101 protein-coding genes and 3 pseudogenes (1 of these 104 cut by a window edge) are annotated in these 113,191 nt (G+C 73.8%); 69 read left to right on the forward strand and 35 right to left on the reverse strand.

All coding sequences use genetic code 11. The features are described from left to right. Positions 1-377 (reverse strand): annotated as a pseudogene (locus MILUP08_RS17690) (hypothetical protein); the annotation flags it as partial. 26 nt (positions 378-403) lie between these two features. Beyond that, entirely contained in the window at positions 404-1,753 is a 1,350-nt protein-coding gene (locus MILUP08_RS17695) for an MFS transporter (RefSeq protein WP_007460096.1), read from the reverse strand. A gap of 57 nt (positions 1,754-1,810) precedes the next feature. Between MILUP08_RS17695 and MILUP08_RS17700 the strand changes: the two genes are divergently transcribed. Genes MILUP08_RS17700 through MILUP08_RS17710 form a run of 3 tightly spaced genes read left to right on the forward strand, consistent with a single transcriptional unit; the run spans position 1,811 to position 4,651 of the window. Further along, on the forward strand, positions 1,811-2,458 hold the full coding sequence (locus tag MILUP08_RS17700) for a TetR/AcrR family transcriptional regulator (RefSeq protein ID WP_237747118.1): 648 nt from the start codon (positions 1,811-1,813) through the stop codon (positions 2,456-2,458). A gap of 55 nt (positions 2,459-2,513) precedes the next feature. Next, the gene (locus MILUP08_RS17705; protein WP_039906182.1) at positions 2,514-3,839 is read left to right on the forward strand and encodes a flavin-containing monooxygenase; all 1,326 of its coding nucleotides are present in this window, start codon (positions 2,514-2,516) and stop codon (positions 3,837-3,839) included. Next, positions 3,836-4,651: an SDR family NAD(P)-dependent oxidoreductase gene (locus MILUP08_RS17710; protein WP_007460099.1), complete on the forward strand. Its 816-nt coding sequence runs from the start codon at positions 3,836-3,838 to the stop codon at positions 4,649-4,651. The genes MILUP08_RS17705 and MILUP08_RS17710 overlap by 4 nt, the downstream gene beginning before the upstream one ends. 9 nt (positions 4,652-4,660) lie before the next feature. On the opposite strand, the gene MILUP08_RS17715 is transcribed toward MILUP08_RS17710, so the two are convergent. After that, entirely contained in the window at positions 4,661-5,311 is a 651-nt protein-coding gene (locus tag MILUP08_RS17715; RefSeq protein WP_007460100.1) for a LysE family translocator, read from the reverse strand. 214 nt (positions 5,312-5,525) lie between these two features. On the opposite strand from MILUP08_RS17715, the gene MILUP08_RS17720 reads away from it, so the two are divergent. Beyond that, positions 5,526-6,026: a DnaJ family domain-containing protein gene (locus MILUP08_RS17720; protein ID WP_007460102.1), complete on the forward strand. Its 501-nt coding sequence runs from the start codon at positions 5,526-5,528 to the stop codon at positions 6,024-6,026. 129 nt (positions 6,027-6,155) lie between these two features. Beyond that, positions 6,156-7,439 (forward strand): MFS transporter, encoded by a 1,284-nt coding sequence (locus tag MILUP08_RS17725; protein ID WP_007460103.1) that lies wholly within the window; start codon positions 6,156-6,158, stop codon positions 7,437-7,439. A 232-nt stretch (positions 7,440-7,671) separates the two neighbouring features. Here the strand turns inward: MILUP08_RS17725 and MILUP08_RS17730 are convergent, their stop codons facing one another. The 3 genes from MILUP08_RS17730 to MILUP08_RS17740 form a co-directional block, all read right to left on the reverse strand. Further along, positions 7,672-8,247, reverse strand: coding sequence for a maleylpyruvate isomerase N-terminal domain-containing protein (locus MILUP08_RS17730; RefSeq protein WP_007460104.1), 576 nt, complete (start codon positions 8,245-8,247; stop codon positions 7,672-7,674). Positions 8,248-8,328: 81 nt separating this feature from the next. Continuing rightward, on the reverse strand, positions 8,329-8,805 hold the full coding sequence (locus MILUP08_RS17735; RefSeq protein ID WP_007460105.1) for a hypothetical protein: 477 nt from the start codon (positions 8,803-8,805) through the stop codon (positions 8,329-8,331). Between the two features lie 117 nt (positions 8,806-8,922). Next, positions 8,923-9,786, reverse strand: coding sequence for an NmrA family NAD(P)-binding protein (locus MILUP08_RS17740; RefSeq protein WP_007460106.1), 864 nt, complete (start codon positions 9,784-9,786; stop codon positions 8,923-8,925). Positions 9,787-9,870: 84 nt separating this feature from the next. Between MILUP08_RS17740 and MILUP08_RS17745 the strand changes: the two genes are divergently transcribed. Together MILUP08_RS17745 and rox are read left to right on the forward strand one after the other, a co-directional pair. Beyond that, positions 9,871-10,599: a TetR/AcrR family transcriptional regulator gene (locus tag MILUP08_RS17745; RefSeq protein ID WP_007460107.1), complete on the forward strand. Its 729-nt coding sequence runs from the start codon at positions 9,871-9,873 to the stop codon at positions 10,597-10,599. A gap of 264 nt (positions 10,600-10,863) precedes the next feature. Beyond that, a complete protein-coding gene (rox, locus tag MILUP08_RS17750) occupies positions 10,864-12,288 on the forward strand; it encodes a rifampin monooxygenase (RefSeq protein WP_202805278.1) in 1,425 nt (474 codons plus the stop codon). A gap of 119 nt (positions 12,289-12,407) precedes the next feature. Here the strand turns inward: rox and MILUP08_RS17755 are convergent, their stop codons facing one another. After that, positions 12,408-13,523 carry an FAD-dependent oxidoreductase gene (locus MILUP08_RS17755; RefSeq protein ID WP_007460111.1) on the reverse strand — a complete coding sequence of 372 codons (1,116 nt, stop codon included), beginning with the start codon at positions 13,521-13,523 and terminating at the stop codon, positions 12,408-12,410. 53 nt (positions 13,524-13,576) lie between these two features. Here MILUP08_RS17755 and MILUP08_RS17760 point away from each other — a divergent pair, with 53 nt between their 5' ends. Both MILUP08_RS17760 and MILUP08_RS17765 read left to right on the forward strand, forming a co-directional pair. After that, on the forward strand, positions 13,577-14,269 hold the full coding sequence (locus MILUP08_RS17760; RefSeq protein ID WP_007460114.1) for a TetR/AcrR family transcriptional regulator C-terminal domain-containing protein: 693 nt from the start codon (positions 13,577-13,579) through the stop codon (positions 14,267-14,269). 921 nt (positions 14,270-15,190) lie between these two features. Continuing rightward, positions 15,191-15,508, forward strand: a complete 318-nt coding sequence (locus MILUP08_RS17765) for a hypothetical protein (RefSeq protein WP_007460116.1) — start codon at positions 15,191-15,193, stop codon at positions 15,506-15,508. Between the two features lie 360 nt (positions 15,509-15,868). Here MILUP08_RS17765 and MILUP08_RS34685 read toward each other — a convergent pair. The 5 genes and pseudogenes from MILUP08_RS34685 to MILUP08_RS17790 form a co-directional block, all read right to left on the reverse strand. Next, positions 15,869-16,439, reverse strand: a pseudogene (locus tag MILUP08_RS34685) (transposase family protein); the annotation flags it as partial. A 92-nt stretch (positions 16,440-16,531) separates the two neighbouring features. Beyond that, a complete protein-coding gene (locus MILUP08_RS17780) occupies positions 16,532-17,023 on the reverse strand; it encodes an endonuclease VII domain-containing protein (RefSeq protein WP_083915869.1) in 492 nt (163 codons plus the stop codon). A 281-nt stretch (positions 17,024-17,304) separates the two neighbouring features. Beyond that, complete coding sequence (locus tag MILUP08_RS17785) at positions 17,305-18,396, reverse strand: IS630 family transposase (RefSeq protein ID WP_007455197.1); 1,092 nt, start codon at positions 18,394-18,396, stop codon at positions 17,305-17,307. Positions 18,397-18,601: 205 nt separating this feature from the next. Then, positions 18,602-18,778 (reverse strand): hypothetical protein, encoded by a 177-nt coding sequence (locus MILUP08_RS35965; RefSeq protein WP_007460128.1) that lies wholly within the window; start codon positions 18,776-18,778, stop codon positions 18,602-18,604. 27 nt (positions 18,779-18,805) lie between these two features. Next, the gene (locus MILUP08_RS17790) at positions 18,806-19,747 is read right to left on the reverse strand and encodes a GlxA family transcriptional regulator (protein ID WP_039906191.1); all 942 of its coding nucleotides are present in this window, start codon (positions 19,745-19,747) and stop codon (positions 18,806-18,808) included. A 71-nt stretch (positions 19,748-19,818) separates the two neighbouring features. Between MILUP08_RS17790 and MILUP08_RS17795 the strand changes: the two genes are divergently transcribed. Continuing rightward, entirely contained in the window at positions 19,819-20,154 is a 336-nt protein-coding gene (locus tag MILUP08_RS17795; RefSeq protein WP_039906193.1) for a cupin domain-containing protein, read from the forward strand. A gap of 24 nt (positions 20,155-20,178) precedes the next feature. On the opposite strand, the gene MILUP08_RS17800 is transcribed toward MILUP08_RS17795, so the two are convergent. After that, the gene (locus MILUP08_RS17800; RefSeq protein WP_007460132.1) at positions 20,179-20,640 is read right to left on the reverse strand and encodes an HNH endonuclease; all 462 of its coding nucleotides are present in this window, start codon (positions 20,638-20,640) and stop codon (positions 20,179-20,181) included. 9 nt (positions 20,641-20,649) lie between these two features. After that, positions 20,650-21,228, reverse strand: a complete 579-nt coding sequence (locus MILUP08_RS17805) for a nucleotidyltransferase family protein (RefSeq protein ID WP_007460134.1) — start codon at positions 21,226-21,228, stop codon at positions 20,650-20,652. Positions 21,229-21,390: 162 nt separating this feature from the next. On the opposite strand from MILUP08_RS17805, the gene MILUP08_RS33860 reads away from it, so the two are divergent. From MILUP08_RS33860 to MILUP08_RS17830, 6 genes and pseudogenes are all read left to right on the forward strand, one after another. Beyond that, positions 21,391-23,319, forward strand: coding sequence for an acyl-CoA dehydrogenase family protein (locus MILUP08_RS33860; RefSeq protein WP_007460135.1), 1,929 nt, complete (start codon positions 21,391-21,393; stop codon positions 23,317-23,319). Next, positions 23,319-23,696, forward strand: a pseudogene (locus MILUP08_RS37425) (hypothetical protein); the annotation flags it as partial. The gene MILUP08_RS33860 and the pseudogene MILUP08_RS37425, both read left to right, overlap by 1 nt. Before the next feature lie 20 nt (positions 23,697-23,716). Continuing rightward, positions 23,717-24,373 (forward strand): phosphate acetyl/acyltransferase, encoded by a 657-nt coding sequence (locus MILUP08_RS37130; RefSeq protein ID WP_083915870.1) that lies wholly within the window; start codon positions 23,717-23,719, stop codon positions 24,371-24,373. Between the two features lie 77 nt (positions 24,374-24,450). Continuing rightward, complete coding sequence (locus MILUP08_RS17820) at positions 24,451-25,419, forward strand: daunorubicin resistance protein DrrA family ABC transporter ATP-binding protein (protein ID WP_007460139.1); 969 nt, start codon at positions 24,451-24,453, stop codon at positions 25,417-25,419. Continuing rightward, positions 25,416-26,189 (forward strand): ABC transporter permease, encoded by a 774-nt coding sequence (locus MILUP08_RS17825; protein ID WP_007460141.1) that lies wholly within the window; start codon positions 25,416-25,418, stop codon positions 26,187-26,189. The genes MILUP08_RS17820 and MILUP08_RS17825 overlap by 4 nt, the downstream gene beginning before the upstream one ends. Beyond that, positions 26,186-26,950: an ABC transporter permease gene (locus tag MILUP08_RS17830; RefSeq protein ID WP_007460143.1), complete on the forward strand. Its 765-nt coding sequence runs from the start codon at positions 26,186-26,188 to the stop codon at positions 26,948-26,950. The genes MILUP08_RS17825 and MILUP08_RS17830 overlap by 4 nt, the downstream gene beginning before the upstream one ends. Positions 26,951-27,035: 85 nt before the next feature. On the opposite strand, the gene MILUP08_RS17835 is transcribed toward MILUP08_RS17830, so the two are convergent. Beyond that, positions 27,036-27,875, reverse strand: a complete 840-nt coding sequence (locus MILUP08_RS17835; protein WP_007460145.1) for an acyl-CoA thioesterase — start codon at positions 27,873-27,875, stop codon at positions 27,036-27,038. 78 nt (positions 27,876-27,953) lie between these two features. Between MILUP08_RS17835 and MILUP08_RS17840 the strand changes: the two genes are divergently transcribed. Then, on the forward strand, positions 27,954-29,114 hold the full coding sequence (locus MILUP08_RS17840) for an acyl-CoA dehydrogenase family protein (RefSeq protein WP_007460147.1): 1,161 nt from the start codon (positions 27,954-27,956) through the stop codon (positions 29,112-29,114). 32 nt (positions 29,115-29,146) lie between these two features. Beyond that, a complete protein-coding gene (locus tag MILUP08_RS17845; RefSeq protein ID WP_007460149.1) occupies positions 29,147-30,313 on the forward strand; it encodes an acyl-CoA dehydrogenase family protein in 1,167 nt (388 codons plus the stop codon). Between the two features lie 85 nt (positions 30,314-30,398). Here the strand turns inward: MILUP08_RS17845 and MILUP08_RS17850 are convergent, their stop codons facing one another. After that, a complete protein-coding gene (locus MILUP08_RS17850; protein ID WP_039906196.1) occupies positions 30,399-30,794 on the reverse strand; it encodes a VOC family protein in 396 nt (131 codons plus the stop codon). Between the two features lie 79 nt (positions 30,795-30,873). Between MILUP08_RS17850 and MILUP08_RS17855 the strand changes: the two genes are divergently transcribed. Next, positions 30,874-32,403, forward strand: a complete 1,530-nt coding sequence (locus tag MILUP08_RS17855; RefSeq protein ID WP_007460154.1) for a GMC family oxidoreductase — start codon at positions 30,874-30,876, stop codon at positions 32,401-32,403. Positions 32,404-32,523: 120 nt separating this feature from the next. Here MILUP08_RS17855 and MILUP08_RS17860 read toward each other — a convergent pair whose 3' ends face one another. Next, entirely contained in the window at positions 32,524-33,801 is a 1,278-nt protein-coding gene (locus tag MILUP08_RS17860) for a condensation domain-containing protein (RefSeq protein ID WP_007460156.1), read from the reverse strand. A 78-nt stretch (positions 33,802-33,879) separates the two neighbouring features. Between MILUP08_RS17860 and MILUP08_RS17865 the strand changes: the two genes are divergently transcribed. The 9 genes from MILUP08_RS17865 to MILUP08_RS17905 are packed head-to-tail and all read left to right on the forward strand — an operon-like array spanning position 33,880 to position 52,450. Further along, on the forward strand, positions 33,880-34,848 hold the full coding sequence (locus MILUP08_RS17865) for a ferritin-like domain-containing protein (protein ID WP_007460158.1): 969 nt from the start codon (positions 33,880-33,882) through the stop codon (positions 34,846-34,848). Between the two features lie 16 nt (positions 34,849-34,864). Further along, positions 34,865-41,293 (forward strand): non-ribosomal peptide synthetase, encoded by a 6,429-nt coding sequence (locus tag MILUP08_RS17870; RefSeq protein ID WP_007460159.1) that lies wholly within the window; start codon positions 34,865-34,867, stop codon positions 41,291-41,293. Further along, a complete protein-coding gene (locus MILUP08_RS17875; RefSeq protein ID WP_007460161.1) occupies positions 41,290-46,317 on the forward strand; it encodes a non-ribosomal peptide synthetase in 5,028 nt (1,675 codons plus the stop codon). The genes MILUP08_RS17870 and MILUP08_RS17875 overlap by 4 nt, the downstream gene beginning before the upstream one ends. Before the next feature lies 1 nt (position 46,318). Then, positions 46,319-47,428 (forward strand): NAD(P)H-binding protein, encoded by a 1,110-nt coding sequence (locus MILUP08_RS17880; protein ID WP_007460163.1) that lies wholly within the window; start codon positions 46,319-46,321, stop codon positions 47,426-47,428. Continuing rightward, positions 47,425-48,630 carry a Gfo/Idh/MocA family oxidoreductase gene (locus tag MILUP08_RS17885; protein ID WP_007460165.1) on the forward strand — a complete coding sequence of 402 codons (1,206 nt, stop codon included), beginning with the start codon at positions 47,425-47,427 and terminating at the stop codon, positions 48,628-48,630. The genes MILUP08_RS17880 and MILUP08_RS17885 overlap by 4 nt, the downstream gene beginning before the upstream one ends. Continuing rightward, positions 48,627-49,403: a thioesterase II family protein gene (locus MILUP08_RS17890; RefSeq protein WP_007460167.1), complete on the forward strand. Its 777-nt coding sequence runs from the start codon at positions 48,627-48,629 to the stop codon at positions 49,401-49,403. The genes MILUP08_RS17885 and MILUP08_RS17890 overlap by 4 nt, the downstream gene beginning before the upstream one ends. Then, entirely contained in the window at positions 49,400-50,230 is an 831-nt protein-coding gene (locus tag MILUP08_RS17895) for an FAD binding domain-containing protein (protein WP_007460169.1), read from the forward strand. The genes MILUP08_RS17890 and MILUP08_RS17895 overlap by 4 nt, the downstream gene beginning before the upstream one ends. Next, positions 50,227-50,730: a (2Fe-2S)-binding protein gene (locus MILUP08_RS17900; protein WP_007460171.1), complete on the forward strand. Its 504-nt coding sequence runs from the start codon at positions 50,227-50,229 to the stop codon at positions 50,728-50,730. The genes MILUP08_RS17895 and MILUP08_RS17900 overlap by 4 nt, the downstream gene beginning before the upstream one ends. A gap of 28 nt (positions 50,731-50,758) precedes the next feature. Continuing rightward, positions 50,759-52,450 (forward strand): carbamoyltransferase family protein, encoded by a 1,692-nt coding sequence (locus tag MILUP08_RS17905; RefSeq protein WP_007460173.1) that lies wholly within the window; start codon positions 50,759-50,761, stop codon positions 52,448-52,450. Positions 52,451-52,498: 48 nt separating this feature from the next. Here the strand turns inward: MILUP08_RS17905 and MILUP08_RS17910 are convergent, their stop codons facing one another. Together MILUP08_RS17910 and MILUP08_RS17915 are read right to left on the reverse strand one after the other, a co-directional pair. Next, entirely contained in the window at positions 52,499-52,999 is a 501-nt protein-coding gene (locus tag MILUP08_RS17910; protein ID WP_007460175.1) for a VOC family protein, read from the reverse strand. An 11-nt stretch (positions 53,000-53,010) separates the two neighbouring features. Next, entirely contained in the window at positions 53,011-54,093 is a 1,083-nt protein-coding gene (locus MILUP08_RS17915; RefSeq protein ID WP_007460178.1) for a methyltransferase, read from the reverse strand. A gap of 59 nt (positions 54,094-54,152) precedes the next feature. On the opposite strand from MILUP08_RS17915, the gene MILUP08_RS17920 reads away from it, so the two are divergent. Continuing rightward, a complete protein-coding gene (locus MILUP08_RS17920) occupies positions 54,153-55,550 on the forward strand; it encodes an LLM class flavin-dependent oxidoreductase (protein WP_007460180.1) in 1,398 nt (465 codons plus the stop codon). 155 nt (positions 55,551-55,705) lie between these two features. On the opposite strand, the gene MILUP08_RS17925 is transcribed toward MILUP08_RS17920, so the two are convergent. Beyond that, the gene (locus MILUP08_RS17925) at positions 55,706-56,857 is read right to left on the reverse strand and encodes an acyl-CoA dehydrogenase family protein (RefSeq protein ID WP_007460182.1); all 1,152 of its coding nucleotides are present in this window, start codon (positions 56,855-56,857) and stop codon (positions 55,706-55,708) included. Positions 56,858-56,949: 92 nt separating this feature from the next. Here MILUP08_RS17925 and MILUP08_RS17930 point away from each other — a divergent pair, with 92 nt between their 5' ends. From MILUP08_RS17930 to MILUP08_RS17940, 3 genes are read left to right on the forward strand one after another with little or no spacing between them, the layout of a single operon-like run. Then, positions 56,950-58,683 carry an AMP-binding protein gene (locus MILUP08_RS17930; protein WP_007460184.1) on the forward strand — a complete coding sequence of 578 codons (1,734 nt, stop codon included), beginning with the start codon at positions 56,950-56,952 and terminating at the stop codon, positions 58,681-58,683. 24 nt (positions 58,684-58,707) lie between these two features. After that, the gene (locus MILUP08_RS17935) at positions 58,708-59,013 is read left to right on the forward strand and encodes an acyl carrier protein (protein ID WP_007460186.1); all 306 of its coding nucleotides are present in this window, start codon (positions 58,708-58,710) and stop codon (positions 59,011-59,013) included. Next, a complete protein-coding gene (locus MILUP08_RS17940; protein WP_007460188.1) occupies positions 59,010-60,146 on the forward strand; it encodes a class I SAM-dependent methyltransferase in 1,137 nt (378 codons plus the stop codon). Before MILUP08_RS17935 ends, MILUP08_RS17940 begins: the two co-directional genes overlap by 4 nt. 42 nt (positions 60,147-60,188) lie before the next feature. On the opposite strand, the gene MILUP08_RS17945 is transcribed toward MILUP08_RS17940, so the two are convergent. After that, positions 60,189-61,781, reverse strand: coding sequence for a (2,3-dihydroxybenzoyl)adenylate synthase (locus tag MILUP08_RS17945; protein ID WP_007460190.1), 1,593 nt, complete (start codon positions 61,779-61,781; stop codon positions 60,189-60,191). A 93-nt stretch (positions 61,782-61,874) separates the two neighbouring features. Here MILUP08_RS17945 and MILUP08_RS17950 point away from each other — a divergent pair, with 93 nt between their 5' ends. Genes MILUP08_RS17950 through MILUP08_RS17960 form a run of 3 tightly spaced genes read left to right on the forward strand, consistent with a single transcriptional unit; the run spans position 61,875 to position 64,142 of the window. Beyond that, a complete protein-coding gene (locus MILUP08_RS17950) occupies positions 61,875-62,912 on the forward strand; it encodes a methyltransferase (RefSeq protein ID WP_007460193.1) in 1,038 nt (345 codons plus the stop codon). A gap of 9 nt (positions 62,913-62,921) precedes the next feature. Beyond that, on the forward strand, positions 62,922-63,944 hold the full coding sequence (locus MILUP08_RS17955) for a methyltransferase (protein ID WP_007460195.1): 1,023 nt from the start codon (positions 62,922-62,924) through the stop codon (positions 63,942-63,944). Positions 63,945-63,947: 3 nt separating this feature from the next. Then, positions 63,948-64,142 carry a ferredoxin gene (locus MILUP08_RS17960; RefSeq protein ID WP_007460197.1) on the forward strand — a complete coding sequence of 65 codons (195 nt, stop codon included), beginning with the start codon at positions 63,948-63,950 and terminating at the stop codon, positions 64,140-64,142. A gap of 413 nt (positions 64,143-64,555) precedes the next feature. Here MILUP08_RS17960 and MILUP08_RS17965 read toward each other — a convergent pair whose 3' ends face one another. Genes MILUP08_RS17965 through MILUP08_RS17975 form a run of 3 tightly spaced genes read right to left on the reverse strand, consistent with a single transcriptional unit; the run spans position 64,556 to position 69,260 of the window. Next, entirely contained in the window at positions 64,556-66,820 is a 2,265-nt protein-coding gene (locus MILUP08_RS17965; RefSeq protein ID WP_007460201.1) for a xanthine dehydrogenase family protein molybdopterin-binding subunit, read from the reverse strand. 23 nt (positions 66,821-66,843) lie between these two features. Beyond that, positions 66,844-68,052 carry a cytochrome P450 gene (locus MILUP08_RS17970; protein ID WP_007460204.1) on the reverse strand — a complete coding sequence of 403 codons (1,209 nt, stop codon included), beginning with the start codon at positions 68,050-68,052 and terminating at the stop codon, positions 66,844-66,846. After that, positions 68,049-69,260: a cytochrome P450 gene (locus MILUP08_RS17975; protein WP_039906201.1), complete on the reverse strand. Its 1,212-nt coding sequence runs from the start codon at positions 69,258-69,260 to the stop codon at positions 68,049-68,051. The genes MILUP08_RS17970 and MILUP08_RS17975 overlap by 4 nt, the downstream gene beginning before the upstream one ends. A 78-nt stretch (positions 69,261-69,338) precedes the next feature. Between MILUP08_RS17975 and MILUP08_RS17980 the strand changes: the two genes are divergently transcribed. Genes MILUP08_RS17980 through MILUP08_RS18065 form a run of 18 tightly spaced genes read left to right on the forward strand, consistent with a single transcriptional unit; the run spans position 69,339 to position 87,155 of the window. Beyond that, entirely contained in the window at positions 69,339-70,613 is a 1,275-nt protein-coding gene (locus MILUP08_RS17980) for a cytochrome P450 (RefSeq protein ID WP_007460208.1), read from the forward strand. 41 nt (positions 70,614-70,654) lie between these two features. Further along, a complete protein-coding gene (locus tag MILUP08_RS17985; RefSeq protein WP_007460211.1) occupies positions 70,655-71,794 on the forward strand; it encodes a steroid 3-ketoacyl-CoA thiolase in 1,140 nt (379 codons plus the stop codon). A gap of 5 nt (positions 71,795-71,799) precedes the next feature. Further along, positions 71,800-73,053: a CaiB/BaiF CoA transferase family protein gene (locus MILUP08_RS17990; protein ID WP_007460212.1), complete on the forward strand. Its 1,254-nt coding sequence runs from the start codon at positions 71,800-71,802 to the stop codon at positions 73,051-73,053. Between the two features lie 12 nt (positions 73,054-73,065). Then, positions 73,066-73,818: a 3-oxoacyl-[acyl-carrier-protein] reductase gene (fabG, locus tag MILUP08_RS17995; RefSeq protein WP_007460213.1), complete on the forward strand. Its 753-nt coding sequence runs from the start codon at positions 73,066-73,068 to the stop codon at positions 73,816-73,818. After that, entirely contained in the window at positions 73,815-74,288 is a 474-nt protein-coding gene (locus tag MILUP08_RS18000) for an ApeI family dehydratase (RefSeq protein WP_007460214.1), read from the forward strand. Before fabG ends, MILUP08_RS18000 begins: the two co-directional genes overlap by 4 nt. Then, positions 74,285-74,758, forward strand: a complete 474-nt coding sequence (locus MILUP08_RS18005) for a 3-hydroxyacyl-ACP dehydratase FabZ family protein (protein ID WP_007460215.1) — start codon at positions 74,285-74,287, stop codon at positions 74,756-74,758. Before MILUP08_RS18000 ends, MILUP08_RS18005 begins: the two co-directional genes overlap by 4 nt. Positions 74,759-74,776: 18 nt before the next feature. Then, the gene (locus MILUP08_RS18010) at positions 74,777-75,031 is read left to right on the forward strand and encodes an acyl carrier protein (protein ID WP_007460216.1); all 255 of its coding nucleotides are present in this window, start codon (positions 74,777-74,779) and stop codon (positions 75,029-75,031) included. 2 nt (positions 75,032-75,033) lie between these two features. Continuing rightward, positions 75,034-76,239 (forward strand): beta-ketoacyl-[acyl-carrier-protein] synthase family protein, encoded by a 1,206-nt coding sequence (locus MILUP08_RS18015; protein WP_007460217.1) that lies wholly within the window; start codon positions 75,034-75,036, stop codon positions 76,237-76,239. Further along, positions 76,236-77,270 (forward strand): beta-ketoacyl synthase N-terminal-like domain-containing protein, encoded by a 1,035-nt coding sequence (locus tag MILUP08_RS18020; RefSeq protein WP_007460218.1) that lies wholly within the window; start codon positions 76,236-76,238, stop codon positions 77,268-77,270. Before MILUP08_RS18015 ends, MILUP08_RS18020 begins: the two co-directional genes overlap by 4 nt. Positions 77,271-77,273: 3 nt before the next feature. Next, on the forward strand, positions 77,274-78,389 hold the full coding sequence (locus MILUP08_RS18025) for a beta-ketoacyl synthase N-terminal-like domain-containing protein (protein ID WP_007460219.1): 1,116 nt from the start codon (positions 77,274-77,276) through the stop codon (positions 78,387-78,389). Then, the gene (locus MILUP08_RS18030; RefSeq protein ID WP_007460220.1) at positions 78,386-79,444 is read left to right on the forward strand and encodes a beta-ketoacyl synthase N-terminal-like domain-containing protein; all 1,059 of its coding nucleotides are present in this window, start codon (positions 78,386-78,388) and stop codon (positions 79,442-79,444) included. Before MILUP08_RS18025 ends, MILUP08_RS18030 begins: the two co-directional genes overlap by 4 nt. Beyond that, entirely contained in the window at positions 79,441-80,250 is an 810-nt protein-coding gene (locus tag MILUP08_RS18035; protein ID WP_007460223.1) for an alpha/beta fold hydrolase, read from the forward strand. The genes MILUP08_RS18030 and MILUP08_RS18035 overlap by 4 nt, the downstream gene beginning before the upstream one ends. Then, complete coding sequence (locus MILUP08_RS18040; RefSeq protein ID WP_007460225.1) at positions 80,247-81,155, forward strand: acyl-CoA thioesterase; 909 nt, start codon at positions 80,247-80,249, stop codon at positions 81,153-81,155. Before MILUP08_RS18035 ends, MILUP08_RS18040 begins: the two co-directional genes overlap by 4 nt. After that, complete coding sequence (locus tag MILUP08_RS18045; protein ID WP_007460227.1) at positions 81,155-81,847, forward strand: 2-hydroxychromene-2-carboxylate isomerase; 693 nt, start codon at positions 81,155-81,157, stop codon at positions 81,845-81,847. Before MILUP08_RS18040 ends, MILUP08_RS18045 begins: the two co-directional genes overlap by 1 nt. After that, on the forward strand, positions 81,840-82,598 hold the full coding sequence (locus MILUP08_RS18050) for a class II aldolase/adducin family protein (protein ID WP_007460229.1): 759 nt from the start codon (positions 81,840-81,842) through the stop codon (positions 82,596-82,598). Before MILUP08_RS18045 ends, MILUP08_RS18050 begins: the two co-directional genes overlap by 8 nt. A gap of 3 nt (positions 82,599-82,601) precedes the next feature. Further along, positions 82,602-85,382: a cytochrome P450 gene (locus tag MILUP08_RS18055; protein WP_007460231.1), complete on the forward strand. Its 2,781-nt coding sequence runs from the start codon at positions 82,602-82,604 to the stop codon at positions 85,380-85,382. Between the two features lie 4 nt (positions 85,383-85,386). Then, on the forward strand, positions 85,387-86,574 hold the full coding sequence (locus MILUP08_RS18060; protein ID WP_007460232.1) for an LLM class flavin-dependent oxidoreductase: 1,188 nt from the start codon (positions 85,387-85,389) through the stop codon (positions 86,572-86,574). Further along, complete coding sequence (locus MILUP08_RS18065) at positions 86,571-87,155, forward strand: NAD(P)H-dependent oxidoreductase (RefSeq protein ID WP_007460234.1); 585 nt, start codon at positions 86,571-86,573, stop codon at positions 87,153-87,155. The genes MILUP08_RS18060 and MILUP08_RS18065 overlap by 4 nt, the downstream gene beginning before the upstream one ends. Here MILUP08_RS18065 and MILUP08_RS18070 read toward each other — a convergent pair. Continuing rightward, the gene (locus MILUP08_RS18070) at positions 87,142-87,684 is read right to left on the reverse strand and encodes a hypothetical protein (protein WP_051065744.1); all 543 of its coding nucleotides are present in this window, start codon (positions 87,682-87,684) and stop codon (positions 87,142-87,144) included. The genes MILUP08_RS18065 and MILUP08_RS18070 overlap by 14 nt on opposite strands. 177 nt (positions 87,685-87,861) lie before the next feature. Beyond that, on the reverse strand, positions 87,862-90,660 hold the full coding sequence (locus tag MILUP08_RS18075) for a helix-turn-helix transcriptional regulator (protein ID WP_039906205.1): 2,799 nt from the start codon (positions 90,658-90,660) through the stop codon (positions 87,862-87,864). A gap of 570 nt (positions 90,661-91,230) precedes the next feature. Here MILUP08_RS18075 and MILUP08_RS18080 point away from each other — a divergent pair. After that, positions 91,231-91,908, forward strand: a complete 678-nt coding sequence (locus tag MILUP08_RS18080) for a hypothetical protein (RefSeq protein ID WP_144056954.1) — start codon at positions 91,231-91,233, stop codon at positions 91,906-91,908. 134 nt (positions 91,909-92,042) lie between these two features. On the opposite strand, the gene MILUP08_RS18085 is transcribed toward MILUP08_RS18080, so the two are convergent. Together MILUP08_RS18085 and MILUP08_RS18090 are read right to left on the reverse strand one after the other, a co-directional pair. Then, positions 92,043-92,495: an SDR family oxidoreductase gene (locus tag MILUP08_RS18085; RefSeq protein ID WP_007460244.1), complete on the reverse strand. Its 453-nt coding sequence runs from the start codon at positions 92,493-92,495 to the stop codon at positions 92,043-92,045. Between the two features lie 104 nt (positions 92,496-92,599). Then, positions 92,600-94,153: an ArnT family glycosyltransferase gene (locus MILUP08_RS18090; RefSeq protein ID WP_007460247.1), complete on the reverse strand. Its 1,554-nt coding sequence runs from the start codon at positions 94,151-94,153 to the stop codon at positions 92,600-92,602. A 110-nt stretch (positions 94,154-94,263) separates the two neighbouring features. Here MILUP08_RS18090 and MILUP08_RS18095 point away from each other — a divergent pair, with 110 nt between their 5' ends. Genes MILUP08_RS18095 through MILUP08_RS18105 form a run of 3 tightly spaced genes read left to right on the forward strand, consistent with a single transcriptional unit; the run spans position 94,264 to position 96,431 of the window. Continuing rightward, positions 94,264-95,295, forward strand: a complete 1,032-nt coding sequence (locus MILUP08_RS18095) for an aldo/keto reductase (protein ID WP_007460248.1) — start codon at positions 94,264-94,266, stop codon at positions 95,293-95,295. After that, positions 95,292-95,798: a mycothiol transferase gene (locus MILUP08_RS18100; RefSeq protein ID WP_007460251.1), complete on the forward strand. Its 507-nt coding sequence runs from the start codon at positions 95,292-95,294 to the stop codon at positions 95,796-95,798. Before MILUP08_RS18095 ends, MILUP08_RS18100 begins: the two co-directional genes overlap by 4 nt. A 45-nt stretch (positions 95,799-95,843) precedes the next feature. After that, positions 95,844-96,431, forward strand: a complete 588-nt coding sequence (locus tag MILUP08_RS18105; protein ID WP_007460252.1) for a GNAT family N-acetyltransferase — start codon at positions 95,844-95,846, stop codon at positions 96,429-96,431. Between the two features lie 18 nt (positions 96,432-96,449). Here the strand turns inward: MILUP08_RS18105 and MILUP08_RS18110 are convergent, their stop codons facing one another. Next, positions 96,450-96,713 (reverse strand): hypothetical protein, encoded by a 264-nt coding sequence (locus MILUP08_RS18110; protein WP_007460253.1) that lies wholly within the window; start codon positions 96,711-96,713, stop codon positions 96,450-96,452. Positions 96,714-96,911: 198 nt separating this feature from the next. Between MILUP08_RS18110 and MILUP08_RS18115 the strand changes: the two genes are divergently transcribed. The 5 genes from MILUP08_RS18115 to MILUP08_RS18135 all read left to right on the forward strand — a co-directional run bounded on the left by MILUP08_RS18115 (position 96,912) and on the right by MILUP08_RS18135 (position 99,669). Further along, entirely contained in the window at positions 96,912-97,682 is a 771-nt protein-coding gene (locus MILUP08_RS18115; protein ID WP_007460254.1) for a DUF5753 domain-containing protein, read from the forward strand. Continuing rightward, positions 97,673-97,864, forward strand: coding sequence for a DUF397 domain-containing protein (locus MILUP08_RS18120; RefSeq protein WP_007460255.1), 192 nt, complete (start codon positions 97,673-97,675; stop codon positions 97,862-97,864). Before MILUP08_RS18115 ends, MILUP08_RS18120 begins: the two co-directional genes overlap by 10 nt. A gap of 228 nt (positions 97,865-98,092) precedes the next feature. Beyond that, positions 98,093-98,635, forward strand: a complete 543-nt coding sequence (locus tag MILUP08_RS18125; protein WP_007460256.1) for a DUF2087 domain-containing protein — start codon at positions 98,093-98,095, stop codon at positions 98,633-98,635. A gap of 10 nt (positions 98,636-98,645) precedes the next feature. After that, a complete protein-coding gene (locus MILUP08_RS18130) occupies positions 98,646-99,140 on the forward strand; it encodes a GNAT family N-acetyltransferase (RefSeq protein ID WP_007460257.1) in 495 nt (164 codons plus the stop codon). A 103-nt stretch (positions 99,141-99,243) separates the two neighbouring features. Beyond that, positions 99,244-99,669: an Hsp20/alpha crystallin family protein gene (locus tag MILUP08_RS18135; RefSeq protein ID WP_007460258.1), complete on the forward strand. Its 426-nt coding sequence runs from the start codon at positions 99,244-99,246 to the stop codon at positions 99,667-99,669. Here MILUP08_RS18135 and MILUP08_RS18140 read toward each other — a convergent pair. Beyond that, positions 99,659-100,792 (reverse strand): helix-turn-helix transcriptional regulator, encoded by a 1,134-nt coding sequence (locus tag MILUP08_RS18140; RefSeq protein WP_144056955.1) that lies wholly within the window; start codon positions 100,790-100,792, stop codon positions 99,659-99,661. The two genes, MILUP08_RS18135 and MILUP08_RS18140, sit on opposite strands and share 11 nt — an antisense overlap. A 95-nt stretch (positions 100,793-100,887) precedes the next feature. On the opposite strand from MILUP08_RS18140, the gene MILUP08_RS18145 reads away from it, so the two are divergent. Next, complete coding sequence (locus MILUP08_RS18145; protein WP_007460260.1) at positions 100,888-101,886, forward strand: tyrosine-type recombinase/integrase; 999 nt, start codon at positions 100,888-100,890, stop codon at positions 101,884-101,886. Between the two features lie 29 nt (positions 101,887-101,915). Next, positions 101,916-102,761, forward strand: coding sequence for an LLM class flavin-dependent oxidoreductase (locus MILUP08_RS18150; RefSeq protein ID WP_007460262.1), 846 nt, complete (start codon positions 101,916-101,918; stop codon positions 102,759-102,761). A 16-nt stretch (positions 102,762-102,777) separates the two neighbouring features. Here the strand turns inward: MILUP08_RS18150 and MILUP08_RS18155 are convergent, their stop codons facing one another. Together MILUP08_RS18155 and MILUP08_RS18160 are read right to left on the reverse strand one after the other, a co-directional pair. Beyond that, positions 102,778-103,149, reverse strand: coding sequence for a VOC family protein (locus MILUP08_RS18155; RefSeq protein ID WP_007460264.1), 372 nt, complete (start codon positions 103,147-103,149; stop codon positions 102,778-102,780). A 98-nt stretch (positions 103,150-103,247) separates the two neighbouring features. Next, positions 103,248-103,709 (reverse strand): winged helix-turn-helix transcriptional regulator, encoded by a 462-nt coding sequence (locus tag MILUP08_RS18160; protein WP_007460267.1) that lies wholly within the window; start codon positions 103,707-103,709, stop codon positions 103,248-103,250. Positions 103,710-103,829: 120 nt separating this feature from the next. Between MILUP08_RS18160 and MILUP08_RS18165 the strand changes: the two genes are divergently transcribed. Beyond that, positions 103,830-104,501: a DUF899 domain-containing protein gene (locus tag MILUP08_RS18165; protein WP_007460269.1), complete on the forward strand. Its 672-nt coding sequence runs from the start codon at positions 103,830-103,832 to the stop codon at positions 104,499-104,501. 32 nt (positions 104,502-104,533) lie between these two features. Here the strand turns inward: MILUP08_RS18165 and MILUP08_RS18170 are convergent, their stop codons facing one another. Then, positions 104,534-106,237: an acyl-CoA dehydrogenase family protein gene (locus MILUP08_RS18170; protein ID WP_007460270.1), complete on the reverse strand. Its 1,704-nt coding sequence runs from the start codon at positions 106,235-106,237 to the stop codon at positions 104,534-104,536. A gap of 127 nt (positions 106,238-106,364) precedes the next feature. On the opposite strand from MILUP08_RS18170, the gene MILUP08_RS18175 reads away from it, so the two are divergent. From MILUP08_RS18175 to MILUP08_RS18185, 3 genes are all read left to right on the forward strand, one after another. Further along, positions 106,365-106,823 (forward strand): Rv0361 family membrane protein, encoded by a 459-nt coding sequence (locus tag MILUP08_RS18175; protein ID WP_007460271.1) that lies wholly within the window; start codon positions 106,365-106,367, stop codon positions 106,821-106,823. Then, on the forward strand, positions 106,810-107,997 hold the full coding sequence (locus MILUP08_RS18180; RefSeq protein ID WP_007460272.1) for a low temperature requirement protein A: 1,188 nt from the start codon (positions 106,810-106,812) through the stop codon (positions 107,995-107,997). The genes MILUP08_RS18175 and MILUP08_RS18180 overlap by 14 nt, the downstream gene beginning before the upstream one ends. Positions 107,998-108,090: 93 nt before the next feature. Beyond that, the gene (locus tag MILUP08_RS18185) at positions 108,091-111,171 is read left to right on the forward strand and encodes a BTAD domain-containing putative transcriptional regulator (RefSeq protein WP_007460273.1); all 3,081 of its coding nucleotides are present in this window, start codon (positions 108,091-108,093) and stop codon (positions 111,169-111,171) included. On the opposite strand, the gene MILUP08_RS37135 is transcribed toward MILUP08_RS18185, so the two are convergent. Beyond that, positions 111,159-111,704 carry a calcium-binding protein gene (locus MILUP08_RS37135; protein ID WP_007460275.1) on the reverse strand — a complete coding sequence of 182 codons (546 nt, stop codon included), beginning with the start codon at positions 111,702-111,704 and terminating at the stop codon, positions 111,159-111,161. The two genes, MILUP08_RS18185 and MILUP08_RS37135, sit on opposite strands and share 13 nt — an antisense overlap. A 189-nt stretch (positions 111,705-111,893) precedes the next feature. Here MILUP08_RS37135 and MILUP08_RS18195 point away from each other — a divergent pair, with 189 nt between their 5' ends. Then, positions 111,894-112,742 (forward strand): hypothetical protein, encoded by an 849-nt coding sequence (locus MILUP08_RS18195; RefSeq protein WP_007460277.1) that lies wholly within the window; start codon positions 111,894-111,896, stop codon positions 112,740-112,742. 48 nt (positions 112,743-112,790) lie between these two features. Here the strand turns inward: MILUP08_RS18195 and MILUP08_RS18200 are convergent, their stop codons facing one another. Further along, a protein-coding gene (locus MILUP08_RS18200) for a thymidine kinase (RefSeq protein WP_007460278.1) crosses the window boundary here: on the reverse strand, positions 112,791-113,191 show its 3' portion. It continues 316 nt past the right edge of the window; 401 of the gene's 717 nt are visible here — the last part of the coding sequence; its start codon lies beyond the right edge, outside the window; its stop codon occupies positions 112,791-112,793.

Raw genomic sequence — 113,191 nt, forward strand, 5'->3', positions numbered from 1 at the left:
CGGCCGCCGCGGTCTCGGCGTCGTCGCGGGCCGTCGTCGCGTTCGGTCTGCGCGGCCGCGATCTCGGTGGCGGCCTCCGCGCGGGCCTGCGCGAGCTGCCGCTGCACTCCCACCGGGGACAGTTCGGCGTGCAACGCCTCGGTCAACGTCTCGACGATCTGGTCGAGGCGGTCCACCGCCTCCCAGGTGCGGGCCACCTGGCCGGGCAGGCCGGGCGCGTTGCGATGGCGCATCCGGCTGTTGCGCGAGGCGCGCTGGCAGGCGCCGTCGTTGTCGCGGCAGTAGCGAAACGGGCGGCCCGCGCCGACACGCTGCGGCACCGGCGCTCCACAGTGGGCGCACGGGCGGGTTTCGGTGGGGGTGAGCGGCGCGTCCATCGAGGGCGAAGTCTAGTGCCGGCCGCTCAGCTCGCGGCCCGGGCGGTCGAGTCCAGGGTGTAGCGGCGTTGCAGCAGCAGCGCGGCGAGCATCGCCACCGCCGGCAGCAACCCGAAGCCGTAGCGGACCGCCGCGAGGGCCGCGTCGGGCTGCGTCGGCGACTCGCCGGCCGTCGACGCCACGAAACCGCCGACGGTCAAGCACAGGGCGTACGCGTACGGGCCCAGGGCCGCACCGAGAGCCTCGGTGGCCGTCCACACCCCGGTGTAGGTGCCCGCGCCCGTCGCGCGGGCCGCGCGGATGACGTCGGGCAGCATCGAGAACGGCAGCAGCTGCATGCCGGCGAAGGCCACCCCGAGCACCGCCACCGCGGCCACCAGCACCGGCAGGCCGGCCGGGCGGCCCACCGCCAGCACCAGCGACCCGACGGCGAACGCGCCCTGCGCGCCGAGCAGCGCCCGTTGCTTGCCGACACGGCGGGCCAGCAGCAGCCACCCCGGGGTGACCAGCAGCGCCGGCGCGACGAACGCGGCCACCAGCACCGTGGTCAGGCCGGGGGCGCGCAGCTCGTACTCGGCGTAGTAGGGCACCCCGGCGAGGACCAGGTGGGTGGTCGTGGACATGGCCAGGTACGCGGCGACCAGCCAGCGGAACTGCCTGTCACGCAGGGCGGTGCGCAGCGCCCGCCACCCGCCGTGCCCCGCCGTCGTGGCGCCCGCCGCGGCGCCGCGCAGCCGGGCGGTGCCGGCGACGCCGACGAGCATGGCGGCCAGCATCCCGACGGCCAGGACCACGCCCATCCGCTGGTAGCCGCCGCGGCTCGCCGCGTCGCCGCCGGTCAGCAGCGGGGCCACCAGCCCGGAGGCCAGGATGCCGAGGGTCAGCACCACCATCCGGAACGCCATCAGCCGGGTGCGCTCGTCGTAGCCGATGCGCAGGTCGGCCGGGGTGGCCAGGTAGGGAACCTGGTAGGCGGCGAAGAGCAGGTTGCCGGCGACGAAGAACACCGCCACCCACGCGGCGGCCGGCGCGCCGGTCAGACCGCCGGGCACCGCGAACAGCGCGGCGAACGCCACCGGCAGGGCGCAGCCGAGCAGCAGCAGCCGGCGCCGGTCGCCCCGGCGGGCCTGCTCGACGTCTGCGCGGTGCCCCACCCACGGGTGCAGCAGCACGTCGGCGACCTTGGGCAGCAGCAGCGTGAGGCCGGCCAGCCACGGCCCGACGGCCAGCACGTCGGTGAGGAAGTAGAGCAGCAGCAGGCCGGGCACCGTCACCCAGACACCCATGCCGAGCGAGCCGGCCGCGAAGCCGGCCAGGGGGCCGCGGGGCAGTGTCGCGTCGGTGGCGGCCGCGGGCCGCCGGTCGAGCCCGGTCATCGCCGCATCCTCTCCACAATCCAACAGTTGCTGGATTCTAGGGGCACAATGGCGGCCATGACCATGCCCCGACGCCGTCCGGGTCGGCCCCGGCGCGACGAGACCCGACCGACGCGCGAGGTGGTGCTCACCGCCGCCACCGCGCTGTTCGCCGAGCGCGGCTTCGACGCCGTCGGGCTGCGGGAGGTCGCCGCCGCCGCCGGGGTGGACGTCGCGACGGTCGCCCACCACACGGGTACGAAGGCGGCGCTGTACGAGGCCTGCTTCGCGCGGGTGTTCGCCGTCGAGCGGGAGGTCCTCACCGCCGCCGCCGAGCGGGCCCGTGCCGCCCTCGACGCCGGCCCGGACGCGGCGCGGCGGGCGCTGCACGACCTGGTCGACGTGTTCGTCGACTTTCTCGAGGACCGCCCGGAGACCACGGCGCTGTGGCTGCGGCGCTGGTTGGAGCCGCAGCGGCACGCCGAGCTGGACCAGCGCTACGCCGAGCCGCTCTACCGGCTGGTGGCGGAGCTGCTGACCGCCGCGGCGGCGGCCGGCGCGCTTGCCGAGCCGACACCGCACATCACCGTGCGCAGCCTGGTCTGGGCGACACACGGGCACGTCGTGGCGTTGGCCGCGGGCGCGCCGAACGCCCGGGAGCGGCGCGAGTTCCGGGCGTTCGTCCACCGCCTCCTGGACGGGCTGTACGGACCGGTGGCCTCTTGACGGGCCGCCGCCGCCCGACCATTATCCATCGGACGTTGGATTAATGGGGGCAGTGATGCAGGCACGACCCAGGGTGGCGGTGATCGGCGCCGGCGCGGCCGGACTCGCCGCCGTCAAGGCACTGCGCGACGCGGGCGTCGCCGTGGTCTGCTTCGAGGCGGCCGACCAGGTCGGCGGCCTGTGGGTGTACGGGGCGCCCGACTCGCCCGCGTACCGCACGCTGCACCTGAACACCAGCCGTGGCCGCACCGAGTTCGCCGACCATCCGATGCCCGCCGACTGGCCCGACTACCCGGACCACACACGCGTCGCCGGCTACCTGGCCGACTACGCCGACCGGTTCGGGCTGCGCGACGACATCCGCCTGCGGCACACCGTCGAGCGGGTCACCCGGGAGCCCGACGGCACCTGGACGGTCGCCGCCGGCGGACCGGACGGCCCGGTCGCGGTCACCGTCGAGGCCGTGGTCGTCGCCAACGGCCACAACCGGGCGCCCCGGCTGCCCAGCCCGCCGTACCCGGGGACCAGCACCGCCGAGCAGCTGCACAGCCACGACTACCGGGGCCCCGAGCAGTTGGCCGGCCGACGCGTCCTGGTCGTCGGGGGCGGCAACTCCGCGATGGACATCGCGGTCGACGCGTCGTACGCCGCCGAACGCACCCTGCTGTCGCTGCGCCGGGGCGTGTGGGTGGTGCCCAAGTACCTGCTGGGCCGCCCGTCGGACACCCTCAACGGCGCGCTGGCCCGCCGGCTGCCGTGGCGGCTGCGCCAGCGCATCAGCCAGACGATGCTCACCGCCACCGTCGGCAGCCCCGCCCGCTACGGGCTCCCCGCGCCGACGCACGGTTTCCTGCAGGACCATCCGACGCTCTCCGACGGGCTGCTGTCCCGGCTGACCCACGGCGACATCGAGGCCCGCCCCGGCGTCGCCGCCCTCGACGGCGACCGGGTCGAGTTCACCGACGGCCGCGCCGACCACGTCGACGTGATCGTCTGGTGCACCGGCTACCGGGTGGAGATCGGCTTCCTCGACCCCGGGCTGCTCGGCGGGGGCGCCGACACCCTGCCGCTGTACCGGCACGTGTTCCACCCGGAGGCCCCCGGCCTGATGTTCGTCGGGCTGATGCAGTCCACCGGCTCCGCGTTCCCCCTGGTCGAGGCGCAGGCCAAGCTGATCGCCGCGCAGCTCGCCGGCCGGTACGCGCTGCCCGACCCGCAACGGCAGCGGGCCGCCTGCCGGGCCGAACTGCGGGCCGCGACGGCCCGCTGGGGTCAGCGCCGCCCGGCGATGCGGGTGGACTTCGACGCCTACCTGGCCGAGCTGACCCGGGAGCTCGCCTCGGGCGCCCGCCGCGGCACGGCGGCCGGAGCGGGTCGGTGACGCTCACCGGCCGGCGGGTCCTCGTCACCGGCGCCAGCGGCACCTTCGGCCGGCACCTCGGCGCCGCGCTGCACGCCGCAGGCGCCCGGGTGGTGGGGCTCGACCTGCACGCGCGAGGAGACGTCGACCTGCCGGTGCTCGGCTGCGACCTGACCGACCCGGCGGCCGTCCCGAAGGCGGTACGGGCAGCCGTCGACCACCTCGGCGGTCTCGACCTGCTGATCAACAACGCCGGGGTCGGTGGCCCCGCCCCGGCCGAGCTGCCGCCCGACGAGGTGGTCCGCCAGCAGTTGGAGGTCAACCTGCTCGCCGCGTGGCGGACCACCGCCGCCGCGCTGCCCCCACTGCTCACCGCGCGTGGCCGGGTGATCTTCGTGGCCAGCCGGATGGCGGTGCTGCCGCTGCCGCTCGCCGCCGCGTACGGGGTCAGCAAGCGGGCCCTCGTCGCGTACGCCGACGCGCTGCGCCACGAGGTGGGCACCCACGTCGGGGTGAGCGTCGTCTACCCGAGCATGGTCGCCTCACCCATCCACGACAGCACCGCCGAGGCCGGGTTGTCCCTGCGGGGAGTGTCCCGCCCGGAGCCCGTCGAGGGTGTCGTCGCCGCGATCCTGCGCGCCGCCACCGCCCGCCGGGCGCCCCGGGACGTGGCGACCACCCGACGCGGCCGGCTGGAGATGGCCGTCGGCCGGCACGCGCCCGCCCTGGCCGACCGGCTGGTACGCCGTACCCTCGCCGCCCGGCTCGCCGCCGGTGACCTGGACTCCGCGCCGCTGGCCGCGGCGATGCTGCGCCGCCACCGGGAGCGGTGACCGGCCGGCTCAGGGCGCGGCGACCGCCGCGCGGGACCGGTCGGTGGCGATGCGGACGGCAAGCGCGGCCAGGGCCGTCCCCGTCACCCACCGCTGCACCCGCAGCCACACCGGCCGGCGGGCGAAGAACCCGGCCAGGGCCCCGGCGCTGAGCACGATCAGCGCGTTGACGCTCAGCGCGACGGCGATCTGGGTCAGGCCGAGCAGCAGGCTCTGCGCGGCCACGTGCCCCCGCGCCGGGTCGACGAACTGCGGCAGCAGCGACACGTACAGGATGGCGATCTTCGGGTTGAGCAGGTTGGTGACCAGCCCCATGGTGAACAGCCGCCGCGGCGGGTCCGGTGGCAGCGGCGCGGGCGTGAACGGTGACCCGCCGCCCGGGCGCAGCGTGCGCCAGGCCAGCCACAGCAGGTAGCCGGCGCCGGCCAGCTTCACCACCGCGTACAGCGTCGGGACCAGGACGAACACGGCGGCCAGGCCGGCGACCGCCGTGGCCAGGTAGACGCCGAAGCCGGCGGCCACCCCGAGCAGCGAGATCAGCCCCGCGCCGCGGCCCTGCGCCACCGAGCGGGAGACCAGGTAGACCATGTTCGGGCCGGGCGTGAGCACCAGCCCCAACGCCACCAGCGCGACACCCACCGACGCAGCCGTGCCGATCATGACGTTTCCCCCGTTCGTCGCCCCGTGCACCGAACCTAGGCCGACCGACACCCCCGGCCCAGGACCACGCGACCGATGGTGGCCTGGAATTCGGTCACGAGGGCGGAAACCACCTCGGCGGGAATGGTCACCGGCGTGCAGGCGCTGACCCGTGTCGAGCGCGCGTCGCCGTCCGGAGGCGGCGCGTTACGGTGGCCAGGGGAGGTGCCGCAGGGTGACCGAGGCGTGGGACGCGGCCGTGGAGGCGCAGATCCGGGGAGCCGTGCAACGCGGCGAGTTCGACAACCTGCCCGGCATGGGCAAGCCGATCCCCGGGCGCGGAATGCCGTACGACGAGTCGTGGTGGATCAAGAGTTTCCTGGAGCGCGAGAAGCTGCCCAGCGACCTGCTGCTGCCCACCCCGCTGCAACTGCGCCGGCGCATCGAGCAGGTCCCCGACGAGGTCCGCGACCTGCCCACCGAGCAGTCCGTGCGGGACTTCGTGGGTCAGCTCAACACGCAGATCGTCGCCTGGCTGCGTAACCCCGAGGGGCCCCGGGTGGCCGTCCGGCCGGTGAACGCCGACGAGGTCGTCCGTCGTTGGCGTGCCGAGCGGACCCGACCCGAGGTCCCGGCCACCGCCACCGAACCCGCCACCGAGCCGGCCACGGTCACGACCGACGCGGGCCGCCGTGTCCGCCGGGGCTGGTGGCTGCGCTGGCGTCGCCGGGGCTGACCCCCGCAGGTCGCCGGCCGTTCGAACGGATCCGAACCGTTCCGAACGCCCGGTCCCGTCCCCGAACACCGCCGCGTCGCTACGGTCGGGACCCAGCGCCCTGAGGACAGGCGCAGGGACGGGGGCGACGTGAGCGAGCGCGCCGCGACGTACGCCGAGGTGTTCGCGGTGCGCGAGTACCGCCACCTGTTCGCCGCGTACCTGCTGTCCCTGGCCGGCGACCAGCTCACGGCGGTCACCGTGGCGTACCTCGTCTACACCGCGACCGGCTCGGCGGCGCTGGCGGCCACCGCGTACGCCAGCTCCTATCTGGCCTGGCTCACCGGCGGACCGCTGCTGTCCGGCCTCGCCGACCGGTTCCCCCGGCGGCGCGTCCTGATCGTGTGCGACCTGGCCCGCGCGGCGCTCGTGCCGGTGGCGGCGCTGCCGGGCCTGCCCGCGCCCGCCCTGGTGACGCTGCTCTTCGCGGTCAACCTGATGCGGCCGCCGTTCGTGGCCGCGCGGGCCGCGTTGCTGCCCGACGTGCTCGACGGCGACCGCTACGCGGTGGCCAACGGGGTGGACAACATCTGCGCGCAGGTCGTGCAGGTGGTCGGCTTCGCCGTCGGCGGCAGTCTGGTGGCGGTGCTGTCGCTGCGCGGGGCGCTGCTGGTGGACGCCGGCACGTTCGGTGTCTCCGCGCTGCTGATCGCGGTCGGTGTGCGGGCCCGCCCCGCGCCCCGGGCACCGCTGAGCCCGGCCGGCAGCGGCCGGACGACCGGGCTGCGGGTGATCGTCGCCGACCCCCGGCTGCGCGCCTACGTCCTCGTCCTGTGGACGGCAAGCGCCTTCACCTACGCCGCCGAGGGGTTGATGGCGCCGCTCGCCCGGCAGTACGGCGGCGGCGCCGCCACCGTGGGACTGTTGCTGGCGGCCGCGCCGGCGGGAATGGCCCTCGGCGGGGTGGCCCTGACCCGGTTCTGCCCGCCGGCGGCCCGCCCGCGACTGATCCTGCCCCTGGCCGCGCTGGCGGCCGGGGTGCTGACGGCGGCGTGGCTCGTCCCCACGCTGTGGGTGGTGCTCCTGCTGCTGGCGTCGGCCGGCGCCGCGAGCGCCTTCGCCATTCCGCTGAACGCGCTGTTCGGGCGGGCGGTGCCGGCCCAGTTCCGGGGACGCGCCTTCGGGGTGGCCATCACCGGTCTGAGCGGGTTGCAGGGCGCGGCGATGGTCCTGGCGGGTCTGGCCGCCGACCGGTGGCCGGCCACCACGGTCATCGGCTTCAGCGGACTCGCCGGCGCGGTGGCCGTCCTCGCCCTCGGACCGCTGTGGCGGCGTGCCACCGCGCCGGCGACGTTCGACGACCCCGTCGAACAAGGCCGAACGACTCCGAACGCCGACAGCCCTACCGCCGACGTGGGCGGCGACCGACGCTGAGGTCACCGGGGCGGGCACGGGGCCGCCTCCAGGGGAGAGGAGAAGCGCATGCGCAACGTCAGCACGCGTGGCATCAGCTGGACCTGACGGTGACGCTCCACCGCGTCGACGTCCCCCCGGATCGCACCTGACGGGCGGAGGACGCCGCGCGGCGGTGCGCGGGAGGAGATGCGGGCGGTGGACGGTCGCCGGGGCGGCGACCGTCCACCGTCACAATCGGCTGAGCTGCGGCTCAGTCGACTGCGGCGTGCCATCGCCAGGACGTACGCCGTGCCCGTCCGGGCAGCTCGCCGCGACCGGTCATCCACCGCAGCACGTCCGGCGCGGGGCCGGCCGGGGCGTCCGGGAAGAGCCGCCGCAACACCAGCGCGCTCAGCCGGTCCGGCGGCTGCCATGGCACGCCGAGGCCGACTGTGATGTCGTGGGTGTGCAGCAACGTCTCGGCCACCCCCATCGCGGCGAAGCCGGCCGGGTCGCAGGGCCCGAAGTGCCAGGCCCGCGCGTCCGGTGCGGCGCTGTCGACCGCGACGGCGAGCAGCCCGGCGCAGGCCCGCACCACGGTGAGGGTCTGCGCCGGGCTCGCGGTGGGGGAGACCCGCAGGTCGTACGGCAGGTAGCCGTCCCGCGGGAGGCCGCTGACCTGGCCGGCGTACGCCAGCAGGTCGTGCGCGATGTGCGCGGCGGTGGTCCAGCAGCTCCACGTCAGCGTGCCGGCGGGCACCGACCAGTCACGCTCCCGGTGTGGATGCAGCACCCGTGTCGTCTCGTCGGCCGCCTCGAGCAGGTCGGCGCCGGTCACCGTTGACATCGCTCGACCCTCGCACCGCCGCTCGGGTAGGACAACCGAGATCCTCCTCCGGTGGGCGTGGGACGCGTGGGCCGCGACCCGTTACCGCCCGGCGTCGGTCGGGTCGTCCGGGGCGAAGTCGCGCACGGCGGTGCGAATGGCTTCGCCGTACGCGTCGTCCGGCAGGTGCGCCAGGTGCTCGCGGGCCCCGGCCAGGTGCTTCCGGGCCTGGGCGGCGTTGCCCAGGCGCCGGTGACAGTCGGCCAGATTGAGGTGCAGCGACGGCAGGAACGCCTGGGCCGCAAGCGACGACAGGTACCGCTGGGCGCGTTCGTCGGTCAGGTCGGACACGGCGGCCAGGGCACGCTCGTCCCACCGCAGCTCCGCTTCCGTGGTGTCCTGCAGATCGGCGAGGTAGTGGGCGAGGGTGCAGCGGTGAAAGGCGTCGCCACGGGCGCCGATCTCGTCCCACAGGGCGGTGAGGGCATTGCGGGCGCGGACCTTCTGCCCCGATCGGCCGAGCTGCACCGCCTCGCCGATGCGGGTCATGGTCGGGTCGGGTGTCGGCTGGTCGTTCATGGCGCAGATGCTCGGGCCTCGACCCGGTCGAGGGTCAAACCGCTGTGGCGGATCCTCGCCGGTCGGACGCCGCTCGCGCCACCGGGGTCGCGCTGCCCGATCTCACCGTCTGGCGCCTCACCCTCGGGCGACGATGGCCTCGAGCACCGAGCGGGCGGACGTCGGGGCATGACCGATGAGGCCCTCCAGGGTCGGGTCGGTGACGTCGAACTCTCCCCGTCGCGCCGCCCGGTAGAGGCCGAGGGTGAAGTCGGCCGCCGCGGCCGGCATTCCTCCTTCGACAGCAGCCGCCCGCCACTCGTCGTCGCCGACGACGACGCGTCGGATGCTGCGGCCCGTGATGTCGGTCAGCAGGGCGGCCACCGCTTCGAGGTCGAGGGCCTCGGATGCGGTCAGGGCGGGCGTGATGCCGTCGAGGACCCCATCGTCGGTCAGGGCGATCGCCGCCGCCTCGGCCAGGTCGGTGTGTGCGGTCCACGACACGGGGCCGTCGGTGGGCGCGACGAGCTGGCCGGTCTCCAGCGCCGCGCCGATGGAGTAGCCGAGCGTGCTCGCGTAGAAGCCGTTGCGCAGGGCGGTGAAGGGGACGCCCAGCCCGGCCAGGTACTCCTCGGTCTCGGCGTGCGTGAGTTGGGCGGGGAACAGCGAGTGCCGGGAGGCGGCCTGGTGGCTGGTGTAGAGGATGCGCTTGGCCCCCGCGGCATGGGCGGCGTCGATGGCGGCGCGGTTGGCGACGACCGCACCGGGGCCGCGGATGGCGGCGGAGATGATGAGGATCGTGTCGGCGCCCTCGAAGGCGTGCGCCAACGTGGCGGCGTCGGTGAAGTCGCCGGCGCGGACGCGGACGCCGCGTTGGGCGAGGTTGCTGGCCTTGTCGACATCGCGCACGCTCACGGCCAGGGCGCTGGCGGGGACCCGCTCGAGCAGCCGGTCGACGATCAGGGACCCGAGCTGGCCGGTGGCGCCGGTTACGACGATCATGAAGAACTCCCTCGTTATCAGTGATACTACCAAGACGTTATCAGTGATAATTCGAAGATAACAAGATGCTGTTAGCATTGGTTCATGGTGGGGGCGCAGGAAGCGGCATCGCGGGACGACGTCCGAGCCGGCATCGTCGCGGCAGCCGCGCGGGTGCTACGCGAGAACGGGGCGGACGCGGTGACGACGCGCGCCGTCGCCCAGGCGGCCGGCGTGCAGGCGCCGACCATCTACCGCCTGTTCGGTGACAAGGACGGCCTCATCGACGCCGTCGCCGAACACGTCATGGCCGCCTACGTCAGCGGCAAGTCGGCAAGCGCGCACGAGGCGACCGGTGACCCCGTCGCGGACCTGCGCTCCGGATGGCGGACGCACATCGGGTTCGGCCTGGCGAATCCCGAGCTGTATGCGCTCATGACCACGCGTGGACGCGGCAGGCCCTCGCCGGCGACGCTCGCGGGGATCGAGGTGCTGCGCGCCCGGGTACGGCGACTCGCCGCGGCCGGCCTCCTGCGTGTCGACGAGCAGCGGGCGCTCATGATGATCCACGCCGCAGGCAACGGGACCATTCTCGCCCTGCTGGGAACACCCGACGACGAGCGCGATCCCGGTCTGGCCGACGCCATGTTCGACGCCGTGCTCAGCGGCATCGTCGCGGACGCCCCGGCGGCACCCGACACGGCCACGAACGCGGTGACGGTGACGTTCGCGACGGTCCTGCCGGACCTCCCGGGGCTCTCCGACGCCGAACGCGCCCTGATGGCCGAGTGGCTGCGCCGGTCGTTGACCCACCCCCCGCACCCCGGCGGATAAAGGACTGGACGGGTTGCTCGGCGGGCTTGTACCGTCCTGCTGACCGTGACCGCGCCCGAGGAGGTGAGCCCCATGACCGTCGTATCGAAGTGGGTGCTCCCCCTTGCCGTCACGGCCGGGCGATTGACGTAGGTGTCGCCGGGAGCGCCTCGCCACTCCCGAAGGGCAACACCTGTGCACTCTTCACGACCCACCGCCGTCCAGCCGGCGAACGACGTCTCCGCACCTCCGTCGCCGGCCGCCGGTGTGGCCCGCACGTCTCCCGTGTTCGACGTCGTCATCGCCGGCTGCGGGCCGACCGGCGCGATGCTGGCCGCCGAGCTGCGGCTGCACGACGTGCGGGTACTCGTACTGGAGAAGGAGACCGAGCCCGTCTCGTTCGTCCGGATCGTCGGTCTGCACATCCGCAGTCTCGAGCTGATGGCGATGCGCGGACTGCTGGATCGCATCCTTCCGCTGGGAAGGCGGCGTCCGGCAGCCGGATTCTTCGCCGCCATCGCCAAACCCGCGCCCACGGGCCTGGACACCGCGTACGCCTATCTGCTGGGCATCCCGCAGCCGGTCATCGTCCGCCTGCTCGAAGAGCATGCGATCGAGCGGGGCGCGCAGGTCCGGCACGGTTGCGCGGTCGTCGGCGTCGAGCAGGACGAGGAGGGTGTGACGGTCGAGATGGCAGACGGCGAACGGCTGCGGGCGGGATACCTCGTCGGCTGTGACGGCGGGCGCAGCACGGTGCGCAAGCTCCTCGGCGTCGACTTCCCGGGCGAGCCCACCCGGACCCAGACGCTGATGGGCGAGATGGAAGCGGGTGTGCCGCCCGAGGAGATCGCCGCCACGGTCGCCGGGATTGGCGAGACCCCGCACGCCTTCTGGCTGCGTCCGTTCGGTGGTGGCGTCTACAGCGTCGTGGTCCCCGCGGCGGGAGTCCGGGACCGGGCGGAACCGCCGACGATCGAGGATTTCCGACAGCAGCTGCGGGCCGTCGCCGGGACCGACTTCGGCGTGCACTCCCCGCGCTGGATGTCCCGCTTCGGCGACGCCACCCGGCTGGCCGAACGGTATCGGGTCGGGCGGGTGCTGCTGGCCGGCGACGCGGCGCACATCCATCCACCCATCGGCGGGCAGGGACTCAACCTGGGTGTTCAGGACGCGTTCAACCTCGGCTGGAAACTGGCCGCGCAGGTCCGCGGCTGGGCGCCCGAGACACTGCTGGACACCTACCAGGCCGAACGTCATCCGGTCGCCGCGGACGTGCTGGACAACACCCGCGCCCAGGCCGCACTGCTGTCCACCGAGGCGGGCCCGCGGGCGCTGCGCCGACTGTTCGCCGAACTGATGGACTTCGACGAGGTCAACCGCCATCTGATCGAGAAGATCGCCGGGCTCGGCGTCCGCTACGACGTCGGCGCGGGCCCGGACCTGCTCGGTCGCCGCCTGCGCGACATCGACGTGCGCCAGGGCCACCTCTACGACCTGCTGCATCGCGGACGCGGCCTGCTGCTGGACCGCACCGAGCGCCTGACCGTCGGCGGTTGGTCAGATCGGGTCGACCACCTCGCGGACCCCACGGCGGCACTGGATGTCCCGTGCGTCCTGGTACGCCCCGACGGCCACGTCGCCTGGATCGGCGACGACCAGCGGGACCTGGACGACCACCTCTCCCGCTGGTTCGGCGACCCCGCCCACTGACGCGCGGTCACCCAGAGCCCGTTTCACCAAGGGCGGTCGAGCCCGAGGCGGCGATCCGGCACGGCAACGCCGCCGGGTCGCCGGCCGGTCCCGCCGCTGGCCGGGCAGTTCTTCCGGCCCTAACCGTGGACCTGCTCGAAGAGGGCGAGGGCTTCGGCGGGGTCCGGGCTCACGAGGCGTTCCAGACCGGCCGTCGTGATCGTCGCCCACCGTTCGGCCCGCACCCACATCTGTTCCTCGAAGGCGCGCACGGCCTCGTCCAGATCGTCCGGGTCGGCAGCGATGGACTCCGCCAGCTCGGCGCCGTCGAGCATCGCGAGGTTCGCGCCCGCCCCCAACGGTGGCATCAGGTGGGCGGCATCGCCCACCAGCGTCACCCCGCGCACGTGGGCCCAGGTGTGGGACACGGGCAGGACATGGATGGGGCGGTGGACGAAAGCGGTGCCGTGGCCGAGCAGGTCGAGGACGGGAGCGGCCCAGCCGTCGAAGAGGGCCAGCAGGCCCGATCGCGTGGCCTCGACGTCGGTCAGGTCCAGGTCCGCGTGCCAGTCCAGCGGAGCGCGGAACTTGACGTAGACCTTGACGTGACCGCCGCTGTTGCGCTGGGCGACGACAGAGCGGTTCGCGCCGTACACGGCCACCGAACCGTCGCCGACCAGCTCGGCGAGGTCGGGGTGGCGGGTGTCGATGTCGTCGAGGGAGGTCTCGACAGTGGTGACGCCTGTGTACTGCGGGGTCGCCGACGAGACCGCCGGGCGGACCCGGGACCAGGCGCCGTCCGCGCCCACCACGAGATCGAACGTCTCCTGCCGCCCGTCCGCGTAACGAACCAGGACGCCCTCCCCGGTCCCCGGCACCACCTGGGCCACCTCGCGCCCCCACTGCACGTCGAGAGAGCCGAGCAGCAGGTCACGGAGTTGCTTGCGGTCGATCTCCGGATTGGCCCGCTCGTCCGGACGGGGCCGCCAGTCCCGCAGAACGGTCCCCGCCGTGTCCAGGATGCGCATGGCCTGTCCCTCGGGACGAGACAGCGCCTCGAACTCGGTCAGCAGCCCCGCCTTGTCCAGTGCCAGCTGGCCCAGCCCTTCCTGCAGATCCAGCGTGCCGCCCGGAGGACGGGCGTCGGGCGCGGGATCGCGTTCGAGGACGGTGACAGGACAGCCGTGGCGGTGCAGGACACGGGCAAGGGTGAGGCCGCCGGGGCCACCCCCGACCACGGCGATACGGTGTCTCATGGCGAGACACTGTATCGCCGCCGTACAATGCATCGCAACAGCAGGGAGTGACCATGACCGTGTGGGACCGGCCGGAGCCGCGGAACGCCCCCGTGCCGCTCGACCGGGAGCAGATCATCGCCGCCGCCATCGCGCTCGCCGACGAGGGCGGGCTGGAGGCGGTGTCGTTACGAAAGGTCGCCGCCCGGCTGAACGCCGGCCCGATGCGGCTGTACGGGTACATCTCCACCAAGGACGAGCTGTTCGACCTCATGGTGGACGAGGTCCACGCCGAGATCCTCCCCGCGGAGCAGCCCGGCGACTGGCGGGAGGCGCTGCGCGTCCTCGCCCACCGCACCAGGCAGGCCGCTCTGCGCCACGTCTGGCTGGCCGACCTGCTCGGCGGCCGCCCGACCCTGGGCCCGAACGGCATGGCCGTGACCGAAGCCAAGCTGGCCGCCCTCGACGGCCTGGCCGACATCGACACCACCCTGCGCGCAGCGGAAACCGTCAGCTCCTACCTCATCGGCGCGATCAGGCGCGAGATCGCGAACCTGCGGGCCGAGCGCGCCACCGGCCTGTCCAAACGCGAGTGGCAGCGCGCCTCCGGCCCACACCTGACGAAGATGTTGGCCACGGGCCGCTTCCCGACGCTGACCAAGGTCGTGCACCACAGCAGGGAAACCAACGCCGAGGAATCCTTCGCGACCGGCCTGGACTGGGTCCTCGACGCTGTGGCCGCCAAACTCACCCCACCGTCGGCGTAACTCCGCACAGCCGTCGTAGTCGGGGCCCACGGGCGGCGAGGGCGCGCCGCGACTCAGGAGACCCGGGACGCGAATCGGCGACGGTCGTCCTGCGTCCGTTGCGGCAGCCCCGAACTCCGACTCGTGCACACCGTTGGTGCCACGAGACCTTCTGCCGACCGGGGCGGAGCGATCTCTTCGGATTATCGAGTTACCGATAACAATAATCCGTTAATCAGCCACCACAAAGCGGGCATATCGTGCGGGCACCATAATGACAGTTCTTGTGCGTAAGGCTTCAGGATGGTGTACTGCGGTTAATGTCAGCAGTGTCTGGTCCGCTGTAGCTTGTTGAGCGCCAGCCGCACTTCAGCGGTCAGTGACGGGGGGCGTTCAGTAGGGACGACACCGCCCTTCGGTACGCGCGTCCACGGATCTTCAGCGACTCAATCTTCGGGGTTGAGGAAGATCGGTTCGGCGATTCATCCCCAACGGCCTGACCAGAAGGGCTCTCCGATGCAAGCGGGAACGGGGCCTCAAGGGGCACTGCGAGGCGGTCCGAGAAAGATCGTTTCCTCGACAAGATCAGGACAGTGTCGGAGTCCGAGGTTCTCTGCACGAACCGATGGCCGTGACCAGGCGTCGTGCACGGGAGGGTGAACTTTCAGCTGGTCTGGACTCGGGTGCACTACGGTCGATGTGCTCCATACTCCTGTGCACGACATTGAGGGCCTGGGCATGGTCGATGAGCCGGCGTTACTCGAGCGAGGTGTGCTGACGGCACCCGCGGAGGTCTGGGCACCTGGCGGTGCGCCGGGCCGAGGTGATCGGCCGGCTGGCCGCTGGCGCGACGGTCGGGCATGCAGCCGGGGTGGAGCTGGGGGTGTCGCGGCGCCAGACCGGCCTGGCCACGACCCGCGCTGGCAGGCAGAATCGCAAGCCATGACCACCTACGACGAATACCGGGGCCGGCAGCGGCTAGTCGGCCGATACCGACAAAAAATCCGCGGGTACGGCACCCTTGGCGACCCGAAAGAAGCCATGATCGAAGCCAGCCAGGAAGTCTTCGGCGACTTCGGCGACCCCGGCTTGGAGCACTGCTATGCCGGCGTGTACTTCGTCGCCAGCGGCCCCTACATCAAGATTGGTGAGGCCGGCGGCAGCCCGTACGAGCGGATGCGCTCCTTCCACACCGGCAACCCCCACGGCCTAAAGGTGCTGCACGTCATCGCCGAAGACCGCAAGAAGGACCGCAAGTAACTGGAAGGTCGGCTCCATGAGCGCTTCGCCTACCTCCGCCTACCTGGCAGCGAATGGTTCCATCCCGGCCCCGAGTTGACGGAGTTCATCGTCTCCAGCTGCTCCAGGGAGTGCTACCCGTCGCCGACCTAAATCTAAATCTCGTCCCTGGCCCCCGGGATCGCCTTCCTCCAGAACATCAGCGTCCCCGCCGACTTCCTGCCCGACGCCGCCGCACTGGACCGGCTCCGCCCCGCCGGTCAGCCCGTGACGGCAGTCGGGCGCAGGTAGCTGTAGACCGTCTCCCGGCTGATGACGAACTCCCGGGCTAAGGGCTGTCTCGTAACGTGGTGAAGGCGTTGCCCGGTACCGGGTTGGTGGTCACCGGGTCAGGGCGATGTTGTGCAGGTTGGCGATGCCGGAGGCGGCATCGGTCAATGTGTGGGCGGCGCGGCGGTAGTCCCGCAGGATCCTCCAGTTCTTCATCCTGGCCAGGCTGTGTTCGACCCAGGCGCCGATGGCGCGGTGCTCGCGGTCGAGTCTTCCTTCCAGGCTGGCAGGTCTCTGCCGTCGGCGGGCTTGCGGTACGGGATGATCACCTCAGGGTTTCCGCGGTAGGCGCCGTCCGCCATAACGGGCCGCCCGGCCAGCTTCTGGTCGATTCCGCTGGTGCGGTAGACGACTGTGTCGTTGCGGTTGCCCGGCTGAGGGTCACCGACGGCGACGGCCACGCGGGTGGTGCGCCGATGGCGATCTGCGGGTTGGTCCAGTACCGGTAGTTCTTGCTCTTCGCGGCCAGGCGGTGGTCCCGGGTCGGGATCAGCGTGCCGTCAACGATCGCAATCTGGTCGACCGGCCGCCGCCGCACCGGAGCGAGAGCCAGCAGCACCCGGTCCGGCAGATCCAGTGCCCACTGCCGGCCCGGTCGGCCGTCGGCGATCGAGCCCTCGCCGCAGTCCCAGGTAGGACCGGACAAGCAGAGCTGAGACGTCCCGCTGCGGGGTTTGCGGTGCGGATCGCGCCTGACGTGAGTGGTGCGAGGGCTCAGACAACCGCCCGGGGTGGCACGGTCAGTGGCTCCGACTCCAGATAGTCCATAGCGCGCCGCAACGCCTCCACACTGTCCCGGAAGTGCCCGAGCGCCGAGTTGCACCCGTTGCAGAGGAGGCCTCGAATGGCGCTGGTGCCGTGGCAGTGATCCACCACCAAGCGGAACGCCTGCGCCGACGGCTTGCCGTCCTTGCGGGGGCGGCCGGCGAGAGTGGCCGGGATCTCATCCTCATGGATGCCGCAGATAGCGCAGCAATACCCCTGTCGTGACCTGAGTTCGTCGTAGAAAGCCTCCGTGATCCGGTACTTGGTCCAGAGATTCATCGCCCGGTTGGAGCCCGGGCGTGCATCTCTGCTGGCCTGGTTGATGCGGCGGGCGTATTCGCGGCATTGCTGGCAAGAGAGGAAGGAGCGGCCGGTCGCACCAAGAAAGGACTCTGTCGGCCGAAGTTGACCGCACCGTCCGCACTCCCTGGACTCGTCCATGACTCCCAACAATACCGATTCTTGGGGCGGCCCCGGGGAACGAACCGCGCGTAGTTGAGACTAGGAGCGGCCGACAATTATTGTCCGTCAGGCTTCAGGGTGGTGTGTCGCGTCGTCGGCAGTGGTGTCCTGTCCCGACAAAGCGCCTGCCAGGATGACTATCTCGATCCGTGGAGCGTGCTGCGCTTCCGGTCATGGATGGAGGAACGGCGTGGGCGTCGTGCGGCGGCAATTGCTTGACGATGTCGCTGACACGGTTGCGACGTTCCCCTAGTGCCTCGTCATGCAGCCTTGAACGGGTAATCCGGGTGGCGGATTTTTGAGTCGATCGCGAATCCGGTCTTGGGTCGGGCTCGCTGGTTGCGCCACCGGATGTAGCTGCCGATCGCGGTGTCTTGCTCGGCGTGGCTGCGGTGGTCGGTGCCGTTGAGGGCGAAGTAGCGCACGGCGGCGAACTCGGCTTCGATCCAGTTCAGCCAGGAGGCGTAGGTGGGTAGGAAGACCAGGTCGACGTGGTTGGTGGCGCACCAGGCGCGGACCTCGGGGTGTTTGTGCGGGGAGAAGTTGTCGCAGATCAGGTAGAGGTGCTCGCCGGGCCAGCGGGCGCGCAGGGTCTTGAGGAAGCTGAGGAACTCGCGCCAGCGTTTGCGGTCGCGGATGCGGTAGTGCAGCTTGCCGGTGCTCAGGTCGAGGGCGGCGATCATGTGTCGCACACCTTGGTCGCGGGTGTAGGTGGCGCGTAGTCGCACAGGTTGTCCGACCGGGCGCCATGCCCGTCCCGGGCGGGGTTGCAGGTTCAGTGGGCCGAACTCGTCCACGCAGAGGACCCGGCCAGCCGGCGGCGGGTGGTCGTAGAGGTCCAGGATCCGGCGCATCTTCGTCGTGAAGTCGGGGTCGGTGCTGGCCTTCCACGTCTTGGTGGCCTGCCAGGACACGCCACGCTCGTGCAGGATCCGGCGAACGGTCTCGACGCTGATCGTGGTGACATAGCCGGCGGCGATGAGGTACTCGCACAGCTTCGACAGGGACCAGCAGGAGAACGGCTGGCCGAGGAAGCGGGGGTCGCACCGGGCGATGACGCAGATCCAGTCACGAGTCTGCTCATCGATCCGTCTCGGTGCGCCCCCGCTCCATTTTGGGTCCAGCGCGTCGAACCCCCGATCGTTGAACGCGTGGATCACGTCGCGGACGTAGTCCTCGGTCACCTTCAGCAGGTGAGCGATGTCCGGTGCAGGTTGACCCTGGGCCGACATCAACACCACGATCGCCCGCCGAAGCTTCACCGGGTCCTTCGCCGTGCGGGTGATCTTCTGCAACCGCTGACCCTCGACCATCGACACCTGCCGGACGAACACCTCCGGGCGTCTGCCCACGACCATCACCTCCCACAGCCAACCGATGGGAGACAGCCTGCCCGAAACGCCCTCAGAACCGGCGGATTACACGATCAACGTTCAAAGACGAGGCACTAGCCGCGGTGCGTACGGGTAGCCATCGACGAGGTCGATGGGGTGGGTAAGTCGACGTTCGCCGGCGAGTTGGCAGCGGCGCCGATCGCGACGATGCGCAGGCCGTGGGTCACGGCCGCCGGCCACGCCGCGCGCACCGCCGGGGCCAGCGCGCGACCTGTTCCGGGTCCAGCTCGGTGCCGCCGGACGACAGCATGCCGGCCGAGCCCAGCTTGTCGGTCAGGGCGCTGGTCAGGGCACCGATGTAGAGCGCGCCGACGAGTGCCGCCCTGATGCCGCTGCCCATCGTGCGGGTCAGCGGGCAACCCCGCCCTCAGGGGCCTGGGCGCCGTGGGGCCTGGAACGTGCGCCGGTAGGCGCCCGGTGTCGTGCCCACCTGGGCGCGGAAGCGGCGGCGCAGGTTGACAGCCGAGGTGAGGCCGACGCGGGCGGCTATCGCCTCGACCGGTAGGTCGGTCTCTTCGAGCAGGGCGCGTGCGGCCGCCACCCGGCGGGACAGCAGCCACGCGCCGGGGGTCGTGCCGAGGTGGTCGGCGAAGCGACGGGCCAGGGTCCGGGGCGAGACACTGAGGTGCGCGGCCAGGTCGCCTACGGACAACTGTGTGCCGAGGCGCTCGTCGGCCCACTCGAGCAGGTCGTCGAGTGCGACAGGGCCGGGCCGGAGTGTCGTGCTCGACGCCGGGCGGTGCGGCGGCAGCACCATGTGCCGGGCGAGAAGGGCCGCGTGCGCCGCGCCGTGGTCCTTGGCGACCAGGTGCAGGCACAGGTCGATGCCCGCGCCCGCTCCGGCGCTGGTGGCGACGTCGCCGTGATCCACGTAGAGCCGGTCCGGTTCCACGCGTACCCGGGGGAACTCCCGCTGCAACTGGGCGGCGCGACCGGGGTGCGTGGTGGCCGAGCGGCCGTCCAGCAGTCCCGTGCGGGCGAGGGCGAACACCCCGGAGCAGATGGTGACCAGCCGTGCTCCCCGCGCGTGCGCCCCGAGCAGCGCATGGTGCACAGCGGCGGACAGCGGCGCCTCCACCGGTGCCCAGCCCGGGATGAGCACCGTGTCGGCGGACGTGAGAGCCGTCAGATCCCGTGCGACGGTCATCGCGTACCCGGCCGATGTCGGCACCGGGCCGGGCACCTCCGTGCACACCTCGAACTCGTACCGCTGCGGGATGCCCGGACGCGGCGTGCCGAAGACCTCGACGGCGCAGCCCAGCTCGAACGTCGACTGCACCGGCCGTACCAGCGCCACCACGCGATGCATGGCAGGAAAGTACCCCACGGTGTCGTCTCGGGCTCTGTCTCCCGCGGTCCGTCTGGGCCAGCGTGAGAGGCATGCGCAGCGAGATTCTCGCCCAGGAGGGCTACACCGCTGTCTTCGTCGACGACGCCCCGGTCCGGGAACTCTTTCCGGGGATCCGGGTCCGTCCGCTGTGGCGGGGCCCCTCGGGGGCCCACGCCAACGTGTTGGAGATGGACCCGGGGACCGCCTGGCCGCGCCGGGACGTCCACGAGCCCGGCCCCGAGGAGGTGTACGTCGTCGCCGGCACCTTCAACGACGGCGCGCGCGACTACCCGGCCGGCACGTTTCTGCACGCTCCCGCCGGATCGTGGCACGTGCCCGCGAGCACGACCGGCTGCACGCTGTTCCTCTTCTACCCGGAGGGCTGAGGGCGCCGAGAGTGGCGTTCGGCGTCAGGTCGGGACGTACGCCGAACGGGCCTGCGCCACCTCGGCGGCCTGGCGCTCGCGCCACCGGCGCTGGCTGTCCCGGTTGCAGGCGCGACACGTCCGGCGGTAGCGACCGGTCGACTCGTCGATCTCGCGGTCGTGGCCGTTGCGGCAGGTCGACCCCTGCGTCCGGGAGCGGCAGTTCTCGGCGTGACTGATCTGCCGCAGGTGGGTGGGCTCCACGCAGTCCTTCGCGGGGCAGAGGTGGTCGACCTCCAGGTCGGGGTCGTACCCGCCGACGAAGACGGCGTACGCCGCGATGTGCGCCCAGGCTCGGCCCGCGACCTTCTGGTGGACGCCGCGCCGCGTGCCGTACCCGCGGATGATGAGGCAGCCGTCGTCCTGGCGGACGGAACGGCGCAGGAGATAGTCGCGCAGGCTGTCCTCAGTGAAGTGTCGGGACAGCCCGGTGACCCTGCTGAGCACGAGGTCACCCTAGCCGGGCAGGCGGGCCGCCTGTTCGGGCAGGTCGACGTCGGTGTCGTCGGCGACGTCGGCGCACGGGACCAGCCGTACGGCCTCGCCCTGGGCCCGCAGGTAGTCGCGTGCGCCCCGGTCCCCGACCGCCGCCGCGGTCACGCCCGCCCAGTGGCCCCGGCCGAGCAGCACCGGATGCCCGCGCCGACCGTCCGCGTAGGTGGCCACCGCGAGAGCGTCGGCGGTGGCGTCGCGGCCGACCCGGCGTACCGCAGCGGGGGTGAGGCCGGGCATGTCGACAAGGGTGACCACGACGGCCACGGCCGCGCTGGACGTCAGGGCGGACAGCCCGGCCCGCAGCGAGGAGCCCATCCCCGTCGCCCAGTCGTCGTTGAGCACCACGTCGGGCAGCCGCGTCCGGGCGCGGACCTGGTCGGCCTGCGCGCCGAGCACGACCACGACCGGCTGGCAGCCGGCGGCAGTGAGGATCGCCGCCGCGTGGTCCACCAGGAGCCGCCCCCGGTAGGGCAGGAGGGCCTTCGGCCGGCCGAGCCGGCGGCCGGCGCCGGCCGCGAGCAGCAGTCCCGCCGTCACCATGGGCCCGAGCGTAACCCGATCTCGTTTTCGGTTCCGGGCTTCTCGGTGCAGGCCGGGCGCTTCCGGGCGTCGATCGGACGTGCTTCGGGGGGTGAACCGGTCGGCCGCTACCGCTAACATGCATCTCGTATCTGCTGTCACGTATTTACGGTGAGGTGCCGGATGACACCGGACGAGACGTCGGCGTGGCAACGACTCTGCCCACGGCCGATGGCCCAGGTCGACCCGCTGCCGGCCATCGCCCGGCACCTGGACCGCCCGGACACCGCGCGCCGGCTCGCGGCGGCCGACGCGAGCCGCACCCCACCGGACGACGTCCTGGCCGACCTGCGGGAGATCGGCGTGGCCTCCGTGTACGACCCGGCCAGCGCCACCGCCGTGCACGTCAACGCGCTCAACGCGGTGGCCGCGCGGCACAGTGGCAGCCTCGCCATCACCCTCGGCGTCAACGCGCTGGCCCTGCTGCCGCTCTGCATCACCGGCACCCCCGAGCAGCGCGACCGGGCCGGTGCGGTGCTGCGCGGCGGAGGTGCTGCCGCCCTGCTGCTCACCGAGCTGGAACACGGCAGCAACCTGGCCCGCACGAACACCCGCGTCGACCCCGACGGTGAGGGGTACCGGCTGACCGGCGAGAAGCACCTGATCAACGGCGGCAGCCGGCACGACCTGCTGGTCACCCTGGCCCGACTCGGCGACACCGACCGCTTCGGCCTGTTCCTCGCCGAACGGGACGACACGGTGACGGCCCTGCCCCCGTGGCGCACGCTGCCCGCCACCGCCGCCGACATCTCCGGCGTACGGTTCGCCGGCACCCCGGCCGAGCCGATCGGCGCGCCCGGGGACGGGCTGACCATCCTGCAACTGACCCTGGCGTTGTCGCGGGGCGGCATCGGCTCGCTCGCCTCCGGCGCCGCCAGCGGCGCGCTCGCCCAGGCCGTGCGGTACGCCCGCGAACGCGATGTCTACGGCCAGCCGATCGTCCACCTCGGCGCGATAGCCGAGCACCTCGCGCGGGCGGCGGCCCTCGACGTGCTTGTCGCGGCGACCGCCGTGAAGGCCACCTTCCTCATCAACGCGCTCGGACCGGCCGCCGCGTACGCCGCCGCCGTGGCCAAGTACGCCTGCTGCGAGCTGGCCGAGCAGACCGTCGGCGAGGGCCGCGCGGTGCTGGGATCCCGGGCACTGGTCGAGGAGTTCGGCTACGCCGCGCGGGTACGCGACGTGCTGCTCTACGGCGTGTTCGACGGCACCCGGCACATCCTGCTCGACCAGTTGCAGTGGCGGCTGGAACGCTTCGCCGCCGGCGCCGACCGCTCCGGCGACGGCTACCCGGTGCTGGCCGAGGCGTACTCCCGCCCGCCGCAACCGCTGGTGCGCGCCGCCCGGCTGCGGCTGCGGCCGTACGCCCCCGCGCCGGCGGCCCGTGCCGCGACGCTCGCCGCCCGCACGGACCGTCCGGCGGTGGCCGCGCTCGGTACGCTCCTCACCGGCCTCGTCGACCTGGTCGCCGTTGCCCGCCGCTGCGGTCGGTGGGCCACCGACCAGGCCTGGCGGTTCTCCGCCGCCGCGGTCCTCGCCGAGGCCGAGGCGCTTCTCGCCGCCGTCGAGCTGATCGACCCCGGCTGCCGTGCCGTCGTCGGCCTGCCGGGGCGGGCGAGCGCCGCGGACGAGGCGGCGCTCGGCTACGCGCTGGGCTGGCGCGGCGCCGAGCTCGCCACCCGGGTCGAGGTGCTCGCCGCCGACCTGCGCGCCGACGGCGGGGCCGCCGCCCCCGACCGGCTCGGCGACGATGACCTGGTCGCCGCCTTCGCGGGCGAGCTGCCACCGGCCCGCGCCGCACTACGCCACTGGCTGACGACACCGCCGACCGACGGCCCGGACCGCGACGGCCCGGACCGCGACGGCCCGGACCGCGACGGTTCGGACCGCGACGGTTCGGACCGCGACGGTTCGGACCGCGACGGTTCGGACCGCGACGGTTCGGACCGCCCTGGGCCGGGCCCCGACGGTTCGGGCAGCGACGGTTCGGGCGTGGACGCCGCCACCGGGGCGTCGGCGGCGGGGGACCGGCTCGGCGTCGGGACGCGGTGATGGGGCGCCAGGGTGAACCGCCGGACCGGCGGCTGCGGGTGGCGGTCGACGTCGCCGGCGCGGACCTCGGGCCGGAACCCGTCGTCGCCGGCGCGCTGGCCGCCGCCGCCACCGTGGACATCGCGCTCGTCGGCCCGCAGGCGCTCATCCGTCCGCTGCTGCCGGGCGGCGTCGCGCCTGCGGGCGTACGACTGGTGCACGCCTCGGACGTGGTCGGGATGGGCGAGGACCCGGTCGCCGCGACGTACGCCAAGCGCCGTTCGTCGCTCCTGGTCGCCGCCGGGGAGGTGGCGGCGGGCCGGGCGGATGCCATGGTGACACCGGGCAACACCGGCGCGGCGGTGCTCGCGGCGGCCGTCCGGCTGGGTCGGGTGCCGGGGGTGAGCAACCCCCGGCCCTGGCCACGGTGCTGCCGGTGCCGGGCGCCGGCCCGACCGTGCTGCTGGACATCGGCGCGACGGCGGCGGCCGTACCGGAGTGGCTTGTCGAGTTCGCGGTGCTGGGCGCGGAGTACGCGCGCGGGCGGCTGGGGCTGCTCCGACCGCGGATCGGCCTGCTGTCCAACGGGCACGAGGCGGTCAAGGGCGGGCCGGTACGCCGTGACGCGCACCTCCTGCTGGCAACGATGCCCGGTTACAGCGGTCAGATCGAGGCGTACGACGTGCTCGGAGGCCGGGTCGACGTGGCCGTGACCGACGGGTTCACCGGCGACGTGGCGTTGAAGATGTACGAGCGGACGTTGGACGCCACAGTCGGCCTGGCGCTGGACGCGGTGCGCGAGTTCTCGCCCATCGGCGCGCTGGCGCGTGAGCGGCGGCGGCGGGTGACCCGGGCGGTGCGCGACGGGCTCGCTGCCGAGCCGGGGGGAGCGCTGCTCGGGGTACGCGGTGTGTGCGTGATCTGCCACGGGACGGCCACCGCGGCCGACGTCGAGGCGAGCGTGCGCATCGCCGGGGAGTGCGTCGGATCGGGTGTGGTCGGGCGGATCGCCGCAGCCTTCGCGGCGTCGTCGCGCCAACGGCTGCGCAGCCGCCGCAGCCCGGTCGACGGGTGAGATATCCGTTCTCGTATCTGGCTTTACCAAGACGAGCGTTGATATGGTTCCGGGATTCCTGGCATGAGGGTGGTGCGATGTCACAACAGTTGATCCAGGTCAGCGATCTGCGCCGGTCGTTCGGTGCGACGGCGGCGGTCGACGGCGTGAGCTTCGAGGTGGCCGCGGGCGAGGTGGTCGGCCTGCTCGGACCCAACGGCGCGGGCAAGACCACCACTATCCACTGTCTCACCACGCTGCTGAAGCCGGATTCCGGCACCGCCCGCGTCGCAGGCTTCGACGTCGTCACTCAGGGCGCCGAGGTGCGCCGCAGCATCGCGGTCACCGGGCAGTTCGCGGCCCTCGACGAGTTGCTGACCGGCCGGGAGAACCTGGTGCTGTTCGGCCGGCTGCTCGGGCTGGGCCGGCAGCCGGCCACCGCCCGTGCCGACGAGCTGATCGACCGGTTCGACCTGGGCGAGGTGGCGGGCAAGGCGGTACGCACGTACTCCGGTGGTCTGCGCCGTCGCCTCGACCTGGCCGCGAGCCTGGTGGTCGACCGGCCCGTGCTGATCCTCGACGAGCCGACCACCGGCCTGGACCCGCGCAGCCGGCGGGCCCTGTGGGAGGTCGTCCGGGAGTTGCGCGACGGCGGCACGGCAGTGCTGCTCACCACGCAGTATCTGGAGGAGGCCGACCAGTTGGCCGGGCGGGTGCTGCTCATCGACCGCGGCCGGGTCTCCGCCGAGGGCACTCCGGACGAGCTCAAGCGTCAGCTCGGCGGCGCGGTCTGCGAGGTGCGCATCGAGGACCCGCGGGCGCGGACGGTCGCGGCGGAGCAGCTACGGGCGGCGTTCGACGGGTTGACCGAGGACGAGGACGTGCTGCGGTTGGCCGCCGGCTCCGGCACGCTTACCGAGGTGGTGCGGCGGTTGGAGTCGGCGGGTGTGGAGGCCGACGACGTCACCGTGCGACGGCCCACCCTGGACGAGGTGTTCCTGTCCCTGACCGGGTCCGTCGACGCCGAGAAGGCGGTCGACGCGGACGCGGCGGGGGCCGGCCGGTGAGCACCACCACGGCGGTGGCGGCCAGCGGGCTGCGGCAGTTCGCCGTCCTGGCCGCCCGCAACCTGCGGCAGGCCCGCGCGGGCCGGTCGGTCGGCCTGACCGTCGTGTTCCCGCTGACGTTCTTCGCCGGCTTCATGGTGGTCTTCCAGCGGCTGATGTCCGACTACGGGATCGCCTACGAGCAGTTCCTCCCGCCCGCGATCGTCGTGCAGACCACCGCCCTGGTCGCCATGTCGGCCTGCTACATGATCGCCGGCGACGCCCGCAGTGGCCTGATCTCCCGGTACCGGACGCTGCCGATGAGCGCGGTCGTGGTGCCGCTGGCCCGGCTCGTGGTGGACGCGGCCCGCGCCGCCGTCGCGGTGGCGGTGATCCTCGTCGCCGCGGTGCTCGTCGGTTTCCGGTTCACCGCCGGGGCGGCCCGCGCCGCGGGCTTCGTCACGCTGGCGGTCGGCTTCGCGGTGGTGCTCGCGGCCGGCTGCGCTGCCCTGGGGCTGGGCGCCCGCGACCCCGAGCAGGTGTACTCGGCGCTGACCCTGCCGTACCTGGTGCTCACTACGGTCTCCACCGCCTTCGTGCCGGTCGACGCGTTTCCGGGCTGGCTGCAACCGGTGGTCGAGGTGTCGCCGTTCTCCGCCCAGGTCGACGCGTTGCGCGCGCTGTCCACCGAGGGCGCCGACGAGAGGGTGTGGCCGGCACTCGTCTGGCTGCTGGTCCTGGGGCTGCTGTTCGGGGTGGCCGCGGCACGTTCGTTTCGGAGGAGCCGATGAGTACCGTCACGCAGGCCTCGCTGTTCGCCGGGCGTAACCTTCGCCGGTTCTTCCGGGCGCCGCCCGCGCTGATCTACGCGTTCGCGTTCCCGGTGCTGCTCCTGCTCACCCAGTACGCGGTCTTCGGCCGGATCGTCGGTGACGGCGACCGGCAGCACTACCTGGAGCGGTTGGCCCCGCTCGTGGTGCTCTCCACCGCCGCGTTCGGATCGCCGTCGAGCGCCGTCGGTTTCCTGCGCGACCTGCGCGGCGGGCTGGTCGACCGGCTGCGCACCATGCCGGTGGCACCGGGGGCGCTGCTGGCCGGTCGGGTCGCCGGTGACGTGCTGCGCATCATCGCGATCGGAGCCCTGACCACGGGCGTGGCGATGCTGCTGGGCTTCCGGTTCCGGGAGGGGCCGCTCGCGGTCGTCGGCTTCTTCGCGGTGATCGCGCTGTTCGGCCTGCTGTGGGCGGCGATCGCGTTGTGGCGGGGCTCCGGTCCCGGTGACGAGGAGTCGCTGCCGCCGTCGCTGACCGGCCCGGCGACCCTGCTGTTCATCTTCTCCTCGGGGTTCGTGCCGGTGTCGGCGTTCCCCTCGGTGGTGCAGCCGGTGGTGCGGGCCAACCCGTTCTCGGTCGCCACCGAGGCGCTTGTCGGCCTGTCCAGCGGCGGGCCGGTGCTGTGGCCGGTGTTGCAGACCCTCGCGTGGGTGCTCGGGTTGGGCACGGTCTGCCTGTTGGTGGCGGTGCGCCGCTTCGGCCGCCGCGCCGACAGCTGAGGGGCCGCGCGGTCGCTGAAGGGCCGCGCGGTCGCTGACGGGCCGCGCGGTCGCTGAGGGGCCGCGCGGTTCGCCGACGGGCCGGTCAGACCGGGCTGGCCATCCGGTAGAGCATCTGCTGCCCGCCGGTGGCCAGCAACAGCCCGCTGTCGGACCAGACGCGGGCGCGGGCGCCGAGCACTCCACCGGTGGCGGCGGCGGCCTCGCCCTCCACCAGCAGCCAGCCGGCGCCGTCGTCGCCGCCCTGGAAGCCCACGTACAGGTCCATGCTCGGCGCCATGAAGGTGGTCCGCTCGAACGCCTGCACCACCGCCGGGAACTGCACCACGTCGACGGCGAAGACCAGTCGGGCCGCCGCCAGCCACGGGTCCGCGTCGGCGGGCAGCTCCTCGTGCAGCCGCAGCCAGCCCCGGATGGTCGGCACGCCGTCGCGTTGCGGCTGCCAGCCGCCGGCGGGCCAACCGGCAAGCCGTACCTCGTAGCACCGCTCCCAGATCGGCAGCACCGGCAGGCCGTCGCGGCGCATCAACTCGACAAGGGTGGGCAGCTCGTCGGGCTTGGGCAGGTCCGGTGGCGGCATCCAGCGCCGTTCGGGGCCGAGCAGGCCGGCGGCGATGGTCCAGACGTGCGCGGTGAGCAGGATCCGGCCGCGCTGGCGCAGCGTGACGTGCAGGGCGGCCGCGCGGCGGGTGCCGTGCACCCGGGCGACCTCGACGTCGACGTCGCCGTAGCGTGGCGGCGCGAGGAACTGGCAGCTCAGGCTCACCGGCAGCATGGTCCCGGCCTCCTCGCCCGCCGCGCGCAGCGCGATCGCGGCCAGGTAACCGCCGTTGGGGCCCCAGACCGACCAGTCCTCGGACAGGTGGGCCCGGTACTGGCCGGGTGCGGTCTGCCGTACCGCGGCGTCGTCCGCGAGACTGGCCATCGAGGACCCCTTCCGGCGTTGGGACGCGTGAAAACAAGATACTGCAGATCAAAACCAGATACGAGTACGATGCGGCGCATGGATCTGCGTGACAGCGCCGAGGAGGCCGAGTTCCGGGCGGGCCTGCGGGCCTGGTTGGCGGGCGCGGTGCCGGTGACCACCGGCCCGGACGGAGCGCCGCCGCAGGGCCGGTGGGGCGACATCGAGGCGGTGCGGTCGTACACCCGTGCGCTGCACGACGCCGGATACGCGGGCCTGACCTGGCCCGCCGAGCACGGCGGACGCGGGTTGTCCCCGGCCTACCAGGCGATCTACCTGGAGGAGACGGCCCGGGCCGAGGCCACCGAGCACATCGGGGTCATCGGCCTGGGCATGGTGGGGCCGACCATCATCGCCTGCGGGTCGCCCGAGCAGCGCGCCTGGTACCTGCCCCGCATCCTCACTGGGGAGATCATCTTCTGTCAGGGCTTCTCCGAACCGGAGGCCGGCAGCGACCTGTCCGCCGTGCGGACCGTCGCGCGGCGCGACGGCGACGAGCTGGTGGTGACCGGGCGCAAGGTGTGGTCGTCGTACGCGCACCTCGCCGACCACTGCCTGCTGCTGGCGCGCACCGACCCCGGGCAGCGCCGCCACCGAGGGCTGTCCTGCCTGCTGGTGGACCTGCGCTCGGCCGGCGTCACGGTGCGCCCGATCCGCCAGATGACAGGCGAGGCGGAGTTCGCCGAGATCGAGTTCGACGAGGTGCGGGTGCCGCTCGACGCGGTGGTCGGCGCGGTCGACGACGGGTGGCGGGTCGCCATGACCACCCTCGCCCACGAGCGGGGCACCTTCGGGTTCACCCTGACCGCCCGGCTGGACGTGGCGTTCCGCCGACTCGTGGCGACCGCGAAGGCCCGAGGCCGGGACACCGACCCTCTGGTACGCGACCAGATCGCCGCCCGCTACGTGGAGTTGGAGGGTCTGCGCTGGACCAACCGGCGCGGACTGGCCGCGCTGGCGCGTACCGGCGTGCCCGGGCCGGAGACGTCGGTGATCAAACTGCGCTGGTCGCAGGCGCACCAGCGGCTCACCAGCTTGGCGGTGCAACTGCTCGGCGGGGACGCCGAACCCGACGGCTGGGACCCCTACTGGCGGCACCAGATGCTGCGCAGTCGCGCCAACACCATCGAGGGCGGCACCTCCGAGGTGCTGCGCAACCTGGTCGCCGAGCGCGTACTGGGCCTGCCCCGGTCGTACTGACCGCCGACCCGCCCACGACGAGGGGAGACCTGATGGACTTCGCGCTGACCGGTGAGCAGGAGGCGCTGCGGGACACCGCGGCGAAGTACCTCGCCGACGACCGGGGCGCCGGCGACGGGCGGCCCTGGACCGAGGTCGACGACCTGGGCTGGCTCGACGCGGAGCTGGGCACTGTCGAGTTGGCGTTGCTCGCCGAGCAGCTCGGTTGGGCGCGCAGCCCGTCACCGTGGTGGGCCACCGTGGGCCTGGCCGGCCCGGCGCTGCGGGCGGCCGGCCGGCCGGTCGCCGCTCCCGCGACGCTGGCCTGGGCGTGGGAGAACGGCCCCGACACCCTCGCCGAGGCGGTGGCCGCCGCCCGTCGACCGACGGTCACCGACCCCGCCGCGACGGGCGCTCGCTCCTCGACGGGCACCGACTCCGCCGCGGCGGCCGTGCCCTCGTCGACGGGCGACGTCGGCCGCGGCGGGACGCCGTCGACCCACACCCCGGGGGTCGGTTGCGCCGTCGCCGCCGACGGGACGCTTACCGGACGTGCCATCCGCGTGCCGCACGCGGTCGACGCGGTGGACCTGGTGGTGGCCGCGAGCGGGCCGTACGGCGTGGAGCTGCGTCTGGTCGACGCGTCCGCCGTGCGGGTGACACCGGCCGGCGCCGGCGGACAGGCGCTCGACCCGAGCCGCCCCGTCTCGACAGTGGAGCTGACCGGCGTACCCTCGACGCTCCTCGTGGCTGCGGACGCCGCCGCCGACGTGCTGGCGCTGACCCGGCGGCGGGCCGGGGCGCTGCTCGCCGCCGAGGCCGTGGGCGTGGCGGCGAGGGCCCTCGCCCGGGCCGGCGGGTACGCCGCCACCCGCACCCAGTTCGGAGCGCCGATCGGCGCCAACCAGGCGGTCGCGCATCCCCTCGCGGAGTGCTACGGCCAGGTCGAGACGGCCCGGTCACTGGCCTACCGGGCGGCGTGGACTGTCGACGCCGAGCCGGGTCGGGTCGCCGACCAGGCGGTGCTCACGGCCAGCGTGGCCGCCCGGGAGGCCGCGCTCAGCGCCTGCGAGGCGGCCATCCAGACGTACGGGGGCAGCGGCTTCACCTGGGAGCAGCCGCTGCACCACTGGTACCGCAGGGCGTGGTGGCTGGCGACCTTCGACGGCACGGTCGCGGACGTCCGGGCCGAGCTGGCCGGGCTGTTGCTTGACGACTGACCCCGCCGAAGGCGCGCGGGCGGAGCCGGCCGCACGCGGCGGGCTCGCGCGGACCCCGGCCCCGCGGCGGGTCAGCGTTCGGCGGTCAGGACGAGCCGGGTCGGTAGGAGCCGAAGCTCCACAGGTTGCCCTCGGCGTCGCGGACCGAATAGCCCTGGCCGCCGTAGTCCTCGTCGCGGAGCTTCTGCACGACCTCGGCGCCGGCGGCGACGACCCGTTCGTAGTGCGCCGCCACGTCGTCGAGCACCACATAGGTCGCGGCGGGCCCGGTGTCCAGAACGAGCCGGCCGTCGCTGCCGTCCGTCTGGGAGGCGAGCATGACCATGCCGTTGCCCCAGGTCAGTTGCGCGTGACTGATGGAGTCGTCCGGGCCGGGGACGACCAGCTCCGCGCGGAAACCGACGACGTCGACCAACCACGCGACGGCGGCCGGCGCGTCGCGGTAGCGCAGGGTGGGGATGACTTCCGGGCCTCTGCTCATACACGAGAGTCTAATGAAGAATCGCGGATAGCACATGTGATGCGTCCTGGCATGTCGCGTATTCGGCTACGCTGAGCCCATGCTTCGCTACGATTTCGTGGTCGTCGGCGCGGGCGCGGCCGGCGCGGTGCTCGCGGCCCGCCTGAGCGAGGATCTGGGCCGTTCCGTGTTGTTGTTGGAGGCCGGCCCCGACCTCGTCGGGGCGGCGGCGCCGGAGGCGTTGCGGACCGGCTCGGTGGAGGCCGAGGACGGCTTCGACTGGGACCTGCGGGCGACAGTCGTCGCCGGTCGGGAGGCGCCGCTGCGGCGCGGCCGGGTGGTCGGCGGCTCGACGCAGATCAACGACCGGGGCGCGATGCGGGCGCCGGCCGCCGACTTCGTCTCCTGGGGCGCGCGCGGCCTGCCGGAGTGGGACTGGCCGGCGGTGCTCCCGGCCTTTCGCCGGTTGGAGGCCGACCAGCAGTTCGGCGACCGTGACCACCACGGCGCGGACGGGCCGGTCCCGATCACCCGGTGGCCGCGCGGTGAGCTGACGCCGGCGATGGACGGCTTCCTGCAGGCCACGCTCGGCCTGGGCCACGACTACCAGGAGGACATGAACGCCCCCGACGCCGTCGGCATCGGGATGTATCCGCAGAACCGGCGCGACCGGCTGCGAATGTCCACCGCCCTCACCCACCTCGACCCGGCCCGGTCGCGGTCCAATCTGGTCGTCCGCGGCGACGCCGAGGTCGAGCGCGTGCTGCTCGACGGCGGGCGGGCGGTGGGTGTGCAGGTCGCGGGGGAGCGGATCGACGCCGGCGAGGTGATCCTCTGCGCCGGCTCGCCGTACAGCCCGGCTCTACTGCTGCGCTCGGGCATCGGCCCCGCCGAGGAGCTGCGCGCGGCCGGCGTCACGCCGCTCGTCGACCTTCCCGGTGTGGGCGCGGACGTGATCGACCAGCCCGGCGCGATCATCCTGGTCGTTCCCGAGCCGGAGACGATCGGCGGCGACTGGCCGCGTACGCAGCTCATCGCGCGGCTCGCCGGCATCCCGGGTCACGAGGTCGACCAGGCGTTCTACCTGAGCCTGTTCACCGGCATGAGCACGTCGCGGGGCCCCGGCGCGGGTCTGGACCGGATCATCGGCGTCGACCAGGTCAACACCGTGATGATCGGTGACATGGCGATGTCCTCGCGCGGACGGATCTCGGTGCGGGACGCCGACGGGGCGAGCCCACCCGCGGTCGACCTCGGGTTCTACACCGCCGAGGGCGACCTCGCCCGGATGCGCGACGCGTACCGGCACGCGTGGGAGATCGCCAACCAGGCCGCGTTCACCAAGACGGTCGCCCGGTTCGCGCTCGTCGACGACGCGGTCGTGGGCGACGACGAGCAGCTCGACCACCTGCTGCGCGCCACCACGTACAGCCGGTTGAACCTGGTCGGCGGCGCGCGGATGGGCGCGGCGGACGACACGGGCGCGGTCGTCGACGGGCGCTGCAGGGTGCGTGGGGTGGCCAACCTGCGGGTCGTCGACGCCAGCATCGTTCCGGTGCCGCTGCGCGCGCCGGCCGCGTTGACCAGCATCATGATCGGCGAACGCGGGGCCGAGCTGATAGCGGGCTAGCGCCTGGGGCGAAGCTCGTGGGCGGGCCTAGGGCCTGTTTCATAAGGACTGGCCGGCCTGCGGCGGGCCCGGTCGTCGCCCGGACTCCGCCTCGGCTCGACCGCCCTTATGAAACAGGCCCTAGCGGCGCAGCAGCGCCGACAGCGACGCCGACGGGTTGCCCACCACCGCCCGCGCCACGGCGACGTAGCCGTCGAGCAGGCGTACGGCGTCGGCCGGGGCCAGCCGCGGCGTGTGGAACAGCACCACCCGCAGGCCGTCGCCGCGCGGGGCGATCGCCAGCTCGGTGCCGAAGCGGCTGCCGATCGCCTCGGGGACGAGCAACTCGAACTCGGTGTCGCCGACGCGTACGCGGTGGGACAGCTCGGCCATCATCTGGAACACCACGTCGTCGACCCGGCCGCCGAGGTTGGCGCTGCCGGTGGCGACGGCCTGGTAGGGCTGCTCCTGGTTGGCGAAGGCGGCGGCTGTCGTCGCGTGGGTCGCCTGGAGCAGGGCCGCGAAGGTGGCGAACGGCGGCAGCCGGGTGCGCAGCACCACCATGTTGGCGCAGAAGCCGACGGTGCGTTGACTCTCCGGCCGGGCGCGGTTGGCGAACAGCGACGCGACCGCGAGGTCGCCCTGACCGGTGACGCGGTGCAGGACGGCGTAGTAGACGGCCAGGGCCACGGTGAACAGCGTCGTGCGGTGTCGCCGGGCCAGGGCGCGCAGCCCGTCGGCGACTGTGGCCTCGAGGTCGCGGGCCAGCACGCCCGGGGTGGCGTCCGGGGGTGGCTCGCGGTACGGCAGGCGCGGCAACCGCAGCCCGGTCAGCTGACCGCGCCAGAACTCGCGGTGCCGGTCCAGCTCCGTGCCGGCCAGCCGGTCCTCCTGCCAGGCCACGAACTGCGGGTACTGCCACCGCACCGGGGGCAGCTCGGCCGACGCGTCGGCGTAGAGGGTGCGCAGCTCCTCGAAGAGCAGCCCGCACGACCACGCGTCGGTGACCAGGTGGTGCATGGTGAAGCACACGATCACCTCGCGGTCGCTGACCCGCCAGGCGGTGGCCCGCGTCGGCCACCGTGTGACGTCCACCCGCGTGGCCAGCTCGGTGGTGACCGCGGCGTCGGCGGCGGCGTGCGGATCCGACTCGCCGCGCAGGTCGACCACCCGCAGCTCGACGGGTCGCGGGTCGTGCACGAGCTGGGACACCCGTGGTCCGCGTCCCACGACAGTGGTCCGCAGCGCCTCGTGCCGCGCGGTCAGCGCGGTGAGCGCCCGCTCCAGCGCGCTCAGGTCGACAGTGCCGGTGAGGCGGCACAGCAGCGGGCAGTTCAACGCGCCGTGGTCCGCCCGGTAGTGCTCGATGATGCCGAGCAGCCGCTGTCCCACGGAGGCCGGTACGGGTCGGGGGGCCACGACACGACGGTACCGCTCGTCGTTGTATCTGTCATCAAGGGTCTGGCATCTTGTGTTGTCTCTCGGTACCTTGGGCGCATGTCTGGTCTGTCGGTGACCACCCCCGTGCACGCGCAGCTGACGTGGCACTACGAGTCCGAGATGCCCCGGGTGCTCTCCCTCTACGAACGGGCCAAGAGCGCGCAGTGGAACGCCAGCACCGATGTCGACTGGTCGATCGAGGTGCCGTTCGGTGAGCCGTTGCCCGACGACTCCGCGTTCGCCATGGCGTCGTTCGAGGCGTCCCCGTTGGCGCGACGCGGCCGACCCATGTGGGACACGTTCCGCTGGGAGCTGCAGTCGTGGATGGTGAGCCAGTTCCTGCACGGTGAGCAGGGCGCGCTCGTGGTCGCCGCGCGCCTGGTCGAGGTGGTGCCGGACATCGACAGCAAGTACTACGCCGCGAGTCAGGCCGCCGACGAGGCCCGGCACGTCGAGGCGTTCTCCCGCTACCTGCGCGAGAAGGTGCCGCACCCGTACCCGATCAACCCGGCGCTGTCCGAACTGATCAAGGACCTGCTCTCCGACTCCCGGTGGGACATCACCGCGCTGGGCATGCAGATCGTGGTCGAGGCCCTGGCGATGGCCGCGTTCCGGCTGGCCAACAGCACCTTCCACGACCGCCTCATCTGCGACATCACCCGCCTCGTGGCCCGCGACGAGGCCCGGCACGTGTCGTTCGGGGTGCTGTCGCTGGAGGGCATCTACCGGGAGATGACAAGCGCCGAGCTGGCCGACCGCGAGGACATGGTGCTCGACTCCGCGAGCCTCATGCGCCGCCGGTTCCTGCTGGAGGACGTCTGGGAGCGCATCGAGGTGGACCGGGGCGAGGGCGTCGACTTCGCCGCGCACAACGAGCTGATGATCAAGTATCGGCAGGCGATCTTCGCCCGCGTGGTCACCGCGCTGTCCAACATCGGCCTGCTGACTCCCCGGGTCCGCGAGGGCCTGGAGCGGCTGGACCTCATCGGGTTCGCCGACCGCTCGATCCGCGTTCCGCGCGCCTGAGGAGTCGGGAGGAGACATGCCAGTGCTGACCACGCTGACCCTCGACGGCATGTGCGACGACGTCGCGTCGCTGCTCGACGAGCCGGTGTCACCCGACGAGGATCTGCTGGAGCGCGGCCTCGACTCGATCGGGCTGATGCGGCTCGCCGCCCGCTGGGCCGGCGCGGGTCTCACCTTCGCCCAGCTCATCGAGCTGCGCAGCGTCCGGCAGTGGCACGCGCTGGCCCACCCGGCGTCGCCTCCCGACGAGTCGGAGGCCCTCGCCGCCGAGGACGAGGCGACTGTCGACCCGGACGAGCCGTTCGCCCTGGCGACGATGCAGCACGCGTACTGGGTTGGACGGGCCGGGGAGCAGGCCCTCGGTGGCGTGGGGGCGCACTTCTACAACGAGTTCGACGGTCGGCAGGTGGACCCCGACCGGCTGGAGGTGGCCATCCGGGCCCTGGTGCGCCGCCACGACATGCTGCGGGCCCGCTTCCTCGACGACGGCCGACAGCAGATCACCCCGGACGGCGCCTGGCCCGGCCTGACCGTGCACGACCTGCGGCACCTGCCGGCGCACGAGCGGGACCGGCGGCTGGCCGACCTGCGCGCCACCCTGTCGCACCGCACCCTGCGGGTGGACCGGGGCGAGGTGTTCGACGTCCAGCTCTGCCTGCTGCCCGACGGGGCGAGCCGGGTGCACGTGGAGATCGAGATGCTGGTCGCCGACGCGCACAGCTTCCGGGTGCTCCTCGCCGACCTCGCCCACCTCTACCGCCGGCCCGACGAGCCGCTGCCGCCCATCGACTACAGCTATCCCCGCTACCTGGCCACCCACGAGCGGCGGCGGGCCGACGCCCGCGAGGCCGCCGCCGGCTACTGGCGTCAGCGGGTACCCGACCTGCCCGGCGGGCCCGACCTGCCGGTGGCCGTGGCCCCGGAGCGGGTCAGCGGGCATCGGGTCATCCGCCACCACCACTGGCTCTCCGGCGCCGACCGGGACCGGCTCGCCGCCCGCGCGCGGGAGCACGGCGTCACCCTGTCGATGGTGTTCCTGACGGCCTTCGCCGAGGTCCTGGCCGCCTGGAGCAGCCGGCAACGCTTCCTGCTCAACCTGCCGCTGTACGACCGGACGCCGTACCACCCGGACGTGCCGTTGCTCAGCGGGGACTTCACCAACCTGCTGCTGCTGGAGGTCGACGCCACCGACGAGGTGCCGTTCGTCGACCGCGCCCGCCGCCTGGGCGAGCAGTTCGCCCGGGACGTGGCGCACAGCGCGTACTCCGGGGTGGACGTCCTGCGCGACCTGGCCCGCGCCCGCTCCGACCGGGCCGTGCTCGCGCCCGTGGTCTTCACCAGCGCGCTCAGCCTCGGCGACCTCTTCGGCGCCGACGTGCGGGAGTGCTTCGGCGACCCGGTGTGGACGTCGTCGCAGACCCCGCAGGTGTGGCTGGACAACCAGGTCACCGAGCGCGAGGGCGGCCTGTACCTCAACTGGGACGTGGTGGCGGAGTTGTTCCCGCCGGGTGTGTCCGAGGCGATGTTCGCCGCGTACGTCCGGCTGCTCACCGGGCTGGTCGACGGCGACTGGGCCGCGTCGCCGGGCGACCTGCTGCCGCGCGAGCAGCGGGCGGTCCGGCGGCGGGCCAACGAGACCGCGGCGACGCTGCCGGTGGGCCGACTGCACGACGGGTTCTTCGACCGGGCGGCGCGGGAGCCCGCTCGGGTGGCGCTGCTCGGCGACGGGGTGTCGGTGTCCTACGGCGAGCTGGCGGGGAAGGCGTTGACGCTGGCCGGGGCGCTGGCACGGGCCGGGGTCGCGCCGGGGGACGCGGTGGGTGTGTGCCTGCCCAAGGGCGTCGACCAGGTCGTGGCGGTGCTGGGTGTGCTGGCCGCCGGTGGCGTGTACGTACCGGTCGGCGTGGACCAGCCGGCCGCCCGACGCGACCGGATCTGGCAGCGGGCCGGCGTGGAGACGGTCGTCGGCGCGGACGGGCTCGACCCGGCCGGTGACGGCGGCCCGGCCCTGGACGGCTGCGTGCCCGGTGACCCGGCGTCGGTGGCGTACGTCATCTTCACCTCCGGCTCCACGGGTGAACCCAAGGGTGTCGACGTGCCGCACTCGGCCGCCGGCACCACCATCGAGGCCATCCGCCGGCGGTTCGACATCGGCGCGGACGACCGGGTCCTCGCCGTGTCGGCGCTGGACTTCGACCTGTCGGTGTTCGACATCTTCGCGCTGCTCGGCGTCGGCGGCGCGGTGGTGCTGATCGGCGAGGAGCAGCGACGCGACGCGAGCTCCTGGCGTCGGCTCGTCGACGCCCACCGGGTCACCGTCTGGCAGTCGGTCCCCGCGCTGCTGGACATGCTGCTGACCGCCGCCGAGGCCGCCGGCGGGCTGGACCACCTGCGACTGGCGCTGCTCGGCGGCGACTGGGTCGGCCTGGACCTGCGCGACCGACTGGTGGCGCTGCGCCCCGACGCCCGGCTCGTCGCGCTGGGCGGCACCACCGAGACCGCCATCCACTCGACGGTCTTCGAGGTGGGCGAGGTGCCGCCGCACTGGCGGTCCATCCCGTACGGGGTGCCGCTGCCGAACCAGCGTTGTCGCGTCGTGGACGGGCGGGGACGGGACTGTCCGGACTGGGTGGTCGGCGAGTTGTGGATCGGCGGGGCCGGGGTGGCGGCCGGCTACCGGGGGGACCCGGAGCGCACCGCGCAGCGGTTCGTGACCCACGACGGGATGCGCTGGTACCGCACCGGTGACCTGGGCCGGTACTGGCCGGACGGGACCCTGGAGTTCCTGGGCCGGGCCGACTTCCAGGTCAAGATCCGCGGGCACCGCATCGAGCTGGGCGAGGTCGAGGCCGCCCTGACCGACTGCCCCGGGGTGCGCGAAGCCGTCGTGGTGGCGGTGGGCGCCAGCACCCGCCGGCTCGCGGCCGCCGTCGTACCGTCGGCGTCCGACCTGGATCCGGAGACGGTACGGGCGTTCGTCGTCGACCGGCTGCCCGCGTACATGGTGCCCGAGCACGTCGCCGTGCTCGACGCGCTGCCGCTGAGCGGCAACGGCAAGATCGACCGGCCGGCGCTGGCACGACGCCTCGCCGAGGGCGTCGGCCGCTCCACCGAGGTCGAGCCACCCGTCGGGCCGGTCGAGACGGCGCTGGCCACCCTCTGGGCCGACCTGCTCGGCGTGCCGACCGTCGGCCGCGCCGACAGCTTCTTCACCCTCGGCGGGGACAGCCTGCTCGCCACCCGCCTGCTCGGACGGATGCGCTCGGCCGGGCTGGCCGGCGGGCAACTGCGCCGCCTCTTCGCCGAGCCGACACTCGCCGGATTCGCCGCCGGCGTACGCCTCGACACCGGCGCCGCGCTGACCGGGACCTTCGTCGCCGACCCCGCGAACCGCCACGAACCGTTCCCCGCGACCGACGTGCAGCGGGCGTACTGGATGGGCCGCAGCGGCGACTTCGCCCTCGGTGAGGTCGGCTCCCACTGGTACTGGGAATTCGACGGCGAGGACGTGGACCTCGACCGGCTCACCGCGGCCTGGAACCGGCTGGTCCGCCGGCACGAGATGCTGCGGGCCGTCTTCGACGCCGACGGACGCCAACGCGTCCAACCCGAGGTGCCCGAGGTGACCATTCCGGTCGGTGAGGGCGAGGCAGCGCTCGCCGACCTGCGCGACCGGCTGTCACACCGGGTCGCCGACCCGACCCGCTGGCCGCTGGTGGCCATCGAGGCCGTCCGGTACGGCGAGCGCCGCGTCCGGCTGGCGTTCAGCTTCGACTACATCGTGCTCGACGCGCTCAGCATCGTGACCGTCTTCGCCGAACTGTCCGCCCTCTACGTCGACCTCGACGCGCCGCTGCGCCCGATCGGCGTGTCGTTTCGCGACTACGTGCTCACCGCCCGGCCGGACGAGGCGACAGTCGAGGCGGACCAGCGCTACTGGTCGGCGCAGGCCGCCGAGATGCCCCCCGCGCCGCAACTGCCGCTCGCCGTCGACCCGGACCGGGTACGCGCCCCCCGCTTCGTCCGCCACGCGGCGCGGCTCGACCCCGCCGAGTGGACCGCCCTGGTCGACGCCGCCCGCGCCCACGGGGTGAGCCCGGCCGCCGTGCTCGCCACCGCGTACGCCGAGGTGCTCTCGGCCTTCAGCGCACGGCCGGACCTCACCCTCAACCTGACCCTCTTCGACCGCCGTGAGGTGCACCCCGACATCGACCACGTGCTCGGCGACTTCACCTCGCTGCTGCTCGTCGGCCACCGCCCCGGCACGGGCGACGACTTCCTGACCCTGGTACGCCGATTGCAGGAGCGGATGTGGGACGGTATGGAGCACAACGCCGTCTCCGCCATCTGGGTGCTGCGGGAGATCGCGCGACGCACCGGCGCCCCCGCCGCAGCCATGCCTGTGGTCTTCACCAGCGCGCTGGGCATCAGCGACGAACTGGTGAGCATGTCCCTGCCGTTCGGTGAGCAGATCTGGGGCGCCTCGCAGACCCCGCAGGTGTGGCTGGACAACCAGGTCATGGAACGCGACGGTGGCCTGAGCATCAACTGGGACGTGGTGGCGGAGCTGTTCCCGCCCGACGTGGTCGAGACGATGTTCGCCGCGTACGTCGGGCTGCTGACCAGCCTCGCGGCCGGGAACTGGGCGCGGACCGTGCCGGTCGGGCTCCCCGCCGGGCAGCGGGCCGTGCGCGAGCGGGTCAACGCGACGGCCGCGCCGATTCCGCCCGGCCTGCTGCACGACGGGTTCTTCGACCGGGCGGTGCGGGAGCCCGCTCGGGTGGCGTTGGTCGGCGACGGGGTGTCGGTGTCCTACGGGGAGCTGGCGGGCAAGGCGTTGACGCTGGCCGGGACGTTGGCACGGGCCGGGGTCGCGCCGGGGGATGCGGTGGGTGTGTGCCTGCCCAAGGGCGTCGACCAGGTCGTCGCGGTGCTGGGTGTGCTGGCCGCCGGTGGCGTGTACGTGCCGGTAGGGGTGGACCAGCCGGTGGTCCGCCGGGAGCGGATCCTCGCCCGCGCCGACGTGAAGACGGTGGTCGGCGCGGACGGGCTCGACCCGGCCGGCGACGGCGGCCCGGCCCTCGACGGCTGCGTCCCGGTGGACGCGGCGTCGCTGGCGTACGTCATCTTCACCTCCGGCTCCACCGGTGAGCCCAAGGGCGTCGAGGTGTCCCACGCGGCGGCCACGAACACGATCGCGGCGGTCAACGACCGGCTGCGCCTGAGCCCGGACGACCGGGTCCTCGCCGTGTCGGCGCTGGACTTCGACCTGTCGGTGTACGACATCTTCGCCCCGCTCGGCGTCGGCGGCGCGGTGGTGCTCGTCGAGGAGGGGCAGCGACGCGACGCCCGCACCTGGCTGCGGCTCGTCCGCGAGCACCACGTCACCATCTGGAACACCGTGCCCGCCCTGCTCGACATGCTGCTCACCGCGGCCGGCGACGAACCGCTCGGCGCGTTGCGGCACGCCCTGGTCTCCGGCGACTGGGTCGGCCTGGACCTGCGTGACCGGCTGGTCGCCCGCCGACCCGAGGCCCGGCTCACCGCCCTCGGCGGCGCCACCGAGGCGGGCATCTGGTCCAACGCGTTCGAGGTGCGCGAGGTGCCGCCGCACTGGCGGTCCATCCCGTACGGCTTCCCGCTGCCCAACCAGCGTTACCGCGTGGTGGACGGGCGGGGACGGGACTGCCCCGACTGGGTGGTCGGCGAGTTGTGGATCGGCGGGGCCGGGGTGGCGGCCGGCTACCGGGGGGACCCGGAGCGCACCGCGCAGCGGTTCGTGACCCACGACGGGATGCGCTGGTACCGCACCGGTGACCTGGGCCGCTACTGGCCGGACGGGACCCTGGAGTTCCTGGGCCGGGCGGACTTCCAGGTCAAGATCCGCGGGCACCGCATCGAGCTGGGCGAGGTCGAGGCCGCCCTGACCGACTGCCCCGGCGTGCGCGAGGCCGTGGTGGTCGCCGTGGGCACCAGCACCCGCCGCCTCGCCGCCGCCGTCGTACCGGAGGCGGGCGTCACCCTCGACCCGGACGCCACAGGCGCGTTCGTCGTCGACCGGCTGCCCGCGTACATGGTGCCCGAGCACGTCGCCGTGCTCGACGCGCTGCCCCTGAGCGGCAACGGCAAGATCGACCGGGGCGCGGTGGCCACCCTGCTCGCCAGCGGCGACAACGCGCCGGCCCACGAGCCACCCCACGCCGGCCTAGAGAGCGACCTCGGCGCGCTCTGGGCGGAACTGCTGAACGGCCCCGTTCCCGGCCGCACCCGCAACTTCTTCAGCCTCGGCGGGGACAGCCTGCTCGCCACCCGGCTGCTGGCCGTGCTGCGGGAACGCTACGGCGTCGACCTGCCGATGCGGGGCCTGCTCGACCGACCGACCATCGCGGACCTGGCCACCGCCGTGCAGCATGCCGCCGGCACGTACGAGGAAGGCAGCATATGAACGGGCAGGACCTCATCGCCGAACTGGCGCAGGTCGGCGTCCACCTCTGGGAGGAGGACGGCCAGCTCCGCTTCCGGGCACCCACAGGTGTTCTCACCGACCAGCGCCGCGCCGCGCTACGCCAGCACAAGGAGCAGGTGCTGGCCGTGCTGCGCGACGCCGCCGCGCCCACCGCCGTGGCGCACCCCGCGCAGCGGTACGAGCCGTTCCCGCTCACCGACGTGCAGAGCGCGTACCTGCTCGGGCGGGGCGACAGCTTCGCCTACGGCGGGGTCGGCTGCCACGGCTACGGCGAGCTGACCTTTGCCGAGCTGGACGTGGACCGGCTGGAACGCGCCTGGCACGAGGTCGTCGCCCGGCACGACATGCTGCGGGCCGTCGTCAACCGCGACGGCTCCCAGCAGGTACGACCCGACGTGCCGGCGTACCGCGTCGAGGTGCGTGACGCCGACGCGGCCGGCTTCGCCGACGCGGTGGCCGCCACCCGCGCCGAGCTGGACCACCGCCGTTACGACCCGCAGCAGTGGCCCCTGTTCGCGCTGCGGGTCACCCGCGGCCCGCAGCGCTGCGTCCTGCACTTCTCGATCGACTTCCTGATCTGCGACTTCGTCAGCATCAACATCCTGCTCGACGAGCTGGGCCGCCGCTACGCGGGTGACCCGCCCACCGACGAGTTGACGCTGACGTTCCGTGACCACCTGCTGGCCACCGAACCGCTGCGCGGCGGCCCCCGGCACGACGCCGACCGGGACTGGTGGCTGGCCCGGCTCGACGACCTGCCCCCGGCGCCGGAGCTGCCCCTGCGCGGCGACGCGACGGCCGCGCCGCCCCGGTTCCGCCGCCTCGACCTGCGGCTCGACCCGACCGAGTGGGCCGGGTTGCGCCAGCGCGCCGGGCAGCACGGCATCAGCCCGTCCGGGGCGGTGCTCGCCGCGTACGTCGAGGTGATCGCCGCGTGGAGCGTGCACCCGCGCTTCACCGTTGACGTCACCCTGCTCAACCGGACGCCCACGCACCCGCAGGTGGACCGGATCGTCGGCGACTTCACCTCGGTCAGCCTCCTCGCCGTGGAGCAGAGCCCGGACGCGCCCGTGCAGGAGCGGGCCAAGCGCATCCAGGCGCAGCTCTGGTCCGACCTGGACCACCGCCGGTTCTCCGGTGTCGACGTCGTCCGGGAACTGGCCCGTCGCCGGGGCGCCGACGCCGCGCTGATGCCCATCGTCTTCACCAGCGCCATCGGGCTGGGCGGCGACACCGGCGTGGAGGGCTTCGGCGAGCTGGGCTACGGCATCAGCCAGACCCCGCAGGTGTGGATCGACTGTCAGAACATCGAGCGCTCCGGTGGGCTGGCCACCAACTGGGACGTCCGCGAGGGCGTGTTCCCCGACGGTGTCGTCGACGAGATGTTCGCCGCGTACGCCACGCTGCTGCGCCGGCTGGCGGGCACCGACGAGGCGTGGGAGGAGCTGGCCCCGGTCGCGCTGCCCGAGGCGAGCGCCCGCCGCCGCGCCGAGGTCAACGACACCGCCGCGCCGCTGCCCGACGGGCTGCTGCACGAGGGGGTGCTCGCCCAGGCGCTGCGGACCCCGGACCGGGTGGCAGTGGTGGCCGCCGACGGCACCCTCACCTACCGGCAGCTCACCGGCCGTGCCACGGCGGTGGCCGCGCGGCTGACCGAGGCCGGCTGCCGACCCGGCGACCTGGTCGCGGTGGTCGCCGAGAAGGGCTGGCGGCAGGTGGTCGCGGTGTTCGGCGTCCTGCTGGCCGGTGGGGCGTACGTGCCTGTCGACACCAACCAGCCGCCCGTCCGCCGTGACCTGATCCTCGACGGCGCGGGGATCCGGTACGTCCTCACCGAGGCCGACCGGGTGGCCGGCGACTGGCCCGAGCCTGTGACGCCGATCGCGGTGGACGACCTCGACGGGCCCGCGCCGACGACCCTGCCGGCCCGCACGGTCGGCCCGGACGACCGCGCGTACGTCATCCACACCTCCGGGTCGACGGGCACCCCGAAGGGCGTGGTGATCACCCACCGGGCAGCCCTGAACACCGTGGCGGACATCAACGCCCGCTTCGACGTGACGCCTGACGACCGCGTCCTCGGCCTGGCCAGTCTGGGCTTCGACCTGTCCGTCTACGACCTGTTCGGCCCGCCGGCGGTTGGCGCGGCGCTGGTGCTGCCCGCGCCGCAGCGGCGGGGCGACCCGACCCACTGGGCGGAGCTGGTCGCCGAGAACGAGGTGACCCTCTGGAATTCGGTGCCGGCGCAGTTGCAGATGCTCGCCGACTACCTCGCGGCCGCGCCGATGGTCCGGATCCCCTCGCTGCGGCTGGCCCTGCTCAGCGGCGACTGGATCCCGGTCACCCTGCCGGACCAGATCCGCGATCTCGTCCCCGGTCTGGCCGTGGTCAGCCTCGGCGGCGCGACCGAGGCCGCCATCTGGTCGATCATCCATCCGATCGGGCGGGTCGACCCGTCGTGGCGCAGCATCCCGTACGGCGTGCCGCTGACCAACCAGAGCTGGCACGTCCGGGACGCCGCGCTGCGGCCCCGCCCGGACTGGGTCACCGGGGAGCTGTACATCGGCGGCGCCGGGCTGGCGGTGGGCTACCTCGGCGACGAGGCCCGCACCGCCGAGCGGTTCGTCACCGACCCGTCCACCGGCGAGCGGTTGTACCGCACCGGTGACCTGGGCCGCTACCAGCCCGACGGCACCATCGAGTTCCTCGGCCGGGAGGACTTCCAGGTCAAGATCCGCGGCCATCGGATCGAGCTGGCCGAGGTCGAGTCGGCGCTGCTCGCGCATCCGGGGGTGGGCGGGGCGATCGCGGTGGTCGACGGGGACCGTCCACTGGAGAGGCGGTTGGCCGCCGTCGTACAGCCCGCCGCCGTGGAGCCCGGCCCCGGGCAGCCGGTCGACCCGGCCGGACCCACCGCGGCCGGGTCCGCGCTCGTGGCCGGCACCGACCTGGGCGCCTACGAGGCGTACCTGCACGAGCTGGACTCACTCGGCCTCACCGCCATGCTGGACACCCTGCGCGCCGCCGGGCTCGCGCTCGACGACCGCCCGCACAGCCTGGCCGAGGTGTACGCCGCCACCCGCGTCGCGCCCCGGCACCGCCGGCTGCTGCGCCGCTGGCTGCGGGCGCTCACCGACAGCGGGGTGCTGCGCCACGACGACGACGGCTACCGGCTGGCCGGCGCGCCACCGCCGGCCGCGCGGGCCTGGGACGCGGTGGCCGAGCGGGCGGCGGCGGTCGGGGAGTCCCCCGAGCTGGTCCGCTACTTCCAGGCCAGCGCCACGGCGCTGCCGGCGCTGCTGCGCGGCGACGAGGACCCCCTCGCGCTGCTCTTCCCCGGCGGTGAGCTGGAGGTGTCGGACAACCTCTACGCCGACGCCCTGTTCAACAGGTGGGCCAACGCGGTCGCGGCGGCGACCGTCCGGTCGCTGGCCGAGCGGCTGGACGGGCCGCTGCGCATCGTCGAGGTCGGCGCCGGGTCCGGCGGTACGACAGCTGCGGTGCTCGACGCCCTGGACGGCCTGGACGTCGACTACCTCTACACCGACCTGTCCGCGTTCTTCCTCGGCGCCGGCCGGCAACGCTTCGCCGACCGGCCGGGGCTGCGTTTCGCACAGCTCGACCTCGACGCCGACCTGGCCGGGCAGGGCATGGCCCCGAACAGCGCCGACATCGTGATCGCCGGCGACGTCCTGCACGCCACCCGGGACGTGCCGGCCACGCTGGCCCGGCTGCGCGGCCTGCTCGCCCCCGGTGGGCACCTGGTGCTGCTGGAGATGACCCGGGAGCACTACCAGATCATGACGTCGCTGGAGCTGCTGGTGCGGCTCGACGACGACCTCGGTGACTTCGCCGACCTGCGCCGGGGCACCGACCGTACGTTCCTCACCGGCGACGAGTGGCGTGGCCTGCTCGCCGCCGCCGGGGCGTCGCCGGTGCTCGATCTGCCGCCGGCCGCCGACCCGATGGCCGGGCTCGGCATGCGGATCATCGCCGCGCGGGTGAAGGCCGACCGGCGGCGGGTGGTGCCCGACGAGCTGCGGGCGCACCTGGCCGACCGGCTGCCCGACTACATGATCCCGGGCGTGCTGCAGGTGGTGGACGACCTGCCCCGCACGGCCAACGGCAAACTGGACCGGGCGGCCGTACGCCGGCTGGTGGCGGCCACGACTGCCGGCCCCGAGGCGACCGCCACGGCCCCGCTCACCGATCTGGAGGAGCAGATCGCGGCCGTCTGGGCCGACGTGCTGCGGGTGGAGCGGGTCGGACGGGACGCGGACTTCTTCGCCCTCGGCGGTGACTCGCTGCTCGCCGCGAAACTCGCCGGTCAGCTCGCCGAGCGGGTGCCGGCCGCCGCCGACGTCTTCTTCGACGAGCTGCTGCGCCGGATCCTGGAGCACCCGACAGTCGCGGACCTGGCCGATCACCTGGCCGCCGTGGGCAGCGTCCGACCCGACGAGGAGCCGGCCGTCAGCGACACCGGCGAGGTGGTGGCGCTGGCCGGTGAGGGCCCGCCCCGCTACGTGCTGGTGCACGACGGCAGTGGCAGCCTCGACGGGTACGCCGGGCTGGCCGGGCGGCTGGCCGGCAGCGGTGCCGTGTGCGGGATCGTGGACGGCGGGCTGCACCGTTACGCGGGTCTCGACCCGGCGCCGCTCGTGCAACGCCTCGCCGCCGACTACACGAGCGCGCTGGCCGCGTACGTGTCGGCCGGGGAGCTGGTGCTGGTGGGTAGGGGTGCGGCAGGTGTGCTGGCGTTGGAGCTGGCCCGGCAGCTCACCGAGTCCGGGGTGGACGTCGCGACCCTGGTGATCGCCGACCCGGTCGACGGCGACGGCTACGGCAGTTCCCCGTACGCGGGCGACGTCACGCTGCTGTGCGCGGACGAGCCGGACCCGACGAGCGTCGACTGGTGGCGCGACGTGTGCCTGGGCGAGCTGACCGTGCGCCGGGTGCCGGACGATCCGGGTGAGTGGGCCGGCCCGATCGCAGGGGACGGTTGACATGTCAGCGACGATCGCCCTGGTGGGTGCCACCGGCGGGGTGGGCCGGCACGCCCTGGCGCACCTGCTGGCCTGGGGCGTGGACGACGTCCGCGCCGGCGCCCGCGACCCCGCCCGGCTCGACGTCGACGATCCGCGGGTCCAGGCGCGCGCGGTGGACGTCACCGACCCGGCGAGCCTGGACGCGTTCTGCGCCGGCTGCCACACAGTCGTCAACTGCGCCGGGCCGGCTACCTCGATCGGCGACACGGTGGCCCGCGCGGCCGCCCGCTGCGGCGCCGACTACGTCGACGCGGCAGGTGACGACCCGCTGCACGCGGCGGTGTCCGCCCTGCCCGGGGCGACCGACCGGGTCGCGGTGCTCTCCGCCGGTCTGATGCCCGGCCTGTCCGGGCTGCTCCCCGCCCACCTCGCGGCCCAGGCGCCGGGGGCGCGGCGGATGACCGGGTACGTCGGCGGTCGCGACGGGTTCACGCCCGGCGCCGCCCTGGACTTCCTCGCCGCCGGCACCGCCGAGTACGGCGAGCCCTCGGCAGCGTGGCGTGACGGCGCGCGACGCAGTCACGCCCTCGCCGCCCGGGCGGAGGTGCCGGTGCCGTTCTTCGACGAGCCGGTGCTGGTGCAGCCGTACCTCAGCACCGAGACCGAGCGGCTCGCCCGCCGGCTGGGCCTGACCGACGTCGACTGGTGGTCGGCGTTCGCCGGTAGCCGGTTGCCGGCGGCGCTCGCCGCGGGCGCCCGCCGTGCGCGCGACGGCGCGACGGCGGCGCAGCTCGCCGACGCGGCGGCGCAGTTGTGCCGGGCGGCCGAGCTGGACACCTTCGGGCGGCCCCGCTACCAGCTTCTGGTGGTCGAGCTGACCGGCCCGGCGGACGCCCGCGTGCTGGTTTGTCGGGGGACCGGCGCGAACGGGCTCACCGGCGCGGCGGTCGCCCTGGGCGCCCTCGCGGTCGCCGCCGGCGACGTGCCACCGGGCGTGCACCACCTGGCCGAGGCGGTGGATCCGGACTGGGCGGTGGACCTGCTGCGCACCAGCCCGGCGGTCACGTCGCTGCGCGTCGAGGACGGCCCGTTGGGGTCGTACGACCTGATCGAGGAGGGGGTGGCGTGAAACCGAGAGTGCTTGTCGCCGGCACCAAGTTCGGCCAGGTGTACCTGCAGGCGTTCCGGCAGCCGGACTTCCCGTTCGAGCTGGCCGGGATCCTCGCCGGGGGCAGCGCCCGGTCGGCGGCCTGTGCCCGGCACTACGGGGTGCCGCTGTGGACCGGCGTCGCCCAGGTGCCCGAGGACGTGACGCTTGCCTGCGTGGTCATCCGTGGTGGCCTGCTGGGTGGGCAGGGCGGCGAGGTGGCCCGGGCGCTGATGCAGCGCGGCCTGCACGTGTTGCAGGAGCATCCGCTGCACCACGACGAGCTGGTCGAGTGCCTGCGCACCGCCGGCCGGGCCGGGGTCGTCTACCACCTGAACTCGTTCTACGTGCACACCGCTCCGGTGCGTCGGTTCCTCGCCGCGGCCCGGGCGCTGCTGGCCCGGCAGCCGGCCCGCTACGTCGACGCGGCCTGCGGGTTCCAGGTCGCGTACGCGCTGCTGGACATCCTCGGTCAGGCCCTCGGCGGCGTCCGACCGTGGGGCCTGGCCCCGGCGGTCGAGCTTCCCGAGCAGGTACGCCGGCTGTCCCGGGTGGACGTGCCGTTCCGCAGCCTCGACGGGGTGCTCGCCGGTGTGCCGTTGACGCTGCGGGTGCAGAACCAGATGGACCCGGCGGACCCGGACAACTACGCGCACCTGCTGCACCGGGTGACGATCGGCACCGAGGCCGGCAACCTGACCCTGGTCAGCACGCACGGGCCCACGGTGTGGAGTCCCCGGCCGGACTTCCCGCAGCAGGTGCAGGACCGGGGGGTGGGCCGGCCGCACTTCGCCGACGACGACGGCGCCGAACCGGACCACCTGGACGTGCCGAGCGCGCAGCCGCTGGCCGACACGGTCGCGCCCAGCTACCGCAGGGTGTTCGAGGAGGTGTGGCCGGCAGGTGTCGGGTACGCGCTGGGCAACCTGCACGCCGCGGCGCTGGGTGGGCAGAAGTTGGCCCGTCACGGCCAGTACCACCTGAGCCTGTGCCAACTGTGGCAGGACGTCACCGCCCGGCTCGGACCACCCGAGCTGGTGCACTCCGTACCGCCGCGGATGTTCGGGGCGTCCGACGTGGCCGACCTGGCCGACGCGGCGGCGAGGGCGGTCGATCCGCCGGCCGGTTCGTCGCCGGCGGACCCGTCGCGGGCCGGGGAACAGCCGGTCGGAGCGCGCCCGTGACCCCCGTGGCGCGGATGTGGCTGCGGTGCTTCCGGCCGCTGCGCTGGCCCGCGCTGCGGCTGGTCTGCTTCCCGCACGCCGGTGGCAACGCCGCGTTCTACCGGACGTGGTCGGCGCAGGTGCCCGACGACGTCGAGGTGCACGGCGTGCAGTATCCGGGCCGGATGGACCGGTCGGCGGAGCCGTTCGCGGCGGACCTGCCGAGCCTGGCCGAGGGCGTCGCGCAGGCGGTGCGGGAGCTGCCGGCCGACGCGCCTGTCGTCCTGTTCGGGCACAGCCTCGGCGCGTCGGTGGCGTACGAGACGGCCCGCCGACTGGACGGGCCGGGCAGCGTGCTGCGGGCGCTCGTCGTCTCCGGTCGCCCCGGGCCGGGCCGACTGCGGGCCACGAGCGTGCACCTGGCCGACGACGACACGCTGTGGGCGGAGACCGGACGCCTCGGCGGCACCGGCCGCGAGGCCCTCGACCACGAGGGGGTACGCGCCATCGCCCTGCCGGTGCTGCGCACCGACTACCGGATCGCCGAGACGTACCGCCCGGGACCACCCGTGCCGCTGCGCGCGCCGGTGCTGGCCTGCGTCGGCGCGGACGACCCGGAGGTCACCGCCGACGAGGCCGGTGACTGGGCGCTGCGCACCCGTGGCGGGTTCACGGTGCACACCTTCCCCGGCGGGCACTTCTACCTGCTGGCACGCCGCAACCAGCTCATCGACACCATCCTGCGGGCCACGCACCGCAGCCCGGTGCCCACCTGGTCGGCGGCCGGCCCGTGATCCCGGCGAGCCTGCACTACCACCGGGCCCGGGACCTCACCGAGGCGCTGGAGCTGCGCCAGGCGTACGGGGACCAGCTGCGGCCACTGGCCGGCGGGCAGTCGCTGCTGCCGGCGCTCAAGCTGCGCCGGGACCGGGTCGACACACTGCTCGACCTCGGCCGGGTCACCGAACTGTCGTACGTGGCGCACCGCGACGACCACCTGGCCGTCGGCGCGCTGACCCGCTACCACCTGCTGCTCGGCGACCCGCTTGTCGACAGGTACGCCCCGCTGTTGGCCGCCGCGGCCGCGGCGGTCGGTGACCCGCAGGTGCGGCACCTCGGCACCGTCGGCGGGGCGCTCGCCCAGGCCGACCCGGCCGCCGACCTGCCCCTGGCCCTGGTCGCGCTGGACGCCGTGGTGGTGTTGCGCAGCGCGACCGGAGCACGGCAGGTGCCCGCCGCCGAGCTGGCGGTCGCGCCCGGCGTGACGGTGTGCCGACCCGACGAACTCGTCACCGAGGTTCGGGTGCCGCTGCCCGGCCCGGCGCGGTGGCGCTACCTGACGTTCGCGCGGCCGGCGTTGGAGTGGTCGGTGGTGGCCGTCGCCGTCGCCGACTCCCGGGTGGCGCTGGCCGGGATGGGTCCGACCATCCGGCGGGCGTACGGGGTCGAGGCGGCCCTCGCCGAGGGCGCCGGTGTCACGGTCGCAGCGGCGCGCGCCGACGAGGGATGCGACCCGCCCGACGACGTACGGGCCTCGGCCGCGTACCGGCGGCACCTCAGCCGGGTGCTGGTGGCCCGCGCCCTGACCGATTCCGGCACGACGGTGGAGGAGCCACGATGAGCATCGACGCCCAGCCCGGTACGACGACAGTCGCCGTCACCGCCACCGTCAACGGCCGCCCGGAGAACCGCCGGGTGCCGGCGCGGACCCTGCTGGTCCACCTGCTGCGCGAGGAGTTGGGGCTGACCGCCGCGACGGTGGGCTGCGACACCACCTCCTGCGGCGCCTGCACGGTGCTGCTCGACGGACGGTCGGTCAAGTCGTGCACCCTGCTGGCCGCGCAGGCCGACGGCGCCGACATCCGTACCGCCGAAGGGCTCGCCGACGGCGACCGGCTGCACCCGGTGCAGGAGGCGTTCGGGGAGCACCACGCGTTGCAGTGCGGCTTCTGCACCCCGGGGATGGTCCTCGCGGTGGTGAGCCTGCTCCAGGAGAACCCGGGGCCGCTCACCGAGCACGACGTGCGGCACGCCCTCAAGGGCAACCTGTGCCGCTGCACTGGCTACCACAACATCGTCCGTGCCGTGCTCGCCCTCGACGGGGCCCGACGGGCCGGATGACCGCCAGAGACCGGAAGGGAGGCCGACCATGTCGGCGCGTTACGTACTCGGGGTGAACATCGGCTTCCACGACTCCAGCGCCGCGCTGGTCCGCGACGGCGCGCTCTGCGCCCTGGTCGAGCAGGAACGGGTCAGCCGCCGCAAGCACGCGGTGGGCCAGCCGCCCGCCGAGGCGGTCGCCGCGTGCCTGGCGATGGCGGGCATCAGCGCGCGGGAGGTGGACACCGTCGCCATCGGCTGGGACTTCCGGGACATCCCGCTGGGCCGCAACCGACGATTCACCACCGAGGGGCTGCGAGCGATGCTCTTCCCCGACGACGAGGACCTGACCATGCCGGCGGTCCGCTGGGTGCCGCACCACGTCGCGCACGCGGCAAGCGCCGCGTACAGCTGCGACTGCGACGAGGCCGCGGTCCTGGTCCTGGACGGCGCCGGTGAGACGCAGTCGACCTCGTTCGGCAGGTACGCCGACGGCGAGATCGAGATCCTGCGCGAGTGGCCCGTCGAGCAGTCGCTGGGCTTCTACTACAACGCCGCCGCCGAGTGGGCCGGGTTGGGCTACTGGGGCACCGGCAAGCTGATGGGCCTCGCCGCCTACGGCAGACCCGGTCCGGGCGCGCCCGTGCGACCCGTGGCGGGCGGGTACGAGCTGGTCCGCGGCACGCCCACCGCCGAGGTTCCCAGCCGACGGGCCGCGACACTCGGCCCGCTGATGGCGTACTACCCGGCCGTCGCCGAGTCGCTCAAACCCGAGTTCGGCAAGCTGTTCCCGTACGCGCCGCGCACCGGCGAGGAACCCATCGCGTACGCGGACTTCGCCGCGACGATCCAGCAAGGGCTGGAGGAGACGGTGCTGTCCCTGGCGGCAGACCTGCGTCGGCGGGTCGACACCCCGGTGCTGGCGCTCGCCGGCGGGGTGGCGATGAACTGCACCATGATCGGTGTGCTGGTCCGCAGTGGACTCTTCGACCGCGTCTACGTCCCGCCGGTGCCCACCGACGCGGGGGTTTCCCTGGGGGCGGCGCTCGTCGCGGCGCGGGAGTGCGGGGAGTTCACGCCCACCCGCATCGACCACGCGTACTGGGGTCAGCCGATCACCACGGAGGCCGGTGAGGCGGCCGCCGCGCGCGCCGGCATGGTGCACCGCCGCCTCGGCGACGACGAGTTGGCCCGCTCCGTGGCCGGTGAACTGGCCAGGGGTCGGATCGTGGGCTGGGCGCGCGGCCGGGCGGAGATCGGGCAACGGGCGCTCGGCGCCCGCAGTCTGCTTGCCGATCCGCGGTCCCGGCGCAACCTGGAACGCCTCAACGTGCTCAAGGGCCGGGAGATGTGGCGCCCGGTGGCGCCGAGCATCCTCGCCGAGCACGTGTCGGACCTGATCGAGGGGCCGGTCGGCGAACCGTCGCGGTTCATGCTTGCCGCCGCGTCGCTGCGCCCGGACGCCCGGCTGCGGGTGCCGGCGGTGACCCACGTGGACGGCTCGGCCCGCCCGCAGACCGTGCACCGCGACACCAACCCCGGCTACTGGGCGCTCATCGAGCAGTTCCGGCAGCTCACCGGCGTGCCGGCGGTGGTCAACACGTCGTTCAACCTGGCCGGTGACCCGATCGTGAACTCGGCCGCCGACGCGGTCGACACCTTCGTACGCGCCAAGGAGATCGACCTGTTGGTGCTCGGCGACGCGGTGGTGGCCCGCAGCGAAGCGGACCTGCCGTCCTGACGTGCGAAGGGGCCGCCCGACCGGGCGGCCCCTTCGTGTCGGGCAGGGTCAGGCGCGGGTCGACTGGCGGTTGTTGCGCCACACCTGGCGGAGCCGGTCGACGAAGAAGTCCCGGTTCACCCAGTAGAACTCCAGCCAGATGTTGTCCGGGTCGCGCAGCCAGATCTGCGATCCCGCCTCGTGCTTCGAGGTGGTGATGCCGGAGTGCGCCACGCCGACGGCGTCCAGGTGGGTCACCCACTCGTCCAGGTCGCCGCGCTCGGGCACGTGGTAGGCCAGGTGGTGCAGCCCCGGGCGCCGCTCGTCGAAGCGGTCGCCGTCGGTGGGGCGGTCGCCGTCGACGTCGGTCTCGGGCGGGCCCTCGACGCAGCCCAGCACCACCGAGGCGAACGACGCCGTGTGCAGCAGGGTGCGGAAGCGGAAGCCGGACTCGGGTGGGGTGACGTCGTTGACCACCACCATCTCGAACACCGAGCAGTAGAACGCGGTGCTGCGTTCCAGGTCGACGACTGTGAGGTTGATGTGGTTCCGACCGTCCAGGCGTGGCATCGCCGGCCTCCTCAGGCCGTCCGGCCGGCCGCCGCGACGGCAGGTCTGCCGGTGGCCCGGTCGCCGTCGGGCGCGGGCACCGCCGGCACGGCCTCCAGGACCGACATCGACGAGGTCGGTGTGATCCGCGCCAGCCGGAAGCCGGCGTCGTCGAGCAGCGCGCGGAACTCCGGCTCGGTGCGGGTCCGCCCGCCGAAGAGGGCGAGCGCCTTGACGTCCATCACCTTGCCGGTGTCGTCGTGGTTGCCGTAGCGGCTGACCGACTCGACGATTACCACTCGGCTGTCGGGCCGGGCGGCGGCGCGCACGTTGCGCAGGATCGCGGTGGCCTGCTCGTCCGGCCAGTCGTGGATGATCGTCTTGAGCAGGTACACGTCGGCGCCCTCGGGCAGCGGGTCGAAGAAGCTGCCGCCGCGGACCTCGCACCTGTCGGCGACACCCGCGCGGGCCAGCACGTCCGGCGCCTCGGTGACCACGTGCGGCAGGTCGAGCAGGATCGCGTGCAGCTCGCGGTGGCGGGTGAGCAGGCCGGCGACGAAGGTGCCGTGGCCGCTGCCCACGTCCACGAGTGTCCGGGCCGTGCGCAGATCCAGCGCCGGCGCCACGGTGCGCAGCACGAACGGGTTGACGCTCTCGGCCGACCGCTCGAACCGGACGCACTCGTACGGGTGGTCGGCGAAGTGGTCGTAGTAGCGCGTCCCGCCGTGCACGTGCCCGAACGCGGTCTCGCCGGTGCGCAGGCTGTGCGTCAGGCGGGCCCACGAGTAGATGTCCGGTGGCATGAGAGGGAAGCACTCGCGTACCGAGAACGGGTGGTCGCTGCGCAGCGGCTCGGCCAGCGGGGTGAGCCCGAAGACCTCGGGCGTGACCTCGGTGAAGATGCCCCGGCCGGCCAACGCGCGCAGGCCACGGGTCAACGCGGCGGGGTCGGCGCCGACGCGGCGGGCCAGCACGTCCACCGGCAACGGACCCTCGATGAGCTGGTCGGCGACCGCGAGGTCACACATGACCCGGATGGTGAACGGAACGATGTAGTCGGCCAGTTCGGTGAGGCGGGTGACCGACGCGAGGTCGATGCGAGGCGTCACGGGCATGCCCGTACCGTATCCGGTCGAGCGTTGCGATACCAGATAGCATACGAGACACTTGATACGTGCATCTGAATCTGTTCACCCAGTGCTCGCCGTCGCCGCAGTTCAAGGGGTTCTGGCGGCACCCCGCCGACCGCAGCGCCACCGGCTACCGCGACCTCGGCTACTGGGTCGAGCTGGGCCGCCGGCTGGAGGCCGCCTGCCTGGACGCGCTCTTCTTCGCCGACGTGCACGGCACCTACGACGTCTACCAGGGCTCCTGGCGGGCGGCCGTGCGGCACGCCGTGCAGATCCCGTCGATCGACCCGCTGCTCGTGCTGCCGGCGATCGCGGCCACCACCTCCCGGCTGGGCCTCGCCGTCACCTACTCGACGACGTACCACGCCCCGTACGAGTGCGCCCGGGTGTTCAGCTCGCTTGACCACCTCACCGGCGGACGGATCGCCTGGAACATCGTCACCTCGTATCTGCGGTCCGCGTCGGCGAACGGGCTCGGCTCGTACCTGGACCACGACGAGCGCTACGACCGGGCCGACGAGTACGTCGAGGTCGCCCGCCGGCTCTGGGAGGAGAGCTGGGACGACGACGCGGTCCGGCGCGACGTCGCCGCGAACGTCTTCACCGACCCGGACCGGGTACGCGAGATCGGCCACGACGGGCGCTGGTTCTCCGTGCGGGGGCCGCACCAGTGCGAGCCGTCGCCGCAGCGCACCCCGGTGCTCTACCAGGCCGGCGCGTCCGGGCGGGGGATGACGTTCGCGGCCCGGCACGCCGAGGTCGTCTTCCTGACCATGGCGGAGCCGGCCAGCGGCGCGTCGCAGGTGGCCCGGCTGCGCGCCGAGGTGGCCGCCCACGGGCGCGACCCGCGCTCCGTCAAGGCGTTGCAGGGCAGCATGGTGATGGTCGCACCGACCAGGGCGGAGGCCCGCCGGCGGGCCGAGGAGTACGTGGCGCTGTGGAGCGGCGAGGGTCAGCTCGCCAAGTGGTGCGGCTGGATGGACGTGGACCTCGCGGCCTACCCGGACGAGACGCCGGTGGCCGAGATCGCCGGGCAGGGCAGCCAGAGCTTCGTGGGCTTCCTGCGCCGACTCGGGCCCGAGCGCACCTGGACGGTCGGCGACGTGCGCTACCTGGTGGCCACGGCCCGCCGGCCCCGCACCGGCGCGCCGGTGACCCTCTTCGGCACGGTCGAGCAGGTCGCCGACCGGATGGAGGAGTGGTGCGCGGTGGCCGACGTGGACGGTTTCAACCTCATCCCCTGCCCGACGACCCAGGGCATCGACGACATCTGCGACCTGCTGGTGCCGGAGTTGCAGCGGCGTGGCCTGTTCCGCACCGCGTACGACCCGGCCGAGCGGACCCTGCGGGAGCGCTACTTCGGCGCCGGCGCGCCCGTGCCGGCCCGGGTGCCGGCCCGGGACACGCAGGCACCGGCCGAACCCGCAGCCGCACGCGGCTGACGGGCCGCCTCGGCCGCGCGCTGCTCGCGTGCGCCACGGTCAGAACGCCATGCTCAGAGCAGCGCCGCGGTCAGGGCAGCGCCGCGGTCAGAACGGCGCCGCGGTCAGAGCAGCGCCGCGGTCAGAGCAGCGCTGAAGTCGGAACATTCCGCCGGTCAGAACATCGTGGTGTCGACGTCGGCGCCGGACAGCAGGGCGCCGACCGTGGCGTAGCTGTCGCGGCTGTTGACGAAGTGCTGCGTCGCGGTGTTGATGTCGCGCAGCCGACGTTGCAGCGGCGAGGAGTCGAACACGGTCGACGCGCCGGCCAGCGCGTACGCCGTCTGCACGGCCTGGAGTGCCGTGGCCGTGACCTGCGTGGCGGTGGCGCGCAGGCAGGCGCGGTCCAGCGCGCTGAGCACCTCGCCGCGCCGGGCGGTCTCCCAGGCCCCGGCCGCCTCGCGGTGCAGCAGCGCCCGGGCCGCGCGCAGGGCCACGTGGGCCTCGCCGAGTCGGTCGTGGAACACCGGGGAGTCGGCAAGCGGCCGGGTGCTGAACGTCCGGCGGCGGCCGGCGGCGGCGTGGGCCGCCGCGTCGTGCACGGCCCCCTGCGCGATGCCCAGGTCGACAGCCGCGATGAGCAGTCCGGCCTGCGCGATCCGGAAGACGGTGCGGCGCACGTCGTCGCCGTCGCCGACCAGGCTGAAGCCGCGGTGTTCGGGACAGGTGCGGCCGGCCGCCCGCACGTCCTGGCTGGCCGTGCCGCGCAGGCCCAGCACCTGCCAGGTGTCGACCAGCTCCAGCTCGCCGGCGGGGAAGAGCACCATCCGGGTCAGCGGAGCCCCGTTGGGCAGGGTCCGGGGGGTCCGACCGTCGAGCACGATGCAGTTCAGGTAGATCCAGCTCGCCTGCGGGCTGCCGGTCACGAACGGCCACTGGCCGCTGACCCGCCAGCCGCCCGCCCCGTCCGGGGCGGCCCGGCCCTTCGGCGCGACCGCTCCGGCGCCCAGCACGTCCGGGCCGTTCGCGTAGATCTCGTCGCGTGCGGCGTCGGCGAAGCAGGCGAACAGCAGGTGCGCCAGGCCGACCTGGCCGATCAGCCAGCCGGTGGAGGCGTCCGCCGTGGACAGCCGCTCGATGACGCGCAGCGCCTCGGCAAGCGGCAGGTCGGCGCCACCGTACGCGGCCGGCACCAGCATCCGCAGGCAGCCCACCGCGCTCAGCTCGGCGAGAACGTCCTCGGGGACCCGGCCCGCCCGGTCAATCTCGGCCGCCCGCTCGGCGAGCGCGGGGAGCAGTCCGTCGACGCGGGGAAGCGTACTGGTCACGGTTGGACTCTATCGCCTTCCTCGTATCTTGTTTAGCCTTGTATCTGCTATCAATCTCGGATAGACGTATCGGGGGAGGAGGTGACGGGCCGATGACCGAACGCGCCGTGGCGGAATCGCCGCTGCTGAGCTGGCTGGAGCGTCCCCGGCAGGACCGGGGTGTGCACTTCGCCGCCGGCGGCGACGACTGGACCTTCCTGTCGTACGCCGAGCTGGCCGACCGGACCCGGGTGCTCCTGGCCGGCCTGCGGGCGGTCGGGGTGACGCCGGGTGACGTGGTGTCCATCGTCGAACCCGCCGGCCCCGACTTCGTCGCCACGCTGTTCGCCGCGATGGCCGCCGGGGCGGCGCCCTCGCCGATCGCCCCGCCGCTGAACTTCCAGGACCGCGCGGTCTACGGCGAACACGTGTCGGGTCTCCTGCGCGCCGCCGCACCGCGGGTGGTGGTCTGCGCGGCCACCCTCACCACCGCCATCGCGCCGCTTGCCGAAACCGCCGGGGTCCCGCGCGTGCTGAGCGCCGACGAGCTGGCCGACGCCGCCGGCGGGTCCCGGGGCGCGGTCGCGGATCCCGGCCCGCTGGCCCTGTTGCAGTTCACGTCCGGCTCCAGCGGCCGCGCCCGCGGCGTGCAGGTGCCGCACGCCGCGCTGGCCGCCAACGTCGCGGCGATCCGGCGGTGGCTCGCGATGACCCCCGACGACCCGACCGCGTCCTGGCTGCCGGTGCACCACGACATGGGTCTCATCGGCTGCCTGGTCACCCCGGTGGTCAACACCAGCGACCTGTGGCTGATGCCGCCGGAGGAGTTCGTCCGCAACCCCGGGCGCTACCTGCGCTGCTTCGGGGCACGGGGCGCGCGCCTGACCTCGATGCCGAACTTCGGGTTGGAGTACATCGCCCGCCGCGTCCGTCCCGAGGCGCTGACCGGGTTGGACTTCTCCGCCTGGCGCGCGGTCATCGTCGGCGCCGAGCGCGTCGACGCCGAGGCGCTGCGCCGCTTCTGCGCGCTGCTCGGCCCGCACGGCTTCGACCCGCGCGCGCTGCTGCCCGCGTACGGGCTGGCCGAGGCGACCCTGGCCGTCACCGGGCTGCCGCTCGACGAGCTGTACCACGCCGTCGAACTGCGCCCCGACCGACTGCGGCTGGGCGCGCGGGCCGTCGGTGACCCGGCCGAGCCGGTCGACGTGGACGACGGCGGCGAGGCGTACCCGGTGGTGGGCTGCGGCCGGCCGCTGACCGGGGTGCGGGTGCGGATCGTGGACGAGGCCGGCACGCCGCTTCCGGACGGGATGGTCGGCGAGATCGAGGTGCACGGCCCGTCCGTCGCCCAGGGGTACGTCAACGAGGCCGACTCGGCGTCGCAGACCGCGCTGGGCGGTGGGGTGCTGCGCACCGCCGACGCCGGGTTCCTGCACGACGGGCAGTTGCACGTGCTGGGCCGGCTCGGCGACAGCATGAAGGTACGCGGCCGGGCGGTCTTCGCCGAGGACCTCGAGTGGGCCATCTGCCGCCCCGGGGTGCCGGCGCAACGGATGGCCGCGCTGCTGGGCCACCGCGCCGGCACCGCGACAGTGGTGGCCGTCTTCGAACAGGCCCAGCCGGAGTGGCTGGCCCAGGCGGAGCGCGAGCTGCGCCGCCGGGCGGAGGGCGCGCAGGTGGTCATCGTGGACGCGCCACGCGGCACCATCGCCCGCACCTCCAGCGGCAAACCCAAACGACGCCAGCTGTGGCAGGCGTTCGTCGACGACCGGCTGCCCGGCACCGTGGTCACCACGGGACCGGCCGGTCGGTCCGACCAGACCGAGCACACGACGACGGCGTCCTGAGGGACGTTCGGACAGGAGGCGGGAATGACCGACGCGACCAGGTCGACGACAGCCGAGGTACGGACCGAGGCGGAGGTGCGTGATTCGGTGACGGCGATCGTCACCGAGCTGGCGCCCAACCCGGAGCAGACCGAGGGGGCGGGTGACTCGCGGCTGGTCGAGGACCTCGGCTTCCACTCCCTCGCGCTGCTGGAGTTGGCCTTCACCCTGGAGGACGAGTTCGAGCTGCCACCTATCGACGAGACGACGGCCCGCAAGATCGTCACGATCGACGCGGTGGTGGAGCACGTGAAGGACATCCTGCGCTCGCGCGGCGAGCTGGCCAGTTGACCGGCCGCCCGGGGCACGCGCCGGGCACGGCGACACTGCGCCCGCCGCCGCCCGGCGAGCCGGACCAGCGGGCCCGGGCGTTGTCGCTGCGGCTGTTCCTGGCCATGCTGCACACCCAGGAGCTGCTGGCCGGTTACCTGGGCGCCCGGCTGGGGCTGTACGAGGCACTGGATCGTGGCCCGGCCGACGTGGCCGAGCTGTGCGCGCGTACCGGGATCGACCCCCGGTACGCGCGCGAGTGGCTGGAACAGCAGGCGGTCGCCGGGTTCGTCGACGTGGACGACGTGACGGCCGCCCCCGAGCGGCGGGTCTACCGGCTACCGCCGGGGCACGCCGAGGTGCTGCTCGCCTCGGACAGCCCGCTGTCGCTGGTGTCGCTGACCATGCTGCCGCTGGGCGGGGTGGCCGGCGCGTTGCCGGCGCTGCTGGAGGCGTACCGCACCGGCGCCGGCGTGCCCGACGACGTGTACGGCGACGACTGGCGGCACGGGCACTCGGGCGCCAACCGGGCGCTGTTCACGTACTCCCTGCCCGGGTGGCTCGCCACGGCGCTGCCGCAGCTCCACCAGCGGCTCGCCGCCGCGCCGAGCCGGATCGCCGACATCGGCTGCGGCGCGGGCTGGGCGGCGATCGCGCTGGCCCGGGCGTACCCCCTCGCCGAGGTCGACGGCTACGACCTGGACGCGCCGACGGTGGCCGCGGCGCAGGCGAACGCCGCGTCCGCCGGCGTCGCCGACCGCGTGCGGTTCCATCGGCGCGACGCCGCGGATCCGGAGCTGGCCGGCCGGTACGACCTGGTCTGCGTGTTCGACGCGTTGCACGAGATGAGCCAGCCGGTGTCGGTGCTGGCGGCCTGCCGGCGGCTACGCGCCGACGGTGGCGCGGTGCTGGTGCTCGACGCCAAGGTGGCGCACCGGTTCGTCGCACCCGGCGACGAGGTCGAGCGTTTCCAGTACGCCACGAGCGTGCTGCACTGCCTGCCGGCCGGTCTGGCCGCGCCGAACTCCACGGCCAGCGGCACGGTCCTGCGGCCCGCGCAGGTCCGCCGCTTCGCCACCGGGGCCGGCTTCGCCGACGTGCAGATCGTGCCGGTGGACGACCGGTTCCACCGGCTGTACCACCTGACCGGCTGAAGCGGGGCGGGGGAGGGCGGCGACGCCTTCCCCCGCCCCGCTTCAGCCCGCCAGCTCGGCGCCGAGCGCCCGCTTGTCCACCTTGCCCACCGCCGTGTGCGGCAGCGCCGTGCGCAGCTCCAACCGGTCGGGCAGCTTGTACGCGGCCAGCCCGCGGTCGGTGAGGAAGTCGCGTAACTGCCCCAGCGTGGGGGCGTCGGCGCGGGGCACCACCACCGCGCAGGTCTTCTCGCCCAGGACCCGGTCGGGGACGGCGAGCACGGCGACCTCGCGGACCGCCGGGTGGGCGAGCAGGTGCTCCTCGACCTCGCCGGCCGGGACCTTCTCGCCGCCCCGGTTGACGACCTCCTTGATCCGGCCGACCACGACCAGCTCACCCGTCGGCGTCCAGCGGACCAGGTCCCCGGTGCGCAGGAAGCCGTCGGGGGTGAAGGTGTGCGCGTTGTACTCGGGCACCCGGTAGTAGCCGCGCAGGGTGGTCGGGCCGCGCACGGTCAGCTCACCCACCTCGCCGGCCGCGACCTGCCGGCCGTCCTCGTCGACGACCCGGAACTCGTCGTCGGCCGACAGGGCACGGCCCTGGGTGTGCGCGGCCAGCTCCGGCGGGTCGTCCGGGCGGGTGCAGCAGATCGGGCCCTCGGCCATGCCGAAGAAGTGCGTCAGGCGGATCCCCAGCTCCCGGGTCACCCGGTCGGCCACCGCGGGACTGAGGTTGGCGCCGCCGACCTCGACCACCAGGCCGCTGAGGTCGGCGCCGAGCACCGGCGCGAGGTCGGCCCACAGCGGCAGGAAGGGCGGCATCAGCGTGGTCAGGGTGACCCGCTCGCGGGCGATCAGCCGGAACGCCTCGTCGGGGCTGGGACTGCCGGCCAGCACGGCAGTGGCGCCGACCCGCAGCGCGCCGAGGACGCCGGGGCAGCCGAGCGCCGCGTTGTGGGCCACCGGCAGCGCCGCGAGGTAGACCCCGTCCGGCCCGAAACCCATCGCCGCGGCCGTCGCCCGAAGCTGGTACGCGTAGTCGTCGTGGGTGCGGGGGATCAGCTTCGGCAGGCCTGTCGAGCCGCCGGAGAGCAGGAAGAACGCGACGTCCGACGGGTCCGGGGCGGGCAGCGGCACCGGCTCGGCGTCCACCTCGGACAGGGCGGTGAACTCGCCCGGGTCGCCGACGACGAACACCTCCCGCAGCGACGGCGTCTCGGCGCGGACGTCGGCGGCGAGCTTGCGCAGGTCGTACCCCTGGACCTGGTCGACGGTCACGTACGCGACCGCCTCGGTGTGCGCGCACAGGTGGCCGATCTCGGCGCGCCGGTGCGCGGGCAGGGCCAGCACGGGCAGCGCGCCCAGGCGGAACAGGGCCAGGCACAGCACCACGAACTCGACGCGGTTGGGCAGTTGGACCACCACGCGGTCGTGCCGGCCGATGCCGTGGGCGCGCAGCCCGGCGGCCATCCGGTCGGCCCGGCGGTCGAGGTCGCCGTAGGACACCCGTCGGTCGCCGGTGACAAGCGCGACGCGCTCCGGGTCTGTCCGCGCCCACTCCCGGCCCAGGTCGGCGAGGGACTCGCCGCGCCAGTAGCCCTGCGCGCGGTAGCGCTCGGCCAGCTCCCGCGGCCAGCTCACACATCCGTCCAGCATCCTGTGCCTCCCGTGACGACGGTGACAGCGACCCGATCACAAGCTAGTGTGCAGATACACGAGATACAAGACACGTGATAGTGGAGGCGGTTGATGCTGGCGGCGCGGCCCCGTACCGACCTCGGTGCGCTGACCCGGCTCACCGAACTCGCCGACTACATCGTGCCGTTCACCATCCGGGTGATCGCCCACCTGGGCGTCGCCGACCAGCTCGCCGACGGGCCACGGCCGGTCACCGAGCTGGCCGAGGCCACCGGCGCGCACGCGCCGTCGCTGCTGCGCGCCCTACGCGCGCTCGCCGGCAAGGGCATCTTCACCGAGGTCGAACCCGAGGTGTTCGGCCTGACGAAACTCGCCGAACCGCTGCGCACCGACCACCCGCTGTCGCTGCGCGACGCGTACCCCCTGATGGCCGCGGACGTGCGCGCCTGGGCCGGGCTCGGCGACTGCCTGCGCACCGGCGAGGCCGCCTTTCCCCGGATCCACGGCGCCGACTACTGGTCCTACCTGGCCGGGCATCCCGCCGACAGCCTCGCCGTCGACCGCTGGATGTCCAGCCTGACCCGGCTGCACCTGCGGACCGTCCTGCCGGCGTGGCCGTGGGCGCAGGCCCGGCAACTCGTCGACGTGGGCGGTGGCGACGGCGCGTTCCTGGCCGGCCTGCTGCGCCGCTGCCCGCACCTGCACGGCACCCTGCTCGACCTGCCCCACGTGGTGTCCGCCGCGCCGGCGCTGCTCGCCGAGGCCGGGGTGGCCGACCGGTGCCGGATCGTGGCGGGCAGCTTCTTCGACCCGCTGCCGGCCGACGCCGACCTGTACGTACTCAAGACGATCCTGCCCGGCTGGGACGACGCCGACGCCACGGCCATCCTGCGCCGGATCGCCGCGGCCATGGGCCCGCAGAGCCGGCTGCTGCTGCTGGAAGCGATCATCCCCACCGGCGACGTCTTCGACGTCGCCAAGCTCGTCGACCTGCACACCCTGGTGCTCACCGGCGGTCGGCACCGCACCCGCGACGACCTCGTCGACCTGTTGGCCGGCGCCGGCCTGCGGCTGGACCGGATCGTCGCCACGCCCACCCTCACCGTGATCGCCGCCGGTCCCGCCGGGCCGCAGCTGACATCCCCCTAGGAGGAATCGATGGCCCCGAGCCGACCCCGGATCGACATCGAGTCGGTGTTCCGACTGACCGAGCTGGCCGACTACATCGTGCCGTTCACCGTGCGCGCGGTCGCCGAGCTGGGCGTCGCCGACCAGCTCGTCGACGGGCCACGGCCGGTCACCGAGCTGGCCGAGGCCACCGGCGCGCACGCGCCGTCGCTGCTGCGCGCCCTACGCGCGCTCGCCGGCAAGGGCATCTTCACCGAGGTCGAACCCGAGGTGTTCGGCCTGACGAAACTCGCCGAGCCGCTGCGCACCGACCACCCGCTGTCCCTGCGCGACGCGTACCCGCTGCTCGAGCCGGACATCGAGGCGTGGGCACACTTCGACCACAGCATCCGCACCGGGCAGGCGTCGTTCGACCAGGTCCACCCCGAGGGCTACTGGCCGTACATGGCCGCCCACCCGCACGACAGCGCCCGCTTCGACGCCTCCCAACAGGCCGCCACCCGACTCGAGCTGCGGGCCGCGCTGCCCGCGTACCCCTGGGGTGAGCTGAGCACTGTGGTCGACGTCGGCGGCGGCAACGGCGCCTTCCTCGGCGGCATCATGGCCCGCTTCCCGCAGTTGCAGGGCACCCTGTTCGACCTGCCGCACGTGGTCGCCGAGGCCGAACCGGTGCTGCAGAAGCTCGGCGTGGCCCAGCGGTGCACGGTGACCGGCGGCAGCTTCTTCGAGACCATCCCGGCGGGCGCGGACGCGTACCTGCTCAAGCGGATCCTCTACGGCTGGGACGACGACAACGCCGTACGGCTGCTGACGGCCGTGCGGGCGGCGATGCGGCCGGACAGCCGGCTGCTGGTGCTGGAGCCGGTGGTCGAGGCCGGCGACCGCTTCGACGTGGGCCGCCTCTACGACCTGCTCCTGCTGGCCATGGTCGGCGGTGGCGCCCGCTCCCGCGAGCACATCGAACGGCTGCTGGACGCCGCCGACCTGCGGCTGGGACGCAGCGTGCCCACCATGATGTTCCCCATCCTCGAGATCGTCCCGAAGGAGGCGTGAGCGATGCGACTGGTCGTGGACTTCTCCCGCTGTGAGAGCAACGCGGTCTGCGTGGGGCAGGCGCCGGAGGTGTTCGACGTCGGCGACGACGACCGTCTGCACATCACCGAACAGCCGCTGGAAGGCTCGCTTGCCAACCGGGTACGCGAGGCCGCACGCCGCTGCCCGAAGCAGGCGCTGTCCGTCGTGGACGACTGAGGAGGCACCCCCTCCCGGCCTGCCCGGCGCCGGAACCGGATGTCGGGCGCAGGGGGTACAACTGCGCATCGGGTCCTTTGCTCTGCTTCAACCCACGCTACGAAAACGGGCCTGGACTGTTGCGTCCGTTGAAGCAGAGCAAAGGGGCGACCGGAGCATCCCTCGCCCGCTGCCCGTAGCCGCCCGCAGGGCGGGGCCACGGAGAGGATTCATGGTGGCTGGTGTCTGCTTCGCTACTGCGAGTGCGGAACTGGGGCGTGAAGCGGCCGAGATGGGGAGCCTTCGCGGAGCGCACGAAGACTGCGGCCCGTTGGTCGAGTTGCAGAACCGCTTCCGCAGCGGCGAGCCGTGCGGTGATCAAGTGATGAGAAGTAGGTCAGGAACGCTCCGGGCAGCTACTTTTCATCACTTGATCAAGCCGGCACCGAGCTGGGTCGGTTCGTCGCCTCCTGGATGGCCGTCCAGACCCGCTCGGCGGTCACCGGCATGTCGATGTGTCGTACGCCCAGGTGGCGGACGGCGTCGACCACGGCGTTCTGCACCGCCGGCGGGAACCCGACCGCCCCCGACTCGCCCAGGCCCTTGGCGCCCAGCGCGTTCACCGTAGTGGGGGTCTGCGTCGCCACCGTCTCGAAGGAGGGCAGCTCGGCCGCGCCGATCATGGCGTAGCGGTGCAGGTCACCGTGCAGGGGCGTGCCGTCGGCGGCGAAGCGGACCTCCTCCACCAGCGCCTGACCGGCGCCCTGCGCGAGGCCGCCGTGCACCTGCCCCTCGGCCAGCAGCGGGTTGAGCAGCACTCCCGCGTCGTCCACGGTCAGCACCCGCCGCAGGGTCACCTGGCCGGTCTCGGTGTCCACAAGCACCACCGCCAGGTGCGCGCCGAACGGGCAGGTCGCGGCCGTCGGCTGGAAGTTCGCCTCCGCGGACAACGCGCCGTCGGCGGCCAGCTCGGTCCAGTAGACGACGTGCCCGGCGGTCGAGCGGAACCGTCCCGCCGTGTACTCCACGTCGTCGCGGGGCACGCCCAGGTGTACGGCCGCCGCGTCCCGCCCCCGCTCCACCAGGGCCAGGGCGGCCTCGCGGACCGCCATGCCGCCGGTCTGCAACGACCGGGACCCGCCGGTGCCACCGCCGGCGGCGACAGTCGCGGTGTCGGAGTGGCGGACGTCGACGCGGTCCAGCGCCACGGCGAGCACGTCGGCGGCGAGCATCGCCCAGGCGGTGACGTGGCCCTGCCCGTGCGGGCAGGTGCCCGAGTGGACGGTGAACCGGCCGGTGTCGTCGACGCGGATCGAGGCGTACTCGCTGCGGGTGTCCGCGCCGGTGATCTCCACGAAGGTGGACAGGCCGATGCCGAGCTGCTCGACGTCGCCGCGTTCGCGGCGGGCCGCCTGCTCGGCGCGCAACGCCGGGTAGTCGGCCTCGGCGAGCACCCGTTCGAGCGCCGCCGGGTAGTCGCCGGTGTCGTAGCGGGCCCGGGTCACAGTCGTCACCGGGAAGCTCTCCGGTGGCAGCAGGTTGCGCCGGCGTACCTCGGCCGGGTCCAGGCCGATCTCCGCCGCGTACACGTCGACCATCCGCTCCAGCGCGGCGACGGCCTCCGGCTGCCCGGCGCCCCGGTACGACACCACGGGCGTGGTCGTGGTGGTGACGCTCGACGAGCTGAACTTCGCCCGGCTGATCGCGTACGGGCCGGTGAGCATCGTGCGGGTCCAGAACGGCAGGATCGCGCCGATGCGCGGGTAGGCCCCGGCGTCCTGCACGATCTCCAGCGCGTACGACACGATCCGCCCGTCGCGGGTGCCGCCCAGCTCGGCGCTCTGGTGCTGGGCGCGGCCGTGCCCGGCGGCGGTCATGCTCTCGCTGCGGGTCTCCGCCCAGCGCACCGGCCGGCCGAGTCGACGGCTGGCCCAGGCGACGAGGACGTCCTCCCGGCTCGCGAACGCCTTGGAGCCGAACGCCCCGCCGACGTCGCCGTTGAACACCTGGACCCGGTCCTCCGGCTCACCGAGGGCCGCCGCGAGCTGGTTGCGCCACAGGTGCACGGCCTGGCTGCCGGCGCGGTAGCGCAACCCGTCCGGCCCCCACTCGGCCTGCCCGGCGCGGGCTTCCAGGGGGCACGGCGCGACCCGGGGGTTGCGCATCCGCTGGCGGACGACCACCTCGGCGCCCTCGTGCAGCTCGGCACGCCCGGCCGGGCGCCGGAAGCCCAGCTTGAGCACCATGTTCGTGCCGGCCTCGGGGTGCAGCACCCGCTCGTCGGCGAGTGCCTCCTCCACGTCGACCAGGGCCGGCAGTGCCTCGATGTCGGCCGCGACGAGGGCGGCGGCGTCGACCGCCTCGGCGCGGCTGGTCGCCAGCACCGCGGCGACGGGTTCGCCGACGAAGCGCACGACGCCGTCGGCGAGCACCGGGGTGGTCATCTTCTGGTTGAGCACCCCGGCCTCGGGCGGCAGCGGCGGCAGGTCCACGTCCGTCGCCGTGAACACCGCGACCACGCCGGGCGCCCGGCGGGCGGCGTCGGTGTCCACGCCCCGCAGCCGGCCGTGGGCCACGGTCGAGCGGACGACGACCAGCTCCAGCGAGCCGGGCACCCGTACGTCGTCGACGTAGGTGCCGCCGGTGGTGAGCAGGGCACGGTCCTCGGTGCGGCGGACCGGTCGGCCGATCAGTGACATCTGCGACTCCAGGTTCCGCCGGGTCAGGCGGGGGTGACGGCGAGTGGGATCGACGCGTACGACCGGAAGAGGGCGCTGGGCTCGCGGACCGGATCGGCGGCCAGCTCGATGCCGGCGAGCCGACGCGCGAGCCGCTCGAAGACGACAGCTCCCTCGATGCGGGCCAGCGCGGCGCCGAGGCAGCCGCGCACACCGCCGCCGAAGCCGACGTGCGGGTTGGGGTGGCGGCCGATGTCGATGCGGCCCGGGTCCGGAAACACGTCCTCGTCGTGGTTGGCGCAGCCGAGCAGGAGAAAGACCGACCGGCCGGGCCGGATCACCCGGTCGCCGACCGGGATCGGCGCCAACGCCAGCCGCGCCGTGTACTGGATCGGGGAGTCGAACCGGACGAACTCCTCGGCGGCGGTGGCGGAGAGCGACGGGTCGGCGCGCAGCCGACGCCACTCGTCGGGCCGGTCGGCCAGGGCGATGCTGCCGGTGCAGACCATGTTCATGGTCGTCTCGTAGCCGGTGAAGCAGAGGAAGACGATGTTGTCGACGACCTCCTCGATCCCCTCGGCGGGGTCGGCCACGGCGAGCATCCGGTCGAGCAGGTCGCCGCCGAGGTCGGCGTGCCGGTCGGCGAGCAGGTCGCGGACGTACCCGCGCAGCCAGGCCAGCGCCTCGTCGGCCGCGGCGCGGTCGGCCTCGGGCAGGAACGGGGTGAAGGCCCGGCCCAGGGCCGCCGAGCGGGGCCAGACCTCGGCCCGGGTGCGCGCCGCCGGCAGGCCGATGAGTTCGCACACGACTGTCGCGGCGACCGGGAACGCCAGGTCGGCCACGGCGTCCATTCGCCCGGTGTCCAGCGCCGGGGCGAGCAGCTCGTCGACGAGGTCCCCGACGCGGCTCGCGGTGCGCCGGGCCACGCCGGGGCTGAACGCGCGGACGATCTGCTGGTGCAGCCGGCTGTGGTCGTCCGGGTCGCGGGTGGGGATGATGCGGCGGAACACCTCGCGGGAGAGGTCCTGTGCCATCCGGAACTGCGGGTCGTCCTCCGGGAAGGTGTTGCTCAGCCGGCGGTCGCGCAGCAGCGCGGCCACGTCCCGGTGCCGGGTCACGCCCCAGCTCGCCGGCCCGAAGCGGCACAGCGGACCGGCCGCCCGCATCCGCGCGTACGTCGGGTAGGGGTCGGCGACGACCTCGGGCGCGAGCGGGTCCATCCGCGCCGGCAGGACGCGGCCGGCCGGGCTCACGGCCGCACCGCCACGGGCACGCTGGCGTACGAGCGCAGCGTCCCGTCGGTCTGCCGGTGGGCCGGGCCGGCCGGGGTCAGCGTGCCGAACGTGCGCAGCAGGGTCTCGAACGCGACCTGCGCCTCCACCCGGGCGAGGTAGCCGCCGAGGCAGTGGTGGATGCCGCCGCCGAAGGACAGGTGCGGGTTCTCCGCGCGGGTGATGTCGAGGCGGTCCGGCGCGGCGAACTGGTCGGGGTCGCGGTTGGCGCTGCCGAGCAGCAGGATCAGCACCCGCCCGGCGCGGATGGTGCGGTCGCCGACGTCCAGATCCTCCCGGGCGAGGCGGGCGACGCCCTGGATCGGGGCGTCGTAGCGCAGGAACTCCTCCACCGCCCGGGGGGTAAGGGTCGGGTCCGACCGGAGCAGGGCGAGCTGGTCGGGGTGGTCGAGCAGGGCCGCCACCCCGGTGGCGATCAGGTTGGTGGTGGTCTCGAAGCCGGCGAAGAAGGCGAAGACCGCGTTGTCCACGATCTCGTCGTGGTCGAGCACGGCGCCGTCGTCGTCGGTCGCGGCCAGCATCCGCGACAGCAGGTCCTCGCCGGGTTCGGCGCGACGCCTGTCGAGGATGTCGCCGAGGTAGCCGCGCAACCACTCGACCGCCCGGTCGGCGGCGGGACGGTCATCGTCGGGCACGATCGCGGCGAACGCCTTGCTCAGGTCCAGCGCGTACGGGCGGATGCGCTCGTGGTCGGCCGGTGGGATGCCCATCAGGGCGCAGACCACCATCACCGGCAGGGGAAAAGCGAGATCCGAGACCGCGTCGAAGCCTCCGGTGCGGGTCGCCGGGGCCAGCAGCTCGGTGACCATCTGCTCGATCCGGGGGCGCAGCCGGCGGACCAGGGCGGGGCTGAACGCCTTGGCCATCAGCCGGCGCAGCCGGCCGTGCTCCGGCGGGTCGCGGTAGAGGATGATGCTGCCGAAGAAGTCGCCGGCCGCGCCGTCACCTGCCGACATCCGGTGGTAGGCCGCCGGGAACTCGCTGCCCAGGCGCGGGTCGCGGACCAGCCGGGCGACGTCGGCGTAGCGGGTGACACCCCAGCTGCCCGGGCCCATCCGGCACAGCGGGCCGGCCGCGCGCAGCGCCGCGTAGGTGGGATAGGGGTCGGCCAGCACGGCGGGGTCACGGGCGTCGAATCTCGGCGGCATGCCGGTACGGGCCGAGGTCATGCCCGCCAGTATGCTCAACCAAAGATACAAGAAACAAGTACTTCCGAGATACGCGAAACACTATTAGGCTTCCGAGCCATGACCGAGACCGTGGCGAGCGCTGACCCCCGGATCATCGCGATGGAGTTGCTGATGAAGGCTCCGGCCACCGTCAGCAGCCCGTACCCGCACTACCACGCGCTGCGAACCGCGGCGCCGAAGTACCGGATGGAACAGCCCGGTCAGGGTGTGGGTTGGGTGCTCACCGCGTACGACGACTGTCGGGCCGCGTTGCGCAACCCGTCGCTGGACAAGTCGGCCCAACGACCCCGGATGGGCGACTCCCGCGGCCGCGAGGGCGCCCGCACCCTGCTGTTCCTCGACGGGCCGGAGCACACCCGGCTGCGCGGACTGGTCAGCCGGGTGTTCACCCCGCGGCGCACCGAGACCCTGCGTCCCCGACTGGCCGCGTTCGTCGACGGCCTGCTCGACGACATCACCGCCCGCATCGGCCCCGGTGGCGGCGAGGTCGACATCGTCGGCTCGTTCGGCTTCCCGCTGCCGGTCATGGTGATCGGCGAGCTGGTCGGCGTGCCGCCGGAGGACTGGCCGCTGCTGCGCCGGCTCACCCGCGCCGCGTCCGGCGGGCTGGAGATCTTCGCCCCGGAGGAGGTGCTCAAGGCGTCCGACCAGGCGCTCGGCGAGATGGAGGAGTACTTCGCCGACCTGGTCCGCAAGCGCCGCGAGGACCCCCGCGACGACCTCGCGTCCGCGCTCGGTCAGGTCGAGATCGACGGCGACCGGCTGTCGGTCGACGAGCTGATCCAGGTGATCGTGCTGCTGTTCGGCGCGGGCTTCCAGACCATGACCGACCTGATCGGCCTCGGCACGCACGCGCTGTGCCGCAACCCGGACCAGTTGCAGCGGCTGCGCGCCGAACCGGAGCTGACCCGCTCCGCGGTCGAGGAGCTGCTGCGCTTCGACTCCCCGGTGCACGTGCTGGGGCGTGCCGCGTTCGAGGACACCACCTTCGTCGACGGCACCCCGCTCAGAAGCGGCGAACACGTGATCACCCTGATCGGCGCGGCCAACCGTGACCCGGCCCGCTACGCCGACCCGGACCGGCTCGACATCGCCCGTTTCGCCGGCGCCGAACCGCCGGAGACGCCGCTGTCGTTCGCCTGGGGGCCCCACCACTGCCTCGGCGCGCAGCTCGCCCGCGCCGAGGGGCAGATCGCCTTCCGCCGCCTGGTCGACCGGTTCGCGGTGATCGAGCTGGCCGACCCGGACGCCGACGAGATCGACCTCGAATGGCGGCACAGCAGCACGTTCCGGGGCCTGGAGGAGCTGCGCGTCCGGCTCGTCCCGGCCTGAGCACCCGCGAACCACCACGCGCCGACCAGGAGGGGGAGTCCATGCCGGAGGCGGTGATCGTCGAGGCGGTGCGGACGCCTATCGGCCGGCGCGAGGGTGTGCTGTCCGGCCTGAAGGCCGTGCAGTTGCTGCGGCACGTCCAGGTCGAGGTGCTCCGCCGGGCCGGCATCGAACCCGGCGAGGTGGAGCAGATCATCGGCGGTTGCGTCACGCAGGTCGGCGAGCAGAGCCTCAACGTCACCCGCAACGCCTGGCTCAACAGTGGGCTCGACTACGAGGTCGCGGCGAGTACCGTCGACGCCTCGTGCGGCTCCGCGCAGCAGGCCAACCACCTGATCGCGGCGCTCATCACCGCCGGGGCCATCGACGTGGGCATCGCCTGCGGCGTGGAGTCGATGAGCCGGGTGCCCGTCGGCACCAACCTCTACCAGGGGCCCGGCCACTACAAGACACCCGACTACCCGTACGACGATCCGCCGAAGGCGCAGTTCGGCGGCGCCGAGCGGATCGCGGCCCGGCAGGGGCTGACCCGCGCGGACGCCGACGCCTACGGGCTGCGCTCGCAGCAGCGCGCGGCGCGGGCCCGCGCCGAGGGCCGATTCGACCGGGAGATCACACCGGTGCCGCTGCCCGACGGCACGTCGGTCGACGTCGACCAGGGCATCCGCGACACCACCGCGGAGGGGTTGGCGGCCCTGCGTCCGGTGCTCCCGGACGGCATCCACACCGCCGGCACCACCTCGCAGATCTCCGACGGCGCCGCGGCGATCCTGTGGATGTCGCGGGAGCGGGCCACCGCGCACGGCCTGCGGCCCCGGGCCCGGCTGGCGCAGCAGGTCGTCACCGGCGCCGACCCCTACTACCTGCTCGACGGCCCCACCGTGGCCACCCGCAAGCTGCTCAAGCGCGCCGGGATGACCCTCGCCGACATCGACGTCGTCGAGGTCAACGAGGCGTTCGCCGCGGTCGTGCTCTCCTGGGCGGCGCACCACGACGCCGACCTGGACCGGGTGAACGTCAACGGCGGCGCGATCTCACTCGGGCATCCGCTGGGCAGCAGCGGCACCCGGCTGCTGGTGACCGCCCTGCACGAGTTGGAACGCACCGACGGCGAGGCGGCCCTGGTCACCATGTGCTGCGGCGGCTCGCTCGGCACGGCGTCGCTGCTGGTGCGGGAGTAGGCGGCATGGACACCGAGACGCGTACCGCGCCCACCCGCGACGCCGCGGACTTCTACGCCGACGCCCGGCACGACCTGACCGGGCCGTTGCACGGCGTACGGGTCCTGGACGTCACGAAGGTCTGGTCCGGCCCGATCGCCAGTTGCGTCCTGGCCGACCTCGGCGCGGACGTCCTACGGGTGGAGATGCCCGGCAACCGGGAGGGATTGATGCCCCCGGACATCCCCGGCACCGGTCTGTCCTGGTTCCGGCAGAGCGTGCACCGCAACAAGCGCAGCATCGGGCTCGACCTGCGCCGCCCCGGCGCGGCCGAGGTGTTCCTGCGGCTCGTCGCCACGGCCGACGTGGTGGTGGAGAACTACAAGCCCGGGACGCTTGACGCCTGGGGCGTCGGCTACGCGCAGTGCCGGGAGGTCCGGCCGGACGTGGTCCTGGTGTCCGTCTCCGGCTACGGCCAGTACGGCCCCGACGCGCAGCGACCCGGGTACGACCCGACCACCCAGGCCGCCGCCGGCTGGATGGCGCTCAACGGCGAACCCGACGGCGCTCCGCTGAAGTCGCCCACCTTCCTCGCCGACGACCTCGCCGGGCTGCACGCGGTGATCGGCGCGCTCGCCGCGCTGCGCCACCGCGACCGCACCGGCGAGGGTCAGCACGTCGACGTGAGCATGCTCGACTCGCTGCTGTTCTCCAGCAACGGCTACCTCACCCTCGGCGCGACCGGGGTGCCGCTGCGTCGCTGGGGCGACCAGGCCGACTTCGTGGTCCCGGCCGGCTGCTTCCGCTGCGCCGACGGCCACGTCTACGTGGCAGTCGCCCTGGACCGCTCCTGGCGTCGACTGGCCGAGGTCGTCGGCCGCCCGGAACTGGCCCGCGCGCCCGGGTACGCGACGAACGAGGAACGCCGCGACAACCGCGCCACCGTCAACGCGGTGGTCGCCGACTGGTGTGCCGGGCGGACCTGCGCCGAGGTGGTCGCCGCCCTCGACGCCAACGGGATCACCGCCGAGCGGGTGCGGACCTTCGCCGAGGCCGCGACCGACCCGCAGGTCCACGCCCGCGCCATGGTGCAGGAGACGGTGCTGTCCAACGGCAGCACCGCGCCGCTTACCGGGCCGGCGGTCAAGTTCTCCCGGACACCGACAGCCGTCCGCTCCGGCGCCCCCGAGCCCGGCGCGGACACCGACCGGGTTCTCGACGAGGTGGGCGTCGACGCGGCCGCGCGGGAACGGCTGCGCGCGCAACGGGCCATCGGATGAGCAGGGGGTGACATGACAACGGCAGGCGACGCGCCACGCTGCGCGCTGGTGACCGGGGTGTCCCGGGGAATCGGCCGGGCCGTCGCGCTGCGGCTCGCCGCCCAGGGGTACGCGGTGGCGGGCTGCTACAGCGCGCCCAGCGAGGCCGCGGAGAAGACCCGGGCGGAGGTCGAGGCGTACGGGGTCGGGTCGTGGTTCGGGCCGTGCGACGTGACCGACCCGACCGCTGTCGACGCGTTCGTCACCGCCGCCGAGCGGCACCTCGGGCCGCTCACCGCGCTCGTCAACAACGCCGGCATCACCCGGGACCGGCCGCTGGTGCTGATGGCCCCGGACGAGTGGCACGACGTGATCGGCACCAACCTCACCGGCACCTGGAACACCTGCCGGACGGTCGCGTTCCGCTTCCTCAAGCGACGCCGCGGCGCCATCGTCAACCTCTCCTCGGTCGCCGGGGTCACCGGCAACACCGGGCAGACCAACTACGCCGCCAGCAAGGCCGGCATCATCGGGCTCAGCCTGTCGCTGGCCAAGGAGGTCGCCGGGTACGGCGTCCGGGTCAACGTGGTCGCTCCCGGCTTCATCGAGACCGACATGACCGCCGCGCTGCCGGCCAAGCTGCGCGAACAGGCGTTGGGGCAGATCCCGCTGGGCCGCTTCGGCGCGCCCGCCGACGTCGCCGACCTGGTCGAGTTCCTGCTCTCCGAGCGCGCCGGCTACATCACCGGCCAGGTGATCCGGGTGGACGGGGGGATCGTGCTGTGACCGCCGCACCCGCGTTCAGCGCCACCACCCGCCCCGTCGACACGTACGAGGCCGCGGCGGCGCCCCTGCCGGCGATCGAGTGGGTCGAGGTGTCGGCCGGGCCGCGCGGCGGGATCGGCCTGCGCGCCGGCACCACAGTCGACCCGACGGACGTCTACCTGGCCGGGCACTTCCCCGAGCTGACCGTCTATCCGGGCGTGTTCACCCTGGAGACGATCGGGCAGGCCGTGACGGCGGCCGTCGGCTACTGCGCGGGCCGGCTGCCGCACCTGCACCTGCTGCGCTCCGCCCGGTTCCTCGCACCGCTGCTCGCGGGCGACACGCTCACCGTCGAGGCGTCGGTCGGCCCGGTCGGCGAGGACCAGTCCTTCGACGTGACCGCCCGGTGCGTACGCGGCGACGGGGTCCACGCGGCGACGGTGCGTGCCGTCTACCGCTGGCCGAGCGCGGACGGCGGGAACGCCCGATGAGACTCGGCCACGGCGAGCTGCGGGCCCTGCTGCCGCACCGGTACCCGATGCTGCTGCTCGACCGGGTCGACAGCGTCGAGCCGGGAGTGAGCCTGGAGGCCGTCAAGGCGGTCACCGGCTGCGAGCCCTGTTACCGGGGGATCGCCGAGGGACAGGCCCCCGACCGGTACGCCTACCCGGCGTCGTTGCTGATCGAGTCGTTCGGTCAGGGTGCGGCGGTGCTCTGGCTGCTGTCGCGGGGGCCGGGCACGACCGGGCTGCCGATGTTCACCGCGGCCCGGGACTGCGTGCTGCTGCGCCCGGTCTACCCGGGCGACGTGATCCGGCACCGGGTCCGACTGGAACAGGTCGTGCACGGCGCCGCGTTCGCCACCGGATCCAGCTGGGTCGGGACCGACCAGGTGGCGGAGTTCGGCTCGATGATGGCGGTCGTCCGACCGGCCGACGCCGTCGCGGAGCGGAAACGATGAGAGGAAGAGGGAACCGGAATGAGTGATCGCGACCAGCACATGGCGGAGCTGCGGGAGATCGTGGCGGAGGTGCTCGAGTTGGAACCGGAGGAGGTCGCCGACACCGCCGACTTCGTCGAGGAGTACGAGGCGGACTCGTTGCGGGCGATCGAGATCCTGGCCCGGATCGAGAAGAAGTACAAGGTGGAGATCCCGCAGGCCGAGTTGAACGAGATGCGCAGCCTCAAGGCCGTCCACGAGGTCGTGGCGCGACACGCCGGCTGGCAGGACTGACCGTGCACCGCGTGGTCGTCACCGGGCTCGGGCCGGTGTCCGGGATCGGGATCGGCGTGAACGAGTTCACCGCCGGGCTGCGCTCCGGCCGGTCGGCCGCCGCGCCCATCACGAGCTTCGACGCGAGCGGGTTCCCGCACCACTGGGCGGGCGAGGTGCCCGCGTTCCGGCCGGAGGCGCTGTTGCGGCGGCTGCGGGTCGCCGACTGGGGTCGCTCGGCGCTGTTCGCGGCGGCGGCTGCCCGGCTGGCCGCGATGGACGCGGGTCTGTCGCTGCCGGCCACCGACCCGGCGCGCGTCGGCGCGGTCGTCGGCACCACCAGTGGCGAGTCGACGGTGGTGGAGCAGCTCACCGCCGAGCTGGTGGCCGGCGGCTACCCGACCATGTCCGCCGAGGCGCTGCGGCAGGCGCCGGCCGAGCGGCTGTCCTACGCGGTGAGCGCGGAGCTGGGGCTGGCCGGGGAGTCGGTCACCCTCACCACCGCCTGTTCGGCCAGCAACTACGCGATCGGGTACGCGTACGACCTGTTGTGCTGGGGTGAGGCGGACGTGATGGTGGCCGGCGGCGCCGACTCGGTGTGCCGGTGGGCGCACGCCGGCTTCTACCGCCTCGGCGCGTTGACCGAGCATGCCTGCCGGCCGTTCGACCGGGACCGCTCCGGCATCCTCACCGGTGAGGGCGGCGCGGCCCTGGTGCTGGAGACCCTGGAGCACGCGCGGGACCGGGGCGCCCGGATCTACGCCGAGGTGCTCGGGTACGGCGTCAACTGCGACGCCCACCACATGGTCGCGCCCAACGAGGAGAGCGTCGCGGCGTGCATGCGCCTGGCCCAGGAGAACGCCGGGGTCAAACCGGAGGACATCGACTACATCAGCACGCACGGCACCGGCACGCCCGCCAACGACCTGTGCGAGGCGCGGGCCATCCGGGCGGTGTTCGGCGACCGGGTGCCGCCGGTCAGCTCGATCAAGTCGATGCTCGGCCACACGATGGGCGCGGCGAGCGGGTTCGGCGCGATCGCCACCACGCTGGGCATCCGGCACGGGTTCCTTCCCCCCACCATCAACTGGGCCACTCCCGACCCGCAGCTGTCGTGGATCGATCCGGTGCCGAACACGGCCCGACCGGCCACGGTGCGGGTGGCGCAGAACAACGGCCTGGCGTTCGGCGGCAACAACGCCATCACGATCTTCGGGGCGATCCGGTGACCGGCCTGGTGACCGGCTGGGGAGTGCTCAGCGCGGCCGGGGAGTCGGTGAGCGAGCTGCTGGCCGCCGTACGCGCCGGCGCGGTCGTCGGTGTCGACGTCCGCGACCGCTTCGACGAGCCGCTGCCCACGGCGCAGGCGCCGGCGATCGCCGACTTCGACGTACGTCGGCTGCTGGGGCGCAAGGGCACCAGCTTCCTGGACCGGGCGACCGCGCTGGCGATGGTGGCCTGCGGGCGGGCGCTGGCCGACGGCGGGCTCACCCCGGACGACGACAACCGGCACCGCATCGGCGTGGTGCTGGGCACCACCACCGGCAGTCTGAAGTCCACGATGGACTTCTCCCGGGAGACGCTTGTGCAGGACAAGCCGTACCTGGTCAACCCGGTGTTGTTCCCCAACACGGTGATGAACTGCGCCAGCGGCCAGGCCGCGATCCGCTACGGCCTGCGCGGCGTCAACGCCACGGTGGCGGGCGGCCCGCTCGCCTTCCTGTACGCGCTGCGCTACGCGCTCAACGCCCTGCGCCGGGGCTACGTCGACGCCCTGCTGGTCGGCGGGGTGGAGGAGTACACGCCGAACACGGCGTGGGCGGCGGAGCTGACCGGCGCCGGTCCGGCCGGTGAGGCCGCGGCGGTCTACCTGCTGCGCCGCCCGACGCCCGGGCTCACCGAGGCGCCGCGCGCCCAGGTGCTCTCGGTGGCCACCGGCTTCCAGCCGGAGCCGAGCGTCGACGGACTCGCCGGCTGTGTACGTCGGGCGCTGGCCACCGCGAAGGTCCGCCCGGCCGACGTGTGGGCGATCGCGAGCGGCGATCTCGACGCCGACAGCCTGTCCGAGGTGGTGCCGGTGGCCGCGCAGCGGTGGTCGGTGCGTCCGGCGCTCGGCGACTGTCAGTCCGTCACCGGCGCGCTGGCGCTGGGCGTGCTGCTGGGCCGCTACGCCGAGGACCCGGACGCGCGTGGTCGGCCCGCGCTCATCGTCGGGCGCTCGCGCGACGGCGCGGTCGCCGCGGCAGTGGTGCGGGGGTAGGACATGTCCGCGACCATCACCGCCACCGCGGTCCGTACCTGCTTCGGCGACGGTCCGGCGACCGTCGGGGCGCTGCTGTCGGGCGCGTGCGGCGCCGCCGGGCTGCGACGGTCGGACCCGGCCCGGGTGGGGGTCGGTCACGGCTACCCGATCGACGACGACCGGCCGTTCGGCCCGAGCCGCTGGCTGACCGACTGCGTGGCCGAGGCCGTCGCCGCCGCCGGCCTCGACCCGCGTCGACAGCGGGTGGTCAGTCTCGTCGGCACCGGCCTGCGCGAGTCGGCCGAGGTGGAACGGGCGGCCCTCGCCGGCGCGGTGGACTTTCCCGCCGAGCGGCTGCACTTCGCCGACGCCGTCGCCGGCGCGGCGCCCGGCGTGCAGCGGGTGGTCACCCTGGCCAACGCGTGCAGCGCCGGTGGGTCCGCCCTCGCCCTGGCACAGGACCTGGTGGAGACCGGCGAGGCGGACGCCGTGCTGGTCGGCGGCACCGACGGCAGCAGCGCCTCCATGCTGGCGATGATCGGTCGGGTGGCCAGCCATCCGACCAGCCGGGTGCAGCCCTTCGACGCCGACCGGGCCGGTGTGCTGCTCGGCGACGGCGCGGCGGTCCTGGTGGTCGAGCCGGAACGACCGGGCCGCGGGCTGGCCCGGCTGCTCGCCACCGGGCTGTCCTGCGATGCCGGGCACGAGACGGCGCCCGACCCGGCGGGCATCCTGCGGGCGGTCCACGACGCCCACCACCGCGCCGACCGCCGGCCCGACCAGGTCGACCTGGTCGTGGCGCACGGCACCGGCACGACACTCAACGACGAGACCGAGGCGCGGGTCATCGCGCAGGTGTTCGCCGGCTGCGAGCCCGGCCCCCTGGTCACCGCCCTGAAGGGCGCCGTCGGCCACACGTCGGGAGGGTCGGCGCTGCTCAGCGTCGCTGTCGCCGTCGAGGTCCTGCGTACCGGCCGGGTGCCGCCGGTGGTCGGGCTGACCCGGCCGGCGCCCGAGGCGGCCGCGCTGCGGCTGGTCCGCGACGCGGCCGTACGGGCCGACGTGCGGGTGGCGCAGGTGGACGCGTTCGGCTTCGGCGGTCTCAACGCCGTCACCGTCCTGGAGGCGCTGCGATGACCGGCCGCGTCCACACCGGACACCTCGCGCCGACACCGGACCGCACCGTGCCGCCGGCCGCGTCCCGCCGTCCGAGCGAGGTGACCCGACCGGGTCGGTCCACGACGGACAACCCCGCCGCGACCGACCCGGGTGTCGCCGCCGGAGCCGACCCGGCTCCGCCGGTGGCCGCCGTTCTCGCGGCGGCACTGCACCTGCCGGGAGTCGACCTGCGCGGAGTGCACCTGCCGGGAGCCGACCTGCCGGTCGGTGTCGCCGGGGCGTGGGCCGCCGACGAGGAGCCCGCCTGCCCGCCCGAGCGCGCCGCCGACCTGCTCGGCCGCAAGGGTCTGCTGGCCAAGGAGCCGGCCACCCGGCTCGCCCTCTGCGCCGTGCACCGGGCGCTGGGCCTCGCGCCGAAGGCTCCCCGCCCGAGCGGGCCGGCGGATCCGCGTACCGCAGTGGTGGTCAGCTCCAACCTGGGCAACGTCGCCACCGTCGGCGACATCGCCCGCCGGCTGCGCGAGGGCGGCCCGCGCGAGGTCGGCCCGCTGGAGGCGCCGAACGCCTCCAGCAACGTCATCGCCGGCGCGATCGCGATCTGGTTCCGCTTCGGCGGGCCCAACCTCACCGTCTGCTCCGGGGCCACCGCCGGCCTGGACGCGATCTGGCTGGCCGGCCTGCTGCTGCGCACCGGCCGCGCCGACCGGGTCGTCGTGGTCGGCACCGAACCGGACGACCCGCAGGCACAGGCCCTGCACGCCGCCCGGGACGGCGCCACCGCCGGTGTGCCGCTGCGCACCGGGGCGGCCTGCCTGCTGCTCGGCCGAACCGATGGTGCGCCGCACCCGTTGGCACTGCTCGGGCCCGTCCGAGCGGGCATACCCGGCGACGGCCCACCACACGGCCCCCTGGTCGACGCGGCCGCCGTGGCGGGTGACCACTACGGCGCCGCCGGGGTCGTGCACACGGCGCTGGCCGTACGCCTGGTCGGCGCCACCCCGACCGTCACGGTCCGCTGCGGCGACCCCGTCGACGGCATGCGCGAACTCGACGTCCGGGCGGCGCGGCGATGAGCGGCCCGCCACCCCCGGTCGCCGTGCACCGGCTCGCCGGCCCGGACACCGGGACACCGACAGTGCTGCTGGCGCACGGCATGTCCGACGCCTGGCGCAGTTGGCGGCCCCTGGCGCAGCGGCTGCCCACCGGCTGGCGGCTGCTCGCGGCCGAGCTGCCCTGGAAGGCCGGCACCGACCACCGCTGGCGGCGTCGGGGCACCCCCGGTGCCTGGCTCGCCGCCGCCGTCCGTGCCCTGGCCACGCCGCCGGACGTCGTGGTCGGCCACTCGCTCGGCGCGAACGCGGTGCTGGAGATGCTCGCCACCGAACCGGACGTCGCGCCGCGCGGAGCGATGCTCATCGCCCCGTTCTACTGCCCGCCCGACCTGTCGATCACCTGGGCGGTGCACGAGCGGGCCCAGGCCAACTTCGTGCAGATCATCGACGAGGGGCTGCGCCACCGCCTCGGCCCCCGCCTGGCCGACCTGGACCCGGAGACGTTGGCCGCGATGCGCGACATCATGGTCGACCGGATCGGCCCGGTCGGCTTCACCACGCTGTTCGACCACTTCACCGCGACCGCCGGCCTGCCGCTGCACGCGGTGACCGTGCCGACCATGGTGCTCACCGGTGGCCGCGACCCCGGCCTCGACGGCCCGCGCGTCGGCGCGCTGCGCGCCGAACTGCCCGACGCGCACGTCGTCGTGGAGCCGGACTTCCACCACTTCTGTCATCTCGACCGGGCGGCCGAGGTGGCCCGACACGTCGCGGGCTTCGTCGAGAAGGTCTGCCCCGACCCCGCGATCCGAGGAGGTACGCCGTGACCACGGCGGTTGAGAACGCATCCGTGACGCTGTCCGCCCGACCCGGGTTCGAGGGCGCGAACATCCGCACCTGGATCGGGTTCAAACACTTCGCGTACCTGGTGGAGCAGAGCGTGCTGGAGTGGTTCCGGGAGCGGGGCCACGGCCCCGGCCGCCTCTACCACGAGCACGGGGTGGGACTGTCGATCCGGGACTGCTCGCTGCTGCTGCCCGCCGTCCTGGACGTCGACGACACCGCGACGGTGGTGGCGACGCCCGCCGCCAACGGTCGGTTCGGAGTGCGGATGGGCGTGCGCCGCGACGCCGACGTCACCGTGTGCCGGGCCCGGGTGCGGGTGGCCCTGGTGCGGGAGGCGGACGTACCGCAGGGGGCGCCGCTGCCGGCGGAGCTGGCCGGCCTCGCGGAGGAACCGGCCGTCGGCGAGCCGGGAGCGCCCGCCGGCGCCGACCCGGCCGACACGGTGCGCGCCGCCGGCGCGGGCTTCGTGTGGCCGTGGCGGGTGCCCTACTTCTACTGCCAGTACTCGCAGCGGATGCAGCACTCCGGGTACGTCCGGCTGCTGGAGGAGGTGGTGGACCGCTACCTCGCCGACCGGGGCGTGTCGGTGGGTCGGATGCTGCGCGAGCGGGGCTGGATCCCGGTGGTCTCCCGCGCCCGGATCGAGGTGCTCGGCGACGCCCACCTCGACGAGCCGATGTGGGTCAGCTTCACCGTCACCGACGTGCTCAAGGACGTCACGTACGACGCCCGCATGGACTGCCACGTCGTCCGCGACGGTCGCCTGGTCCGGGTGGCGACGGCGAGCATCCTACACGGGTACGCCGTCAGCCGCGGCCCCGAGGCGGGCCGGCTCGCCACCCTCGACGAGGACACCGTGGCGGCGCTGACCGGTGGGCAGCGGTGATGGCCGCCAGGCAGCCCCGGCTGTACTTCTCCTTCCGCAGCCCGTACAGCTGGCTGGCGGTGGAGCGGCTGACCCGGGCGCTGGGCCGGCCGCAGGAGGCGCTGGAGTTCATCCCCTACTGGGACCCGGACGCGCGCACCGAGGCGGCGTTGACCGCCCGCGGCGGCGCCTTCCACTACGTGCAGATGAGCAAGCCGAAGCATCTCTACCTGCTCCAGGACGCCAAGCGGCAGGCCCAACGGCTGGGCCTGTCGATGCGCTGGCCGATCGACATCGACCCGTGGTGGGAGGTCCCGCACCTGGGCTGGTTGGCCGCCCGGGAACAGGGCGCGGGGGAGGCGTTCTACCGGGAGGTGATCGCCGCCCGCTGGCAGCGCGGCGAGGACGTGTGCACCCCGGAGGTGATCTCCGAGGTGGCCGAGCGGGCCGGGGTGGACCCGTCGGTGGTGCTCGGCGCGGTGGAGGACGAGTCCGTCCGGGCCGCCGGGGCGAACTGCCTGCTGCGGGCGTACGAGGAGGACATCTTCGGCATTCCCTACCTGCGGCTGGGCCCGCACCGGTTCTGGGGTGTGGACCGGGTCGACGACTTCCTCGCCGCGTACGCCGAGCGGACCGGCACGCCCGTCGCGCCCCCCGCGGTGCCGGCGGGCGTGGGCGGGTACGACACCGACACCGGAGGCGGCTGTGGCTGAGCGACGGAACCCGGAACAGGAGCGCGCCCACCGCCGCCGGCAGTTGGTCCTCACGCTGCGCGCCTTCGCCCTCGCGGGGTTCGACGAGGGCGCCGGCGGGCACGTCACCGCCCGGGACCCGATCGACCCGGACACCTTCTGGATCAACCCGTTCGGGCGGCACTTCGCCCACGTACGCGACGACGACCTCCTGCGCGTCGACCACACCGGCGACGTGGTCGACGGCTCCGGCCGGATCAACCCCGCCGGGTACGCCATCCACTCGGCCATCCACAAGGCCCGACCGGACGTGGTAGCCGCCGCGCACACCCACTCGATCCACGGTCGGGCGTTCTCGGCGCTCGGCCGGCCGCTCGCGCCGATCACGCAGGACGCGTGCGCCTTCTTCGAGGACCACGAGGTCCACGACGAGTACGGCGGCGTCGTCCTCGACGGCGCGGAGGGCGACCGCATCGCGGCGACGCTGGGCACCGGCAAGGCCGTCGTCCTGCGCAACCACGGGCTGCTCACGGTCGGCGGCTCGGTGGCCGAGGCGGCGTGGTGGTTCCTGGCGATGGACCGCTGCTGCCAGGTGCAGTTGCTCGCCCAGGCGGCGGGCGACCTGGTGGTGATCCCCGCCGACGCGGCCCGGGCGGCGCGGGCGGACATCGGCACGGCGCAGATCGCCCGCCTGAACTTCCGGCCGGTCGCGGAGCACGTCCTGGCCGTCAGCCCCGACCTCACGCACGGCACCACGCCCAGACAGGAGTGACGAGTGGCCGAGCTGCTGCAGACCATGGTCCGGGACCGGGCCGGCGACGTCGCGCTTACCGACGAGCGGACCACGCGGACGTGGGCGGAGCTGGACCGGTCGGTGGACCGGTGGATCGGTGTGCTGCGCGGGGCCGGCCTGGACGTCGGTGACCGGGTCGCGTTCGTGCTCGGCAACCGGCACGAGACCTTCGAGGCGCTGCTCGCCTGCGTGCACGCCGGACTGGTGGCGGTGCCCGTCAACTGGCACCTCACCGCGCCGGAGATCGCCCACATCCTGACCGACTGCGGCGCGCGGGCGGTGCTCACCGAGGCGGCGTACGCGCCGACGGTGCGCGACGCGGTGGCGCGTACGCCGGACGGCCCCGACCTGCTGATGAGCGTGGACGGCGGGGACGGGTGCACGCCGGTGGACGACCTACCGGTGGGTCCACCCGTCGCGGCGCTCTCCGGTGGAGTGCTGCTCTACACCTCGGGCACCAGCGGACGCCCCAAGGGCGTGGTCAACCCGCTGCTCAAGGTCGGCGCCCCGATCGACCGGGTGGCCGCCACCACCGAGGCGCTCGGCGGCGGGCTGGGCATCCCGACGCAGGGGCAGGCGCTGCTTGTCGGTCCCTGGTACCACTCGGCGCAGTTGTTCTTCGCCCAGTTTCCGCTGCTGCGCGGCTGTGGGCTGGTGCTGCGTCGCGGGTTCGACCCGGTCGAGGTGCTGCGGGTGATCGACGAAGAGAAGATCACGATCAGTCATCTGGTGCCGACCCAGTTCGTCCGCCTGCTCCGGGTCGACGCGGCGACGCGGGCGGCGTTCTCCGGCGCGAGCCTGGCCCGGATCTGGCACGGCGGTGGGCCCTGCCCGCCGGAGACCAAGCGGGCGATGATCGAGTGGTGGGGGCCGGTGTTCGTGGAGTACTACGCCGCGACCGAGGCCGGCATCGTCACCCTCGCCGACTCGCACACCTGGCTGGCGCGACCGGGCACGGTGGGCCGGCCGGCGCCGCCGACCGAGGTGGTGGTGGTCGACGACGAGGGCCGGCCGCTGCCCGCCGGGCGGGAGGGCCGGGTGGCCGTGCGGCGGCCCCCGGGCCGGGGTTTCCACTACCACAACGCCCCGGAGCAGACCGAGCAGGCGCACGTCGCCCCGGACACCTTCACCGTCGGCGACCTGGGCCACCTGGACGCCGACGGCTATCTGTTCCTCACCGGCCGTTCGGCGGAGCTGATCGTCACCGGCGGCGTCAACGTCTATCCCGCCGAGGTGGAGGCGGTGCTGTCGACGCACCCCGCCGTGCAGGACAGCGTCGTCATCGGTGTGCCGGACGAGGAGTTCGGCGAGCAGGTCCGGGCGGTGGTGCAGCTCGACCCGGCGTGGCCGGCCCAGGGCGTCGAACAGGCCCTCGACGCGCACTGCCGAACCAGCCTGGCCGGTTTCAAGGTGCCGCGCTCGTACGAGGTGGTCGACCGGATCCCGCGCGAGCCCACCGGCAAGCTGCCCCGCGGCGCGTTGCGGGACCGCTACCGGCCGGCCGCGGTGTCGCCGGGTCTGCTCGCGGACCCGGCGAGTTACCTGACCGGCGTGCCGCACGACGAGTTCGCCCGCCGCCGACGGGACGCGCCGGTGGCCTGGGTCGAGGAGGTCGAGCTGACCCGTACCGACCAGGACCGGTCGGTGCGGTCCCGGGGTCGGGGTTTCTGGGCCGTCACCCGCCACTCCGCGGTGTCCGAGGTGTCGCGTGATCCGGCGACGTTCTCGTCGGCGGCCGGCGGGGCGTTCCTCGCCGATCCCCGGACACCTGAGGATCTGCACCGCAACCGGCAGCTTCTGATCAACATGGACGCTCCGGAGCACGCCTGGGTGCGGCGGCTGGTGGCGGGGGCGTTCACGCCCCGCGCGGTGGGCCGGCTGGGTGAGCTGGTGACCCGGCACGCCGAGGAGGTGGTCGCCCGGGCGGTGGCCGCGCGCGACATCGACGTGGTGGCGGACCTCGCGGCCGAGCTGCCGCTGCTCGTCCTCACCGACCTGCTCGGCGTGCCACGGGAGGACCGCCGGTTGCTGTTCGACTGGAGCAACAACCTGGTCGGGTTCGACGATCCGCGCTACGGCGGCGGCAGCGTGCAGCGCTACCGGGACACCTTCGCGGCGGCCTTCTCCTACGTCCGGGAACTGGCGGCCCAGCGACGGGCCGCACCCACCGACGACCTGCTCAGCCTCCTGGTGCACGCCGAGGCCGACGGCCGGGGCCTGACCGACGCGCAGCTGTGCCAGCTGTGGCTGCTGCTGGTCATCGCCGGCAACGAGACCACCCGGCACCTGATCTCCAACGGGGTGCAGGCGTTGTTGGAGCACCCCGAGCAGCGGGACCGGCTGATCGCCGAGCCCGACCTGACCGCGAGCGCGGTCGAGGAGCTGCTGCGCTTTGTCACGCCGATCATGCAGTTCCGCCGCACCGCCACCCGCGACACCGTCCTCGACGGCACCCGCATCGCCGCCGGGGACAAGGTCGTCATCTACTACGCCTCGGCCAACCGGGACCCGGCCGCGTTCACCGACCCCGACCGGCTGGACCTCGCCCGCGATCCCAACCCGCACCTGGCGTTCGGTATCGGCCCGCACTTCTGCCTGGGCGCGCACCTGGCCCGGCTGGAGATGGCGGCCTTCCTCACCGCGATCCGTCCGCATCTGGCCCGGCTCCGACTGACCGGGCCGGTACGCCGGATGCGGACCAACTTCATGAACGCCGTCACCGCGATGCCCGCGCGCTTCGACGTCGCGCCGGAAGGGGAGTGACCCCATGCCACTGGACCTGCACTGGTTCCTGCCGACGCACGGAGACGGCCGTGACCTGGCCGAGCCTGCCCGCGGTCGCGGCGCCCGGCCGGCCCGGATCACCCGTCGCCCGCCGGACATCGGCTATCTGGCGCAGGTGGCGCGCGCCGCCGACCGGTTGGGTTTCGCAAGCGTGCTCACGCCCGCCGGGCTGTTCTGCGAAGACCCGTGGGTGGTGGCGTCGGCGCTGGCGGCGCAGACCGAACGACTGAAATTCATGATCGCGTTACGGCCGGGGCTCGCCTCGCCCACGCTTGTCGCCCAGATGGCCGCGTCCCTGCAACGTGTCTCGGGCGGCCGGGTGCTGCTCAACATCGTGGCCGGCAGCGATCCGGACGAGCAGCGCCGCTACGGCGACTGGCTGGACCACGACGCCCGCTACGCCCGCGCGGAGGAGTTCCTCACCGTGCTGGGTGGACTGTGGGCCGGCGAGCCGGTCGACCACAGCGGCGAGCACTACCGGGTGAAGGCCGCTCTGCTGGCCCGGCCGCCGGCCACCGCGCCGGCCGTGTTCCTGGGCGGATCCTCGCCGGCGGCACAGCGGGCGGCCGCCCGCCACGCGGACGTGTATCTGGCCTGGGGTGAGACGCCGGCCCAGCTCGGCGAGCTGCTGGGTCGGGCACGCGACCAGGCGGCGGAGGTCGGCCGCACACTCCGTACCGGGAGTCGACTGCACGTGATCACCAGGGACACCGCGCGGGAGGCGTGGGCGGAGGCGGACCGGCTCCTCGCCGGCGTCGACCAGGCGCGGATCGCCGCCGCCCGGCAGCGCTTCGCCCGTACCGACTCGGAGGGCCAGCGGCGGGCCGCCGCGCTGCACGCGGACGGCAACGCCCGGATGGAGGTGTACCCGAACGTCTGGGCGGGCTACTCGCTGATCCGACCCGGCGCCGGCGCGGCGCTGGTGGGCAGCCACGAGGAGGTCGCCGAGCGGATCGCCGAGTACCACGCCGCCGGGGTGGACCACCTGATCCTGTCCGGGCAGCCGCACCTGGAGGAGGCGTACTGGTTCGGCGAGGGGGTGCTGCCGCTGCTGCGCCACGACGGGCTCCTCGACCCCGCGACCGACGCGCAGGCCACGACCGACGCGGGCGCCGGGACCGGCGCCGCCGCCGGCTCCCGGCGGGCCCCGGAGCTGGCGGTGGGCCGATGAGCCGGCCCGTCGCGGCGCTGCCGATGACCGCGCTGATCGGCAACCCCAAACCCCATTCCCGTACGCGCACCGTCGCGCTGGCCACCGCGGCGGCCCTGCACTCCCGACTGACCCACTGCCCGACCCCGGTCGGCGCGCCGACGGTGATCGACCTGGCCGAGCTGACGGCCGAACTGGTCGGTCAGGGCAGCCGGCCGGAGACCCTCGACGAGGTGCTGGAGGCGGTACGCCGACCAGGGCTGCTGCTGGTGGCCAGCCCCACGTTCAAGGCGGCGTACAGCGGCCTGTTGAAGCTCTTCGTCGACGTGCTGCCCCGGGGCGCGCTCACCGGGGTGGTGGCGGTGCCGCTGATGACCGCCGCCCGGTCCGGTCACCGGCACGTCGTGGACACCTACCTGGGCGCTCTGCTGGCCGAGGTGGGCGCGTGCGTGCCCACGGTCGGCCTGTGCCTGCTCGAGCGCGAGTTCGACACGGCGGAGGTCGGCATCGAGCGTTGGTTGGACCGGGCGGCGCCGGCGGTGGTGGACGCCCTCGCCGTGGTGCCCGGCGTGCCGGCCGAGCCCGGGGTCAGCCGGCGTTGACCTCGGTGTCGTGCTTGCGGCGCATCCGGCTGATCCAGCCCTGTGCCGTGTGCACCGGAACGTCGAAGTGCTCGGCGACGCGGCTGATCGTGCCGACCTGCTCGTAGACCGCCTCCAGGTCCGCCGGGTCGGGCGCCCGGCGGTACGCGCGACCGGCCTTGAGTCGGCTGAGCCGGTCCGGCTCGCCGGCCCGGCGTGCCGGTCGGGGCGGCTGCGGCCGGGGTGCGGTGGCCGTGGTGGTGGCGGTGGTCGCGGGGACCGGTCCGACCGTCACGGCCGGCCGAGGCGCGACCTCGGCGCGACCTCTGTCCCGGTCCTGCGGGGGGATGAAGGCGCGCAGCAGGGCGTCGAAGTCGACGTACGGCAGCTCGCCGGTCAGACCGGCGCTCTGCGGCGCGCGGACGGTCAGCTCCCGCACGACCGGGTGGCCGTTGCCGGTCTCCAGACGCACGACGGTCTGGGCCACCGGGCCGGTGATCTCCTCACCGTCGTCCTCCACGGGCACGATGGTGATGATGTATTGACTCACGACGATGCCTTTCCTGCGCATCTCCGGGCGAGCCAGTGCGGCTTCCGGCCCCCCGGTCAACCCTGTCGGGTTTGACCTGTGGTGGGAGACAAGATATCAGATTCCCGCAGGCAGAAGGCGAGATATCCGACACTCGCCACGGGACGCCTATCCTTCATCTCCGTTTTATTGTGGGCATCAACCCTCAAATCGGGCTCTGCGGGTCGCAGACCCGCGATCCTCTGTCGAGGATCGGGGGTCGACGGCCCGGGACACCAGCAACGCGGCCAGCCCGGCCCGCGACGACACCCCCGTCTTGCGGAAGATGCGGGTCAGGTGAGCCTCCACCGTCTTGACTGTCACGTACACCTGGTCCGCCGCCTCGGCGTTGCTCGCACCGGCCGCCACCAGCCGGGCGATGTCCCACTCCCGCCGCGTCAGGGTCAGCTCCCCGCCCGCGGCCGCGGCCGGCAGACGGCCCGCGGCCCCGGCCGCGCGGCTCTGCTCGCCGGCCACCGAGCGTCGCAGCGGCGGGGAGTCCACCAGCTCCGCGATGCGGCGGGTCTCGGCGAGTTCGACCTCGGCCGCCGACCACTCCCGGGCCTCGCACAGAGCACGCGCCCGCACCAACCGCGCCGACGCCTCCTCCAGCCTCCACCCCAGACTCGCGAAGGAGTCCGCCGCCGCGGCGGCCAGCTCCGCGGCGCAGCGCGGATCCACCTCCAGGGTCAGCCGTGCCCGGGCGGTCCGGGTCAACGCGCTCTGCCCCCGCAGCCCCAGCCGCTCGGCGTACCCCTCCGCCACGGCCAACCAGCGCGCGGCCTCGTCGCACCGACCGGCCTTGTGGGCCATCTCGGCCAGGGCCGACGCCCAGCAGGCCCGGTTGGTCACCTCGACCTGGTCGAGACCGTCACCGCCGCAGGCGCGCAGCAACGTCGACGTGGAGCCGGCCCGGTCTCCGGCGAGGAACCGCAGGCGCACCGACACGCGCTGACTCGCCCCGTCGTACCAGTTCTCGCGGCGGGTGCTGGCGTCCAGCACGGCGGTGTCGGCCAGGTGGCGGGCCGCCGCCGGGCCGCTGCGCCACGCCACCGCGATGGCCCGGTACGCCCGCGCCAGCGCCACCATCGGGTCGATGCCCATGGCGACGGCCACCTCCTCGGCGTCCTCACCCTCGACCCGGGCCCGGTCCAGGCTGCCCAGTCGGGCGGTCACCGCGCAACGGCCGAGCAGCAGCCAGGGGGTCAGCGCCACGAGACCCGCGCGGCAGCAGATGTCCAGCGCACGATCGAAGTGGTGCAGGGCCGAGCGCTCCCGCTCGTGGAAGTACTCGGCCCAGCCCAGCAGGGCCAGCAGGTCCGGGTGGCGAGCGAGGTCGGTGTCGGCGAACGCGTCCACCTCGGACGACGCCCGGTCCAACGTCTCCTGCACCCGGATCCCACAGTCGGTGTACGCGGCCACGAACGACTGCACCACCGCCGCCGTGGTCGCACAGACCGCCGAGCCGGTCCGCTCGGCCAGCACGCTCAGACTCCGGGCGTGCTCCGCCGTGTCGGGCGCTCCACAGAGGGCGCCGGCGATGGCCGCCTCGACGGTCAGCAGGAACTGACCGTGCGGCTCCACCCGCCCGTCGCGGTGCGGCAGCAGCAGCGCGTACGCGTCGAACGGCCGGCCCAGCAACCGCTCCACCCGCGCCCGTGCGGCCACCGCCCGCAGTCGCTGGTCGCAGGTGGCGAGGGGACGGCGGGTGAGCTCCTGCAGCAGGGTGCGGGCCTGGCGCAGTTGACCCGCGCCGACAAGCGCGTCCGCCATCGCGAACTCCAGCCGCGTACGGCGTGGTTCGGTGACCTCGGCGGCGGGCAGCAGCCGCTGGACGTTCGTCAACCACCGGATCGCGTCGAGCCGGGGCACGAGACCGCTCTCCGCCGCCTCGATCAGCGCGTCGGCGGTCGCCGGTTCGGCGCACTGCCCGCTGGCCGACAGGTGTTCGGCGTACCGGCTGACCGGATGCCCCAGCTCGCGCAGTACGCGGGCCGCCGTCGCGTGCAGGCGTCGCCGCCGGCCGGGGGACAGCGACCGGTACACCACCGTGCGGTCCACCTCGTGGCGGAACCGCAGGGTCGACGCCTCGGTGGGGTCGGTCCGCAGCAGGTCGGCGGCCACCAGCGCGTCGAGCAGGTCGCTGGTGACCTCCGGGCCGCGATCGGCGAGCGCCGCGGCCAGCGCCGGCTCGAACCCGTCCGGGCGCACCGAGACGGCCTCCAGCATCTGCCGCTGCTCGTCGGTGAGCGCGTCGAGGTCGAGCTGGACCGCGCCGGTGACGTCGACGGGCAGTTCGGCGGGCAGGCCGCGCAGGGCGGCGACCGGGCCGTCCAGGGCGCCCGGGCGGTAGGCCAGGACGTAGCGGGGCACGCCGCCGGAGAGCACGTGGACCCGCTGCGCGGCGCGTCCCTCCGCCAGCCCGAGCAGCGTGGCGACGCTGGCCGGATCCAACGGTGTCAGGGTGACCGCCCGGCGGCTCAGGTGGATGCCGGCGGCGAGCGCGGTGGTCACGCGCGAGGGCATCTGCCGCGGCCGGTACGCGCTGACCCACAGCAGGCCCGGGGGTGGCGCCTGCGCGAGCCGACGCAGCAGGGCTGCCGTGTCGGGTGAGGCGGCGTGCAGGTCGTCCAGGAGCAGCAGCAGCGGCCCACCGGCGCGGACCGCCGAGGAGGGCTCGTCGGTAAGCGCGGCGATGGCCTGCCCGACCTGCTGGCCGTCGCGGCCGGCCGCGACGAGCACCGGCACCCCGGCTCGTCGGGCTCGCGCGGCGACCTCACGCAGCAGCCGCGTCTTGCCGGTGCCGGGATCACCCACGAACTCGATCATCGCGGGTTGGCCGTCGCGGACCCCGGCCAGTGCGCGGTCGAAAAGGTCGAGCGCACAGTTGCGCCCGACCAGGGGGTCGAGAGGGTCGCCCGACGGTGGCGGGGCGAACTCCTCCTCGCTGATGTTCATCGGCACCCCACGACGGACATCCGCGCGGCGCGGCCCAGCGGCGTACGCCATCGGGTCGGGCGCCTGTCGTGCGGTGCGGCGACGGCCTGACGGCCTGGTCGGACGCGGTGGTGCGGCGCGCGTTGGCCCAGTTTCAACTGCCACCCCCCAGGATCTGTCCCGTTCGGGCCTCTCGGCGTGCCCGATCCCAGCGGTGCCAATTGCCGGCGCTCGGGCGAGCGGCAGATGCAACTCTAGGTCCGCGTGCCAAGAACTGCGATGGCGGGACCGGTTGGTCCTATCGCCGAAGAGAGCAAATGTTGATGCCCATAAACCGAAATAGCGGACTTGGCTCTTGACACAGCGCACACCAGCAGTTGCGGTGAGTTCACGACAATGTGGGGTTTCCCCTACTGTCGCATCGTTCCTCGTCGCTTAATGTCGACCCCGGCGGTGCGACGCCTTCTGGGGGGACTTCGGATGACCGTTCACTATCGATCCTATCTGGACAATTCGTCAGATGCGGAGGTGATGCCGAGCGAGTCGGAACGATGGCACGCATTTCAGTGCCTTTTGCCGCCACGCCCCGCAGTGGCCGACGCGTTCCTCACCCGGGGCATCAGTCCGCTCCTGCACGGCCTTCAGACCACCGGCGAGCTGTCCGCCTGGTCGTTCACGCGGCAGTCGCCACGGGAGGTCTGTCTGCACCTGCTCGGCAGCGCGCCACGACTGCTGGCGGCGCGACTGGCGGGGCTCTGCGCGGCGGTCGGGGCGGAGGGGCCCGTGCACGTGCCGCACCTCGCCGCTCCGCCGGCGCGCGACCCGCGGCTCGTCGACGTGGCGGTCGACCTGATCGGGATGACCCCGGGACGGCAGGCCCGCCTCGGCGCCGCCGTGGACCTGGCGATGGTGGCGGCCATGCGTAGCTGCCCCGCCCTGCGTGGCGACAGCGAGCTCGTCACGTCCGAGGCCGCGCTGCCGAGCGTTCGTTGGCAGCGGATCGCCACCGCGCTCAAGACCGAACGCCACCCGTTGACCTGCTGGTCGCACCTGCTGGAGGCGTTCCGCCGCGCACCCGGCTACGAGAGCGCGATGACGTTCGACCTGGTGCACCTGTTGCACAATCAGCTCGGGCTCAGCACCCGTGACGAGCAGCGGGTGCACGCCGGCCTGATCCGTTCGCTGTCGCGGCGTCGTGCCGGGGCACGCCGGTCACCCCGCTCGCACCTGAGCGTCCCGCATCCCGGGCCGGTCCGTCCGAAGAGGTGACCGCCACTGCGGCACTGAGGTGGGTGCGGTGTTCCGGCGCCGGGGGGCGTACGCCGGAACACCGCGGATCGAGGGTCAGCGCGCCAGCCACTGCCGGTAGGACGTCGGCGCGAGCACGGCGCCCTCCTTGGCGATCAGCACGTCGCCGGGTGCGGCCGCGAACATGCCGGCGCTGTCGTCGGTGGTGACGGTGCGCGGGTCGCCGTGCGCGGCGAGGGTGATCCGGCCCAGTTCGTCGAGTGCGAACACCTCGGGGCCGGCGACGTTGCGGACGCGACGCAGGGGGGTGCCCACGGTGACTCGGCGACGGCCTGGGCCACGTCGGCGGCGGCCATCGGCTGTACGGGGGTGCGGGGCAGGCGGACGCCGTTCTCGTCGGCGGTCCAGGAGATGACCGCGTCGACGAACTCGAAGAACTGGGTGGCGCGGACGATCGAGTACGGCACCTTGCTGGCCTTGAGGAGGTCCTCCTGGAGCACCTTGGCGCGGTAGTAGGCAAGGTCGGGCGCCTGGTCGACGCCGACGATGGACAGGATCACCGCGTGGCCGACGCCCGCCCGTTCGGCGGCGGTCAGCAGGTTGTCCATGGTCGATCGCCGACCTCGCCCGCGACGTCGACGTCGACTCCGGCCCCGAGGCCCTGGCCGGCGTCAGCGCCTGGCTCACCGGTGACAGCACCGGCTGACCGCGCTCAGCCGGTGTGGCGTACCTCGGTGTCCCAGATCTGGGCCCACGGACGCCGCAGCCCCCGGCACACGAAGATCGGGCCGCCGTTCTCGTCGTTGTCCACGTCGACCCGCTGGTCCACCAGCCCGGCGGGCGCGCACTCGTCGAACCAGGCGTTCAGCGCGTCGGGGCGCTCCCAGCCGACGACGATCGCCACGTCCGCGTCGGCGGGCGGACGGCCGAAGTCGACCATGCTGTTGTGCCCGGAGTACGCCAGGGGGAGCCCACGCGCCGGCCCGTAGCGGGCGACCGCCCCGGCCTCCCCGTAGTTGCCGGTCAGGATGACCGCCCGCGCGCGTTCCTGCGGCGGCAGGCCACGATGGACGGCGGCCACCGAGTCGGCGAACGCCGGCCAGCCGATGGTCTCGCCGGCGTCGTAGTTGACGTCGACCACGAAAGCGGGCAGCCGCTCGGCCGGCAGCACCGGCAGCAGCAGCACGACGCTGGGCAGGAGGAAGAGCACGGCGCCCGCCGCGAGCACCCCCCGCCGCAGCCACACCGACCCGCGCGCCGCCCAGGCGACGGTCACCACCGCCCCGGCGGCGACGAGGACGAGCAGCAGCGGCGCGTCGTAGTAGCCCTTGCCGCCGGCGACCAGAACGATGCCGATCACGACCACCCAGGCCCAACCCACCCCGCGGTACGCCCGCCACGCCGGCCGCCGCAACAGCGCGACGAGGCCGGCGATCCAGATCGGCACGGCGTACGGGCTGATGATGAGGAACTGCAGGGTGAACGCGTCGAGGCGCCCGCTGTAGGAGCTGTCGCCGTCGGCGATGGAGGCCGCCACGCCGAGCTGCGGAAAGCCGTGCGCGGCCTGCCAGATCAGGTTCGGAGCGGCCAGCAGCACGACGATCCCGGCGGCGGCGAGCACCGCCTTGTCGCGCAGCAGCCGACGCGGCCCGGCGATCAGCACCCCGGCGAGCAGACCCACGGCGAGCAGCGCGGGCAGCAGCTTGTTGAGCATGCCCACGCCGAGCACCAGCCCGAGCGCGAGCGCCCACCGGCTGTCCCCGGTGCGCAGCAACCGCACCGCGCACCACGCCACACCGAGCCAGACCAGCAGGTCGACGGTAGTGGTGCTGAGCAGGTGCCCGCCGGCGAGCACGATGCCGGACAGCGCGGCAAGCACCGCCGCGAAGCTCTGCCCGCCCCGGCCACCGCCCAGCTCGCGGGCGATGGCGGCGACCAGCAGGACGGCGACGCCGGCCAGCAGCGCCGACGGCGTACGCAGCACCACCAGGTTGCCCGGCGCGATCGTGTCGAGCAGCCGGGCCAGCGCCGGAACGAGCGGACCCTGGTCGACGTAGCCCCAGGCCAGGTGCCGGCCGCAGAGCAGGAAGTAGAGCTCGTCGCGGTGGTAGCCGTAGCGGCCGGCGAGCAGCAGCAGCGTCACGCTCGTCGCCGCGGCCACCAGCCACGGGCCGCGCGCACGCGGACCGGGCTGCGGCGGGTGCCCCGGCTCGGGCGACGGCCCCGGCCGGTGCGGTCGATCGGTGTCGATGGCGGGCTCGCTCACCGCCCCATCATCGCGGGTGCGGCCGCCGCGCGGGTGCCCGTACGCCTGCGGGTGCGGGTGCTCTGAGCAGGTGCGAAGATCAGCTTGGTAACTCGGACCGAGAGGACGACATGCGATACCGCACTCTGGGCGCCACCGGCACGGTGGTGTCGACCCTGTGTCTGGGCACGATGACCTTCGGCGCGGAGACCGACGAGGCGGGCAGCTTCGCGCAGCTCGACCGGTTCGTCGAGGCCGGCGGCACGTTCCTCGACACCGCCGACGTCTACTCCACAGGCGTCTCCGAGGAGATCGTCGGCCGCTGGCTGCGGGCACGCCCCGACCTGCGTGACCGCCTCGTCGTCGCCACCAAGGGCCGGTTCCCGATGGGCCCGGGCGCGAACGACGCCGGCCTGTCCCGGGTGCACCTCACGCGGGCCCTGGACGCCAGCCTCCGGCGGCTGGGCGTCGAGGCCGTCGACCTGTACCAGGCGCACGCGTGGGATCCGCTCACCCCGCTGCCGGAGACCCTGCGCTTCTTCGACGACGCGGTGCGCGCCGGCAAGATCCGCTACGCGGGGGTCAGCAACTTCACCGGTTGGCAGTTGCAGAAGGCGGCCCTGCTCACCCAGCATCTCAACCTCACCCCGATCGTGACCCTCCAGCCGCAGTACAACCTGCTGGCCCGGGAGATCGAGTTCGAGCTGGTGCCGGTCTGCGAGAACGAGGGCATCGGCATCCTGCCGTGGTCGCCGCTGGGCGGAGGCTGGCTGACCGGCAAGTACCAGCGCGACACCGCGCCCACCGGCGCCACCCGGCTCGGCGAGAACCCGCAGCGTGGCGTCGAGGCGTACGCGGGCCGCAACGCCGAGGAGCGCACCTGGCGGGTGCTCGACGCGGTCGGCCAGATCGCCCGGGACCGTGGCGTGTCCATGTCGGCGGTGTCGCTGGCCTGGTTGGCGGCCCGACCGGCGGTCACCTCGGTGATCCTCGGCGCGCGGACCACCGAGCAGCTCGACGACAACCTGACCGCCGCCGACCTGGTTCTCGACGCCGAGCAGATGCGGCTGCTGGACGAGGCGAGCGCCCCGCTGGTGGGCGACTACCCGTACGGCGGCGCCGGTGTGCGCCAGCGTGGCCGCGACCTGCCGACCGGGTCATGACGTCGTTCCCCGAGCCCACCAACCCGGCCGGCAGCCGCTCCGAGGTGTTCCTGCGCTACCTCGACTACTTCCGGGAGTCCGCGGTGGCCAAGGTGTCGGCGCTTGCGGAGCCGGAGTTGCGGCAGAGCCGCCTGCCGTCCGGGTGGACCCCGTTGGAGCTGCTCACGCACCTGCGCCACGTCGAGCTGCGCTGGATCGAGTGGGGTTTCCAGGGCCGGGCGGTCGCCGAGCCGTGGGGCGACCGCCGCGACGACCGCTGGTACGTCGCTCCCGACGAGACCCGCTCCGACCTGGTGGCGGCGCTGCGCGCGCAGGGTGCGCACACCACCGCCGTGGTGTCGGCGCACGACCTGGCGGAGATCGGCGCGCCGGGCCCGCGGTGGAACGACGCGGACCCGGCGTCGCTGGAGAGAGTGCTGTTCCACCTCGTCCAGGAGTACGCCCGCCACGTCGGCCACCTCGACGTGGTCGCCGAACTCGCCGGCGGCCCGACCGGCGAGTGAGGCCGGCGGGCATCGCCGGGCCGCTCGGCCGAGCAGAATGGCGGGATGCCGCTGCTCGTCACGCCTGCCCTGCCCGCCGGGATTCTCGGCACCCGCGAGCAACCCCACCTTCCGGTACGCCCCGGGCTGACGCTGCGGCCGTGGCACGACGGGGACGCTCCGGTCGTGCGGGCGGCGTTCGACTGTCCGGCGATCCAGCGCTGGCACGCGCTCCGGTTGGACGACGAAGCCGAGGCCAGGGCGTGGACGGCGCAGTGGGTCGGCCGTTGGCGCGCCGAGACGGCCGCCAGCTGGGCGATCGTCGACGACGATGACCGACCGGTCGGTCAGGTGGGGCTGCGGCAGGTGTCGCTTGTCGAGGCGTCGGCGGACGTGTCGTACTGGGTGCTGCCCGCCGCGCGTGGCAGGGGGATCGCCGCCGCGGCGCTGCGGGCGCTGACCCGGTGGAGCTTCGCGGCGGGGTTGCACCGGCTGGCCGTGGAGCACTCGACCGGCAACGCGGCGTCGTGCCGGGTGGCTACACGTTCGGGCTTCACCCCGGAGGGTGTGGTGCGGGGTTCGGTGCGCCACGCCGACGGCTGGCACGACATGCACCTGCACGCACGGCTGCGCACCGATGAGGCCGTCCGGTAGCCGTGACCCCACACCTGCTCAGCGAGTCTGCGCCCAGCCGACGAAGCGCGGGGTCAGGTCGGGCAGCGCCACACCGGGGTTGAGCGCGGCGAGGTCGGCCTCGGCCTGCTTCTGGACCGTCGCCAGGTACGTCAACAGACCCGGGCGATCCTCGCGATACTCGCCGAGCAGACGCAGCTTCGCGGTCGAGCAGGGCCAGAGGATGCCGCAGACCGGGCAGCGCCACGACGGGCGCAAGGGGGAGTGCGTCGACTTCCTGGCCCTTCCTTCGGTGTGTGGCACGGGTTCTCCTCCTGGGTCGGCTGCTGGAAGCGGGGCCGCTTCTGGTCGCGGAAGCGGCCCCGCCACGAACGCGTCCGCCGGGTTCGGATCCCTGCCGGCCGCGCCGTCTATACCGCACTTTCCCGGGAGTCTCTGGACAAGCACACAGCGTTACGTAATCTCCTTGGCGCAGCCCTTTTGCTCCCAGGAAGGAACGGCATGAACCACGCCTTTGTCGCAGCGCTCGCCGAGGCGGGTCACACGGCCGAGAGCCTCGCCGACCGGATCGGCGTGCACCCGAAGACCGTTGCCCGGTGGGCGAATCCGGGCCACGTGCCCCAGAGCCGGCACCGCGCGAGCGTCGCCGAGCTGCTGGCGCGCGACGCCGAGGCACTGTGGCCGGACGCCCTTCGTCGCCGCGAACCGGTGTGGTTCCGACCCTGGGTCGACATCGAACGCGAGGCGGTCACGCTGCGGTCGTTCGAGCTGGCGTGGGTGCCGGGGCTACTTCAGACCGAGGCGTACGCCCGGGCGACCCTGGCCGGCGGCGTGCTGACGCCGGACGCGGTCGACGAGTTCACCGCGGCGCGGATCGGCCGGCAGGCGATTCTCGACCGGGACGCCGACGGGCCGCTGCTCATCGCCCTGCTCGACGAGGGGGTGCTGCGCCGGCGCGTCGGCGACGACCGCGCGCTGATGGCGGCGCAGCTCACGCGCCTGCTCGACCACGTGGAGACGGACACCGTGCAGCTCCAGATCGTGCCGGCGGATGCGCCCAGCTACCCCGGGCTCGACGGGCCGTTCACTATCGCCGACCTGCCGGACGGCTCGCGTGTCGCGCACGTCGACAGTGCCGCGCAGGCGCAGATCCTCGATGCGCCATCGGAGCTTGTTAGCCTGGAACGGCGGTGGGAGCGGATTCGCGGCGAGGCGCTGCCCCGGGGACGTTCCTTGGACCTTCTCAGAGAAGCGGCGGCATCATGGACCTGACCGGGGCGCGGTGGCGCAAGAGCACGAAGAGCGGCGGCAACGGCGGCAACTGCGTCGAGGTCGCCGACAACCTCCCGGGCATGGTCCTCGTCCGGGACACGAAAGATCGCGACGGCGCGACGCTCACGTTCAGCCCGCAGGCGTGGCGAAGCTTCGTCGGCATGGCCCGCGACGCCCGCTGACCGTCCACATCGCGCGCACCGCGCCGAGGGGCACCCGCTGCTCGGCGCGGTGACGCCGATCGAACGGCGGTTGCTGTCCGACCTGCTGCGTCGCGTGCTCCTTGTCAGCGCGCAACCGGTCGACGCACCGTAGACCTGCCACCGAGCGGGCGCATCGGGCCGGGCTGAGCGCGTACACCGGGAAAATCGCGTGGCGGCTCGCGTACCCCCGGTGCGAGGGTGACCGGCATGACTGCCCATGCTCTGGCCGGGGCCCTGGCCGACGACGGACGGCGACGGATCTTCGCGGCGATCGTGCTGGGGTCGACAAGCGCGGCCGAGGTCGCCCAGCGGTCCGGCCTACCGACGCGGGCCGTGCTCACCGGGCTGCGCCGGCTGGCCGACGCGGGCCTCGTCGCCGGCGCGGACGGCGCGCTCACCGTCGACGAGGCGTCGCTGCGGGCGGCGGCGCGCGACGGCCGCCCGGCCGACGACGCCGAGCCGGCCGACGATCCCGTGCTGCGCACGTTCCTACGCGCGGGCGTCCTGGTGGGACTGCCGGCGCAGCGGGGCCGGCGGCGGGTGCTGCTCGCGCACATCGCGCAACGCTCGTTCGAGCCGGGGACGCGCTATCCCGAGCGGGCCGTCGACGACGCGCTCAAGCCGTGGTGCGCCGCCGGCGGGTCTGACCACGCCACCCTGCGCCGCTACCTCGTCGACGAACGGCTGCTCAGCCGCGAGCACGGCGTGTACCAGCGGGTCGCGGAGGAAAAGCCGTTGACCGGGCACTGATGATCGACAGGTGACCACCACCGTTCGGCCCGCCTGGGTGACCGCCACCGTCCGTCCCGACCATCCCGACGCGACCGAGCTGCTGCGCGAGTACATGACCGAGATGGTGGTGCGCTACCACGGCCGTCCGGCCCGACCGGGCGAGGTCGACGAGGCGCTGGCCGAGATGCCCAGCGACGACCTGGTGTACCCCGGGGGTCTGCTCCTGCTCGCCCACCGCGACGGGGTCCTGGCCGGCTGCGCCGGACTGCGGTGGCATCCCGACTGGGCCGAGCTGACCCGCGTGTTCGTCCGCCCCGCGCATCGGGGCACGGGTGGGGGCGCCGCCCTGCTGGCCGCCGTCGAGCAGCGGGCGCGGGCGGCCGGAGCGGACCGCATCCGCCTCGACACCCGCGCCGACCTGGTCGAGGCCCGCGCCCTGTACGCGCGGCACGGCTACGCCGAGATCCCGGCGTACTCCCAGGGCCCGTACGCCGAGCACTGGTTCGAGAAACGGCTGAGCTGACCGCTTGACGGCGGTCTGGACGCGCGGTAAATAAGAAGCAGGAAGTTGAGTCACCGCGACTCAACTCATCACCTTCGGCCAGGAGAACCGAGGAGGCACAGCGATGTTGATGCGTACCGACCCGTTCCGCGAGATGGACCGGCTCGCCGAGCAGTTCTTCGGTACGGCAGCCCGTCCCGCGATGATGCACCTGGACGCCTACCGCGACGGGGACCACTTCTACGCGGCGTTCGACCTGCCGGGCGTCGACCCGGACACCATCGACTGCACCGTCGAGCGCAACGTCCTCACCGTCCGCGCCGAACGCCGCCGGCCCACCGGCGACGGCGTCGAACTGGTCGCCGCCGAACGCCCGATGGGCACGTTCACCAGGCGACTGTTCCTGGGTGACACCCTGGACACCGACAACCTGGAAGCCGGCTACGAGAACGGGGTGCTGACGCTGCGCATCCCCGTGGCCGAGCGGGCCAAGCCCCGCCGGGTGACCATCAGCGCCAACGGCGGCGGACGCCGGCAGATCAACGCCTGATCGCGACGACGGCCTCGACGGCCGGCACCTCGGTGCCGGCCGTCGGCGTTTCCAGCGCCGCGACGCCGGAGTGCGGCTCCCAAGGCGGCGCCGCGACGCCGGGTTGCGGTCCTGCGGGCGGCGGCGTGCCGGCGGGTTGCGGCTCTGACGGCGGTGGGTAGAGCGCGGCGAGGGCGTGGGCGGTGCTGGCGATCCGCTCCCGCAGCTCGGGCGGGGCGAGCACCTCCACCTGTGCGCCGAGCTTGAGCAGTTCGACACAGCCGTGCCGGATCGACTCGATCGGCACGGTCGTCGTGACCCAGCCGTCCGTGTCCGGCGCGTCGGCGCGATCCTGCGCCGCCCGGCTCATCGCCGGCGGAAAAAGGTAGGTCGTCTGCGCCAGCGCCGCCACGGTCATCCGCACCCGGGCCTCGGCGCGATACACCCCCTGCTCGTAGCGGGCGGCGTGCTCCTGCCAGCAGTCCGCCAGGTCGAACGCGGCCGGCCGCTCGGCGGGCTCGTCGAGCACCGTGAGGTCCAGGATCGCGCCCACCCGGTAGGTGCGCACCTGCCCGGAGGCGGCGGCGACCAGGTACCAGCGGCCGGCCTTGAGCACCACCCCGAGCGGGTCGAGGGTCCGGGTCACCTCCCGGGGCGCCTGCCACCGCCGGTAGCGCACGCTGATCCGACGGTCCTCCCACACCGCCGTCGCCAACGCGGCCAGGTGTGGTGTCGGCTCGGGTTCGCGAAACCAGCTCGGCGCGTCCAGGTGGAACCGTTGCCGGATCCGGGCGCCCCGGTCGGCGAGGTCCGTCGGCAGCGCGGCGCGCAGCTTCAGCTCCGCCGTGGCCAGCACCGAGCCCAGGCCCAGCTCGGCGGCCGGGCCGGGCATGCCCGCCAGGAACAACGCCTCGGCCTCACCGGCGGTCAGGCCGGTGAGCCGGGTGCGGTAGCCGTCGAGCAGGCGGTAACCACCGGCCGGGCCGCGCTCGGCGTACACGGGCACACCGGCGGCCCCCAGCGACTCCACGTCGCGGTACACCGTGCGAACCGACACCTCCAGGGCGTCGGCCAGTTCGGCGGCGGTCATCCGCCCCCGGGCCTGCAGGAGCAGCAGCAGGGAGACCAGCCGGCTGGCACGCACCGTGCGACCGTAGCCGACACCGTCCGCGCCGCCGCACGGGGCGGCGTCGGCGCGCCTGCGTGGCAATCCCATCCGCTGCTGAGAACCTTTTTCACATGGTGTCCTCCGACGCTCCCGTGCTCACCCGCCCCACCGCCCGACCGGCCCTGCCGAGCGGGCCGGTCGACGTCACCGAGGCGTGGCTGCGTAACCGTCGGTTGTCCGACCACACCCGCGACGCCTACCGCCGCGACGTCACCGCGTGGCTCGGCTGGTGCGCCGGCCGCGACCTGGACCCGCTACGGGCCACCTTCCTGCACGTCAACGAGTACGCCCGCGCGCTGGAGTCCACACTCGTCGCCCGCAGCGGCCGACCGTTGACCCCGGCGACCGTGGCACGTCGGCTGTCGGCGCTGTCCAGCTGGTACGACTTCCTCGTCAAGCTCGGCGGCGTACCGGCCAACCCGGTCTCCGGCGCGGACCGGCCCCGCGTCGACCGGGACCACTCCGCCACCGTCGGGCTCACCCCGGAGGAGGTGGACGCGCTGCTCAGCGCCGCCGACGCGGAGACCGGCCCGACGGCGGCCCGCAACCGGGCGGCCATCGCGCTCCTGGCCGACCTGGGCCTGCGGGTCGGGGAGCTGGTCTCGCTGAACCTGACCGATCTCGGCACCGAACGGGGGCACCGCAGCGTGCGCTTCGTCGGCAAGGGCGGCAAGCAGCGTCGCCGCGCCCTCACCCCGGGCACCGCGTACGCGGTGGACGCGTACCTGGCCCAGCGGGCCGCCACCGCCGGCGTGCCGGTGACACACCTGACCGGGCCCCTGCTGGTCACCGCCAGCGGCGCCCGGCTCGACCGGCACTCGGTGTTCCGGATGGTCCGCCGACTCGCCCGGGCCGCCGGCATCCCGGCCTGGGCGCGGCTGTCCCCGCACTCGCTGCGACACGCGTTCGCCACCACCGCCCGCTCCGAGGGTGTTCCCCTCGAAGACGTGCAGGACGCCATGGGCCACGCCGATCCGCGGACCACCCGCCGCTACGACCGGGACCGGCACAACCTCGACCGCGACCCGGCGTACGCGGTGTGGGCCGCCCGGTCCCGTCGCCGCGGCTGACTGTCCGACCCCCGGCCTACGGTCGGCGGATGAGACACGGTCTGGAGATCCCCTGCGGCGGCGGCGCCGTCGCGGTGTCCACCCTGGTCGAGCTGGGTGAGCTGGCCGAGAGCGCCGGCTGGGACGGGGTGTTCCTGGAGGATTACGTCATCCACTACTCCGGCGACGACCCGTTCACCTACGACCCGTGGTTGGTGCTCACCGCGATCGCCGGGCGCACCGACCGGGTGCGGCTGGGCACCACTGTCACCGCGCTGCCCCGCCGCCGCCCCGCGAAGCTGGCCCGCGAGGTGCTGACCCTCGACCACCTGAGCGCGGGCCGGGCCACCGTGGCGGTCGGTGTCGGCGACCCCGGCGACCGGGGCCTGGCCGCGTTCGGCGAGCCGACCGAGGTGGCAGTGCGCGCCGCGATGCTCGACGAGGGTCTCGACCTGCTGACCGGCCTGCTCGCTGGTGAGCGGGTCGACCATCGCGGCACCCACTACCGGGCCGAGAAGGTGGCGCTGCGGCCACCTCCCGTGCAGTCGCCCCGGGTGCCGGTCTGGGTCGGCGGCAGCACCCAGGCCGGGGCGGTGCGCCGCCGCGCGGCCCGTGCCGACGGCATCGTGCCGTACAAGCTCACCGACACCGACGGCTGGGCGGACTTCACCCCCGACGAGGTCCGCGACCTGGTCGCGGCCCTGCCCCCGACCCGGGCCGACGGCCAGCCGTTCGACGTGGCGATCGGCGGGCGACGCCGCCGCCCGGACGAGCGCGCCGAACGGGCCTACCACCGTGAGCTGGCCGCCGCCGGGGCCACCTGGTGGCTGGAGTACGTGCCGGTGGGCGACCCGGCGGCGATGCGCGCCGCGGTGGCCCGCGGCCCGCTGCGCTGAACGTCGCTGCCGCGGGTCAGCCCTGCGGGCGCGGGCAGAGGCAGAACGGCTGCCCGATCGGGTCGAGGAGGACCACCCACCTGTCGCCGCCGGGTTGGAACTCCGGTTTCGACGCTCCGGCGGCGACGAACTCCTTCTCGGCCACGGCCAGGTCGTCGACGTAGAGGTCGAGGTGGTAGCGCTTCTGTCCGGCCGGGTCCGGCCAGGCCGGCGGCTGGTAGCCCTCCACCAGGCCGAAGCCGATGGACGCGCCACCGCCGCTGATCATCGCGTACTCGGCTTCGCTGTGGGTGATCTCCCAGCCCAGCGCCCGGTGGTAGAAGGCGGCGTGTGCGGCAGGGTCGGAGCTGTCCAGGTTGACCATCGCGAGGTCGGCGGTTGCTGTCATGCGGGCAGTCTGCGCCGACGTACCTGCCAACCAGTGTCAGGTACGTCGGTCTTTCTCGACACCGGCGGCGCCACTCTTGAGGTCGACCGATCTGATCGTCACGGTGTCGCGTCGGCGCCAGGCCCCGGCAGCAGCTCGATGTCCGTAGCTCGCATGGGTTGTTCGCATTCGGAGCACCGCAGTTCCACATGGCTTGTCCGGCCGCAGGCGTGGTGGCGGTAGAGCACCGGCGGGCCGGCCTCGCCTGCCGTCCATCGGTCACCCCACCGCACCATGACGAGCAGTAGATCGCACAGTTCCATGCCCTTGTCGGTGAGGACGTATTCGTGACGGACCGGTCGGGTGGAGTATTCACGCCGGACCAGGACGCCCTGTTCCACAAGCCAGTTCAGCCGCTCGGCAAGCACCTTGCGGGACACGCCGAGGCCTCGCTGAAGCTGCTCGAAGCGGTGCGTGCCGGCGTAGACGTCTCGCAGGATCAGCGGAGACCACGGCTCGCCGATGACGTCCAGGGTGCGGGCGATCGAGCATGCCATGGCGCTGAACTGCGTTCGCTGCATGACACCACGATACCCAAGATGGTTCCTTCAAGAAACGGACTCTGCTAGCGTCACATTGGTCCGTTCCTTTAGGGAACGGGCGGCTGACGCTCCTCCGCCCCTACCTGCGAAAGAGGCCGCATGAACCACCCACCAATCGTGTCGACCGAGGACTGGCAGGACGCACTGAGCACCTTGCGCGTCCGCGAAAAGGCACTCACCCGCCAACTCGACGCGCTGGCCGCGGCGCGGCGCCGGTTGCCGATGACGCCTGTCGAGCAGGACTACGTCTTCGAGGGCCCCGACGGGCCCGCCAGTCTGACCGACCTGTTCCACGGCCGACGTCAGCTCATCGTGTACACGTTCATGTGGCACGGCGCCGACCACATCTGCTCCGGCTGCTCGCTGTTCACCGACAACGTCGGACACCCGGCCCACCTCAACGCCCGGGACGTCACCCTGGCATTGACGTCCCGCGGCCCACTGGACGACCTGCTGGCGCTGCGGCGACGAATGGGCTGGGACCTGCCGTGGTACTCGTCGCTGAACAACAGCTTCAACACCGACATGGGGGCCGGTGACGGGTTCGCGCTCAACGTCTTCCTCCGCGCCGATGACCGCATCTTCCACACGTACTCCACCACGGCCCGCGGCGTGGAACGGCTCGGCAGTAACTGGACCTTCCTCGACCTGACGCCGTACGGCCGACAGGAGACCTGGGAAGACTCGCCAGAGGGTTGGCCGCAGACCCAGCCCTACCAATGGTGGCGGCTGCACGACGAGTACGAGATGTCGGAGGATCTGTCACGGTGAGCCCGGCCGTCACCCGTGCTCGTGCCGACCGGTCAGCAGAGCAGGTCCAGGTGGTGGTGGGCGTCCTCGGCGATGTCCTCGTGCCGCAGCCACCGTCGCGCCCACAGCCGGGCGGCCAGCTCCGCCTGCTCGTCACCCCATGCCGCGTGCTCCACGAGCAGCGCGGCGGTCAGCGCGTACGCCAGGCGTAGCGCCAGGCCGCGGGCGCCCGCGAGCACCGCCGCCGCGCCCGGGTCGGCCGTCACCGCGGCGATGGTGTCGTTCAACTGCGCGGCGGCGGTGGCCAGGGTGTCGGCCAGCGCGGGCGACAGCGGCCGGGCCAGGTCGACGGCGGCGGCGAGCCGGTTCAGCAGTGGCGCTCCGGCGTCCTCCCGGGTCAGCGCGCGCAGCACGTCCAGGGCCAGCACGTTTGTGGTGCCCTCCCAGATCGGCAGCACCTGCGCGTCGCGCAGCAGGCGGGGCACGCCGGTGTCCTCCACGTAGCCGGCGCCGCCGAAGCTCTCCACGTACTCGCTGGCGGAGCTGACGGCGAGCCGCCCGGTGGCCAGCTTCGCCAGCGGCGCCACGATGCGCAGCTCCGCCGCGGCCTCCGGGTCGGCGCCGACCTCGACCCGCCCGAGCAGCGCGAACGCGTGCCCCGCGAGGGCGAAGGCGCCCGCCGCGTCGACCGCGAGGGTGCCCAGCGTGGCGCGGTGCAACGGCGACGACGCCAACGCGCCACCCGCCACGTGCCGCGCGTCGGCGTACGCGCGGGCGTAGGCGAGCCCACGTCGCATTCCCCCGGCCGCGGCGGCGGCGTTGTGCACCCGGGTCACCACGACCAGGGTCATCGCCCGGACCAGGCCGGGCACCGTCGGGTCGCCCAGCGGCACCGCGTACGCGTCGCGCAGGCCGATCTCGGCGGTCGGCAGCGCCCGGGTGCCGAGCTTGTCCTTGAGCCGGTGCACGATGACACCGGGAGCGGGCGCGTCCGGCGCCGCGCCGCTGGCCAGCGGGGAGTCGACCGCATAGCGGGGAACGAGGAACGGGGCGAGCACCCGACTGCCCCGCCCAGCGCCCTCGGGGCGGGCCAGCGCCACCGCCATCGCGGCGTCGGCGGCGGAGCAGAACCACTTCTCCCCGGTCAGTCGCCACGAACCGTCGGCGGCGGGACGGCCGACGGTGCCGGAGCGGCCCAGGTCGGAGCCGCCCTGCGACTCGGTCATCCACTGCCCGCTGGTGATCGCCGTGGTCGGGTCGGTGGAGGTCAGCCGGGGCAGCCACGCGTCGCGCACATCGGCGTCGACGTCGGGGAGGCTGAGCAGCGCCGCCGCACCGTCGGCCATCGCCACCGGGCAGGAGAACGTCGCCGACTCCGGCCCGTACAGGTGCAGCAGCGCGTGTTGCACGACCCGCGCGGCGGCGCCCCAGGTGCCGCGCGCGTCGGGCAGGTAGGGCAGCGCGACCACGGCGTGGCGGGCGGCGGCGGCGCGCTGCGCCTGCCAGCCGGCGGACGTCTCGATGCGGTCGATCCGGGCGCCCCACGGGTCGTAGCGGACAAGCGTCGGCGGGTGCGCCTCGGCGTCGGCGTGCGCCGCGCGCAGCGGCCCGGTGACGTCGGCGGCCAGGTCGGCGAGGCGACCCTTGGCGGCCGCGTGTCCGGCCGGGCCGAGGTGACGCTCCAGCCAGGACCGCAGCAGGGCGTCACCGGTGTACGGGTCGGCGGGGGGTGGTACCGGCTGCACGAAGCGGCTCATCGATCGACTCCCTGGCGGTGCGGGGGGATGTGCGCCGACGGTAGACGATGCGTGGCCGAGGCGAAAAGGGGCCCAGTTTCCGGCTTGTCACGCCTGGGTGCGACGGTCTTCTCTACGGTCGGTAGTCGTGGGTGCCGGCCAGTCGTGGAGCCGACCGGCCCGGCGGCACCGCCCGATGCGCACCGGGCTGGCCTTCGCCGGGTTCGGCATGGCGCTGTGCTGCGTCGGGGTGGCCGGGCTGGGGGCGTGGAACCTGCAGACGGTGCGGCAGGCCGCCGGCCCGATCCGGGAGACCGCCGACGGTTTCCTCAGCGAGGTGACTCTCGGCGACAGCGACCAGGCGTACGAGCGGCTCTGCGCGGACGCGCGCACCCGGTGGAGCGCGATCGGCTTCACCAGTTGGGTGCGGACGCCACCGATGGTGACCGACTACGAGATCACCGACGTGTCGGTGTCCACCAAGGGCGGGCGTCCGCGCGGCACGGTGACCGTGAAGGTGACCCGCGACGGCGGCATCAGCGAGGAACGCCGTCTGCCGGTGGTCCGTGAGGACGGCGACTGGCGGGTGTGCGGTGACCCGTTCTGACCCTCCGGCCGGCGAACCAGCGCACCCCGGGTGGCTGCGGAAGCGGCAGGGGGTCGAGCCGACCACCTCCACCGAACTCTTCTTCGACCTGGTGTTCATCTTCACGGTCACCCAGTTGTCGCACTACCTGATCGCGCACCCCGACTGGCGCGGCGCCGCACGTACCGCTGTGCTGCTGGCGCTGGTCTGGTTCGTCTGGATCTACACCACCTGGCTGACCAACTGGCTGCACCCGGACCGGGGTCCGGTACGGGCGATGCTGCTCGGCGTGGCCCTGGGCAGCCTGCTGCTGTCGGCGGCGATCCCGCAGGCGTTCGCCGGCACCGGCCTGCTCTTCGCGGTGGTCTACGTGACCGTCCAGGTGGGCCGCACCGCGTTCTCGTTGTGGGCCGTGCAGGGCACACCGTGGCTCGTCGACGGCTTCCAGAAGTCGCTGCCGTGGATAGCCGGGACGTCGGTGCTCGTGGTGGTCGGTGGCCTGGTCGGCGGGGCCGTCCGGGAGGCGGTATGGGCGACGGCGGTCGTGCTGGACGTGGTGGGCCTGTTGATCGGCTACCCGCTGCCCGGGCGGGGACGGAGCCGCCCCGAGCGGTGGATGGTGGAGGGTGGGCATCTGGCCGAGCGGTGCGGGGCGTTCGTGCTCATCGCGTTGGGCGAGTCGATCCTGGTCACCGGCACGACCCTCACGTCGCACGTCAACCGGGTGACGTCCGGGGCGTTCCTGCTGGCGTTCGCCGGGTCGGTGGCGCTGTGGTGGGTGTATTTCGCCCGCTCGGCCCGGGCCGCGACGGAGGTCATCGCCCGCGCCGGCCAACGCACCGGCGCGTTGAGCCGGGTGGCGTTCAACTACCTGCACCCGGTGATCGTCGCGGGAGTCATCGTGACCTCGGCGGGCGACGAGCAACTCCTGCGTGAGCCCGGCGCCCCCGCCACCATGGCCGCCGCGCTGTTCACCCTGGGCGGCCCGGCGCTGTTCCTCGCCGGACACGCGGCCTACCAGGCGGTGCTGTGGCGGACCGTGCCGACCAGCCGGATCGTCGCGGTGGTGGTGCTGCTGGCGCTGGTGCCGATCGGTGTGTGGCTCGGGGCGACCGTCGCGGCCTGCGCCGCCGCGGCGGTGGCGGTGACCGTCGGGGTCATCGTCGCCGACCGGGTCCGGATCGGGCCTGCCTGATCCGTCCGCTCGCACCGTCGGTTGTGGGACAGCGTTACCCCGGGTGACCCGCCGGTTGGTTAGCGTGGGTCACCGGCCTGCGGAGGCGACACCATGGCAACCGAGCAGCAGCGGTGGCTGATGCTGGTGGCTGCCGCCGGTTACGGCAAGACCACCGCCCTGGAGGCCGCCGGCGGGGACGGACCGACGGTCTGCCACCGGGCGCTCGACCTGCTCGACGCGGCCGCGCGCACCGAGAACCCGCCGCCGGGCCGGGTCCTGGTGGACGAGGTGTCCGCGCTCGCCGCACCCGACCAACTGGCCCTCGTCCGTCTGTTGACGGCCCTGCCGGGCCGCCCGGCGGTGACGCTGGCCGCCCGCCACCCGCTGGCCGACGAGGCACTGAGCGCCATCGCCGTACCCGTCGTCGACCGTGGTCCCGCGACCCTTGCCCTCGGCCGCGACGCGGTCGCCCGCGTCCTGCGCGACGAGCACGCCGTGGCGGACAGCGACCTGGCCTACCTGGTGTACGAGCTGACCGCCGGTTGGCCCGCGTGGGTCCACCTGGCCGGCGACGCTCTCGGCCGCCAGGGTGTCGGCCGCCGGGACCTGCTCGCGGCCCTGACCGAACCCGGCACCGCCGGTGGCCGCTTCGCCCGCGACGAGGTCCTCGCCGACCTACCCCCGCACGTCACGCGGCTCCTGCGTCGTGCCCACGACCTCGACCCGATCAGCGCGCCGCTGTGCGAGGCCGTCGACACTCGTCCGACACCCGGTGCCACCGCCGACGCGCTGCGCTGGTCGACAAGCACCGGACTGCTGGTCGCCCACCCCCGTCGGCGCACCGGCCGAACGCCACAGACGTTCCAACTGGTACGGGTGCTCGCGACCGTGCTGGCCCAGCAGACGGGCCCGCCGGACGCCGGAGGCCGTCGCCGACTACGCGCCGCCGCCGACTGGTATCTCGCCACCGCGTACCCGCTGGCGGCGGCTCGCGCCCTGCTGGACGCCGACGAGCCGGGCCGCTGCGCCGACCTGATCGCGAGCCAGGGCGGGGAGATGCTCGCCCACGGCGGAGCACCCGAGGTCACCGACCTGGTCAGCGCTCTGCCGCAGGCCGCGCAGAGCCCCGACATCCGGCTGATCCTCGGTGACGCGCTGCGCATGTCCGGTGCGGTGACCCGGGCGTCGAGGGTCTTCACCGCGCTGCTCGCGCAGGCCGAACGGGACCGTCGCTGGCCGTCGCGTCTGCTGTGGCGAGCGGCGATGGTGCCGTACCTGCGCGCGGACTACCCGGGCGCGCTCGCCGTGCTCGACCTGGCCGACACGCCCCCGACGGTCATCCCGAGCGACCCCGACGACGTGCTGCTGCTGGCCTGCCGCGCCAGCACCCTCGCCCAGCTCGGCCGGGTCGAGGACGCGGTCACCACCGGCGCCCACGCGCTCGCCGCCGCCCACCGGGTGAACGAGGACGGGCCCCTTGCGGCGGCGCACATCGCGGCCGCGCTGATGTCGTCCGGCACCCGCCGCGACGCGCACCTCGCCGACGCCCTGGCGGCGGCCGAACGCGCCGGTGACCTGGTCCAGCAGGCCCGGGTCCTGGTCAACCAGGCGCACTGCCTGCTGCGCGAGGCCCGCTACCCGCCGGCACTGGGCGCCGCCGTGCGGGCGGTGCGCGCCGCGGAGCTCGCCGGTCCGCCGGGAGTGCTGGTGACCGCCCTGCACAACGCGGGTGAGGCGTTGGTGCGGCTGGGGCGCTATGACGAGGCGGCACTGCACTTCACCCGGTCCAAGCTCGTCTCCCAGCGGTTGGGGCTGAACCGCGCGGCGGCCGGGGTCTACGGGACGGCCGAGGTCAATCGGCGCCTCGGCCGGCGCGAGGAGGCGATGGCGGCCTTCACCGAGGCGGTGGAGCTGGCCCGCGACGTGGGCGACCTGCAGGTGCTCATCCCCGCGTTGACCGGCCTGGCCCGGCTGCGGTGCGAGGGCCGGGGCGCCGACCTCGCGGCGGCCCGCGCCGCCGCCGACGAGGCGCACCGCCTGGCCCCGGCGTTCCTGCTCCCGTCCGCTCTGGTGGCGGTGGGCTGGGTGGCGTACGCCGGGGGTGATCTGGAGTCGGCCCGGCTCCGGGCGGCCGAAGCGGTGGGTGCGGCCCGCGCCGGCCGGCAGTCCGACGCGCTGGCCGAGGCGTTGGAGCTGACCGCCGCCGTCGCCGCCGAACCCGCCGCGAGCCGGGACGCGTTGCGGGAGGCCGGCGAGATCTGGCGCACGGCGGGCGCGTGTCCCGCCGCCGAGCAGACAGTCGTCCTGCTGGGCCGGATCCCGGGCGCCGACGGCTCGCAGCGCTCGGCGGCACGGTTGGCGGCCAACCGGTTGCTGGCGCTGGGAGTCGAGACGGTCGACGGTCGACAGCTGGCCCCGCCCTCCGGCGCCGGCGGCACCGTCGAGGTGCGGGTGCTCGGCGGGTTCGAGGTCGTCGTCGGCGGGCGGGAGGTCCCGCTGCCGGCGTGGCGGTCCCGCCAGGCCCGTACGCTGCTGAAGATCCTCGTCGCCCGCCGTGGCCGCGCGGTGGGGCGGGCGGAGCTGTCTGAGCTGCTGTGGCCCGACGACGAGCCGCGGCGCACCGCGCACCGCCTGTCGGTGCTGCTCTCCGCCGTGCGCGCGGTCCTCGACCCGTCCCGGCTGTGGCCGGCCGACAGGTACGTCCGCGCCGACCTGACTGGCGTACGCCTCGACCTGACCCGGGTGAGCGTCGACGCGGAGACTCTGCTCGCCGACGCCCCGCGGGCGGAACGGCTCGCTCGCGACGGTGACCCGGGTCGGGCGCGCGAGATGCTGGCCGAGGTGGACGCCACCTACCGGGGCGACGCCTTCGCCGACGAACCGTACGAGGACTGGGCCGACGGGCTGCGGGAACAGGCCCGCGCGGTGTGGCTGCGGGCGTTGCGCGACCTCGCCCGGCTGTATCGGCGCGACGGTGCTGCCGATCGTGCCGCCACCACTCTGGTCCGGTTGCTCGACGCGGACCCCTACGACGAGTGGGCGCACCGCACCCTGGTCGAAGCGCTTGTCGGCGCCGGCCGACACGGCGAGGCACGGCGGGCGTTCGACAGGTGGGCGGGGGCGATGCGTGCGATCGACGCACCGCCCCCGGAGCCGGCCGTGTTGCGGGGGCGGACAGCTCAGCAGCTGTAGAGGTTCTCGTCGCCCGCGCCGGTGTCGATGTAGTAGTAGAAGATCACGGCGCTGTCGGGCTCGTCGTCCTCCGCGCAGGTGTCCACTCCGGGACCACCGTCGAGGGTGTCACCGTCGGTGACGACGCCCCAGATGGGGACGCCGGCCTCACCGATCAGCAGGTCCGCGCCGTTCGCGCCGGAGAGGTAGTCGTCGCCGTCGAGTCCGGCCAGCACGTCGTCGCCCGGGCCGCCGACGAGCGTGTCACCGCAGCCGTTGCCGAACAGGATGTCGTCGCCGGTGCCGCCGAGGATCGTGTCGACGCCGCCGCCGCCGTAGATCTCGTCGTCGCCGCCCAGTCCGTAGATCTCGTCCGGACCGCTTCCTCCGTACAGGATGTCGTCGCCCGCGGTGCCCATGATCGGATCACCGTCGGTGGTGGCGCACGGATCCGCTCCCGGATCGGCCTGCGCCACGGCGCCACCGGCGACGGCCAGACCGCCGCTGAGCAGAAGCGCGGCCAGCACGGCCGCCACCGACGCTCGGATACGCATGATGGAACCTCCTGTTCGTGGGCCCGGGCCGGGCCCGCCGACGCCACGATGGCGTCGTGCGCAGGGTCGCAGCCGGACGTCATCGTGGCGTCAGTACGAGGCGCTGCTGACGCCCTCCTGACGAGCGTGCGGAGGCTGACCCCACAGCCCTCGCCGACAGTCGACGAGGCAGTACGGAGGGACACACCCATGAAGCGCAAACTTGCTGGTCTGGCAGTGCTGACCGGCATGGCGGCGGCCACGACGCTGCTCGCGCCGACGACCCCGGCGCAGGCGTCGGTCGGCCTGTACCGGGTCACCGCCACAAGCGTCCTGGACGCGACGAACTCCAAGACGATGCCGATCTCCTGCAACGGCGCGGACCAGGTCGTCGGGGCCGGCGGGAAGATCAACGACGGTCAGGGCGACGTCCTGATGACCCGCATGTACGCCGACGCCGCCCTGCACACGGTGACAGTGGTCGGGGTGGAGGCCAACGCCACGAACGTGCCCTGGTCGGTGGGCGCGTACGCGGTCTGCGCCCCCGCCGGCACGGTGGCCGGCCTGCAACTGGTCACCACCACGTCGGCGAACAACGCCCTCGACAAGGTGGGCATCACCGCCGTCTGCCCGGCGGGCAAGAAGACCTTCGGCGGTGGGTACCGGATCGACAACGCCAACGGCGCGGTGGCGATCGACGAGCTGGCGTTCACCTCGGCGCTCGGCTCGGTCTCCAGCACCGCGTACGTGTTCGGCGCGCCGGGCAACTTCACGTTGCAGACCCAGGCGTTCTGCGCCAACCCGCTGCCGGCGATGGCGTTGCTGGACGCGTTGAGCGCGTCCGACGCGACCTCGCCGAAGCCCGTGCCGACGCTGGCCTGCCCGGCGGGGTCGCAGACCGCGGGCGTCGGCGGCGTGCTCAATGGGCTGCTCGGGGCCGGCTCGGTGACGACCCTGGTGCCCAAGGTGGCCCTCGACACCGCCGAGGCGACCGGACGGGAGATCGTCGCGTTCGCCGGGGTGTGGACCCTGCGGGCGCAGCAGATCTGCGTCGGCTGACCGATCCCGATCAGCACCGGCCGTCCCTACCCAGGGGCGGCCGGTGTCTCAGTCGCGGGGGCCGAGGTCGCCGCTGCGGTAGTGCCGGCGGCAGAGCACTTGGTAGCGCACGTCGGCGGTGTCGACGGTGTCGCCGATGACGACCTGCTCGCCCTCGCGGACCACCCGACCGTCGACGACCCGCGCGTTGAGCAGGCCCTCGCGGCCGCACCAGCAGAGCACCTCGACCTGGATGCGGGCCACCTCGTCGGCCAGCTCGAACAGGCGTTGCGCGGCGGGGAACAGGCAGGACCGGAAGTCGGTGGCGAGGCCGAACGCGAACACGTCCACGTCGTAGCTGTCGACCAGTTCGGCCATCTGCTCGACGTGCTCGACGGTGTAGAAGCACGCCTCGTCGCAGATCAGGTAGTCGACGCGGACCCCGTCGGCCCAGCGGCCGCGGACGAGTG

This window comes from Micromonospora lupini str. Lupac 08, from assembly GCF_000297395.2.
Lineage (GTDB): Bacteria > Actinomycetota > Actinomycetes > Mycobacteriales > Micromonosporaceae > Micromonospora > Micromonospora lupini.

Bases quoted from the DNA above. Each gene is read 5' to 3' on its own strand.
- MILUP08_RS18135 (WP_007460258.1), top strand. From the start codon at position 99,244: ATGTTGATGCGTACCGACCCGTTCCGCGAGATGGACCGGCTCGCCGAG.
- MILUP08_RS17850 (WP_039906196.1), bottom strand. From the start codon at position 30,794: ATGAGCAGAGGCCCGGAAGTCATCCCCACCCTGCGCTACCGCGACGCG.
- MILUP08_RS18100 (WP_007460251.1), top strand. From the start codon at position 95,292: ATGACGTCGTTCCCCGAGCCCACCAACCCGGCCGGCAGCCGCTCCGAG.
- MILUP08_RS18170 (WP_007460270.1), bottom strand. From the start codon at position 106,237: ATGAGCCGCTTCGTGCAGCCGGTACCACCCCCCGCCGACCCGTACACC.
- MILUP08_RS17975 (WP_039906201.1), bottom strand. From the start codon at position 69,260: ATGACCTCGGCCCGTACCGGCATGCCGCCGAGATTCGACGCCCGTGAC.
- MILUP08_RS17700 (WP_237747118.1), top strand. From the start codon at position 1,811: ATGACCATGCCCCGACGCCGTCCGGGTCGGCCCCGGCGCGACGAGACC.
- MILUP08_RS17780 (WP_083915869.1), bottom strand. From the start codon at position 17,023: ATGGACGAGTCCAGGGAGTGCGGACGGTGCGGTCAACTTCGGCCGACA.
- MILUP08_RS17900 (WP_007460171.1), top strand. From the start codon at position 50,227: ATGAGCATCGACGCCCAGCCCGGTACGACGACAGTCGCCGTCACCGCC.
- MILUP08_RS17760 (WP_007460114.1), top strand. From the start codon at position 13,577: ATGACCGTGTGGGACCGGCCGGAGCCGCGGAACGCCCCCGTGCCGCTC.
- MILUP08_RS18035 (WP_007460223.1), top strand. From the start codon at position 79,441: ATGAGCGGCCCGCCACCCCCGGTCGCCGTGCACCGGCTCGCCGGCCCG.
- MILUP08_RS17955 (WP_007460195.1), top strand. From the start codon at position 62,922: ATGGCCCCGAGCCGACCCCGGATCGACATCGAGTCGGTGTTCCGACTG.
- MILUP08_RS18185 (WP_007460273.1), top strand. From the start codon at position 108,091: ATGGCAACCGAGCAGCAGCGGTGGCTGATGCTGGTGGCTGCCGCCGGT.
- MILUP08_RS17730 (WP_007460104.1), bottom strand. From the start codon at position 8,247: ATGTCAACGGTGACCGGCGCCGACCTGCTCGAGGCGGCCGACGAGACG.
- MILUP08_RS18145 (WP_007460260.1), top strand. From the start codon at position 100,888: ATGGTGTCCTCCGACGCTCCCGTGCTCACCCGCCCCACCGCCCGACCG.
- MILUP08_RS17830 (WP_007460143.1), top strand. From the start codon at position 26,186: ATGAGTACCGTCACGCAGGCCTCGCTGTTCGCCGGGCGTAACCTTCGC.
- MILUP08_RS18025 (WP_007460219.1), top strand. From the start codon at position 77,274: ATGTCCGCGACCATCACCGCCACCGCGGTCCGTACCTGCTTCGGCGAC.
- MILUP08_RS17875 (WP_007460161.1), top strand. From the start codon at position 41,290: ATGAACGGGCAGGACCTCATCGCCGAACTGGCGCAGGTCGGCGTCCAC.
- MILUP08_RS17735 (WP_007460105.1), bottom strand. From the start codon at position 8,805: ATGAACGACCAGCCGACACCCGACCCGACCATGACCCGCATCGGCGAG.
- MILUP08_RS17870 (WP_007460159.1), top strand. From the start codon at position 34,865: ATGCCAGTGCTGACCACGCTGACCCTCGACGGCATGTGCGACGACGTC.
- MILUP08_RS17935 (WP_007460186.1), top strand. From the start codon at position 58,708: ATGACCGACGCGACCAGGTCGACGACAGCCGAGGTACGGACCGAGGCG.
- MILUP08_RS17985 (WP_007460211.1), top strand. From the start codon at position 70,655: ATGCCGGAGGCGGTGATCGTCGAGGCGGTGCGGACGCCTATCGGCCGG.
- MILUP08_RS33860 (WP_007460135.1), top strand. From the start codon at position 21,391: ATGACACCGGACGAGACGTCGGCGTGGCAACGACTCTGCCCACGGCCG.
- MILUP08_RS18045 (WP_007460227.1), top strand. From the start codon at position 81,155: ATGGCCGCCAGGCAGCCCCGGCTGTACTTCTCCTTCCGCAGCCCGTAC.
- MILUP08_RS17695 (WP_007460096.1), bottom strand. From the start codon at position 1,753: ATGACCGGGCTCGACCGGCGGCCCGCGGCCGCCACCGACGCGACACTG.
- MILUP08_RS37135 (WP_007460275.1), bottom strand. From the start codon at position 111,704: ATGCGTATCCGAGCGTCGGTGGCGGCCGTGCTGGCCGCGCTTCTGCTC.
- fabG (WP_007460213.1), top strand. From the start codon at position 73,066: ATGACAACGGCAGGCGACGCGCCACGCTGCGCGCTGGTGACCGGGGTG.
- MILUP08_RS18115 (WP_007460254.1), top strand. From the start codon at position 96,912: ATGAACCACGCCTTTGTCGCAGCGCTCGCCGAGGCGGGTCACACGGCC.
- MILUP08_RS17705 (WP_039906182.1), top strand. From the start codon at position 2,514: ATGCAGGCACGACCCAGGGTGGCGGTGATCGGCGCCGGCGCGGCCGGA.
- MILUP08_RS17915 (WP_007460178.1), bottom strand. From the start codon at position 54,093: ATGCCCGTGACGCCTCGCATCGACCTCGCGTCGGTCACCCGCCTCACC.
- MILUP08_RS17765 (WP_007460116.1), top strand. From the start codon at position 15,191: ATGACCACCTACGACGAATACCGGGGCCGGCAGCGGCTAGTCGGCCGA.
- MILUP08_RS17845 (WP_007460149.1), top strand. From the start codon at position 29,147: ATGGACTTCGCGCTGACCGGTGAGCAGGAGGCGCTGCGGGACACCGCG.
- MILUP08_RS18165 (WP_007460269.1), top strand. From the start codon at position 103,830: ATGAACCACCCACCAATCGTGTCGACCGAGGACTGGCAGGACGCACTG.
- MILUP08_RS17930 (WP_007460184.1), top strand. From the start codon at position 56,950: ATGACCGAACGCGCCGTGGCGGAATCGCCGCTGCTGAGCTGGCTGGAG.
- MILUP08_RS17910 (WP_007460175.1), bottom strand. From the start codon at position 52,999: ATGCCACGCCTGGACGGTCGGAACCACATCAACCTCACAGTCGTCGAC.
- MILUP08_RS18195 (WP_007460277.1), top strand. From the start codon at position 111,894: ATGAAGCGCAAACTTGCTGGTCTGGCAGTGCTGACCGGCATGGCGGCG.
- MILUP08_RS18120 (WP_007460255.1), top strand. From the start codon at position 97,673: ATGGACCTGACCGGGGCGCGGTGGCGCAAGAGCACGAAGAGCGGCGGC.
- MILUP08_RS18030 (WP_007460220.1), top strand. From the start codon at position 78,386: ATGACCGGCCGCGTCCACACCGGACACCTCGCGCCGACACCGGACCGC.
- MILUP08_RS17715 (WP_007460100.1), bottom strand. From the start codon at position 5,311: ATGATCGGCACGGCTGCGTCGGTGGGTGTCGCGCTGGTGGCGTTGGGG.
- MILUP08_RS18125 (WP_007460256.1), top strand. From the start codon at position 98,093: ATGACTGCCCATGCTCTGGCCGGGGCCCTGGCCGACGACGGACGGCGA.
- MILUP08_RS17950 (WP_007460193.1), top strand. From the start codon at position 61,875: ATGCTGGCGGCGCGGCCCCGTACCGACCTCGGTGCGCTGACCCGGCTC.
- MILUP08_RS18065 (WP_007460234.1), top strand. From the start codon at position 86,571: ATGAGCCGGCCCGTCGCGGCGCTGCCGATGACCGCGCTGATCGGCAAC.
- MILUP08_RS17980 (WP_007460208.1), top strand. From the start codon at position 69,339: ATGACCGAGACCGTGGCGAGCGCTGACCCCCGGATCATCGCGATGGAG.
- MILUP08_RS17880 (WP_007460163.1), top strand. From the start codon at position 46,319: ATGTCAGCGACGATCGCCCTGGTGGGTGCCACCGGCGGGGTGGGCCGG.
- MILUP08_RS17865 (WP_007460158.1), top strand. From the start codon at position 33,880: ATGTCTGGTCTGTCGGTGACCACCCCCGTGCACGCGCAGCTGACGTGG.
- MILUP08_RS17755 (WP_007460111.1), bottom strand. From the start codon at position 13,523: ATGAGACACCGTATCGCCGTGGTCGGGGGTGGCCCCGGCGGCCTCACC.
- MILUP08_RS18085 (WP_007460244.1), bottom strand. From the start codon at position 92,495: ATGGACAACCTGCTGACCGCCGCCGAACGGGCGGGCGTCGGCCACGCG.
- MILUP08_RS17990 (WP_007460212.1), top strand. From the start codon at position 71,800: ATGGACACCGAGACGCGTACCGCGCCCACCCGCGACGCCGCGGACTTC.
- MILUP08_RS17905 (WP_007460173.1), top strand. From the start codon at position 50,759: ATGTCGGCGCGTTACGTACTCGGGGTGAACATCGGCTTCCACGACTCC.
- MILUP08_RS18095 (WP_007460248.1), top strand. From the start codon at position 94,264: ATGCGATACCGCACTCTGGGCGCCACCGGCACGGTGGTGTCGACCCTG.
- MILUP08_RS17965 (WP_007460201.1), bottom strand. From the start codon at position 66,820: ATGTCACTGATCGGCCGACCGGTCCGCCGCACCGAGGACCGTGCCCTG.
- MILUP08_RS17790 (WP_039906191.1), bottom strand. From the start codon at position 19,747: ATGCATCGCGTGGTGGCGCTGGTACGGCCGGTGCAGTCGACGTTCGAG.
- MILUP08_RS17805 (WP_007460134.1), bottom strand. From the start codon at position 21,228: ATGGTGACGGCGGGACTGCTGCTCGCGGCCGGCGCCGGCCGCCGGCTC.
- MILUP08_RS18160 (WP_007460267.1), bottom strand. From the start codon at position 103,709: ATGCAGCGAACGCAGTTCAGCGCCATGGCATGCTCGATCGCCCGCACC.
- MILUP08_RS17795 (WP_039906193.1), top strand. From the start codon at position 19,819: ATGCGCAGCGAGATTCTCGCCCAGGAGGGCTACACCGCTGTCTTCGTC.
- MILUP08_RS18060 (WP_007460232.1), top strand. From the start codon at position 85,387: ATGCCACTGGACCTGCACTGGTTCCTGCCGACGCACGGAGACGGCCGT.
- MILUP08_RS17745 (WP_007460107.1), top strand. From the start codon at position 9,871: ATGGTGGGGGCGCAGGAAGCGGCATCGCGGGACGACGTCCGAGCCGGC.
- MILUP08_RS18005 (WP_007460215.1), top strand. From the start codon at position 74,285: ATGAGACTCGGCCACGGCGAGCTGCGGGCCCTGCTGCCGCACCGGTAC.
- MILUP08_RS18010 (WP_007460216.1), top strand. From the start codon at position 74,777: ATGAGTGATCGCGACCAGCACATGGCGGAGCTGCGGGAGATCGTGGCG.
- MILUP08_RS18150 (WP_007460262.1), top strand. From the start codon at position 101,916: ATGAGACACGGTCTGGAGATCCCCTGCGGCGGCGGCGCCGTCGCGGTG.
- MILUP08_RS18075 (WP_039906205.1), bottom strand. From the start codon at position 90,660: ATGAACATCAGCGAGGAGGAGTTCGCCCCGCCACCGTCGGGCGACCCT.
- MILUP08_RS17840 (WP_007460147.1), top strand. From the start codon at position 27,954: ATGGATCTGCGTGACAGCGCCGAGGAGGCCGAGTTCCGGGCGGGCCTG.
- MILUP08_RS18155 (WP_007460264.1), bottom strand. From the start codon at position 103,149: ATGACAGCAACCGCCGACCTCGCGATGGTCAACCTGGACAGCTCCGAC.
- MILUP08_RS17820 (WP_007460139.1), top strand. From the start codon at position 24,451: ATGTCACAACAGTTGATCCAGGTCAGCGATCTGCGCCGGTCGTTCGGT.
- MILUP08_RS17855 (WP_007460154.1), top strand. From the start codon at position 30,874: ATGCTTCGCTACGATTTCGTGGTCGTCGGCGCGGGCGCGGCCGGCGCG.
- MILUP08_RS18105 (WP_007460252.1), top strand. From the start codon at position 95,844: ATGCCGCTGCTCGTCACGCCTGCCCTGCCCGCCGGGATTCTCGGCACC.
- MILUP08_RS17740 (WP_007460106.1), bottom strand. From the start codon at position 9,786: ATGATCGTCGTAACCGGCGCCACCGGCCAGCTCGGGTCCCTGATCGTC.
- MILUP08_RS17960 (WP_007460197.1), top strand. From the start codon at position 63,948: ATGCGACTGGTCGTGGACTTCTCCCGCTGTGAGAGCAACGCGGTCTGC.
- MILUP08_RS17835 (WP_007460145.1), bottom strand. From the start codon at position 27,875: ATGGCCAGTCTCGCGGACGACGCCGCGGTACGGCAGACCGCACCCGGC.
- MILUP08_RS17945 (WP_007460190.1), bottom strand. From the start codon at position 61,781: ATGCTGGACGGATGTGTGAGCTGGCCGCGGGAGCTGGCCGAGCGCTAC.
- MILUP08_RS35965 (WP_007460128.1), bottom strand. From the start codon at position 18,778: ATGGGCAGCGGCATCAGGGCGGCACTCGTCGGCGCGCTCTACATCGGT.